At 66.2% G+C, this 109790-nt stretch carries 116 protein-coding genes, 1 tRNA gene and 1 pseudogene (2 of these 118 only partly in view); 60 read left to right on the plus strand and 58 right to left on the minus strand.

Features of this window, described 5'->3' with window-relative positions; translation table 11 throughout:
- The 5 genes from ACQR1H_RS23250 to ACQR1H_RS23270 all read right to left on the minus strand — a co-directional run.
- Positions 1-539: the start of an HWE histidine kinase domain-containing protein gene (locus ACQR1H_RS23250; RefSeq protein ID WP_434908250.1), read on the minus strand. The gene continues 556 nt to the left of window position 1, outside the view; the window shows 539 of its 1095 coding nt (coding positions 1-539); it begins with the start codon at positions 537-539; its stop codon lies off the left edge, out of view.
- Positions 540-812: 273 nt separating this feature from the next.
- Complete coding sequence (locus tag ACQR1H_RS23255; protein WP_315803265.1) at positions 813-1637, minus strand: carbohydrate ABC transporter permease; 825 nt, start codon at positions 1635-1637, stop codon at positions 813-815.
- The gene (locus tag ACQR1H_RS23260; RefSeq protein WP_316177547.1) at positions 1634-2569 is read right to left on the minus strand and encodes a carbohydrate ABC transporter permease; all 936 of its coding nucleotides are present in this window, start codon (positions 2567-2569) and stop codon (positions 1634-1636) included. Before ACQR1H_RS23260 ends, ACQR1H_RS23255 begins: the two co-directional genes overlap by 4 nt.
- Positions 2566-3885 (minus strand): ABC transporter substrate-binding protein, encoded by a 1320-nt coding sequence (locus ACQR1H_RS23265; protein WP_316217516.1) that lies wholly within the window; start codon positions 3883-3885, stop codon positions 2566-2568. The genes ACQR1H_RS23260 and ACQR1H_RS23265 overlap by 4 nt, the downstream gene beginning before the upstream one ends.
- 124 nt (positions 3886-4009) lie before the next feature.
- A complete protein-coding gene (locus ACQR1H_RS23270; RefSeq protein WP_434908251.1) occupies positions 4010-5242 on the minus strand; it encodes a benzoate/H(+) symporter BenE family transporter in 1233 nt (410 codons plus the stop codon).
- A 241-nt stretch (positions 5243-5483) separates the two neighbouring features.
- On the opposite strand from ACQR1H_RS23270, the pseudogene ACQR1H_RS23275 reads away from it, so the two are divergent.
- Positions 5484-6014 (plus strand): annotated as a pseudogene (locus ACQR1H_RS23275) (REP-associated tyrosine transposase).
- A gap of 1052 nt (positions 6015-7066) precedes the next feature.
- On the opposite strand, the gene ACQR1H_RS23280 reads toward ACQR1H_RS23275, so the two are convergent.
- From ACQR1H_RS23280 to lgt, 5 genes are all read right to left on the minus strand, one after another.
- Positions 7067-8020, minus strand: coding sequence for a ribose-phosphate pyrophosphokinase (locus tag ACQR1H_RS23280; protein ID WP_315803270.1), 954 nt, complete (start codon positions 8018-8020; stop codon positions 7067-7069).
- Between the two features lie 186 nt (positions 8021-8206).
- Positions 8207-8839 (minus strand): hypothetical protein, encoded by a 633-nt coding sequence (locus ACQR1H_RS23285; protein ID WP_316177552.1) that lies wholly within the window; start codon positions 8837-8839, stop codon positions 8207-8209.
- Between the two features lie 126 nt (positions 8840-8965).
- Complete coding sequence (pgeF, locus tag ACQR1H_RS23290; protein ID WP_434908343.1) at positions 8966-9712, minus strand: peptidoglycan editing factor PgeF; 747 nt, start codon at positions 9710-9712, stop codon at positions 8966-8968.
- A 20-nt stretch (positions 9713-9732) separates the two neighbouring features.
- Positions 9733-10860 (minus strand): class I SAM-dependent methyltransferase, encoded by a 1128-nt coding sequence (locus ACQR1H_RS23295; RefSeq protein WP_434840239.1) that lies wholly within the window; start codon positions 10858-10860, stop codon positions 9733-9735.
- Complete coding sequence (lgt, locus tag ACQR1H_RS23300; RefSeq protein WP_315803274.1) at positions 10857-11714, minus strand: prolipoprotein diacylglyceryl transferase; 858 nt, start codon at positions 11712-11714, stop codon at positions 10857-10859. Before lgt ends, ACQR1H_RS23295 begins: the two co-directional genes overlap by 4 nt.
- A 256-nt stretch (positions 11715-11970) precedes the next feature.
- Between lgt and ACQR1H_RS23305 the strand changes: the two genes are divergently transcribed.
- The 4 genes from ACQR1H_RS23305 (at position 11971) to ychF (ending at position 14950) form a co-directional block, all read left to right on the plus strand.
- On the plus strand, positions 11971-12261 hold the full coding sequence (locus tag ACQR1H_RS23305; protein WP_315714079.1) for an accessory factor UbiK family protein: 291 nt from the start codon (positions 11971-11973) through the stop codon (positions 12259-12261).
- A gap of 185 nt (positions 12262-12446) precedes the next feature.
- A complete protein-coding gene (locus ACQR1H_RS23310; protein ID WP_315803275.1) occupies positions 12447-13136 on the plus strand; it encodes a 50S ribosomal protein L25/general stress protein Ctc in 690 nt (229 codons plus the stop codon).
- Positions 13137-13208: 72 nt separating this feature from the next.
- The gene (pth, locus tag ACQR1H_RS23315; protein ID WP_316177557.1) at positions 13209-13814 is read left to right on the plus strand and encodes an aminoacyl-tRNA hydrolase; all 606 of its coding nucleotides are present in this window, start codon (positions 13209-13211) and stop codon (positions 13812-13814) included.
- A 38-nt stretch (positions 13815-13852) separates the two neighbouring features.
- The gene (gene ychF / locus ACQR1H_RS23320) at positions 13853-14950 is read left to right on the plus strand and encodes a redox-regulated ATPase YchF (RefSeq protein ID WP_315803277.1); all 1098 of its coding nucleotides are present in this window, start codon (positions 13853-13855) and stop codon (positions 14948-14950) included.
- Between the two features lie 14 nt (positions 14951-14964).
- Here the strand turns inward: ychF and ACQR1H_RS23325 are convergent, their stop codons facing one another.
- Positions 14965-15255, minus strand: coding sequence for a DUF4282 domain-containing protein (locus ACQR1H_RS23325; RefSeq protein WP_315714083.1), 291 nt, complete (start codon positions 15253-15255; stop codon positions 14965-14967).
- A gap of 221 nt (positions 15256-15476) precedes the next feature.
- Between ACQR1H_RS23325 and ACQR1H_RS23330 the strand changes: the two genes are divergently transcribed.
- The 3 genes from ACQR1H_RS23330 (at position 15477) to ACQR1H_RS23340 (ending at position 16676) form a co-directional block, all read left to right on the plus strand.
- Complete coding sequence (locus tag ACQR1H_RS23330; protein ID WP_315803278.1) at positions 15477-15938, plus strand: MaoC family dehydratase; 462 nt, start codon at positions 15477-15479, stop codon at positions 15936-15938.
- Positions 15938-16417: a MaoC family dehydratase gene (locus ACQR1H_RS23335; protein WP_434847890.1), complete on the plus strand. Its 480-nt coding sequence runs from the start codon at positions 15938-15940 to the stop codon at positions 16415-16417. The genes ACQR1H_RS23330 and ACQR1H_RS23335 overlap by 1 nt, the downstream gene beginning before the upstream one ends.
- Positions 16418-16526: 109 nt before the next feature.
- The gene (locus ACQR1H_RS23340) at positions 16527-16676 is read left to right on the plus strand and encodes a hypothetical protein (protein WP_315714401.1); all 150 of its coding nucleotides are present in this window, start codon (positions 16527-16529) and stop codon (positions 16674-16676) included.
- A gap of 56 nt (positions 16677-16732) precedes the next feature.
- Here the strand turns inward: ACQR1H_RS23340 and ACQR1H_RS23345 are convergent, their stop codons facing one another.
- From ACQR1H_RS23345 to ACQR1H_RS23370, 6 genes are all read right to left on the minus strand, one after another.
- Positions 16733-16870 (minus strand): hypothetical protein, encoded by a 138-nt coding sequence (locus tag ACQR1H_RS23345; protein WP_434847889.1) that lies wholly within the window; start codon positions 16868-16870, stop codon positions 16733-16735.
- Between the two features lie 157 nt (positions 16871-17027).
- The gene (locus tag ACQR1H_RS23350) at positions 17028-17441 is read right to left on the minus strand and encodes a hypothetical protein (protein ID WP_315714086.1); all 414 of its coding nucleotides are present in this window, start codon (positions 17439-17441) and stop codon (positions 17028-17030) included.
- 151 nt (positions 17442-17592) lie between these two features.
- Positions 17593-18522 (minus strand): hypothetical protein, encoded by a 930-nt coding sequence (locus ACQR1H_RS23355; RefSeq protein WP_315803281.1) that lies wholly within the window; start codon positions 18520-18522, stop codon positions 17593-17595.
- A gap of 130 nt (positions 18523-18652) precedes the next feature.
- Complete coding sequence (locus tag ACQR1H_RS23360) at positions 18653-19093, minus strand: nuclear transport factor 2 family protein (RefSeq protein WP_434892772.1); 441 nt, start codon at positions 19091-19093, stop codon at positions 18653-18655.
- A 192-nt stretch (positions 19094-19285) separates the two neighbouring features.
- Positions 19286-19552, minus strand: a complete 267-nt coding sequence (locus tag ACQR1H_RS23365) for a hypothetical protein (protein ID WP_315803283.1) — start codon at positions 19550-19552, stop codon at positions 19286-19288.
- Between the two features lie 134 nt (positions 19553-19686).
- A complete protein-coding gene (locus tag ACQR1H_RS23370) occupies positions 19687-20133 on the minus strand; it encodes a nuclear transport factor 2 family protein (protein ID WP_316217508.1) in 447 nt (148 codons plus the stop codon).
- Positions 20134-20460: 327 nt separating this feature from the next.
- Here ACQR1H_RS23370 and ACQR1H_RS23375 point away from each other — a divergent pair, with 327 nt between their 5' ends.
- The 5 genes from ACQR1H_RS23375 (at position 20461) to ACQR1H_RS23395 (ending at position 23727) form a co-directional block, all read left to right on the plus strand.
- Complete coding sequence (locus ACQR1H_RS23375) at positions 20461-20682, plus strand: hypothetical protein (protein ID WP_316217552.1); 222 nt, start codon at positions 20461-20463, stop codon at positions 20680-20682.
- A 153-nt stretch (positions 20683-20835) separates the two neighbouring features.
- On the plus strand, positions 20836-21228 hold the full coding sequence (locus tag ACQR1H_RS23380; protein ID WP_434908252.1) for a hypothetical protein: 393 nt from the start codon (positions 20836-20838) through the stop codon (positions 21226-21228).
- A gap of 760 nt (positions 21229-21988) precedes the next feature.
- Positions 21989-22162 (plus strand): hypothetical protein, encoded by a 174-nt coding sequence (locus ACQR1H_RS23385; RefSeq protein WP_434840244.1) that lies wholly within the window; start codon positions 21989-21991, stop codon positions 22160-22162.
- A gap of 342 nt (positions 22163-22504) precedes the next feature.
- Positions 22505-23098 (plus strand): papain-like cysteine protease family protein, encoded by a 594-nt coding sequence (locus ACQR1H_RS23390; RefSeq protein ID WP_410051438.1) that lies wholly within the window; start codon positions 22505-22507, stop codon positions 23096-23098.
- 26 nt (positions 23099-23124) lie between these two features.
- Positions 23125-23727 (plus strand): hypothetical protein, encoded by a 603-nt coding sequence (locus ACQR1H_RS23395; RefSeq protein WP_316217504.1) that lies wholly within the window; start codon positions 23125-23127, stop codon positions 23725-23727.
- 79 nt (positions 23728-23806) lie between these two features.
- Here the strand turns inward: ACQR1H_RS23395 and uvrB are convergent, their stop codons facing one another.
- The 4 genes from uvrB to ACQR1H_RS23415 all read right to left on the minus strand — a co-directional run bounded on the left by uvrB (position 23807) and on the right by ACQR1H_RS23415 (position 28958).
- Positions 23807-27205 (minus strand): excinuclease ABC subunit UvrB, encoded by a 3399-nt coding sequence (gene uvrB / locus ACQR1H_RS23400; protein ID WP_434908253.1) that lies wholly within the window; start codon positions 27203-27205, stop codon positions 23807-23809.
- 164 nt (positions 27206-27369) lie between these two features.
- Positions 27370-27552, minus strand: a complete 183-nt coding sequence (locus ACQR1H_RS23405; RefSeq protein WP_315714095.1) for a hypothetical protein — start codon at positions 27550-27552, stop codon at positions 27370-27372.
- Positions 27553-27755: 203 nt separating this feature from the next.
- The gene (locus ACQR1H_RS23410) at positions 27756-27968 is read right to left on the minus strand and encodes a hypothetical protein (protein ID WP_315803493.1); all 213 of its coding nucleotides are present in this window, start codon (positions 27966-27968) and stop codon (positions 27756-27758) included.
- Positions 27969-28034: 66 nt separating this feature from the next.
- A complete protein-coding gene (locus ACQR1H_RS23415) occupies positions 28035-28958 on the minus strand; it encodes a LysR substrate-binding domain-containing protein (protein WP_315803292.1) in 924 nt (307 codons plus the stop codon).
- 90 nt (positions 28959-29048) lie between these two features.
- On the opposite strand from ACQR1H_RS23415, the gene ACQR1H_RS23420 reads away from it, so the two are divergent.
- The 3 genes from ACQR1H_RS23420 to ACQR1H_RS23430 are packed head-to-tail and all read left to right on the plus strand — an operon-like array spanning position 29049 to position 30783.
- Complete coding sequence (locus tag ACQR1H_RS23420) at positions 29049-29810, plus strand: TSUP family transporter (protein WP_434908254.1); 762 nt, start codon at positions 29049-29051, stop codon at positions 29808-29810.
- 7 nt (positions 29811-29817) lie between these two features.
- Positions 29818-30057 (plus strand): hypothetical protein, encoded by a 240-nt coding sequence (locus tag ACQR1H_RS23425; RefSeq protein WP_434887252.1) that lies wholly within the window; start codon positions 29818-29820, stop codon positions 30055-30057.
- Positions 30058-30087: 30 nt separating this feature from the next.
- Positions 30088-30783: a glutathione S-transferase family protein gene (locus ACQR1H_RS23430; protein ID WP_316237596.1), complete on the plus strand. Its 696-nt coding sequence runs from the start codon at positions 30088-30090 to the stop codon at positions 30781-30783.
- Here ACQR1H_RS23430 and ACQR1H_RS23435 read toward each other — a convergent pair.
- Positions 30780-31568, minus strand: a complete 789-nt coding sequence (locus ACQR1H_RS23435) for a crotonase/enoyl-CoA hydratase family protein (protein ID WP_434908255.1) — start codon at positions 31566-31568, stop codon at positions 30780-30782. The two genes, ACQR1H_RS23430 and ACQR1H_RS23435, sit on opposite strands and share 4 nt — an antisense overlap.
- Positions 31569-31660: 92 nt before the next feature.
- Here ACQR1H_RS23435 and ACQR1H_RS23440 point away from each other — a divergent pair, with 92 nt between their 5' ends.
- Complete coding sequence (locus tag ACQR1H_RS23440) at positions 31661-32290, plus strand: TetR/AcrR family transcriptional regulator (RefSeq protein ID WP_434908256.1); 630 nt, start codon at positions 31661-31663, stop codon at positions 32288-32290.
- On the opposite strand, the gene ACQR1H_RS23445 is transcribed toward ACQR1H_RS23440, so the two are convergent.
- The 4 genes from ACQR1H_RS23445 to ACQR1H_RS23460 form a co-directional block, all read right to left on the minus strand.
- Positions 32265-32747, minus strand: a complete 483-nt coding sequence (locus ACQR1H_RS23445) for a hypothetical protein (RefSeq protein WP_316217497.1) — start codon at positions 32745-32747, stop codon at positions 32265-32267. The two genes, ACQR1H_RS23440 and ACQR1H_RS23445, sit on opposite strands and share 26 nt — an antisense overlap.
- Before the next feature lie 15 nt (positions 32748-32762).
- On the minus strand, positions 32763-33260 hold the full coding sequence (locus tag ACQR1H_RS23450; protein WP_316217496.1) for a hypothetical protein: 498 nt from the start codon (positions 33258-33260) through the stop codon (positions 32763-32765).
- A gap of 342 nt (positions 33261-33602) precedes the next feature.
- Entirely contained in the window at positions 33603-34286 is a 684-nt protein-coding gene (locus ACQR1H_RS23455) for an HAD family hydrolase (RefSeq protein WP_315803300.1), read from the minus strand.
- On the minus strand, positions 34283-34504 hold the full coding sequence (locus tag ACQR1H_RS23460; protein ID WP_315803301.1) for a cysteine-rich CWC family protein: 222 nt from the start codon (positions 34502-34504) through the stop codon (positions 34283-34285). Before ACQR1H_RS23460 ends, ACQR1H_RS23455 begins: the two co-directional genes overlap by 4 nt.
- A gap of 145 nt (positions 34505-34649) precedes the next feature.
- Between ACQR1H_RS23460 and ACQR1H_RS23465 the strand changes: the two genes are divergently transcribed.
- From ACQR1H_RS23465 to ACQR1H_RS23480, 4 genes are all read left to right on the plus strand, one after another.
- Positions 34650-36170 carry a DUF1800 domain-containing protein gene (locus tag ACQR1H_RS23465; RefSeq protein ID WP_316217494.1) on the plus strand — a complete coding sequence of 507 codons (1521 nt, stop codon included), beginning with the start codon at positions 34650-34652 and terminating at the stop codon, positions 36168-36170.
- Positions 36167-37390 carry a DUF1501 domain-containing protein gene (locus ACQR1H_RS23470; RefSeq protein WP_316217493.1) on the plus strand — a complete coding sequence of 408 codons (1224 nt, stop codon included), beginning with the start codon at positions 36167-36169 and terminating at the stop codon, positions 37388-37390. Before ACQR1H_RS23465 ends, ACQR1H_RS23470 begins: the two co-directional genes overlap by 4 nt.
- A gap of 137 nt (positions 37391-37527) precedes the next feature.
- Positions 37528-37848: an antibiotic biosynthesis monooxygenase family protein gene (locus ACQR1H_RS23475; RefSeq protein ID WP_316217492.1), complete on the plus strand. Its 321-nt coding sequence runs from the start codon at positions 37528-37530 to the stop codon at positions 37846-37848.
- A 199-nt stretch (positions 37849-38047) separates the two neighbouring features.
- Entirely contained in the window at positions 38048-38365 is a 318-nt protein-coding gene (locus tag ACQR1H_RS23480) for an endonuclease domain-containing protein (protein ID WP_434863845.1), read from the plus strand.
- Positions 38366-38645: 280 nt separating this feature from the next.
- Here the strand turns inward: ACQR1H_RS23480 and ACQR1H_RS23485 are convergent, their stop codons facing one another.
- From ACQR1H_RS23485 to ACQR1H_RS23505, 5 genes are all read right to left on the minus strand, one after another.
- The gene (locus tag ACQR1H_RS23485; protein ID WP_316217491.1) at positions 38646-39107 is read right to left on the minus strand and encodes a GNAT family N-acetyltransferase; all 462 of its coding nucleotides are present in this window, start codon (positions 39105-39107) and stop codon (positions 38646-38648) included.
- A gap of 61 nt (positions 39108-39168) precedes the next feature.
- Positions 39169-39369: a hypothetical protein gene (locus ACQR1H_RS23490; protein WP_316217490.1), complete on the minus strand. Its 201-nt coding sequence runs from the start codon at positions 39367-39369 to the stop codon at positions 39169-39171.
- Between the two features lie 67 nt (positions 39370-39436).
- A complete protein-coding gene (locus ACQR1H_RS23495; protein WP_315803308.1) occupies positions 39437-39688 on the minus strand; it encodes a hypothetical protein in 252 nt (83 codons plus the stop codon).
- Between the two features lie 194 nt (positions 39689-39882).
- Positions 39883-40533: a glutathione S-transferase family protein gene (locus ACQR1H_RS23500; RefSeq protein WP_315803309.1), complete on the minus strand. Its 651-nt coding sequence runs from the start codon at positions 40531-40533 to the stop codon at positions 39883-39885.
- Between the two features lie 193 nt (positions 40534-40726).
- On the minus strand, positions 40727-41959 hold the full coding sequence (locus tag ACQR1H_RS23505) for a glycosyltransferase family 87 protein (RefSeq protein WP_316217489.1): 1233 nt from the start codon (positions 41957-41959) through the stop codon (positions 40727-40729).
- A 192-nt stretch (positions 41960-42151) separates the two neighbouring features.
- Here ACQR1H_RS23505 and ACQR1H_RS23510 point away from each other — a divergent pair, with 192 nt between their 5' ends.
- The 8 genes from ACQR1H_RS23510 to ACQR1H_RS23545 all read left to right on the plus strand — a co-directional run bounded on the left by ACQR1H_RS23510 (position 42152) and on the right by ACQR1H_RS23545 (position 50926).
- Complete coding sequence (locus ACQR1H_RS23510) at positions 42152-43354, plus strand: pyridoxal phosphate-dependent aminotransferase (RefSeq protein ID WP_315733933.1); 1203 nt, start codon at positions 42152-42154, stop codon at positions 43352-43354.
- A gap of 121 nt (positions 43355-43475) precedes the next feature.
- A complete protein-coding gene (locus ACQR1H_RS23515; RefSeq protein WP_315803311.1) occupies positions 43476-44000 on the plus strand; it encodes a DUF992 domain-containing protein in 525 nt (174 codons plus the stop codon).
- 178 nt (positions 44001-44178) lie between these two features.
- Positions 44179-44652 carry a DUF992 domain-containing protein gene (locus tag ACQR1H_RS23520; RefSeq protein WP_315803312.1) on the plus strand — a complete coding sequence of 158 codons (474 nt, stop codon included), beginning with the start codon at positions 44179-44181 and terminating at the stop codon, positions 44650-44652.
- 176 nt (positions 44653-44828) lie between these two features.
- Positions 44829-46877, plus strand: coding sequence for an elongation factor G (locus ACQR1H_RS23525; protein WP_434908257.1), 2049 nt, complete (start codon positions 44829-44831; stop codon positions 46875-46877).
- 206 nt (positions 46878-47083) lie between these two features.
- Positions 47084-47386, plus strand: coding sequence for a helix-turn-helix domain-containing protein (locus ACQR1H_RS23530; RefSeq protein WP_315757334.1), 303 nt, complete (start codon positions 47084-47086; stop codon positions 47384-47386).
- A gap of 93 nt (positions 47387-47479) precedes the next feature.
- Positions 47480-49243 (plus strand): SulP family inorganic anion transporter, encoded by a 1764-nt coding sequence (locus ACQR1H_RS23535; RefSeq protein WP_316177611.1) that lies wholly within the window; start codon positions 47480-47482, stop codon positions 49241-49243.
- Positions 49244-49360: 117 nt separating this feature from the next.
- On the plus strand, positions 49361-50203 hold the full coding sequence (locus ACQR1H_RS23540) for a shikimate dehydrogenase (protein WP_316177613.1): 843 nt from the start codon (positions 49361-49363) through the stop codon (positions 50201-50203).
- Between the two features lie 144 nt (positions 50204-50347).
- Positions 50348-50926 carry a hypothetical protein gene (locus ACQR1H_RS23545; RefSeq protein ID WP_315803494.1) on the plus strand — a complete coding sequence of 193 codons (579 nt, stop codon included), beginning with the start codon at positions 50348-50350 and terminating at the stop codon, positions 50924-50926.
- 315 nt (positions 50927-51241) lie between these two features.
- On the opposite strand, the gene ACQR1H_RS23550 is transcribed toward ACQR1H_RS23545, so the two are convergent.
- Positions 51242-52378 carry an alpha-hydroxy acid oxidase gene (locus ACQR1H_RS23550; protein WP_316237586.1) on the minus strand — a complete coding sequence of 379 codons (1137 nt, stop codon included), beginning with the start codon at positions 52376-52378 and terminating at the stop codon, positions 51242-51244.
- Positions 52379-52782: 404 nt separating this feature from the next.
- Between ACQR1H_RS23550 and glmM the strand changes: the two genes are divergently transcribed.
- The 4 genes from glmM (at position 52783) to ACQR1H_RS23570 (ending at position 56878) form a co-directional block, all read left to right on the plus strand.
- Entirely contained in the window at positions 52783-54135 is a 1353-nt protein-coding gene (gene glmM / locus ACQR1H_RS23555; protein WP_315803317.1) for a phosphoglucosamine mutase, read from the plus strand.
- 397 nt (positions 54136-54532) lie between these two features.
- Positions 54533-55375: an outer membrane protein gene (locus ACQR1H_RS23560; RefSeq protein ID WP_316217483.1), complete on the plus strand. Its 843-nt coding sequence runs from the start codon at positions 54533-54535 to the stop codon at positions 55373-55375.
- Between the two features lie 191 nt (positions 55376-55566).
- Complete coding sequence (locus ACQR1H_RS23565; protein WP_316237585.1) at positions 55567-56394, plus strand: outer membrane protein; 828 nt, start codon at positions 55567-55569, stop codon at positions 56392-56394.
- Between the two features lie 28 nt (positions 56395-56422).
- Positions 56423-56878 carry a GNAT family N-acetyltransferase gene (locus ACQR1H_RS23570; RefSeq protein WP_316177616.1) on the plus strand — a complete coding sequence of 152 codons (456 nt, stop codon included), beginning with the start codon at positions 56423-56425 and terminating at the stop codon, positions 56876-56878.
- On the opposite strand, the gene ACQR1H_RS23575 is transcribed toward ACQR1H_RS23570, so the two are convergent.
- Together ACQR1H_RS23575 and ACQR1H_RS23580 are read right to left on the minus strand one after the other, a co-directional pair.
- Positions 56879-57730 carry an amidohydrolase family protein gene (locus ACQR1H_RS23575; protein WP_434908258.1) on the minus strand — a complete coding sequence of 284 codons (852 nt, stop codon included), beginning with the start codon at positions 57728-57730 and terminating at the stop codon, positions 56879-56881.
- Positions 57727-58713, minus strand: a complete 987-nt coding sequence (locus tag ACQR1H_RS23580) for an aldo/keto reductase (RefSeq protein ID WP_434908259.1) — start codon at positions 58711-58713, stop codon at positions 57727-57729. Before ACQR1H_RS23580 ends, ACQR1H_RS23575 begins: the two co-directional genes overlap by 4 nt.
- Before the next feature lie 106 nt (positions 58714-58819).
- Between ACQR1H_RS23580 and ACQR1H_RS23585 the strand changes: the two genes are divergently transcribed.
- From ACQR1H_RS23585 to ACQR1H_RS23610, 6 genes are all read left to right on the plus strand, one after another.
- Complete coding sequence (locus tag ACQR1H_RS23585) at positions 58820-59110, plus strand: hypothetical protein (RefSeq protein ID WP_315803323.1); 291 nt, start codon at positions 58820-58822, stop codon at positions 59108-59110.
- Positions 59111-59254: 144 nt separating this feature from the next.
- Positions 59255-60427 carry a phosphoserine transaminase gene (locus ACQR1H_RS23590; protein ID WP_316237581.1) on the plus strand — a complete coding sequence of 391 codons (1173 nt, stop codon included), beginning with the start codon at positions 59255-59257 and terminating at the stop codon, positions 60425-60427.
- A gap of 202 nt (positions 60428-60629) precedes the next feature.
- Positions 60630-62219: a phosphoglycerate dehydrogenase gene (serA, locus tag ACQR1H_RS23595; RefSeq protein WP_316237580.1), complete on the plus strand. Its 1590-nt coding sequence runs from the start codon at positions 60630-60632 to the stop codon at positions 62217-62219.
- A gap of 192 nt (positions 62220-62411) precedes the next feature.
- Entirely contained in the window at positions 62412-64079 is a 1668-nt protein-coding gene (locus ACQR1H_RS23600) for a mucoidy inhibitor MuiA family protein (protein WP_434908344.1), read from the plus strand.
- 130 nt (positions 64080-64209) lie between these two features.
- Complete coding sequence (gene ftsH, locus ACQR1H_RS23605) at positions 64210-66066, plus strand: ATP-dependent zinc metalloprotease FtsH (protein WP_434899481.1); 1857 nt, start codon at positions 64210-64212, stop codon at positions 66064-66066.
- 118 nt (positions 66067-66184) lie between these two features.
- A complete protein-coding gene (locus ACQR1H_RS23610) occupies positions 66185-67870 on the plus strand; it encodes a methyl-accepting chemotaxis protein (protein WP_434908260.1) in 1686 nt (561 codons plus the stop codon).
- 24 nt (positions 67871-67894) lie between these two features.
- Here the strand turns inward: ACQR1H_RS23610 and ACQR1H_RS23615 are convergent, their stop codons facing one another.
- The 3 genes from ACQR1H_RS23615 to mgtA all read right to left on the minus strand — a co-directional run bounded on the left by ACQR1H_RS23615 (position 67895) and on the right by mgtA (position 72574).
- Complete coding sequence (locus ACQR1H_RS23615; protein WP_316177627.1) at positions 67895-68827, minus strand: DMT family transporter; 933 nt, start codon at positions 68825-68827, stop codon at positions 67895-67897.
- 114 nt (positions 68828-68941) lie between these two features.
- Positions 68942-69865, minus strand: coding sequence for a DMT family transporter (locus tag ACQR1H_RS23620; protein ID WP_434908261.1), 924 nt, complete (start codon positions 69863-69865; stop codon positions 68942-68944).
- A gap of 147 nt (positions 69866-70012) precedes the next feature.
- The gene (gene mgtA / locus ACQR1H_RS23625; protein WP_315803330.1) at positions 70013-72574 is read right to left on the minus strand and encodes a magnesium-translocating P-type ATPase; all 2562 of its coding nucleotides are present in this window, start codon (positions 72572-72574) and stop codon (positions 70013-70015) included.
- Positions 72575-72784: 210 nt separating this feature from the next.
- On the opposite strand from mgtA, the gene ACQR1H_RS23630 reads away from it, so the two are divergent.
- The 6 genes from ACQR1H_RS23630 to ACQR1H_RS23655 all read left to right on the plus strand — a co-directional run bounded on the left by ACQR1H_RS23630 (position 72785) and on the right by ACQR1H_RS23655 (position 79770).
- Positions 72785-74053, plus strand: a complete 1269-nt coding sequence (locus tag ACQR1H_RS23630; protein WP_434908262.1) for an efflux RND transporter periplasmic adaptor subunit — start codon at positions 72785-72787, stop codon at positions 74051-74053.
- Positions 74050-75276: an ABC transporter permease gene (locus tag ACQR1H_RS23635; RefSeq protein WP_316217474.1), complete on the plus strand. Its 1227-nt coding sequence runs from the start codon at positions 74050-74052 to the stop codon at positions 75274-75276. The genes ACQR1H_RS23630 and ACQR1H_RS23635 overlap by 4 nt, the downstream gene beginning before the upstream one ends.
- On the plus strand, positions 75269-75952 hold the full coding sequence (locus tag ACQR1H_RS23640) for an ABC transporter ATP-binding protein (protein ID WP_316237575.1): 684 nt from the start codon (positions 75269-75271) through the stop codon (positions 75950-75952). The genes ACQR1H_RS23635 and ACQR1H_RS23640 overlap by 8 nt, the downstream gene beginning before the upstream one ends.
- A 347-nt stretch (positions 75953-76299) precedes the next feature.
- On the plus strand, positions 76300-77592 hold the full coding sequence (locus ACQR1H_RS23645) for an adenylosuccinate synthase (protein ID WP_315803334.1): 1293 nt from the start codon (positions 76300-76302) through the stop codon (positions 77590-77592).
- 36 nt (positions 77593-77628) lie between these two features.
- On the plus strand, positions 77629-79278 hold the full coding sequence (locus tag ACQR1H_RS23650) for a hypothetical protein (RefSeq protein WP_434840268.1): 1650 nt from the start codon (positions 77629-77631) through the stop codon (positions 79276-79278).
- 54 nt (positions 79279-79332) lie between these two features.
- On the plus strand, positions 79333-79770 hold the full coding sequence (locus ACQR1H_RS23655) for a DUF5413 family protein (protein WP_434881283.1): 438 nt from the start codon (positions 79333-79335) through the stop codon (positions 79768-79770).
- Between the two features lie 28 nt (positions 79771-79798).
- On the opposite strand, the gene ACQR1H_RS23660 is transcribed toward ACQR1H_RS23655, so the two are convergent.
- Positions 79799-80047: a GCG_CRPN prefix-to-repeats domain-containing protein gene (locus tag ACQR1H_RS23660; RefSeq protein WP_315803337.1), complete on the minus strand. Its 249-nt coding sequence runs from the start codon at positions 80045-80047 to the stop codon at positions 79799-79801.
- A 32-nt stretch (positions 80048-80079) separates the two neighbouring features.
- The gene (locus ACQR1H_RS23665; RefSeq protein WP_316177639.1) at positions 80080-80325 is read right to left on the minus strand and encodes a hypothetical protein; all 246 of its coding nucleotides are present in this window, start codon (positions 80323-80325) and stop codon (positions 80080-80082) included.
- A gap of 260 nt (positions 80326-80585) precedes the next feature.
- On the opposite strand from ACQR1H_RS23665, the gene ACQR1H_RS23670 reads away from it, so the two are divergent.
- Positions 80586-81545: a helix-turn-helix transcriptional regulator gene (locus tag ACQR1H_RS23670; RefSeq protein WP_315803339.1), complete on the plus strand. Its 960-nt coding sequence runs from the start codon at positions 80586-80588 to the stop codon at positions 81543-81545.
- Positions 81546-81608: 63 nt separating this feature from the next.
- The gene (locus ACQR1H_RS23675) at positions 81609-82160 is read left to right on the plus strand and encodes a DUF4112 domain-containing protein (protein WP_315803496.1); all 552 of its coding nucleotides are present in this window, start codon (positions 81609-81611) and stop codon (positions 82158-82160) included.
- 100 nt (positions 82161-82260) lie between these two features.
- On the opposite strand, the gene ACQR1H_RS23680 is transcribed toward ACQR1H_RS23675, so the two are convergent.
- The 3 genes from ACQR1H_RS23680 to msrA form a co-directional block, all read right to left on the minus strand.
- Positions 82261-82545: a hypothetical protein gene (locus ACQR1H_RS23680; RefSeq protein WP_315733902.1), complete on the minus strand. Its 285-nt coding sequence runs from the start codon at positions 82543-82545 to the stop codon at positions 82261-82263.
- 396 nt (positions 82546-82941) lie between these two features.
- Complete coding sequence (gene msrB / locus ACQR1H_RS23685) at positions 82942-83352, minus strand: peptide-methionine (R)-S-oxide reductase MsrB (protein WP_434908263.1); 411 nt, start codon at positions 83350-83352, stop codon at positions 82942-82944.
- Positions 83353-83422: 70 nt separating this feature from the next.
- On the minus strand, positions 83423-84136 hold the full coding sequence (gene msrA, locus ACQR1H_RS23690) for a peptide-methionine (S)-S-oxide reductase MsrA (RefSeq protein WP_316217472.1): 714 nt from the start codon (positions 84134-84136) through the stop codon (positions 83423-83425).
- A gap of 1032 nt (positions 84137-85168) precedes the next feature.
- Between msrA and ACQR1H_RS23695 the strand changes: the two genes are divergently transcribed.
- On the plus strand, positions 85169-85426 hold the full coding sequence (locus ACQR1H_RS23695; RefSeq protein ID WP_316217471.1) for a hypothetical protein: 258 nt from the start codon (positions 85169-85171) through the stop codon (positions 85424-85426).
- Between the two features lie 159 nt (positions 85427-85585).
- Entirely contained in the window at positions 85586-85837 is a 252-nt protein-coding gene (locus ACQR1H_RS23700; protein WP_315803343.1) for a hypothetical protein, read from the plus strand.
- A 10-nt stretch (positions 85838-85847) separates the two neighbouring features.
- Here the strand turns inward: ACQR1H_RS23700 and ppk2 are convergent, their stop codons facing one another.
- From ppk2 to napE, 7 genes are all read right to left on the minus strand, one after another.
- A complete protein-coding gene (gene ppk2, locus ACQR1H_RS23705; protein WP_316217468.1) occupies positions 85848-87002 on the minus strand; it encodes a polyphosphate kinase 2 in 1155 nt (384 codons plus the stop codon).
- A 146-nt stretch (positions 87003-87148) separates the two neighbouring features.
- Entirely contained in the window at positions 87149-88258 is a 1110-nt protein-coding gene (locus ACQR1H_RS23710; protein WP_315803345.1) for an ATP-dependent DNA helicase, read from the minus strand.
- A 288-nt stretch (positions 88259-88546) separates the two neighbouring features.
- A complete protein-coding gene (locus ACQR1H_RS23715) occupies positions 88547-89209 on the minus strand; it encodes a NapC/NirT family cytochrome c (protein ID WP_434845623.1) in 663 nt (220 codons plus the stop codon).
- Positions 89206-89658: a nitrate reductase cytochrome c-type subunit gene (locus ACQR1H_RS23720; RefSeq protein WP_316237569.1), complete on the minus strand. Its 453-nt coding sequence runs from the start codon at positions 89656-89658 to the stop codon at positions 89206-89208. The genes ACQR1H_RS23715 and ACQR1H_RS23720 overlap by 4 nt, the downstream gene beginning before the upstream one ends.
- Before the next feature lie 23 nt (positions 89659-89681).
- Positions 89682-92186: a nitrate reductase catalytic subunit NapA gene (napA, locus tag ACQR1H_RS23725; protein ID WP_434908264.1), complete on the minus strand. Its 2505-nt coding sequence runs from the start codon at positions 92184-92186 to the stop codon at positions 89682-89684.
- Between the two features lie 15 nt (positions 92187-92201).
- Positions 92202-92522: a chaperone NapD gene (locus ACQR1H_RS23730; RefSeq protein WP_316182352.1), complete on the minus strand. Its 321-nt coding sequence runs from the start codon at positions 92520-92522 to the stop codon at positions 92202-92204.
- Positions 92523-92538: 16 nt separating this feature from the next.
- Positions 92539-92724, minus strand: coding sequence for a periplasmic nitrate reductase, NapE protein (gene napE / locus ACQR1H_RS23735; protein WP_316182353.1), 186 nt, complete (start codon positions 92722-92724; stop codon positions 92539-92541).
- 374 nt (positions 92725-93098) lie between these two features.
- Here napE and ACQR1H_RS23740 point away from each other — a divergent pair, with 374 nt between their 5' ends.
- From ACQR1H_RS23740 to ACQR1H_RS23765, 6 genes are all read left to right on the plus strand, one after another.
- Positions 93099-94055 (plus strand): aliphatic sulfonate ABC transporter substrate-binding protein, encoded by a 957-nt coding sequence (locus tag ACQR1H_RS23740; RefSeq protein ID WP_434840044.1) that lies wholly within the window; start codon positions 93099-93101, stop codon positions 94053-94055.
- Between the two features lie 35 nt (positions 94056-94090).
- Entirely contained in the window at positions 94091-95266 is a 1176-nt protein-coding gene (gene ssuD / locus ACQR1H_RS23745) for an FMNH2-dependent alkanesulfonate monooxygenase (RefSeq protein WP_316182357.1), read from the plus strand.
- Positions 95263-96069: an aliphatic sulfonate ABC transporter permease SsuC gene (gene ssuC, locus ACQR1H_RS23750; protein ID WP_434890766.1), complete on the plus strand. Its 807-nt coding sequence runs from the start codon at positions 95263-95265 to the stop codon at positions 96067-96069. The genes ssuD and ssuC overlap by 4 nt, the downstream gene beginning before the upstream one ends.
- A gap of 10 nt (positions 96070-96079) precedes the next feature.
- Positions 96080-96940, plus strand: coding sequence for an ATP-binding cassette domain-containing protein (locus ACQR1H_RS23755; protein ID WP_316217463.1), 861 nt, complete (start codon positions 96080-96082; stop codon positions 96938-96940).
- Between the two features lie 14 nt (positions 96941-96954).
- Entirely contained in the window at positions 96955-97530 is a 576-nt protein-coding gene (locus ACQR1H_RS23760; protein WP_315803355.1) for a flavin reductase family protein, read from the plus strand.
- 79 nt (positions 97531-97609) lie between these two features.
- Positions 97610-97765 carry a hypothetical protein gene (locus ACQR1H_RS23765; RefSeq protein ID WP_284421132.1) on the plus strand — a complete coding sequence of 52 codons (156 nt, stop codon included), beginning with the start codon at positions 97610-97612 and terminating at the stop codon, positions 97763-97765.
- 444 nt (positions 97766-98209) lie between these two features.
- Here the strand turns inward: ACQR1H_RS23765 and flbD are convergent, their stop codons facing one another.
- From flbD to ACQR1H_RS23805, 8 genes are all read right to left on the minus strand, one after another.
- Positions 98210-99589, minus strand: coding sequence for a sigma-54-dependent transcriptional regulator FlbD (gene flbD / locus ACQR1H_RS23770; RefSeq protein ID WP_315803356.1), 1380 nt, complete (start codon positions 99587-99589; stop codon positions 98210-98212).
- A gap of 53 nt (positions 99590-99642) precedes the next feature.
- Entirely contained in the window at positions 99643-99990 is a 348-nt protein-coding gene (fliN, locus tag ACQR1H_RS23775) for a flagellar motor switch protein FliN (RefSeq protein ID WP_015669138.1), read from the minus strand.
- 30 nt (positions 99991-100020) lie between these two features.
- Positions 100021-100644, minus strand: coding sequence for a FliH/SctL family protein (locus tag ACQR1H_RS23780; protein WP_315803357.1), 624 nt, complete (start codon positions 100642-100644; stop codon positions 100021-100023).
- Positions 100644-101738, minus strand: coding sequence for a flagellar motor switch protein FliG (gene fliG / locus ACQR1H_RS23785; protein ID WP_315714167.1), 1095 nt, complete (start codon positions 101736-101738; stop codon positions 100644-100646). The genes ACQR1H_RS23780 and fliG overlap by 1 nt, the downstream gene beginning before the upstream one ends.
- Positions 101739-101782: 44 nt before the next feature.
- Complete coding sequence (fliF, locus tag ACQR1H_RS23790) at positions 101783-103381, minus strand: flagellar basal-body MS-ring/collar protein FliF (RefSeq protein WP_315803358.1); 1599 nt, start codon at positions 103379-103381, stop codon at positions 101783-101785.
- A gap of 335 nt (positions 103382-103716) precedes the next feature.
- Positions 103717-103992, minus strand: coding sequence for a DUF1153 domain-containing protein (locus tag ACQR1H_RS23795; protein ID WP_002714638.1), 276 nt, complete (start codon positions 103990-103992; stop codon positions 103717-103719).
- A gap of 249 nt (positions 103993-104241) precedes the next feature.
- Positions 104242-104940 (minus strand): flagellar hook capping FlgD N-terminal domain-containing protein, encoded by a 699-nt coding sequence (locus ACQR1H_RS23800; protein WP_315803359.1) that lies wholly within the window; start codon positions 104938-104940, stop codon positions 104242-104244.
- A gap of 12 nt (positions 104941-104952) precedes the next feature.
- Positions 104953-106557, minus strand: coding sequence for a flagellar hook-length control protein FliK (locus tag ACQR1H_RS23805; RefSeq protein WP_434908265.1), 1605 nt, complete (start codon positions 106555-106557; stop codon positions 104953-104955).
- On the opposite strand from ACQR1H_RS23805, the gene ACQR1H_RS23810 reads away from it, so the two are divergent.
- From ACQR1H_RS23810 to ACQR1H_RS23830, 5 genes are all read left to right on the plus strand, one after another.
- Positions 106544-106771, plus strand: coding sequence for a hypothetical protein (locus ACQR1H_RS23810; protein ID WP_434908266.1), 228 nt, complete (start codon positions 106544-106546; stop codon positions 106769-106771). The genes ACQR1H_RS23805 and ACQR1H_RS23810 overlap by 14 nt on opposite strands.
- A 142-nt stretch (positions 106772-106913) precedes the next feature.
- On the plus strand, positions 106914-108110 hold the full coding sequence (gene mnmA, locus ACQR1H_RS23815; protein WP_316182371.1) for a tRNA 2-thiouridine(34) synthase MnmA: 1197 nt from the start codon (positions 106914-106916) through the stop codon (positions 108108-108110).
- Positions 108111-108137: 27 nt separating this feature from the next.
- Complete coding sequence (locus ACQR1H_RS23820; protein WP_316172598.1) at positions 108138-108773, plus strand: class I SAM-dependent methyltransferase; 636 nt, start codon at positions 108138-108140, stop codon at positions 108771-108773.
- A gap of 76 nt (positions 108774-108849) precedes the next feature.
- A complete protein-coding gene (locus tag ACQR1H_RS23825; protein WP_316237562.1) occupies positions 108850-109200 on the plus strand; it encodes a hypothetical protein in 351 nt (116 codons plus the stop codon).
- Positions 109201-109439: 239 nt separating this feature from the next.
- Positions 109440-109516, plus strand: a tRNA-Met gene (locus ACQR1H_RS23830).
- Here ACQR1H_RS23830 and ACQR1H_RS23835 read toward each other — a convergent pair.
- Positions 109473-109790, minus strand: the end of a protein-coding gene (locus tag ACQR1H_RS23835; protein ID WP_434908345.1) for a recombinase family protein. Its footprint extends 1353 nt past the window's final position; 318 of the gene's 1671 nt are visible here — the last part of the coding sequence; the start codon falls outside the window, past its right edge; the stop codon is at positions 109473-109475. The two genes, ACQR1H_RS23830 and ACQR1H_RS23835, sit on opposite strands and share 44 nt — an antisense overlap.

Raw genomic sequence — 109790 nt, forward strand, 5'->3', positions numbered from 1 at the left:
AGCACGCGATGATGCTGCTCGACCGTGCGCCGCCGTGCATTCTCGGTGCGCAGCGCGATCTCGTCCATCACGATCTCGCTGAGCTCGGTGAGCTGGGCGATGTCGTCGTCGCTCCACGGCCGCGGCTCGTGATCGATGGCGCAGAGCGCACCGATCACCTCGCCGCTCGGCAGCCGGAGGGGGACGCCGAGATAGGCGATCACGCCGAGAACCGGCACCGCGAGATTGTCCTTCACCAGCGGATGCTCGTTGGCGTCGCGGATCACCAGCGGCTGCGCCGAGGTCACGACGTGCTGGCAGAAGGAGTGGCTGAGCGGCGTTTCGCGCAGCGACGCCCACGGCTCGCACAGGCCGACCGAGCTCTTGAAGAACTGCCGGTCGCGATCCACCAGCGCGATGATCGCCGCCGGGGCCTGCAGCAGCCGCGAGGTCAAACGGGTGACGCGATCGAAGCCCGGCTCCGGCGGCGAGTCGAGCAGCTCGGTCTGCAACAGGGCAGTCAATCGGTCTGGCGCGGAGGCGTCGCGATCGGACGTCATGAAGCTTTCGTCGGTCTGGCGTTCAGCCGGTGATGGGTTGCACGACGGGCCGGGCGGAGCGCAGATCCGGAGCCGGTCGATCGTGCGGCGCAGTGGTATTCGGCTGGAACGAAGCCGGCACGGAGACGAGATGAAACCGTCAACGCGGTCACCGCCGCGCCGCAGGCGCGGGGCGAATCCCGGTTCCACGCAGGTAACCAAGTGGCAGACTATGGCCCGACCAAGGCAAGTTTGGCATTCCGTCGCGGTTCTCTTTGGTATGCATTATACCCGTCAGCCGCCCTTGACCGCACCCGCCGTCAGGCCGGCCACGATCTGCCGCTGCGCGAACACGGTCAGCAGCAGCACCGGCAGGGTCACGATCAGCGCGGCCGCCGCGAGCGGCCCCCAGGAGAGCTGATCGAACGAGATCATGTTGTAGACCGCGACCGGCAGGGTGCGGGTCTCGCGCCCGGCCAGCACGATGCCGAACACGAAATTATTCCAGGAGAAGATCACCGCGAGGATGAAGGCGACGGCGAGGCCGGGCTTCGCCACCGGCAATGCCACGTGGCGGAAAACCTGCCAGCGCGTCGCGCCATCGATCCGCGCGGCTTCCTCGAGCTCGATCGGCGTGGTCTCGAAATAGCCGATCATGATCCAGATCACGATCGGCACGGTGACGACGAGATGGATGATGATCTGCGGCCACAGCGTGCCGAGCAGGCCGAGCCACTGGAACAAGAGGAACAGCGGGATCAGATAGGACAGGCCCGGCGTGATGCGCGCGATCAGGATCACGATCGCCGACTTGTGCGCGGCCATGCGGGCGATGCCGTAGCCGGCGGGCACGCCGACCAGCATCGCCAGCGCCGTCGCCCCGCCGGTCACCAGCAGGCTGTTCCTGAAGTAGGTGAAGAAACGGTTGGACGACAGCACGTCGGCATAGTTCTTCCAGGCGAAGTGTTCCGGCCAGAACACCGGCGGATAGGCGGCGTTGTCGACCTCGAACTTGACCGACAGCGAGATCATCCAGAGGAAGAACAGGATCGCCGGCGAGACGATCAGGAAGACGCCGAGCGCAAGGGCGAGCCGGCCGAGGATGGTCTGCGCGCTCATGTGTCGCTCCCCAGCGCATTCCACTGTGCGCGCCGGCGCAGCATCAGCAACAGTGCGGTCAGCGCCACGATCAGCGCGAAGAACACCACCGCGATCGCCGAGGCATAGCCGAGGTCGTAATAGACGAAGGCGACGCTGTAGAGGTAGAGGTTGATGGTCTCCGACGCCGAGCCCGGACCGCCTTGCGTGATTGCGAAGATGATGTCGAAGCTCTTGATCGCGTCGATGGCGCGGATCATCGCGGCGATGAACAGGAACGGCATGATCAGCGGCAGGGTGATGTAGCGGAACATCTGCCAGGTGCTGGCGCCGTCGATCTGCGCGCTCTCGTAAGGTTCGGTCGGCAGCGAGGCGATGCCGCCGAGCACGATCAGCATCACCAGCGGCGTCCATTGCCAGGTCTCGACCAGCACCAGCGACGGAATCACGGTGGCCGGATGGAACACCCAGAGCTGCGGCGGCAGGCCGACGAGCGACAAGAGATAGTTCAGGATGCCGAGCTGCGGGTGGAACATCATCGTCCACACCAGCGCGATCGCGACCGGTGTCGCCATCATCGGCATGATGAACAGCGCGCGCAACAGCCCGCGTCCGGGGAAACGCGCATGGAAGATCACCGCCGCGAAGGTGCCGAGCACCAGCGGCAGCAGCACGGAGAGAGCCGTGTAGGACAGCGTGTGCCCGACCGACTCGACGAAGCGCGGGTCGGCCGGCAGCCGGATATAGTTCGACAGCCCGACGAAGGTCGTGGGCGAACCGACCTTCCACTCCTGGAAGCTCATCCAGATCGTGAACAGCCAGGGAAAGATGATCACCGCGAGCACGGTGACCAGCGCCGGCACCACGAACGGCCAGTAGGACGGCGGTCGCAATGCACGTTCCGGCGCAGCAGTGTCCGCTGCCGCGCCGGCCTGTTCGACGATCGTGCTCACGCTTTCTCGCTGCGCTCCAGGATCGGGCGGAACTGCTCGTGCGCCTTCTTCAGCTCGGTCGCGGGATCGGCGCCCGACAGCGTGGCGGTCAGCGCCGCACCGACGAGATCGCGGAATTCGGCGACGGGAATGATCACAGGCAGGCCGAGCTTGCTGATCTTGCCGGAGTCGATCGCCGACTGCAGCCACTCCTTCGGCATCTTCACGCCGCCCTGCACCCCGGGGTCGTTGAGCACCGAGTTGCGGAACGGCACGCCGCCGCCGGCCTGCACCAGGCGGGCGCCCTGCGGCTTCGACACCAGCCACTGGCACAGCAGCCAGGCGGCTTCCTTGTTCTTGCTCGCAGCCGCAATGCCGATGCCGTCGCCATAGGTCGCCGAGTACTGTCCCTTCGGTCCGGCGGGCACCACGGTGTAGCCGACCTTGCCGACCACGCGCGAAGCATTGGGATCCTCCAGCGGCGGCGCCCAGCCGACGCCGTCGATCCACATCGCCGAGCGCCCTTGCGTGAACGAGGCCATCGACTCCATCCAGTTGAAGCCGGCGACGCCCGGAGGCGCGCAGGTCGTCAGCAGCTTCTGATAAAGCTTGGTGGCTTCGATGGCTTCCGGGCCGTCGGTCAGGATGTTGCCCTTGGCGTCCAGGAACTCGCCGCCATAGTTGAGGAAGAAGTTGGTCCACAACGTCATGTTGGCGTTGCGCAGGCCGCGGCCGACGAAGCCGAAGATGCCGTCCTTGGCATCCGTCAGCTTCTGCGCCGCCGTGACCATCTCGTCGAGCGTCTTCGGCACCTCGATGCCCTTCTTCGCGAACAGCTCCTTGTTGTAGTAGAGGATGAAGTAGTCCACCGACCACGGCAGCGAGAACATGCGGCCCTTGTCGTTGCTGGCGTAACTCAGGCCGGCGGCGGAGAAATCGCTCTGCACGAGGTCCGGCGCGGTGAGGTTCGGATCCTTCATCATGTCGGTGATGTCGGCGAGCCAGCCGGCCTTCTCGAACTGCCGCTTCTGCACGTGATAGCTGAGATGGACGACGTCGAAGCTCGGCTTGCCCGACGACAGTTCGATCACGACCTTCTGCCGCTGCTGCTGCTCCGGGATCTGCTCGGATTCCACCTCGATGCCGGTCAGTGCGGTGAATTCCTTGATGTTCTTCTGCAGATTGTCGCCGCGCGGCCCCTTGGCGAGGATCACCTCGAGCCTGGTGCCGGCATATTTCTTCCACTGTGGCTCCGACCAGGCGGGCTGGCCGGTAAGCGCAAGCGCGCCTGCTGCTGCCGTACCCGCAAGCATGTTGCGGCGCGTGATCGCGGTCATCATATCCTCCCAGAAGACTTTTTGTTTGGTCGTGAAGTGTAGCGCGATCCAGCGACGCTGCAACAGCATGGTGCCCGTTCGGCTGGGGATGCGACGACAGCGCGTGGTGCGCCGCGGCAATCCGTTATGCGCCCGATGCGGCGGTGAAATCCGCCCGCTCCAGCAGCCACGAGATTGCAAAGCCTGCCACGAGTCCCCAGAACGCCCCGCCGATATTGAGCAGGGGCACGTCGGCCACGGTGACGAGGAAGGCGATCAGCGCGCCGAGGGAGAAGTTGGTCCTGAACGCGGTCACGAACGCGGTCTGCAGCACGCGCAGCATGGCGAGGCCCGCCAGCGCGGTGATCAATGATTTCGGCGCGATCAGCAGCAGCGTGGTGAAGGTCGGCGCCAGCAGGCCGAAGCCGAGCGCAAGCACGCCCACGACCATCGCCGCGGTATAGTGGCGCTTGCGCTCGCCGCCGGAGACGACGATCGCGTTGGTCGGCCCGGTCAGGCAGGTCGACACGCCGCCCACCATCGCTGCGAGCGCCGAGCCGATGCCGCAGGCGACGGTCACCACATTGACCGGCGGCTTGTGGCCGGCGGCGGTCAGCACCGCAAAGCCCTGGCCGTTCTGCACCACCAGCACGGTGACCGCGAGCGGCACGATCAGCTCGATCATGGCCGCGAGCGACCAGGATGGCGTCGGGATCACCGGATGGATCAGCGCGATCTGCAGCGAGGCATTCTGATCATACTTGCCGAACAGGAGAGCCGCGAGCGTGCCGACGACGAGCGCGCCGATGATCGGCGGGCAGCGCCGGCCCAGCGCAGGGAGCGCGGTCAGCAGCAGCCAGAGCACGACCATCGGCCCGGCGATGGCGAAGTCGGCGAACACGGCGCGGACGAGATCGAGGCCGAAGCGCAGGAATACGCCGGCGACCATGCCCATCACGATCGGCATCGGCACCAGTTGCATCGCGCGCTTGACCCAGCCGGTGAGCCCGAGCACCAGCATCAACAGCGCGGTGCCGTAGAAGGCGCCGACCACCTGCGGGAAGCTCAGATGCGTCAGCGACTGGCCGACCAGGACGGTGCCCGGAATGGTCCAGAACAGCACCAACGGCTCGCGATAGCGCCACGACAGCGCGAGCGTGATCAGCCCGTTGATGAAGAACACGCCGAAGATCCACGACGCGATCTCCGCCTGCGACAGCCCGCCATTGGCGCCGACCGACAGGATGATGGCGACCGGCCCGGTAATCGCGAACAGCCAGCCGATGAAGCCGTGCGAGGCATACAGCGGGCCGAAATCGCTGATGATCTGGCCGAGGCCGGGCGGCGGGGCCGCGGGGCGTTCGATGGCGCTGAACATGGAGGGGCGGGGCTCGGTGTGTGTTCTTGTTGTTGTCCTTGGCGTCGTAGGGGATGTTTTGGCCGAACGGGACGAGCTGTGCAAGGCGTTGGGCTGATCGGCGGATTACGCTGCGCTAATCCGCCCTACGGGTTTTGAGCGTAGGGCGGATTAGGCGAAGCCGTAATCCGCCGCAAATCTTGAATCCATACATCCTCAGCGAGTAGGCTTACGTCGGTCATCTCGACGCGGACCATGCTCCATGCCCAACTATCGACGCGCATTCGTTCCGGGCGGATCCTGGTTCTTCACCGTGAACCTTCTCGACCGACGTCAAGCTCTGCTGATCGAGCACATCGACGTCCTGCGGTCTGCCGTCGCCGCTACCAGGCGCCGTTTTCCATTCGAAATCGATGCCTTTGTCGTGATGCCGGATCATCTTCATGCGGTCTGGACCCTGCCACCTGACGATGCCGACTTCTCAACACGTTGGCGGCTGATCAAGAACCGTTTTGCGCGAGCACTCCCGAAGACAGAGGACCTCACTCCACGTCGCACCGCCAAGGAGGAACGCGGCATCTGGCAGCGCCGGTTTTGGGAGCATCTCATTCGCGACGAGGAAGATTATGCCCGGCACGTGGAGTATTGTTACATCAATCCGGTGAAGCATTCGCCTGGTAAGTCGAGTGGAGGACTGGCCGCATTCGTCCTTCCACCGAGACGTGCGTGAAGGAGTATTTCCGCAGATTGGGCTGGCGATGTCGATGTGAACGGGACTTACGGCGAGCGTTGACCGGATCAGGCTGTCTTGAAACTCTCGCGCTGGACAACGGCGGATTACGCTGCGCTATTCCGCCCTACGGGTTTGAGCGTAGGGCGGATTAGGCGCAGCCGTAATCCGCCGCGTCTCTCCGCGTCAGTGTCCGTTCGGTCCAGCGCGTGCCCGTCGCCCAAATCACGCTTCTCTCCGCAAATCCTGTCCAGCCCTTCGGATAAAAATAAATCGCTGGAGGTTTCGCAAAATCAGCAGTATGGTCCCGCTCGTTCCGTTGCGTCGGAGGGGACGTATCGCGGTCGTCACGGACGTCGGCAGCGGAATGCGATGGGCGGGTCGGGTCGCAGCGTGGCGGATGCCGCGCCGACGAACGATCCGGCACGCACGGTCAAGTCGCACGGTCCTGACACCCCGACGCTGGTGTCACGCCTGTGCCGGCGCTCACGCGCCGCGCGGGCAACGGTGGCCAGAAAGCCCGGTGCACCGGGGAGACTGCGAAGCAGCCGTAAAGCCATCGCGCAGGGAGGGCCGGGTGTGTTCGGCCAGACCTGTGGTACCTGCCGCCTGCATTTTTTTGAGCAGGCGGGCCACGGGCGCGGCCAGCGCCCGGCCTTCCCTGCGCCCTCCACCAAGAGGGCGATGCTGTGATCAAAGCTCGGACGCAACACGCGCCGCGAGATCGCGGAGGCTTATGCGGAAGTCCTGTCGGATATTGTCCTGATGAAAGATACCACAGGCGTCATTGCGAGCGGAGAGAAGCAATCCAGGATCCTTCAGAGGAGGCAGTCTGGATTGCTTCGTCGCTGCGCTCCTCGCAATGACGGGAGTGTGGGGCAGGCCCTTTGCCCAAACACCAGCGTCATCGCCCGGCTTGCCGCCTTCGCTGAAGCTGCGGCGCGCCCAAAGTGCTCTTGGCCGCGTCAAAGCCGAAGGCGAAGACGGGACCGGGCGATCCAGTAAAGGGAGATGGCTGTGATTGATCGAGGCGCCGCGGCGTACTGGATTCCCCGCTTTCGCGGGGAATGACAGTGGAATTTGATGATGACGTTCTTGCCGTACGAGAGACGATATCAGTCGAACAGGCTCGACACCGACTCTTCGGCAGCGGTTCGCCCGATCGCCTCGGCGATCAGCGGCGCGATCGGCAACGTGCGGATGTTCGGCGCGTTGCGGACGGCTTCGGTCGGCATGATGGAGTCAGTGATGACGAGCTCCTTCAGGCGCGAGGAGGTGATGCGGCTCGCCGCTCCACCGGAGAGCACGCCGTGGGTGATGTAGGCGTAGACGTCCTTGGCGCCGTGCTTGAGAAGCGCATCGGCTGCGTTCACCAGGGTGCCGCCGGAGTCGACGATGTCATCGACAAGGATGCAGGTGTGGCCGGAGACTTCGCCGATCACGTTCATGACCTCGGACTCGCCGGGACGCTCGCGGCGCTTGTCGACGATGGCGAGCGGCGTGTTGATGCGCTTGGCGAGGCCACGCGCGCGCGCCACGCCGCCGACGTCGGGCGATACGACCATGAGGTTGGAGAGATCGAACCGATCCTTGATGTCGCGCACCATCAGCGGCGAAGCATAGAGATTGTCGGCCGGGATGTCGAAAAAGCCCTGGATCTGCAAGGCATGCAGGTCGAGCGTCATGACGCGGTCGACGCCGGCATGGGTGATCAGGTTGGCGACGAGCTTGGCCGAGATCGGCGTGCGCGAGGCAGATTTTCGATCCTGCCGCGCATAGCCGAAATAGGGCACCACGGCGGTGATGCGGCGCGCGGAGGCGCGGCGCAGCGCATCGGTGATGATCAGGAGCTCCATCAGCAGGTCGTTCGCCGGATAGGACGTCGATTGAATGATGAAGACGTCGGAGCCGCGGACGTTCTCCTGGATCTCGACGAAGATCTCCATGTCGGCGAAGCGCCGGACCACCGCCTTCGTCAGCGGCAGCCCGAGCTCAGCGGCGATGCCGGCGGCGAGAGCCGGATTGGAGTTGCCGGCGACGAGTTTGATGGAGCCGTTCTTGGCCGACATCGTGAATTCTCCTCGCGTCTCGCTGGAGACCTTGTTCAGCATATCGGGCTATCCATGGAACCGGCAGTTTTGCACGGGCGAGGTGATATCAAGGACACCGCGCGCATGGCAACCCGCCGCAAGTGTTTTTCCCGGTCAAACGGCTGTTTTTCCCGGTCAAAAACGGCGCAAAATGCGCCTCCTTGCCTAACGGTCGGTGTAGCCGAGGGCCGCGACGCTGGTGCCGCCGGACGCCGGCGATGCGGGCTCGGCCACAGCGACCGCAGGGCCGCGGGTGGCCGGTGCCACCGGGGGCGCGCCGTCGACGGGCGCGGTGCCGTTCAGCATGTTCGAAAGTCCGCTGAAGCCGGCCTGCGCGATTTTCCGAAGCACCATGTCGTCGACATTGTTCCACGGATCGCGGCCGCCGCGTCCGACCGGCTCTTCGCCCGACAGCCGCAGCGCGCGCTGCTGATTGCGATCGTAGACGTCGAACACCCAGGCGATCACGCCCTTGCCGCCGACGACCTGGGCGGAGAGATAGGTGCGGACACGATACGCTGCAGGGGCCTCGCGCGACACGATGGCGAGGCTGCGCAGCTTGGACTCGCTGTCGAGCACGCTGACCATGCGGTCGAAGATTTGCGGTGGCGGGCCGTCGATCTGCTCGAAGGCGATCGTGGCGTTATCCGATGCAGGCGCCATCGCGTAGGCGTTGGACGGACCGCCGCTGGTCGCGCAGCCGCCGAGCGCTGCAGCGGACGTGATCAGCAGAACGGCAACGCAGGCGTGCTGCGCAGCGCGGCTGATCCGTCGAAGTGGTGTCGGCGCTCCCCTCATCGTCGGGAGCGATATCGTTAAAATCGATTAACGTCTAGGTCGCGGCTGCCACAGATTGGGACAGAGTGCATTCAGTTGTACAGAAAGGGTTAAGCAATCCACATGCGGCCACAATCGCGCCCAGCTTCAGCCTTCGAGCATGATGGCATGGACGTGCCGGCCATAGTCCGGCTCGCTGCGATGGACCGAGCGGCGGTAACTGAAGAAGCGCTCGTCGACATAGGTGTCGAGGCCTATATCGTCGATCAGCAGCACGCCGGCGTTTTCCAGCCGCATCCGGATGAAGCCGGCCAGGTCGAACATCGCGTGGCCGTCGCGCGTCGACGGCAGGAAGAAGCGCGCGTGCTCGGCGTCGTCGTCGAGGAAGCGCGTGACGAACTCGGCGCCGACCTCGTAGCTCGGCTGGCGGATCAGGGGGCCGATCGCGGCAATGATCCGGCCGCGCTCTGCGCCGAGCTCCTCCATCGCCTGCAGCGTGGCTTCGAGCACGCCGGTGAGCGCACCTTTCCAGCCGGCATGGGCCGCGCCGATGACGCGCTTATGCGGGTCGACGAACAGGATCGGCCCGCAATCGGCCGTGGTGACGCCGATCGCGAGATTCGGCGTCGCGGTCACCAGAGCATCGGCCTTCGGCCTGACGGGGCCGTCCCAGGGCCCGGTCGCAATCACGACGTCCGGCGAATGGATCTGGTGCACGCTGAGGAACTGGTCGGGCGCGACGCCGAGATGGGCGGCCATGCGGCGGCGGTTTTCCCGGACGTTCTCCGGCACGTCATTCGATCCGAGCCCGCCATTGAGGCCGGCATAGATGCCGTCGGAGACGCCGCCCTCGCGGGTGAAGAAGGCGTGGCGCAGGCCAGGGACCGCGGACATCACATCCGATGATACCAGCATCACGCGCCTCCCGTCTTCTCGTTGGTGTGCTCGTCGCTGATGCCCGCCAGCACCGGAATGGCCGGATCGGAGATGCCGAGCACCTTGAACAGCGACCCCATTCCGCCGCGGCCGCCGCCGGTCAGGCGCTTCAGCCCGCTCGCGATGTCCTCCGAGACTTCCGGCGAGGCCTTCTGCATCAGGGTCAGCGCGCGGGTTTCGATGCCGAGCCGCTGCAGGAACTCGCCCTGCGTGACCGGGCCGTGAACGCGCGCGCCGACGGCTTCCGCGGCCCGCGCCAGCGCGTCAAAATCGACATGGGCGGTGATGTCGGCAAGCCCCGGTGTCTTCAGGGGATCAGCGAAGCTATGACGGGCGATCGCCTGGAAGGTGTCGCCGACGTCGCTGCGCACATGGCCGTAATCGATGATGACGGCGGCGCCGCGCTGGTCGCGGATGCGCCTGGCGATGGCCATCATCTCCATGTTCGGCCGCCATTCGAAGATCGCGCCGGCCGGCGCGGCGCGCACCAGCGGCGGCAGCAGCAGCTCGAAGCCGGGCGTTGGATCCGCGGCCGCGCCGTAGACGAAGTTCTCCTCCTCGTCGAGCTCGACCACGCGCTCGTGCCAGCCGGTTTCGCGCCTGATCATCTGGTGGATCGGCAGCACGTCGAAATACTCGTTGGCGAAGATGACGCTGGGGCCCTCCGGCACCTCGTCGAAGCTCTCGTGCCAGTTGATGTTGCGCAGGCCGGTCAGCGTCGCCTTCTGCTTTTCGCGCAGGACAGGATTGACCTCGACCAGGTGGACCGAGATCGTCTGGTACAGCGGCGGCAGCACGCGCAGCGCCCGCAGCGCATCCGACATCATGGTGCCGCGGCCGGGCCCCAGCTCGATCAGCCGGAATTGCTGCGGCGATCCCGTCGCCTTCCAGATCGAGGCCGCCCACAGCCCGAGCAGCTCGCCGAACATCTGGCTTACCTCGGGGGCGGTGGTGAAGTCGCCCTCGCGTCCGAGCGGATCGCGCGAGACGTAGTAGCCGTGCTCCGGATGCATCAGGCACAGCTCCATGTAGCGCCAGACCGGCATCGGGCCGGACGCCTTGATCAGCCGCTTGATCTCGGTGTGGAGCGGAGAGGTTTCGATCACGGATTGGCCTGCAGCGGGGGAGTGGCTTGACGACTCTCAGGCCTGCGGAGCGCCCGCGCCACCAGGATGGCGCCGATGATCAGCATCGGCACCGACAGCACCATGCCCATGGTCAGGCCACCCCAGAGAAAGCCCAATTGCTTGTCGGGCTCGCGGAACAGCTCGCTGGTGATGCGCGCCACGCCGTAGAGGGTGATGAAGCTGCCGAGGATCAGGCCGGGCCGTTTCAGCGCGCCGAACCGGATCATGATCGCCAGCACGATGAACAGCACGATGCCTTCGAGGCCGGCCTCGTAGAGCTGGCTCGGATGGCGCGGGAGGTGGGTCGGATCGCGCGGGAAGATCATCGCCCAGGGAACGCTTGCATCGGCGGCACGGCCCCACAGCTCACCATTGATGAAATTGGCGATGCGGCCGAGCAGCAGGCCGATGGGCGCGACCGCGGTGGTGACGTCGCCGAGCGAGATGATCGGCAGGCCGTTGCGGCGGGCGAACCAGATCACGGCGAGCACACAGCCCATGAAGCCGCCATGAAACGACATGCCGCCGTTCCACAGTTGGAAGATCTCCAGCGGGTGCTCGATGAAGAACGGCAGGTTGTAGAACAGCACGTAACCGGTGCGGCCGCCGAGGATGATGCCGATCGTGACCCACAGGATGAAGTCGTCGAGCTGGACCAGCGACACCGGCGCCGGGCCGCCCCACAGCCGCTCTTTCTTGAGCAGCGAGCGCGCGTAGAGCCAGCCGATGACGATGCCGCAGATATAGGCCAGCGCGTACCAGCGGATCGCGAACGGGCCGATGGCGATCGCAACCGGATCGAACACGGGGAAATCGATGAGGAGAGGCGTCATTCACTGGCTTTCGTGGGCACGGCGTCCCGCTTCCGGAAGCCCGCGGGCGATGCGGGCTTCGAACGAGCTCCGCCACATGAACGGGCGCGGCGCGATGTGATCTCAGGGCTGCTCATACCAGCGCCGCGGGCCGGCGCAACAAGTACGATGACAAGGAAACCAAGGCATGACAAGACGGCCCATCTTGCGGGCGGCGACAGGGATCGCCATTCTGTCTTCCATCATCGTGCTCGTCGCGGGACGCGGAGTTTCTCACATGACTCAGACCAACAACCGGTTTTTCGACGAACTCGGCCGCCTGATGAACGATGCCGCAGGTGCCGCCCAGGGCATGAAGCGGGAGGTCGATTCCGTCATCCGCAACCAGGCGGAAAAGATCCTGAACGATCTGGACATCGTGAAGCGCGAGGAGTTCGAGGCGGTCAAGGACATGGCCCGGCTCGCCCGCGAGGAGAACGAGGCGCTGAAGGCGCGGATCGCGGCGCTGGAGGCCAAGCTGGGTGGCGCGGCCGGCACGCCGCCGGGCGCCGGCAGCGCGGATGGCTGACGCCACGGCCGGGTCGCCGTGGGACAAGAGGGGCCGGCGGCCCCTTCATTTCCTTGTCATTTCCGCAGTTTGCCGCTAGAACGCCGCCACGTCCGCGGCCCCCGCACCCCTGGAGGCTTGCCGAAGGACGTCCAGCAACGGGCCGCATCGCGGCCTTTAACTTTTTAAAACAAGGACTTAACACGATGGCGACCGTCAGAGAACTGAAGGCGACCGCCCGTCCGTCAGTCGGCAAGGGGGCCGCACGGGCAGAGCGTCGCGCCGGGAGAGTGCCCGGAGTGATTTATGGAGACAACCAGCCCCCGCTGCCGATCTCGGTGGAAGACCGCGAGCTGCGCCAGCGCATCCTCGCAGGCCGGTTTCTGACCACGATCTTCGACGTCACCCTCGACGGCAAGAAGCACCGGGTGATCCCGCGCGACTTCCATCTCGATCCGGTCAAGGACTTCCCGATCCACGTCGACTTCATGCGGCTCGGCCAGGGCGCGACCATTCGCGTCAGCGTGCCGCTGCACGTGGTGGGCTCGGAAGGCGCGCCGGGCGTGAAGCGTGGCGGCACGGTCAACATCGTGACCCACACGCTCGACCTCGAGTGCCTCGCGGAGAACATCCCGCAGTTCATCGAGGCCGACGTCAGCGCGCTCGAGATCAACCACTCGCTGCACATCTCCGACGTCAAGCTGCCGACCGGCGTGAAGACGCTGTCGCGCGACGACGCGACGCTCGTCACCATCGTGCCGCCGTCGGGCTATGGCGAGGAGCAGAAGGCTGCTGCTGGCGCTGCCGCGGCTCCCGCCGCTGCTGCTCCGGCTGCCGCTGCGAAGGCTCCCGCGGCCGCGGCCAAGGCGCCGGCTGGCGGCGACAAGAAGAAGTAAGCCGTTCCGCTTCTGGGAAGCGCGGGCGGGTCCCGTGCTTCCCGAAGCGACGGCGGGTGCGGATGCCGCGTCATGCTGCTGTTTGTCGGCCTCGGCAATCCCGGCGCGAAATATGCGCGCAACCGGCACAATATCGGCTTCATGGCCGTTGACGAGATCGCGCGGCGTCACCGCTTCTCGCCGTGGCGGCGCAGGTTTCAGGGCGAGACGTCCGAAGGCACACTCGACTCCGAGCGCGTCATTCTCCTGAAGCCGACCACCTATATGAACGAATCCGGCCGCGCGGTGCAGGAAGCGGCCAGCTTCTTCAAGCTCGGCGTCGGCGACGTCACCGTGTTTCAGGACGAGCTCGAACTGCAACCGGGCAAGCTGCGCGTGAAGGTCGGCGGTGGCATTGCTGGTCATAACGGACTGCGTTCGATCTCGGCGCATCTGGGCAACGACTACCGCCGCGTCCGGCTCGGCATCGGCCATCCCGGCGTCAAGGAGCTGGTGCATGGGCACGTGCTGTCGGACTTCGCCAAGTCCGACATGCCGTGGGTCGAGGCGTTGTGCGAGGCGGTGGCCGACAATGCTGAATTGTTGACCGGCAAGCGCGACTCCACCTTCGCCAACAAGGTGCATCTGGCGCTGCAGGCCAAAGGTTTTCTGGACAAGGGCGACGCCGGCGCCGCGTGAGCGCTTCGGGCGTTGTCCAAAAGGATGCGGGACGGGTCATGGGATTCAAATGCGGGATCGTCGGGTTGCCCAACGTCGGCAAGTCGACGCTGTTCAACGCGCTGACGGAGACGGCGGCCGCGCAGGCGGCGAACTATCCGTTCTGCACCATCGAGCCGAATGTCGGCGAGGTCGCTGTGCCCGATCCGCGGCTCGAGAAGCTCGCGGCGATCGCCAAGTCCGGCCAGATCATTCCGACGCGGCTCACGTTCGTGGACATTGCAGGCCTCGTGCGCGGTGCCTCCAAGGGTGAGGGCCTCGGCAACCAGTTTCTTGCCAACATCCGCGAGGTCGATGCGATCGCGCATGTCGTCCGCTGCTTCGAGGATTCCGACATCACCCACGTCGAGGGCAAGATCGCGCCGCTCGCCGACATCGAGACCATCGAGACCGAACTGATGCTGTCCGATCTCGACAGCCTCGAGAAGCGGGTCGACAACCTCTCCAAGAAGGCAAAGGGCGGCGACAAGGACGCCAAGGAGCAGTACGAGCTCGTCACCCGTGCTCTCGTGCTGCTGCGCGACGGCAAGCCGGCGCGGCTGCTGGAGCGCAAGCCCGAGGAGGAGCGCGCCTTCGGCATGCTCGGACTGCTCACCTCCAAGCCCGTGCTCTACGTCTGCAATGTCGAGGAAGGCTCGGCCAAGGACGGCAACAGTTTCTCACAGGCGGTGTTCGCGCGCGCCAAGGAAGAGGGGGCGGTCGCGGTCGTGATCTCGGCCAAGATCGAGTCCGAGATCGCGACGCTGTCGCGCGAGGAGCGGGTGGATTTCCTGGAGACGCTCGGGCTCGAAGAGGCTGGTCTCGATCGGCTCATCCGCGCCGGCTATCAGCTGCTCGACCTGATCACCTACTTTACCGTCGGTCCGAAGGAAGCGCGCGCCTGGACCATTCACCGCGGCACCAAGGCGCCGGCGGCGGCTGGCGTCATTCACACCGACTTCGAGAAAGGCTTCATCCGCGCTGAGACCATTGCCTATGCCGACTATGTCGCGCTCGGCGGTGAGGCTGGCGCGCGCGAGGGCGGCAAGCTGCGCCTCGAAGGCAAGGAGTATGTCGTCGCCGATGGCGACGTGATGCACTTCCGCTTCAACAACTAAGGCCGCATGGGCGGCTACATCCGCCCCTGTTCGCGGATTGCGCCGAGGTGCTCGTTGATGCGGAAGACGATCAGCACGAACTCGGCGATGATGCGCGAGAACACCATGCCGACGATGATGCCGGCGAGCGACGACAGCAGCATCAGGAAACCGCCGAACGGGCTGATCGCCATTTCGGAGAGGCCCGTGAAAATGCCGCGAATTCCCGACAGGATGATCAGCGCAATCACGAGCCAATAGAACGTCTTGATGATGGTGGGCGTGATGAAGCGGTCCCACTGGAACAAATCGCGAAATTCCAACATCCTGATCCCCCGGCCACGTCCAAATCGGTCGTCAAATCCGTCTTTAAGTCGTGCTCGAATTGCGCGCCAGACGGCATCGGCGGCAGCCGAATTCATTCCGGTATATGGCGCCTTCTGGCACTCTCTTGCGACTGGACCGGGCGTCAGCCATGCGAGCGGCCCGGTTGTGATTGCTGCAAAGTGCGGCCACAATCGGGCTTCTTTCAGCCATTCCCAACCTCATGACCCTCACCTTCGAAGATTTTCCGCAAGGCCCGTTCGGCAGCTTCGGCCCGCGACACGTCACCCGCGATGAGATCATCGCCTTCGCGTCTGAGTTTGATCCGCAGCCGATGCATCTGGACGAACTGGCCGCCTCGCAGTCGATGCTCAAGGGCCTGTCCGGTTCGGGCTGGCACCTCTGCTCGCTGATGATGCGCATGATGTTCGACGGCTTCATCGGCCGCACCGCCTCGCTCGGCTCGCCGGGCGTCAACGAGGTCAGGTGGTTGTCGCCGTTGCGTCCTGACGATGAGCTGATGCTCGATGTGGAGGTTCTGGAAGCGCGGGTGTCGCGGAGCCGGCCGTCGACGGGGATCGTCACCTTCAAGTGCAGCGTGCGCAACGAGGCGGGCTTGAGACTTTGCGAGATGGTCTCTCCGATCATCGTCGAGCGCCGCGAGAGCCGCGAGCAGGTGGGCTGATGCGCTTCTTCGAGGATCTTCAGGTTGGCCAGCGCCGCGAGCTCGGCTCCTACACGTTCACGGCCGATGAGATTAAGCGCTTCGCCGTTCAATTCGATCCGCAACGCTTTCACCTCGACGAGGAAGAGGGGCGCCGATCGCTGTTCGGCGGGCTCGCGGCATCGGGATGGCACGTCGGCTCCGTCTGCATGAAGCTGATCGTCGCAGACAATCAGCGTCTCCTGGAGATCGCGCGCTCGCGCGGCGAGCCGGTCGTTCTCGGAGGTCCTTCTCCCGGCTTTCGTGAGCTGCGCTGGCACAAGCCGGTGCTTGCAGGCGATACGATCAGCTTCTCGAGCGAGATTGATTCGCTTCGCGAGTCGGCCTCGCGCCCCGAATGGGGCATCCTGCAAGCGCGCAACACCGGCATCAATCAGCGCGGCGAGCTGGTGTTCTCGGTGCTTGCGTCGGCCTTTGTCCCGAGGCGGAACAACGGTTGAGGCGAAAAGGTCACGCTTCGTAGGATTGTCGGCACGGAACGAAGTTCGCGCTAACGCATTCTGAACTCGGACTCTATAAGACAGCCAATCAGGGATCAGGATGTGGGGGATGAGTATGGCAGATCGCGGTGGTCTGAAACTCCTCGGCTTTATCTTTGCCAGCGTGACGCTCGCGGTGATGCTCGCGACGGGAATGGTCGTGAAGGGCTATGCCGACGGTTCTTACTCGCTGGAGACGTCAGCGACGATCAACGAGTAGCGCCTTAACTACTCGTTAACCAGAACGGACCGGGCGGTCCTGTTCGCAGAGGCGGTCTAGCGGCTCCAGATGAGCACCATGACCGCCATGGCCACCAGCAGCAATCCGACGAAGCGGACCATGATGATCCCGATGCGCTGAGGCTCAGGCCGCAGGGGAATCGGATCGGTGTCGTCCGGCCGGATCGTTTCCATGAAAGCGACACCCCCCTGACGCAACCTACCCGCCACGAGAGCGGCGGGAGCTGGTCGCGGGAGGGCCGCGGCGCGTTCAAGGACGTGGCGCTGCAAAGACGAAAACCGCCGCGCGATGGCTCGCACGGCGGTCCGCTTCAAGCTCCGGAAAGAACGATCAGCTGCTGCGCAGGCCGTCGGCGGCGCGCTTCCACTGCGTCACGTTCTCGGCGATGGCCCGGGTCGACTTCATCGCCGCCTGGCTGAGCTGCGCATAGCTCGCGATCTCGCGCTGCACCCGCTGGCCCTCGGCATGCAGCAGCTCGCGCAGGCTCTCGAGCTCCCCGATCAGGTTCTCGATCTCCGACAGCGAGGTGCCGGCGACGCGCTGGATCAGCGTGGTGACGCTGTTCACCGCTGCATCGGCGTCGATCGAGGCCTCGGCCGTGGCGGCCGCATTGGGGCGGCGCAGATAGGCGATATCGTTACGGACGAAATCACGAATGCCGGCCTCGACTTCGGAGACCGCGGCCAGATCCGTATCCAGCTCGGCTTCAGTTCCATCGATCTTGTCCGGACGAATGACATTCATCGGCTAATTCCTCATTTCGCGTTCAAGCGAGCGCGGTGTCCCCGCACGACGAACTTCTCAAAGCCTATCAGTGCGGCCAAATTGGGCCGCACCGCGGCGAAGCTGCGGCGATCGTTCGATCATTCGTGGCGGGCTGCCGCAATGGTGAACGTCACCAGCTCCGCTTGAAGCCGGCCGAGATGCTCTTGCTGGTGCCGCCCTGCGCGGTCTCGCTGACCGAGCCGGAGACGCTGAGACCATCCGACAGCTTCTGCTCGGCGCCGACCTTGCGCAGCCATTTGTCGTCGCCCGACGACAAGGTCTGTCCTGCGGTGACGCTGGTGCCGGTGTCGCCAATGGAGAGCCTGGCGGACTGCTCGGTGTCGAAGCTGCGGCTGGTCTTCGGCGCCGCGCCGGGAATCGGCACCATGCCCTGCTGGGTGACGTTGTAGCCGTTCTGCAGGGTCAGATTGTAGTGATCGATCGGCACCGCCTTGGTGATGGTGGTGCCGAGCCGGCTCTGATCCGAGCCGGGATCGACGCGGGCCTCGATGGCGGTCTTGTCCCAGATCGCGCCGGCACCCGGCGCGGTGACGGCCGCCCAGGCCGAGCCGCCGGACTCCGGAGCATTGCCGCCGTTCTCGGCCTTCTCCGCCAGCAATTCCGACATCGTGGTCGGCTGCCGCGCGACCGTCATGTCGGCGCCGACGCGGGCGTCCCAGAACGGCGACACCGACTGCTTGACCGACACGCCCGAGGCAAGGCTGCCCTTGTTCTGGTTCGACCAGTCGAGCGCGGCGGCCTTCTCGGCGGCGGCCTTGCGCTTCGCCGCGGCAGCGGCCTCGGGACGGTCGAGAAAGGTGGTGTCGTCGATCGCGAGCTGGCTCCAGTCGAGCTTCTCGACGTCGATGTCCTGCATCGGGTCGGCTGCCGCCACCTGGTCCTCGGACTTGTCCTCGTCCTCGGGCTCCGGCGCGATCTGCTGCCACGGCGCGATCTGCAGCGGCTGCGGCGCCTGCATCAGCGTCTGCGCATCGGCGGCGGACGCAAGAAGCCCGAAGCCGGCCGTGAAAACCGCCAGCGCGCAACCATACGATGTCATGAGAGCAACCCCCGCCGCCCGAACCTGTGTGCCGGAATATGGTGGAATCTTGGCGCAAAATTATGGCTGCGCCAGTCACGATGTGTTGGGTTGCCGGTGACTGTGACCACAATCCAACAGGCAGGGCGGCTCAGGCGAAGCTGCCGATGCGCGGCAGGTCGATCGGGCGGCCGAGCGTCTGCTCGACCAGGTCGAACGTATCGATCAGGATCCGCAGCCGGGCGAGCTTGCCGGCGCGGAATTGCATGAATTGCGCGAGCCGCGCCGTGATCGGCTTGTCGGAATCCTGCGCCGTCATCGCGCAGCGGACCATGGTCGCCGCGCTGGTCTCGTCCAGCATCAGGGTCTCGCGCTCGATCCGCCGGATGCTCACATGGTCGGCGATCTGCCTGACGGCGTCGAGCACGGCGGCGCGGCCGTGCCGGGCGCCGAGGAAGGGAAACATGTCGATCGGGCCGTAGATGGCCCAGTCGATGTCGTCGTCGAGAAGCGCGGCGAAATCGTCGAAATGGCGGTCGTTGATCGCGCCATGCAATGCGCGCGACAGACGCCAGAGGCTGTGCTCCGTCATCGGGTCGGGATCCTGAACTGGCTTGCGAGGGGGCGCGCCGGCCTTGAGGCGACGTCGAAACGACGTCGCGCCGGGGCGCCGAATCTATCTCTCTTACGCCTCACATAAATCAACCACCTGCGCGCGCAACGGTTGTTTTTGCATTGCACAAATGCGCGCCGCTACCGGTCCCGCGCGCGGGCGCCGGGGCCGTCAGCGTCCTTCGTGCTGCAACCGCTGCTGCGCGATCGCGACCTCGTGCTCTCGGAAGGCGGCCAGGCCGAACAGGGTGGCGCCGGCGAGACCGCCGATCAGGGCGCCGAGCGGCATGAAGGTGAAGAACACCAGCATGCCCGCATAGCCTTCGAATTCGCTGGTGTTGAACAGCTCGATCCAGGCCAGCCCCAGCCCGATGCCGATCGTCGCGCCGCCGACGACGCCCATCACCAGTCCGGCCATCGCCAGGAATGCTATTCTCATGTCACCAATGCCCCGTATACCACCGCTGATGGGGTGCGGAGCCGGGGCCACAGGTTCAAGGCAATGAGGCCGCCGTCGGTGACGTTTGCGTGATCGGCCGGTCCGGGCGCTAGTCCGCGACGGCCGTGCCGGCCTCAGGGCCGGGCGGCACCCGCGATCAGCAGCCGGCTGAGATCGCATTCGAGCACCTGCTGCACCAGGTCGTAGGTGTCCATGATCTCGCGGATGCGGGCGACGCGGCCGTCGCGCAGCGTATAGAACGCCGCGAGGTCGTACTGCACGATGCGGTCGTTGTCGCGCTTGCGCAGGAAGATGCGGAGATCGACGGCGACCTGGTCGCCTTCGCAGATCATGGTCTTGATCTCATGCCGGACGTCGGCATAGCGGCTGCGCGCGGTCTCCCACATCTGCCGCACCTCGGCCTTGCCCCGGCGGCCGCCGAGATGGGGAAAGATGTCGATCGGCGCGGACGCGAAGTGCTCGAGGTCGTCGGTGCAATGCGCCAGCACGCTGTCGAAATCACCGGCGGCATGGGCCTCGAGCAGCCTGCGCACACGCTGCTTGTTGATGTGCTCGATCATCCTGTCTCCACTGACGGGACTACCCGCGTCGGCGATGTCGTTCTGGAGATGCCGGCGCGCGGCCGTCAACCACCTGTGTAACCGTCGGCCAGCTCTATGCGCCGGTACGGTGAACGGAAGCTTGGCGGGTGATCGCGTCACGATCATGTCTGGGGGCATCTCTCAGCTCATCCAGCTCATCTCTCAGCTCCTGGGTCATCACCGCGCGCGATAAGGTTCGCGCAACGCGTCATGCCGGTTGCGAGCCGGGAACCGCCCCGCCGCGTCGCCGTTACCCCGCACCAATCCAAGCGGAGCTCGATCATGACGATGTCGATCACGAAGACCATGCTGGCCGCCTCCGTCGCAGCGCTGGCGCTGCTGTCGACGCAGGACGCCGAGGCCAAGGGGTGCATCAAGGGTGCCATCGTCGGCGGCGTCGCCGGCCATTATGCCGGTCATCACGGCGTGCTCGGCGCCGCCGCCGGCTGCCTCTACGGCCGTCACCGCGCCAAGGAGCAGGAGCGTCAGCAGCAGCAGGGCCAGGTCAACGGGCAGGGCCGGACCTAGTCGATGCGGCGCGCCGCTCGTCTGCGGCGTGCCTCCGCCTCGGCCCGGAGACGGTGCCCGGCGTGACAGGTCTCACGGTCCGCGCCGGACGTGGCGGCTAGACGGGAGCGGTCTGGTCCTCGCCGAGGGCCGCCGCAACCGGATGTCCAGGCCATGCTCACCGTCGCCTCCCCCAGCACCTCCGCGCCGAAGGCGGCGCTGCTCAATTTGCTCGAAGGCATGGCGCTGACCGCGCTGTTCCAGGCCATTCCCACTTATGCCGGCGCCGCGCTGATCCTCAAGCTCGCGCACAGCACCGCGCTGCGGCCTGGGATCATCGGCTTCGTCGCGAGCGCGACCCTCATCCACGTGCTGATGACCTCGGCGGCAGGCCCGCGCTTTCAGCGCGTGTTCAAGCAAGCCTACGCAGCGGAGTTCTACGACGCGACGCTGGGCCTCGCCGACAAGGTACTGCGCTGGCGCACGCAGCCGGAGGCATCGTTGCAATTGTTGAGCTCGACGGTGATGCTGGCGCTGCTGTCGGTCGCGGTGCTGGCGATGGGGTGAGGCGGGCGCCGTCCCGCGAAGCATGGTGCCTGGCTCGGCGCAGCGCCGGTGTCCGTTGCGGCTCGTCCGACACGTCGGCGAGGACGACGCGCGTCTGTCTCACCTCGCTCCCCTGTCGTCCCGGCGAACGCCGGGATCCATACCCCCAGGGAGCGGTTTGAGGCACGCTGGCGATTGGCTTTTTGCCTCTCACGACCGCCGCGGCGTATGGGTCCCGGATCGGCGCCGCGCCGCGCTGGCGCGCGTCATGGCTTGTCCGGGACGACAGCGGTGGGTTTGGCGGATTTACGATTCAAACAGCCGGTGACAAGTCCAGGACATGGCCGCTCGTTCTCGCGGCATGTGATGCCCGAGTGTTGCGATCCGTGTGGCCCTCTTGAAAGTGCAGAGGGCGCAGGGAATGCCGGGTGAAGGCCTCACCCATGGCCCGCCTGCGAAAAAAAAGCAGGCGGCAGGTACCACAGGCAAAGCCGAACACTCCGGCATTCCCTGCGCGACGGTCTTCACGCTTATACGCAGTCTCCCTGGTGCGCCGGGCTTGTTGGCCACCATCCCCAGCGCAATGCGCTAGCATTGCGCCAGGTTGATACCAGCGTCGGGGTATCAGGACGCTGCGACTTCACGTCCGTGCCAAGCCGTTCGTCCGCGCATCCGAAGACACGCTGCGGCTTCATCGCGGCCATCGCATCCCCACCTCGCGTGTCGTGACGATCGCGCGCTACGCCCCTCTGCGGTGAGGCGGGATGCGGGGGAGATAATCATGATTTCCGATAAAGCGCAAGATGTTTTTATTTTTCGGAATAAGCGCTGGGTCTTTCGCTTGTCAGGCCGGTTATCTGGCGGAGCTGGTTCGGTTGCCTCAGGACCGCTCGGCATCCTGAGGCCAATGAAAAAATCGCTGTCTCGATTTGAGGGCGGAGTGTCGCTGAAGTGATTGCCTCGTGCCGAGCAGCCCTCTGCAGCCTTCTCGCGAGGGCAACCGTCTTGCTGGCGTTATGGCCACTGGCGGCAAGCGGTCTGCCGACTGAAATCCTCGCCTATATCTACAATGTAAGGCTTCGTCGGTCACGGCGAGGAAATCGCCTCAACAGTTAGGCGCCTCTCCCCCCCCCCGACTACTCGGATAGTTTGATTTTAAAAATCTACAATCTATGATAGATTTCGGACGTTTGAAGTTGTAAAGGGCCGCCGAGGCTGTTCTTGAGATGACAGCGTCGGTCTGATGCACCCACGTCCTATTGATTTTCAGGAATGAATACTGGCGAAGGACTAACGGATGTCTATGCAGACGGTACCGTCGGGATCCACCGGTGGAGGCGCTGGTTCGAAATCATTGAGTGGCTTCGCGGTTCAGATGCAGGAACAAGAGTTCTGGTGCTGGGCTGCCGTGAGCGCGAGCGTCGCCATCTTCTACGGTGCGGTCAATCGGACACAATGCGAAGTTGCTTCAGGTGAACTGGCACCTTTGGATTGCTGTGGGGTGGATGCGAGCGGTGCATGCAATCGGGCGTGGTACCTGGACCGCGCGCTCACTCGCGTTGGTCACTTTGCCGGTCTCATTCTCTCCGACATATCCTTCGCGGACCTCGTGAGCGAAATGAATGCTGATCGGCCATTAGGTTGCCGGATACAGTGGGCCGGCGGCTTTGGCGCCCACTTTGTCGGAGTGGGCGGATGGTCCCGGGATGGTACGGGCCTGGAGTATGTGGAGGTTCACGATCCATTTTACGGCTTCGTTCAAATCGCATACAACGATTTTTGCTCGTCTTACCGTTCTCCCGGAGACACATGGACGCATACGTATTTTACTTCTGCAACTCCTAGCCCCGTGGCCGGCGGCCCTGTCGCGGACGCTCCGCTTTCGGCGTAATGGGATCGTAAAAAGGGACTCCCGATATGACTATTGTCAGTCGTCTTGGTCCGTCTGGCGGGGTGGCTGCGGTGAACGCCGCTCTCCCGCATTTGTTGTCCAGGGGCCCTCGAAGCAGCAGTTCTACGCTCGGCGGCGCCAAGAAAGTTCATAACAAAGGTGCGATCCCACTTTTTCTGATTAGTCCAGCAGACGCACTAAAATCTGATTTTCTGCACAAGAGCGATCCCACGGCGTGGCGATATCCGATCGTTTGGGCAGGCGGCATAGCCTTGGCTGACGTCCGAGCCGATAAAGCTCCTCCAAATCTCTCAGCGCTTATTCGCGGACCTGTGGCCGAGCGCTTTTTCAAAGCGACGGAGATAGTGAAGCGGGAGTATGAATCCTCGAGTGAAGAGTATGAGGTCAGAGCGCTGGAGGTGCCTGCAATGTATGTGACGGCACTATGGCTACATGAGGCTCGCGGGTTTGAGGATATTTTCTTTCCAATAGCAGAAGGCAAAATCGAGCCAAGCATAGATGGCAGAAGTATAGAAGATGATCCGCATTTCCTCGATCGACTGAAAGAAGCGGCACAAGATCGCTTCGCTATCGCCGTCCCGTCTTCTCCTCATCGACGCGGTTTCTAGAATTGTTGCGGTCGACTCAATAGTCGCGCATGATTTGATGATCTCGTTTAATCAGTGTGGCTTTCCGTAAGGTTTGTGTTCACCGCTTCTTCCACCCGCCCCGCTTCCCCGGCGCGCCGCCGGTCGAGCGTGGGGCCGGGCCGAATTCGGGTCCGGATTCGCGGGAGTTGGTCGGCTGGATGATCTTGCTGCTGCTGCCGAACGGCTTTGCCGGCAGCTTGGCGTTGGGGCGGTAGGGCAGGGATTCCGGGCCGTGCATCTCGTCGAGATGGGGCTTGTGGACTTTGGAGCTGGTGCTGCGTGAGGCGCCGCCGGTGATCTCGTCGACCGAGGGCAGCAGTGGATCGTGGTCGCGAGACTTTGCGCCGCCACGACCGCCGCGACTCGCGGGCCCCCCTCCCTGACCCTCCCCCACGAGGGGGGAGGGAACGGAGGGACCGCCGGCGCGGCTTGATGAGCTGCGGCTGGAGCCACCCCGGCCCTTCAAGGCCGCCGTCGGCAAATTGGCGGCGTCGCCGTATTTCTTGGTGCCGGCGTAGGCGCCGGCTTTGCCTTGGACGGTGCGCTGCTTGGCGGTGGGGTCGTCGACGACGGCGAGCTCGGTGGCGCGGAGGCGTTTGACCTCGTCGCGGAGGCGAGCGGCTTCCTCGAAGTTGAGATCGGCGGCGGCTTCGCGCATGCGGGTTTCGAGGTCGGCCAGGACGGCCTCGAAATTGTGCCCGATGGAGATGACGTCGTCGGTGGTGGTGCCGCCGCCGGTCTCGATCAGCACGTGGTCGCGCTCGTACACCGAGTTGAGGATGTCGCCGATCGACTTCTTGACGCTCTCAGGCGTGATGCCATTGATGGTGTTGTACTCGACCTGCTTCTCGCGGCGGCGGTTGGTCTCGGCGATGGCGCGCTCCATCGAGCCGGTCATCTGGTCGGCGTAGAGGATCACCTTGCCGTCGACGTTGCGCGCGGCGCGGCCGATGGTCTGGATCAGCGAGGTCTCGCTGCGCAGAAAACCTTCCTTGTCGGCGTCGAGGATGGCGACCAGCGCGCATTCGGGAATGTCGAGGCCCTCGCGCAGCAGGTTGATGCCGACCAGCGCGTCGAAGGCGCCGAGGCGGAGATCGCGGATGATCTCGATGCGCTCGATGGTGTCGATGTCCGAGTGCATGTAGCGGACGCGGATGCCCTGCTCGTGCAGATATTCGGTGAGGTCCTCGGCCATGCGCTTGGTCAGCACCGTGATCAGCGAGCGATAGCCCGCCTGCGCGGTGGCGCGGACCTCGCCGAGGAGATCGTCGACCTGGGTGCGGGCGGGCCGGATGTTGACGGGAGGATCGATCAGGCCCGTGGGGCGGATGACCTGCTCGACGAACACGCCGCCGGCCTCGTTCAGCTCCCAGCCGCCGGGCGTCGCCGACACCGCCACGGTCTGCGGCCGCATCATGTCCCACTCCTCGAACCGCAGCGGGCGGTTGTCCATGCAGGACGGCAGGCGGAAGCCGTATTCGGCCAACGTCGCCTTGCGGCGGAAGTCACCGCGGAACATGCCGCCGATCTGCGGCACCGTGACGTGGCTCTCGTCGGCGAACACCAGCGCGTTGTCGGGGACGTATTCGAACAGGGTCGGCGGCGGCTCGCCGGGCAGGCGTCCGGTCAGATACCGCGAGTAGTTCTCGATGCCGGCGCAGCTCCCCGTCGCCTCCATCATCTCCAAGTCGAAGGTGGTGCGCTGCTCCAGCCGCTGCGCCTCGAGCAGGCGGCCCTGCGCGTGCAACTGGTCGAGCCGCACCTTCAGCTCGGACTTGATCGACTTCATCGCCTGCACCAGGGTCGGGCGCGGCGTCACATAGTGCGAATTGGCGTAGACCTTGATGAACTCCAGCTCGTCCTGCTTGTGGCCGGTGAGCGGATCGAACTCCTCGATATTCTCGACGGTGTCGCCGAACAGGTTCACGCGCCAGGCGCGGTCCTCATAGTGCGCCGGGAAGATGTCGATGACGTCGCCGCGGACGCGGAAGGTGCCGCGGGTGAAATCGTGCTGGGTGCGCTTGTATTGCAGGGCGACGAGGTCGGCGATGAGCTGGCGCTGGTCGATGCGTTCGCCCTTCTTCAGCGCGAAGGTCATCGCGGTGTAGGTCTCGACCGAGCCGATACCGTAGATGCAGGACACCGAGGCGACGATGATGACGTCGTCACGCTCCAGCAGCGCGCGCGTTGCGGCGTGGCGCATGCGGTCGATCTGCTCGTTGATCGAGGAATCCTTCTCGATATAGGTGTCGGTGCGCGGGACGTAGGCCTCGGGCTGGTAGTAGTCGTAATAGGAGACGAAGTACTCGACCGCGTTGTCGGGGAAGAAGCTCTTGAACTCGCCATAGAGCTGCGCAGCCAGCGTCTTGTTCGGCGCCAGGATGATGGCCGGGCGCTGCGTCGCCTCGATCACCTTCGCCATGGTGTAGGTCTTGCCGGAGCCGGTGACGCCGAGCAGCACCTGGGTGCGGTCGTTGCGCTGGATGCCCTCGACCAGCTCCCTGATCGCCTGCGGCTGGTCGCCCTTGGGTTCATAGGCCGATTTGATCTCGAAGCGGACGCCGCCTTCCGACTTCTCCGGGCGCGGCGGACGATGCGGCGTCCATATCTTGAGCGACCCGTCGTCCTTGCGGAACTCGGGACGGCCCTCGCGGATCAGCGACTCCAGCGCTTCCGCCGTGGCCTTGACGCCGAGCGCCTCCATCTTGCTGCGCGGCGGACGGGCGAGCGCTTCCTCGTCGTCCTCGGCGGTGGGCAGGCCAAGCTGCCGCGCCAGTTCCGGATCGAGCGTCGGGATGGTGGCGGCGGTGCCGTAATTGGCCTGCGGCGCTTCGGCGAGGCCGGAAGCGCCAGTGTTGTCAGAGGGCGCGTCCGCTTGCGCCGCGGCGCTCCCTCCCCCCTTGTGGGGGAGGGGTGGGGAGGGGGGTACTCCGGCACGAGCTGCGTCTAAGTCGTCAGCCAGCGCGGGAGGCGGCGCAGGTCGCGCTGCCACGCTCTCCTCCTCTCCCCCTTGCGGGGAGGAGGCGGGGGTGGATTCACGGGCGCTTGGGGCACCCCCCTCCCCAGCCCTCCTCCACAAGGGGGGAGGGAGCGCAGCGTCCTGCTGGGCTGAAGCTCGTGACGTGTCACGGACGGACGACCGCTCCCCCGCCGGCTGCGGATTCGGCCGCAGCGGCATGGGCCGCGCCGACGCGTCGCCGGTCGCGACATCCGCGCTCCTGCCCTTGGTCGACGCCCGCGCGCGATGCGCGGCGGCCTCGCCGCCGCTGCGGCGGTCCCAGGAATTGTCCGGCGGAGGCTGCAGTCCCGTTGAGGAACCGATGCCGCTCTCGCCGCGGTTGATGGCGGGATTGAGCAGCTCGGCGAGCGCGGGCCCGATCGGCTGCACGTCGGGCCGGTGCGCTTTCGATTTCGGAGTTCGGCCGGGCTTCTTGGGGGTGTCGGGGGTCTTCGCCATCGCCCGAATATGGGACGGATGAGGCCGACTTGAAAGAGTGGTCGGGCGCCCCCTCCAGCCCTGCTGACAGCATGGTGGCAGCAGGACGCCGCGATGCGCATGCGCGCGGACGACCACGCGCGTTCAATGAGCGCGATGGCGTTCCCGCGACGCCGTGCCGACGGTCAATGCCGGGTCGGCTGCTCGACGATGTCGAGATGCACGCCGTGGCAGGCGACGCATTGCAGGGCCCAGTACTCGGAACCGCCGCGGCCGTTGATGACGCTCAGGACGCTCAGCTCCGCATCGCAGTCCGGGCATCGCGTACGCACCGAAAAAGCGAGGTGTTTGACGGCAGGCTCAGCCATGAATTGCAGTCCGCATTACGAATACACTCGGCATTTCGAATTGGCGTTTGGAATGTTGGCTTGGAACCGTCTGGCCGCGCGGGTGGACTCTCGGGGACTTCACTCTCGGAGATTGTTCCACGTCGCGCTATCCGTCTTTTCCCGGGGTTCGGTCGATATCCTCCGTCGCGTGCTTCAAAGTGCGCCGAATCGGTTTGCAGGTGTCAGCCCCACCGCTTGCGAAAGCGGTCGATATGGCTTTTCGCGTCGGCAATCGCCATGTCCGCATCGGACCAGGCGAAGCCGACTTCGAGCGAGGGGAACGAAACGCCATTGATCACCACCGGGGTCATGTCCGCGCGGCGGATCCGCGCGTGCCACAAGCCGCGTCCTGCTTCGAACGGCTCGATGGCGAAGTCCTCGTACAAATACGTCATTGCGCAGTCCTGGATGTCCCGAACGGCAACGACAGCATGAATTGGTCCGATCATTTGTGAACAGGTTCACACGTCCGCGTCTTTTTTGATCGCGTCCCTGCGTTGAGAATTCCGGGTCGCGGGCTGTGACGCCGCGCGCATGATCCAACGCCGGAACGCGGCGAAATCACGTTGGCCGGCCTGGAAATGTCGGTAGACAAGATACCAGCGCTCGCCTTTCGGGACGGTCAGTGCGAACGGTGCAACCAGGCGTCCCGCGGCGAGATCGTCGTCGATATAGGGCCGGATGCCCATGGCGACGCCGAGACCGTCGATCGCGGCCTGCAGCGCATGTCCATAGTACTGGAACTCGGTGCCGCGCGCGCTGACGCGCGTGATGCCCGCGGCCTTCAGCCACAGCGCCCAGTCCTCGGCGGCGTGCGACACCCGCAGCAGGCTCGGTCCCTTGAGATCCGCCGGCTTCTTCAAGGTCGCGGCGAGCCGCGGCGTGCACACCGGCACGAGGTCGGCGGCGAACAGCGGCTCGGCGACGAGGCCCGGCCAGGCGCCGTCGCCGAGCTTGATGCCGCAGCTCCAATCGTCGCCGAACGGCACCGCCGCTCCGCCGGTGGTGATGCGGACCTCGATGTCCGGCTGCTCGGTGCTGAAATCGGCGAGCCGCGGGATCAGCCATTTCATCGCGAAGGTCGGACCGACGCCGAGCGTCAGCACCCGCATCGACGACGGCGCCATGATCTGCGCGGTCAGGCTCGACAGCGCGTCGAAGATCGGCGTCAGCCCGCTCTGATAGGCGCGGCCGGCGGCGGTCAGCGCCAGCCGGTTGGCCTTGCGCTCGAACAGCACCACGCCGAGCCGCTGCTCGAGCAGGTTGACCATGCGGCTGATCGCGGCCGCGGAGACGTTGAGCTCGCTGCCTGCCGCGGCGAAGCTGCCGGTGCGCGCCGCCGCCTCGAACGCCTTGATGCCGTTGAGGAACAGCAGCCGTCTCATCGCGCCCTCAGGAAAACTGATGGAGGGCAAGATAACTCGGTTTGTGCCGATATCGCCAGTGCGACAAATTGCATGGCGAGGAGCTCAGCCATGACACCCGCCCTGATTGCAGCGCTCGGATTGCTGATGGTGGCGACGGCGTTCCTGTCGGGCCTGTTCGGCATGGCGGGCGGGCTGATCCTGATCGGCGTGCTGCTGGCGATCATGCCGCTGCCGGCGGCGATGGTGCTGCACGCGGCGACGCAGATGGCGTCGAACGGCTGGCGCGCGGTGCTGTGGCGCCGGCACATCCGCTGGCGGCCGGTCGCGGTGTATCTGGTCGGCTGCGCGCTGGCGCTCGGCCTGTGGTCGCTGATCCGCTACGTGCCGGACACGCCGATGGCGCTGCTGCTGCTCGGCATCACCCCGTTCATGGCGCGGCTGATGCCGCCCGGCCTGAAGCCCGACCCGGACAGCGTCTGGCAGGGCGCGATCTACGGCACGATCTGCATGGGGCTGATGCTGATGACCGGCGTGTCCGGGCCGCTGCTCGACACGTTCTTTCTCGGCGCGCGGTTCGACCGCCGCGCGATCGTCGCCACCAAGGCGACGTGCCAGGTCGCGAGTCATCTCACCAAGCTGATCTATTTCGGCGGCATCATCGACCAGGCCGCGGGCCTCGATCCGGTGCTCGCGCTCGTTGCGGTGGCGGCGTCGATGCTCGGCACCAGCCTGGCGCGGCGGCTCCTGGAGGCGATGAGCGAGCAGCAGTTCCGCATTTGGGCCACCCGCATCATCACGGCGGTGGCGAGCTATTACATCCTCTATGGCGGCTGGCTGCTGCTGGCCGCGCAGAGCTCGGCGGCGGAGTGAGGCGAGAATGGCCGGATCGGCAGACCCCCTGGTGCTGGACTTCGTCGAGTGGATCGCGCGCGCGCCGCGCCGCCACGCCGAGGTGGTGGCGACGTGGCGGACGAGCTGCCCGCGGCTGACGGTGTGGGAAGATGCCGCCGATCTCGGCTATGTCACGCGCGAGGCGATCGCGGGCGTCGGCATCTTCATCGTCGTCACCGACGCCGGCGCGCAGCTGCTGCGCGACAACGGCCGCGTGGTGCGCTAGAACGGTCCGGACGTGAAGGAAGGACTGGGAATGGCCGTGAAGCTGTATGAACTCGTCGGGACCGATGCGGGCCGCCCGTTCAGTCCGTTCTGCTGGCGCACGCGGATGGCGCTGGCGCACAAGGGGCTGAGCGCCGATACGATTCCGTGGCGCTTCACCGAGAAGAGCGCGATCGCCCCGCATGGCTCGGAGAAGGTGCCGGTCATGCTCGACGGCGACCGCGCGGTGGCCGATTCCTGGGCGATCGCCAACTACCTCGAGGACACCTATCCGGACCGGCCGTCGCTGTTCGGCGGCGCCGGCGGCCGCGCGATGGCGCGCTTCATGAATGCCTGGGGCGACATCGCCATCGTCGGCGGCATCTTCCCGCTGATCATCGCCGACATTCCGAAGAACCTCGCCGCCGCGGATGCCGACTACTTCCGCAAATCGCGCGAGGCGCGGTTCGGCAAGAGCCTCGAGGAGGTCATGGCCGCGCGCGACCAGGCCGTCATCGGCTTCCGCAGGTCGTTGGAGCCGCTGCGCCAGACCTTGAAGACGCAGGCCTTCATCGGCGGCGATGCGCCCGATTATGCCGACTACATCGTGTTCGGCGGCTTCCAGTGGGCGCGCGTGGTGAGCCCGTTCCGGCTGCTCGAGGAGAGCGACAGCGTCCATGCCTGGCGCGAGCGGCTGCTCGATGCGTTCGACGGGCTGGCGCGCAAGTCGCCCGGCCATCCGGTCTAGCTGGGGACCCGCGGCGGCCGGCGCTCGCGCCAGGCCGCCAGCCCATCGGCGAGATCGCGGCTGCCGACCAGGCTCGCGAACTGCTCGCTCTCGACCTGCAGCCCTTCGCCGATCGTCATGTTGAGCCCGCGCGTCGCGGCGGTGATGATGCTCCCGACCGTGTCCGGCCCATGGCGGATGATGCGCTGTGCCAGCGCCCGCGCCGCCGGCAACAGCTCGTCATGCGGCACGACGGCGTTGACGAGCCCGATCTCCAGCGCGCGCTGCGCCGGGACAGAATCGCCGGTCAGCAGCAGCTCGAGCCCGCGCTTGCGGCCGACCAGCCGCGGCAGCCGCTGCGTGCCGCCGAAGGTCGGCGGCATGCCGAGCCTGATCTCGGGCTTGGCGAAGCTGGCGCGCTCGCTCGCCACCGCCAGATGCACCGCCTCGGTGATCTCGCAGCCGCCGCCGAAGGCGAGCCCGTTGACCGCCGCGATGACCGGCTTGCGGAACGCCTCAAGCCGCGCCGTCATCGCCTGGCCGCGCCGGACGAAGTCGCGCAGCGCCGCGGCACGCCCCTGGCGGACGCTCGCGGTGAATTCGTCGATGTCGGCGCCGGCTGAGAAGGCGCGTTGCCCGGCGCCGGTGAGGATCACGGCCCTGACGCCGGCATCGGTCTCGATGCGGTCGAGCGCGGCCATAAATCGATCGATCAGCGCGTAGCTGAGCGCGTTCAGCCGCTGCGGCCGGTTCAGCGTGATCACGGCGATGCGGTCGGAGATGTCGAGCAGGATGAGGTCGGTCATGGCGTCTCGCAGGCTGAAGGGTGGAGCAGGCGGAGACTAGGCGCCGCGGCCGCCGAGGTATATTCACTGGTCAGTATATATTGGACGCTGCCATGCCCCGTTCCCCCGATCCCACGCCCGCCCGCATCGTCGCCGCCGCGAGCCGGCTGTTCTATGCCGAGGGCATCCGCGCCGTCAGCGTCGATGCGGTGGCGGAGAAGGCGGGGGTCACCAAGAAGACGCTGTACTATCATTTCCGCAGCAAGGACGATCTCGTCGCGGCCTATCTCGCCGCGCGCGACCAGCCGAACCTGGCGCTGTTCAAGCGCTGGTTCGATGAGACCGACGGCGCGCTGCCCGACAAGATCGCCGGGATCTTCAACCAGCTCGCCCGCGCCGCGCGGCATCCGAAATGGCGCGGCTGCGGCTTCCTGCGCACCACCGCGGAGCTCGCCAATCTGCCCGGCCATCCCGCCATCAGGATCGGCGCCGCCCACAAGAAGAAGTTCGAGGCCTGGCTGCAGGCGATCTTCGCAGAGCAGGGAATTGCCGAAGCGGACGCGCTCGCCCGCCAGATGCTGCTGCTGCTCGACGGCGCGTTCGCCGTCGTGCTGCTGCATCGCGACCCCAGCTACATGGAAACCGCGGGCGCGGCGGCACGGACGCTGGTCGCCGCGACCCTGCCGAAGGGCAAGCGATCCGCGTCGCGCGCAACCCTCAGCCGGCGCAGCCGCGTCCCCTGACCTGTTCACCGCGGACGACCGTGGCGACCATCTGGCTCGCCATGCCGTCGAAATCGGATGGCTTGATGTAGCCGGCGGCGTAGGCTTCCTGCGTGAGCCGTTCGATCCTTCGATCCTCGGCGGTCGTCCATACGCCGGCGATATAGGCGGCGCCGGCCGGACCATAGGTCTCGGGGTAGCGCTCGCTCTGGTTCTGCCGATGATAGTAGTAGTGGTTGAGACCGCTGATGAAGTTGTCGCGCTTGGCGCCGCAGCGGTCGCTCCAGGCGAGGTCGAGCGACTTCAGCGCGTCTTCGCGCTGCGAGCGCCGGGCGTCCTCGGTGTATTTCTCGTGGTCCTGAAACTCCGCGCCGGTGACGGGCGGAAACGCCGCCGTGGTCGGCGCGTCTGTCAGGAACAGCCGTCCGCCGACCTGCCAGACGACGATGGCCGCAATGATGAAGATCAGCCGGTTCATGGCAGCGCCCGTTTGCTATCGCCGGTCCCGTTGCGCCTGCCTCGTCCGGCACACCGCCGACTCGTCGGACCAGAAAGCGGGTCCGGCGAAGTGCGGGACCTCCTCGCGCACATCAGCCGGAAAGTCCGCCTTGGTGATGCCCTTCTCCTCGAAGGCTTCGAACAACGCCTCCTTCACGCGCTGATCGAGCGGCGTGCCGACGCTGTCGGCCGCCTCCCGAAGCGATTTGTCGGTGCAGATTTTCGCGCCCCAGAACTGCCGCTTGCAGTCCAGCTTGGCAACATAGGCCCGCGTGTAGGCCGTCAGTGCGTCGACCAGGTTCTGCTTCATGGTTGTGTCGCAGGGCGACAGCTTGTAGGCCGTCGCGGCCTGCAACGCGTCCATGCGCAAAACGTCCAGCTTGGGATTCTTGTCGCTCTGCGAGGTGTGCTGCGCGAGCCACGCCTTGCGCTCGAACTCCTTCGATTCTGGGCCGCCGAAGGTCCTGTCGACCGTCGGGGAGAGGGGAGCCACGACCGCCACGGTCCCGGGCGTCGGCGCAGCGAGATTTGATGCGGCTTCAATCGAAGCTGTCTGCATCATGCCCCGCCACGGTCCATCCGGAAGCGGAAACCCCCTGACCGCCCAACTCACACCAGCGAACGCAGCCAAGAATGCCGCACCCGCGGCGCCAATGAATCGCAACATGAAATAAGCCCATCCACCAACGCCGTGCACGGTAGGGCGTGCGGGTTAATGCATCCGATAGGGCCGTGGGCACCGGCGCAACGACGTGAACCGATTGTGACTATGTTCGGTCGCGTTTGAAGACAATGGCAAAGCTGTACGGCCGCTTCACAGGCCGCGGATCTGACGTCACATCCTGGCGGGCAGCACCGAACGGCGCGCGAGCAGCGCCATGGCGGCGTCGAGATCCGGCAGCACGGCCGCCGCATTCGCCCGCGAATGATCGTTCGGCGCCACGATGTCCGGCACCATCAAGGTGATCGCGCCGGCGGCGTACGCCGAGGCGACGCCGGGATTGGAATCCTCGATCGCGACGCAGGCCGGCGCGCGCGTCCGCAGCCGTTCCGCGGCGAGCAGATAGAGGTCCGGATGCGGTTTGGCACGGGTCACGTCGTCGCGCGTCAGCACCGCATCGAAGCGGTGGTCGATGCCGGCGAGGCCAAGGTGTTCCGCCGCCGTGCGGCGCGAGGAGGAGGTCACGACGGCCTTGGGCAGCCCGACCGCGTCGATCGCGTCGAGCAGCGCAATGACGCCGGGTTTCAGCGGCATGCCCGCCTGCAGGATCTCGATGGTCTTGGCCGCGAACAGGCGGTTGACTTCGAGCAGCGGAAAATCGTCGCCGAAATGGTCGCGCAGGGTCTGCTCGTTGTCGGGGCCGGGAATGCCGATCATCGCGTGACAGAGCTCGACGACGCCATCACTATAGCCGAGCGCATTCAGCGCTGCGATCGCCGCTTCGAGATAGACCTTCTCGGTGTCGAGCAGCGTGCCGTCCATGTCGAGCAGGACGGCTTCGACGTGCCAGCGTGTCACGAGCCCGGCTCCGGTTCGCCGGCCAGCCTCTTGAGGCAATTGATGCACAGGCAGTCCTTGAACCGGGTCTGTCCGGTCTCGGGCAGCGGCAGGCGCACGGCCTCTTCGAAGCACCAGCAGGAGCCGCCGGGATCGCAGCTGAACTCCGCGCCGCACGACTCGCAGATGAGTTGCCGCGCGGCCACGTCTGCTAAACGATTTGTCACCTTCGGAACCACGTCCGATCCACCTCTTTTCATGTCCGGTTCATCTGCGCGGGCAAGTATAGTGCGTGACAATCTGCCGCGCCATCGCAGTCTGCGGTCGCGGCAGCAAACTGCTTCGGGAGCTCCCGTGATGACGGGCCGCTGGTGAGGATGAGGCATGGCGCGTGATGCCCAGGCGGCTCTTGTCGCATTGAATCGCTTCGGCTTCGGCGCGCGTGGCGGCGCCTCGGGCGATCTCGTCAATGCGGCGTCGGACCCGCGCGGCTTCGTCAAGGCCGAGCTCGGCCGTCCCAATGGAACGCTGCTGGAGGCGCCGGGCTTGCAGTCGACGCCCGCACTCGCCGCTGCCGTCTTCGCCTATCAGGACGAGGTCAAGCGGGCCCGCGAGGCCGCGAAGTCGGAGGCTGCGCCGCAGGACCCGTCCAGTCAGACGCGCGGCTTGTCCACGAACGGCGCGGACAAAGCCATGGCCGCGCCGCCCTCGGCAGCCCCGGCGGCCGGTGCCGACCCCGCACCCGCGATGCAGGGAGCGCCGGCAAAGCCCGCGCAGGCTCAGCAGCCGCCCAACGTCGTCCAGAAGACGTTCCGTGCCGAAGCGCTGGCGCGGCTGCAGCGCGCCGTGCTCGCCGATTGCGGCTTCACCGAGCGGCTGGTGGCGTTCTGGTCGAATCATTTCTGCATCTCCGCGGGCAAGGGCGAACTGGCGCGGATGTGGGCTGGCGCGTTCGAGCGCGAGGCGATCCGGCCGCACGTGCTCGGGCGCTTCGCCGACATGCTGAAGGCGGTCGAGCAGCATCCGGCGATGCTGTTCTTTCTCGACAACCAGGAATCGCTCGGACCGGACTCGCGCGCCGGCCAGAACCGCAAGCGCGGCCTCAACGAGAACCTCGCGCGCGAGATCATGGAGCTGCACACGCTGGGTGTCGGCGGCGGCTACAGCCAGGAGGACGTGACGTCGCTGGCGCGCATCATCACCGGCTGGAGCTTCGCCGGCCGCAACGCCCGCAACGCGGCGCCCGGCAGCTTCGTGTTCAATGCCAATGCGCATCAGCCGGGGCCGCAGACTCTGCTCGGCAAGGTCTACGGGGATGATGGCCTCGCCCAGGGCGAGGCTGCGCTCGCCGACATCGCGCGGCATCCGTCGACTGCGAAGTTCATCGCCACCAAGCTCGCGCGCCATTTCGTCGCCGATGATCCGCCGCCCGCGCTGGTCGCGCGGCTCGAGGCCGTATTCAAGAAGAGCGACGGCGATCTGAGAGCGGTGACGCTGGCGCTCGTCGATGCCGATGAAGCCTGGTCGGCACCGCTGACCAAGATCCGCTCGCCTTATGAGTTCCTGGTCGCGGGCGGCCGGCTGCTGGCGCGCGTGCCCGAGGATCCCGGCTTCTATCTCAATTCCCTGAACATGCTGGGACAGCCGCTGTGGGCGCCCGCAGGGCCGAACGGATTCGCGGATACCACCGCGATGTGGGCCGCCCCCGAGGGCATGAAGCTGCGGCTGGACATCTCCGCGCAACTCGCCGCGCGTCTCGGCAACAATCTCGATCCCCGTGATCTGCTCGATCTCGCCGCGGGAGACGCGACTTCGACGGAGACGCGGCGAACGATCGAGCGTGCGGAATCGCGCCAGCAGGCGCTGGCGCTGCTGCTGATGTCGCCGGAATTCCAGAGGAGATGACGATGGACCGGATCGCGGCCTCGCTGTTGACCTCGCGTCGCCACCTGCTGCTGGCAGGCGCGTCCTTTGCCGCCTGGGGCTATCTGCCGAAATTCGCGCGGGCCGCCGATCGGCGTGATCCACGGCTGATCGTCGTGATCCTGCGCGGCGCGCTCGATGGGCTCGCCACCGTGGCGCCGGTCGGCGATCCCGACTACGCCGGGCTGCATGGCGCGATCGCGCTGACGACGGCGGGACCGAATCCGGCGCTGCCGCTCGACTCGTTCTTTGCGCTGCATCCGGCGATGCCGGAATTCGCGCGCATGTATCGCGACAAGCAGGCGGCGGTGATTCACGCGGTCGCGACACCGTATCGCGAGCGCTCGCATTTCGATGGCCAGGACGTGCTCGAAAGCGGCTTCGCCGGTCCCGGCCGCGTGCAATCGGGTTGGCTGAACCGCGCAGTCGAGGCTCTGCCGCGCGGCCCCCGCGTCACGGGCGCGCTCGCGGTCGGTCCGACGGCACCGCTGGTGCTGCGCGGCGCAGCGCCCACCGTCGGCTGGGCGCCGGTGACCTTGCCGCAGGCCGATGACGATACCGCGACGCGGCTGGTGGACCTCTATGCGCATCGCGATCCAGCGTTGGCGGCTGCGCTGTCGCAAGGGCTGAAGCTCGAGAAGGTCGCGGTCGGCGACGATATGAAGCCGAAGCCGGGCGGCAACCAGATCGCAGCGATGCGCCAGGTCGCGCGCGGTGCGGCGAAGCTGATCGCGGCGGATGACGGTCCGCGCATCGCGGCGCTGGCGTTCGACGGCTGGGACACGCATGCCAATGAAGGCGGCGCGGTCGGCCGGCTGGCGCAGCTCCTGTCGGGTCTCGATGGCGCGCTCGCCGAGTTCGAGAGCGGGCTCGGCCCGCGCTGGCGCGATACGGTCGTGGTGGTCGCAACCGAGTTCGGGCGCACGGCGAAGATCAACGGCACGCAAGGCACCGATCATGGCACCGGCACCGTCGCGCTGCTCGCCGGCGGCGCGGTCAGGGGCGGTCGGGTGATCGCCGACTGGCCGACGCTGAAGATGGCGAGCCTCTATCAGGGACGCGATCTTGCGCCGACGACGGATCTGCGCGCGGTGTTCAAGGGCGTCCTCGCCGACCATCTCGGCATCGGCGAGCACGCGCTCGGCGGCGCGGTGTTTCCGGACAGCGCGGCCGTGAAGCCGATCAAGGGGCTCGTGGCGTAAGGCTTGCTAGCGCCATGTCCCGATCGGGGTTTTGAAGCGGTCGACATCGCGGCATCAGCGGCCACCGCCGAGGGCGCATTGCACCGCGAAGTCTGCTAGTCCTCGGACCTGCGGCATTCATCCCTCAGGAGATCAGCATGTTCATCGCCATGAATCGTTTTCGCGTCGCCAAGGGCTCGGAGGCCGCCTTCGAGCAGGTCTGGCTGTCGCGCGACAGCCATCTCGACAAGGTGCCGGGCTTCGTCGAGTTTCACTTGTTGAAGGGACCGGAAGCCGAGGACCATACGCTCTACGCCTCGCACACCATCTGGGCGTCGAAGGCGGCGTTCGAGGACTGGACCAAGTCCGAAGCCTTCCGCATGGCCCACAAGGGCGCCGGCGACAACAAGCCGCTCTATCTCGGCCCGCCGCAGTTCGAGGGCTTCGAGGTGAGGCAGACGGTGGGTGGGAAGAAGTAGGACGTTGCTCGGGATTTGGATTCGATCTGCCGCTGCGTAGCCGGTATGCTCCCTCTCCCCGTTCTTCACGGGGAGAGGGTTGGGGTGAGGGGCAGCGGCACGGGTGGTGGTCGTCGCGCTCGCCCGGTCTCGTCAGCTCGTGCTGTATTGCAGTCTCAACGGCTTCAGCACGATGAAGACCTGCGATGAGGTACGGCACATGCGAGGACCAGATCTGAAATCCGTCGGTCTTGCTCGGCGGCTCCGCACTGCCCAGACGAACGCGGAGAACACGCTGTGGGATAAGATACGCAGCCGTCGGCTGGATGGTCACAAGTTTGTTCGGCAGCTCCCGGTCGCAGAATATATCTGCGACTTCGTTTGTCGAGAGAGGCGCCTCATCGTTGAAATTGACGGGGGACAACACAGCGAGTCTAAGCAGGATGTTGTTCGCGATCGCCGTTTAGCGGAGGAAGGCTATCGGGAACAACGATGTCCTAGGAAATATCGAAGGCGTTCTGACGCTGATTCAAGATGAGCTGACGCGTGAGTAGTGGGCGCTGTGGCAAGGCTGCACCGCCCGATCCGCTGCCCCTCACCCCAGCCCTCTCCCCGTGAAGAACGGGGAGAGGAAGCCCACCGATCGCACGGCAGCATCTCGCTTTCCGCTCTCAGAGGTGGCCACGCCAAAAAAATGCGGCCCCGGTCAGAGACGGCGACTGACGGGGACCGCTGAAACGCGTGACCGGTGACGGGGGATGATCAGGCGCTCGATGGAGCGTAGGCCTGCCCCGTGACGGCGGCGTGACACCGCCCGCTCACAGCGCCTTGCGATAGACGATGAAGCCCGAGCGCTCGGCGATCTTGTCGTAGAGCGCCTGTGCCGTGGTGTTGGTCTCGTGCGTCTGCCAATAGACCCGCGGCGCACCGGCCTGACGCGCTTCGCGGTAGACCGCCTCGATCAGCGCCCGGCCGACGCCCCTGCCGCGGGCGGCCTCGCTCGTGAACAGGTCGTTGAGATAGCAGAGCGGCCCGATCGTGGTGGTGGCGCGATGAAACAGGTAGTGCGCCAGGCCGATCAGCTCGCCGCCGCTCTCGGCGACCAGGGCATGCACCGGCTCGTCGGCATCGAAGAAGCGCGACCATGTCACGGCGGTCACCTCGCTCGGCAGCGCCGTCGGCCCCGAACGGCCGTAGAAGGCGTTGTAGCCGTCCCAGAGCGGCAACCAGCGATCATGATCGTCGCGCGCGATGGCGCGCACAGTGAGGGCTTCGTGCATGAAGGCTTCGCCGTCCGTTTGAATCTCGACGGACCTTCGATACGCGCAGCCGCGCTCGCGATCAATCCGAGACGGTCAGCGGCGGCACCGGTTCGGCGGCGGGCGGCCGCACCAGCTCGACATAGACAGACCGATCCTCCTCGGTCAGCGGCGAGAACGAAAGCTCGCCCCGCCGCTCGATCAGGATCAGCAGTGACGCCGCCAGCAGGATCGCGAGTGCCAGGGTCACGGCAACGATTACGACCGTTGATTTCATCGCCATTTTGTGCGCGAGACAATCATCGCCTGTTGTCGCGAAAACCGCGAAGGGTTGTCAAAATGGCTTCCTGCTAAGCGGGCATCGACAAGAGGGCGCGGATCGACACCACCGCGATGGTGACGCTGACACCCAATGAGAGCGTGCTGGCCGCGATCGTTGCGACCACGGCGGTGGTCAGGCTCGGCGACAGGGTGAGCGTCGCGTCGTCGTGAAAGCCGCTGACGGGCGCCGGGAGCCCTCGGCGGAGGTCCGGCGCTAGCGGCCACGCCTGGCCGCGAACCCAACTGAACTTCGGAACGGAAGCAAGACGCCACCCGGACATGAAGTCGAAATCCCTTACCCATACATCCGCGAGCGAATCACTCGCAGAGGTAAATTCTAAGGTCGCGCTGGGCAGGATTGCGGCGGCAAATCAGAAAAAAGGGCAGAAACATGGCGTCGGCGGTGATCGTTCCCGCCATCGCGTGTATTTTCCCCGCTGTTCTACGGATAGTCGGTAGTCTTACGGTGAACGTGTCAGCCGTAGTCGGCAGCAATGCCTGCCGAATCGATCAGCGCCGGCTGCCAGTCCATCGCGACGAAGCCAGGCGTCTGCTCGACACGGCGCAGCCAGCTGCGGATCTTCGGGAAGGTCGACAGATCGAAGTCGCAGCGATCGGCGACATGGGTGTAGCCGTAGAGCGCGATGTCGGCGACCGTCAGCTGCTTCGCGGCAAAGTAGTCGTTGCTCTTGAGATGATTCTCCATCACCTGCAGCGCGGCATAGCCGCGCTCCATCCAGTCCTCCAGCGCATGGGTCTGCAGGTCGCGCCCGCCCTTGACCAGCAGCAGCCAGAAATAGGCGGCGCCGATGTTCGGCTCGAGCGCATGCTGTTCGAAGAACATCCACTGCAGCGCTTCGGCGCGCTCGATGCGCTGCTCCGGCACCAGCGGCGTGCCGCCGGCGACATACCAGAGGATCGCGTTCGATTCGGCGATGAAGCGGTCCTCGCCGACCTCCAGCAGCGGCACCTGGCCGCTGGGATTCTTGGCGAGAAAATCCGGCGTGCGGCTCTCGCCGCGCAGGATGTCGATCTCGATCGCCTGATAGGGCGCGTTCAGAAGCGCGAGCGCAAGGCGGACCTTGTAGCTGTTGCCTGACCGCTGCATCGAATAGAGCTTGTACATCCGGCCGGTTTCGAGTTCGAGGAATCAAGGGTTGGACGCATCGCGCATCCGGACGCCAGATCGTCCCGCAATGCGGCCAGACAATGATGCCGATGAGCGCAGGCTGCAAGAGCCGGCGGATGGAAAAAGTCGAAATGCGCTACTGCACTGCACTCTCGAATAACAACTTTCCAATAGATTCAAACAATCGAGATCACGCCTGCGCGATGCGCGCCTGTCCACCGATCTCGACCGCGCGATCGGTGAGTGCGCGGCGCAAGGTCAGCGCGAACAGGGTCATCAGAACGATGAGGCCCAGCGGTATCGTCGTCAGCCCGGCGACGCTGCGCGAGAGCAGCGGCACGATCCAGGCGGCCGCGAGTATGCTGAGCTCGTAGTCGCGAAAGCCGTTCGCGAGGCCGTGCCGGACGAAGAAGATGATCGCGACTGCGAGGACCACGAGGTCATAGTCGAGCACATAAGGCGTCGCCAGCAGGCTCGCGCTCGCCAGTGCCGATGCCTTGAGATCGAATGCGGCCTCGCTCTGCCACAGCCACGCAAGTGCGGCCGCGAGCGACAGCGCCAGCAGGCTCTGCAGCGCATAGGCGGACCTGACATCGGCGCCCCAATGCCGAGCGGCCGAGAACACCGACTGGATCTTCTCCCAGCCGGTGCCGCCTTGCTCGAGCACGACGCTCTGTGTGAAGGTCATCGACTGGAAGAAGGCGTGCCAGACGTCGTTGCCGAGCGCGGCGAAACTGATCGCGACCAGCGCGGCCACCGTGGCGGTTGCCGCAGCAACCGTCGGCCAGCGCGCGCCTGCGAGCAGCGCCACGGGAATGAGCACGCCGAATTGCGGCTTGTAGGCGAGCAGGCCGATCAGGATGCCGGCCGTCCACGGCCGGCCGCGCTCCATCGACAGCAGCGCGCCGCCGAGCAGCGCCGCGGTGAAGAATGCATTCTGGCCGTGACCGATGTTGACGAACACGGCGGGAAAGGCGGTCGCGACCAGCAGGGTCTCGGAACGCGGCAGGATCGCGCGCATGACCGCGAGGTACGCGAGCAGGCTCGACACGACCCAGAGCGCGAGCCCGCCGGCATAGGGCAGCAGGGCGGTGATGGCGGCGATCGCGAAGAAGAAGGGCGGGTAGTGCCAGCCGAAGAACGGCACGTCGCGGCCGTCGAACACGGCCTTTTCCATCGCATGCTGCAGCGGCGGATCATAGGCGTCGGCCGCCTTGCCCTGAAGGGTCAGCACGCCTGCCGCATAGACGTTGGAGAAGTCGGTACCGATCGGCTTGCCGTTGCGGTCGATCAGGCCATCGGACAGCGCGATCCAGCCGGCGATGGCCACGATCGTGACCGCGAGCAGGATCCAGCTGTAGGACTTGATCCGCGTGGCCGTCAGCCAGTCGCCGGATCGCAGGGCGTACCCGATATTGGTCATTTCGGCCTGAAACTCTGGACAATCGTGGGGGCCACGCTAGCGGGGCCGCTTTAACGTTCCCTAAAGTCTTGGGAGCCATGTGCCCAAGCTTCTTGCGATGCAGCGCCCGGGGCCTTAAAAGCAAGCGTTTCCCTGACATGACTGGTCGTGGCCCGAAAAGGGTGATCCACGACGCCTGCATAGGAGCTGATGATGTCCTTTCTCGCCGCTGCGCTCGACCGTGTGAAGCCGTCCGCGACCATCGCGGTCACGGACAAAGCGCGCGTCCTCAAAGCGGCGGGGCGCAACGTCATCGGGCTGGGCGCCGGCGAGCCGGATTTCGACACGCCCGACAACATCAAGCAGGCCGCGATCAAGGCGATCCAGGACGGCAAAACCAAGTATACCGCGGTCGACGGCATCCCCGAGCTGAAGGAAGCCATCATCGGCAAGTTCCAGCGCGAGAACGGCCTGACCTACAAGCCGAACCAGGTGATCGTCGGCGTCGGCGGCAAGCAGGTGCTGTACAATGCGCTGATGGCGACCATCAATCCCGGCGACCAGGTGATCATCCCGGCGCCGTACTGGGTCAGCTATCCGGAAATGGTCGCGCTTGCCGGTGGTGAGCCGGTGCCGGTGGTCTGCACTGCCGCCCATGGCTTCAAGCTGCAGCCGGAGGCGCTGGAGAAGGCGATCACGCCGAAGACCAAATGGCTGATCCTGTGCTCGCCGTCGAACCCGACGGGCGCGGCCTACACCAAGGCCGAGCTGAAGGCGCTCACCGAGGTGCTGGTCAAGCATCCGCATGTCTGGATCATGACCGACGACATGTATGAGCACCTCGTCTATGACGACTTCGTGTTCACCACGCCGGCGCAGGTCGAGCCGTCACTGTACGACCGCACGCTGACCGTGAACGGCGTCTCCAAGGCCTATTGCATGACCGGCTGGCGCATCGGATATGCCGGCGGCCCAGCGCACCTGATCAAGGCGATGGCGACGATCCAGTCGCAGTCGACCTCCAACCCGTGCTCGATCGCGCAATGGGCTGCCGTCGAAGCCTTGAATGGTCCGCAGGACTTCATCCCGGCCAACAACAAGGTCTTCAAGGAGCGCCGCGATCTCGTGGTGTCGATGCTGAACCAGGCCAGCGGCATCGAATGCCCGCGCCCCGAGGGCGCGTTCTACGTCTATCCGTCCTGCGCCGGCACGATCGGCAAGACCGCGCCGTCGGGCAAGGTGATCGACAATGACGAGGCCTTCGTCACTGAGCTGCTGGAGACCGAGGGCGTCGCTGTCGTGCACGGCTCGGCGTTCGGCCTCGGCCCGGCATTCCGCATCTCCTACGCGACCAAGACCTCCGACCTCGAGGACGCCTGCAAGCGCATCCAGCGCTTCTGCGGCAATTTGAGGTAATCGGGCAACAGCGACCTTTGAATCTCTAAAGGTCAATTTCCGCACAGAAAGGCGCCATGTTTTGAACATGGCGCCTTTCTTTTGTCCGGGATCAAGTTGCGTGGCGTAAGGTTGGAGTTCGATGCGGCTGCTTGTGCTGTCGATCGTGGCGATGGTGATGCTCGTGCCGCTCGCGCAGGCCCATCAGGGCCGCCCGATGCGTGCGGGGGTTCTGGAGTGCGAGGGCCGCCGGACGGCCGGCAAGCTCGTGATGTCACAGGCCCGTCTGCGCTGCGTCTTCCGCAGCCAGGGCCGCGCGCCGGAGCGTTATGTCGCCAAGGTCCGCCGCTACGGTCTCGATCTCGGACTGACGGATCAGACCCGGATGGCGTGGGCGGTGTACGCGCCGGTCAACGATTTCGGCCGCAGCGAGCTGCGCGGGCGCTATGGCGGATTGTCGGCCAACGCTGCCGCGCTGGTCGGCTTCGGCGGCAGCTTCCTGGTGCGCGACACCGATCGCGCCACCCAGCTGCAGCCGATCAGCCTGCAGGGGCAGACCGGCATGAACCTCGCCGCGGGAATCACCGAGGTCGAGCTAGTGCCGCTGCTGCCGATCCATCCGAGCCCGAGCCAGCCCTCGTCCTACTTCTCGCGCTACTATCGCTGAGCACGGCGACAATGCCTCGCAGCCGCGCTGTGCGAGAGCGTGCTTCGTTCAGCCAGATGAACGGCGCGCCGCTTCTGGTGCGGCTGTAAGCCTTGTGGCATAGATGTGATGGCTCGTGATCATCAGTCCCGATCACCGAGCGCCGCATCACATGTTCATTTCAGCCGGAGTTTTATTCATGCGCTCGACCATCCTCGCCGGGCTCACCGCTGCGGCCGTCCTCTGCATCGGCGGCGCTGCCCAGGCGCAAGATCGCGTGCGGGTCGGCGTCCTCGAATGCCGCGGCGGCGCCAGCGTCGGCTTCATCGTCGGCTCGGTCACCCATCTCGGCTGCGTGCTGCGCGCCGACGGGCTGCCGGAGGATCGTTACGTCGCGACCATCCGCAAGGTCGGCCTCGATCTCGGCATCACCCAGGAATCGCTGCTGGCCTGGGTGGTCTATGCGCCGGTCGCGCGGCTCGGGCCGGGCGATCTCTCCGGCGATTATGCCGGTGCGCAGGGTTCGGCCGCGGTCGGCGTCGGTGTCGGCGGCAACGTGCTGGTCGGCGGCTCCGCCAACTCGATCGCGCTGCAGCCGCTCAGCGTCCAGGGCCAGGTCGGTATCAGCGTCGCGGCGGGGCTGCAAAGCCTCGAATTGCGCCCGGGTCGGTGATCTTCCCTTTGCCGTGAACAGCGCTCTTCCCGCCATCGTGCGGGAAGACGGTGGGATCCCCCGCACTGCAGCAACGTTTTTCGCAGGCCGCCTGCTTGCCAAAGCGGCAGCCGAGGCAGAGCATTCGGCTTTGCCGACCCAATCAAGGGCCGAGCTCCACAACGAGGAGGCGGCGAATGGGACAAGACCTGAGAAGTCCCCGAGGTCCACGGTGCATCGCGCTGGTGGGCCCTTTCCAAAGCGGTAAAACCACTCTCTTGGAGGCGATCCTGGCGCGGACGGGCGCGATCGCGCGCGCGGGCAGCGTCGACGCCGGCACATCCGTCGGCGATGCCAGCCCGGAGGCGCGCCAGCACAAGATGAGCGTCGCCATGACGGCGGCGACCACGACCTTCATGGGCGACAGCTACACCTTCCTCGATTGTCCCGGCTCGATCGAGTTCATCCACGACATGCGCGCCGCGCTGCCGGCGGTCGATGCCGCCATCGTGGTCTGCGAGGCCGATGAGAAGAAGCTGCCGCAATTGCAGATCATCCTGCGCGAGCTCGAGGAGCTGCGCATCCCGCGCTTCCTGTTCCTCAACAAGATCGACCGCGCCAATGCACGTGTCAGGGAGACGCTCGCGACCTTGCAGCCGGCCTCGCGCGTGCCGCTGGTGCTGCGCCAGATCCCGATCTGGAACGGCGAGCTGATCGAGGGCTTCGTCGACCTCGCATTGGAGCGCGCCTTCATCTATCGCGAGCACAAGGCGTCGGAAGTCATCGCGCTCGAAGGCGGCGATCTCGACCGTGAGAAGGAGGCGCGCTTCTCGATGCTGGAGAAGCTCGCCGATCACGACGATTCGCTGATGGAGCAGCTGCTGGAGGACATCCCGCCGCCGCGCGACGCCGTGTTCGATGATCTCGCGCGCGAATTGCGCGAGGGACTGATCTGCCCGGTGCTGCTGGGCTCGGCGCTGCGCGAGAACGGCGTGCTGCGGCTGATGAAGGCGCTGCGCCACGAGGCGCCCGGAATCGCCGAGACCGCGCGGCGGCTCGGTGTGAAGGACACCAAGGAGGCGCTCGGCTATGTCTTCAAGACGCTGCATCTGCAGCATGGCGGCAAGCTGTCATTGACGCGGGTGCTGTCCGGCCATCTCGACGACGGCGCGACGCTGCATGCCGCCTCGGGCGAGGCGGCGCGCGTGTCCGGCATCCTGGCTGCCACCGGCGCCTATGACAGCAAGCGCGCGGGCGCCGAGGCCGGGGACACGGTGGCGCTCGGCAAGCTCGATGCGGTCAAGACCGGCGATACGGTTGCGACCGGCAAGACGGCGCCACCGCCGCTGGCAAAGGTGGAGGCGTGCCCGCCGGTGCTGGCGCTCTCGATCGCCGCCGTGGACCGCAAGGACGACGTCAAGCTCGGCCAGGCCTTGCAGCGGCTGCATGAGGAGGATCCGTCGCTGACCATGGTGCAGAACCCGCGCACCCACGACACCGTGCTGTGGGGGCAGGGCGAGATGCATCTGCGCGTCGCGCTGGAGCGGCTGCGCGACCGTTTCGGCGTCAACGTCAAATCGCACCAGCCCGCGATCGGCTATCAGGAGACCATCCGCAAGCCGATCACGCAGCGCGGCCGCCACAAGAAGCAGTCCGGCGGGCACGGCCAGTTCGGCGACGTCGTGCTCGACATCAAGCCGCTGCCGCGCGGCGAAGGCTTCCGCTTCGCCGAGAAGGTGGTCGGCGGCGCGGTGCCGCGCAACTACATCCCGGCGGTGGAGGAGGGCGTCGTCGACGCAATGGCCCGCGGCCCCCTGGGCTTTCCGGTGATCGACGTCGAGGTGACGCTCACCGACGGCTCCTATCACAGCGTTGATTCGTCCGACCTCGCGTTCCGCACCGCGGCGCGGGCCGGCGTCGGCGAAGGCCTGCCGCAATGCGCGCCGGTGCTGCTGGAGCCGATCCACACCGTCGAGATCGTCTGCCCGACGGAAGCGACCGCCAGGATCAACGCGATCCTGTCGGCGCGGCGCGGCCAGATCCTGTCCTTCGATACCCGTGACGGCTGGCCGGGCTGGGACTGCGTGCGGGCGATGATGCCGGAGGCGGAGATCGGCGAGTTGATCGTCGAATTGCGCTCGGCCACGGCCGGCGCCGGCAGCTTCACCCGCCAGTTCGACCATATGGCCGAGGTGACCGGCCGCGCCGCCGATCACATCATCGCCTCGCATCGCGACGCCGCCTGAGCCGAACGCTTCGCGCCGAACAGCACCGGCCCGTCATCCTCGCTCGGGATGGCGGGCCGGATCGCGTCATGGCCGTCGCTCGCGCGCGCAGGGGACGGACGGCGAGGGCCGGCTTCCAGCTTGCGTCCGAGATCAGTTTATGATGTATTTTACATCATTGTCTTTGTCTCAGACATCATTTATGGTGTCTGCCACGTGAGGCCATCGTGATCACGTCGTTCCAGATGCGGGCAGCGCGAGCGCTGCTCGGGATAGATCAGAGAACCTTGGCCGAGCTGGCCGGCGTGTCGCTGCCGACGATCCAGCGGATGGAAGCCTCCACGGGCAACGTCCGCGGCGTGGTGGACTCGCTGACCAAGGTCGTCGATGCGCTCAATCGTGCGGGCGTGGATCTGATCGGTGAGCATTCCCGCAGTGAGAATGGCGGGCGTGGTGTTCGCCTGAAGGACCCGGGGCCGCCTCGCCGCATGGGCCGTCAAACTGACATTGTGCGCGATGACGCGAGCTAGGCTCATCGCGCGCCACGGGGCTCCTGAGCGCTTCGTGTGGGACGCATCGTCGGCTGCGCCGCGGTCCGATGAGGCGACGGGAGCGTGGTCGGCATGAGCATCGCAAACGAACACCGTTCGCACGGGCGGGTCGGACATCATGAGCCGACCTTCGCCGAGCTTTATTCCCCCAAGCTCCTGACGGTCTTGCGCGAGGGCTACGGCCTCAGCGACTTTCGTGCCGACGCGCTGGCGGGCCTGACGGTAGCGATCGTGGCGCTGCCGCTGTCGATGGCGATCGCGATCGCCTCCGGTGTCTCGCCGGGGCGCGGCCTCTACACCGCCGTGGTCGGCGGCTTCCTGGTTTCGCTGCTCGGGGGCAGCCGCTTTCAGATCGGCGGTCCCGCGGGTGCCTTCATCGTGCTGGTCGCTGCGACGGTCGATCGCCAGGGTCTCGATGGCCTGCTGATCGCGGCGATGATGTCCGGCGTGATGCTGGTGATCGCCGGATATCTGCGGCTCGGCACCTACATCAAGTTCATTCCCTATCCGGTCACGGTCGGCTTCACCGCGGGCATCGCCGTCATCATCTTTGCCAGCCAGCTGAAGGATCTGTTCGGTATCACGCTTGCGGGCAAGGAGCCGGGCGAGCTGATTCCGAAGCTCGCGGCGCTCGCGCATGGTGCGCCGACCGCGACCATGCCTGCGGTCGCGACGGCCGCGTTGTCGATCGCGATCATCGTCGGCCTCAAGCATCTGCGGCCGACCTGGCCCGGCATCCTGATCGCGGTCGTGGTCGCCGCCATCATCACCTACGCGTTGCAGCTTCCCGTCGAGACCATCGGCACCCGCTTCGGCGGCATCCCGCGCGAGCTGCCGGCACCGGCGCTGCCGGCGTTTTCGCTTGCCAAGATCCAGGCGGTGTTTCCCGATGCGATTGCCTTCACGCTGCTCGGGGCGATCGAGTCGCTGCTCTCGGCCGTGGTCGCCGACGGCATGACCGGCCGCCGCCATCGCTCCAACTGCGAGCTGGTGGCGCAGGGCTTTGCCAATATCGGCTCGGCCTTGTTCGGCGGCATCTGCGTCACCGGAACCATCGCGCGCACCGCGACCAACGTCCGCGCCGGCGCGCGCGGGCCGGTGTCGGGCATGCTGCATTCGCTGTTTCTTTTGGTGTTCATGCTGATCGCAGCGCCGCTGGCGAGCTACATCCCGCTGTCGGCGCTTGCCGCGGTGCTCGTCGTTGTCGCCTGGAACATGGCGGAGAAGCACGAGTTCGCCACCCTGATCCGATCGTCCTGGGGCGATGCCACGGTGCTGCTCGCAACCTTCGGGCTCACGATCTTCCGCGATCTCACCGAGGGCATCCTGGTCGGCTTCGCGCTCGGCGCCGTGCTGTTCATCAACCGCATGGCGCAGATGACCGGCGTCGAGGGCGGGTCGCCTCTGGCCGCAAAGGACCGCGCCGACTTCGAGGATGAGGCGCGGGTGCCGTACAATCCGAAGCTCAGCGCCGACAAGGACGTGCTGGTCTATCGCATCACCGGCGCGTTCTTCTTCGGCGCCGCCTCGACCGTCGGCACCGTGCTCGACTCGATCGCCGACCGCCGCAAGGCCTTCGTGGTCGACTTCGCAGCGGTGCCGTTCCTGGATTCGACAGCCGCCAACGCCATGAGCCGCGTCGCCGCCAAGGCCAGGCGCCAGGGCATCCGCCTGTTCATCACCGGCGCATCACCGACCGTGCGCCGGGCGCTGCTGACCCACGGCGTGCGGCCGCCGCTGGTGCGCTTCCGCGAGACCATCGAGCGCGCGGTCGCCGACATCAAGGGCAAGGAGACGCCGCAGGAGGACATCTCCGACGGGCTGGCGGCGAGCTGAGTCCGGCCTCGCGCGCCGGTCTCCACCGAGGCGCACCGACGGCCGGCTTCGTCGTCGCGGCCGGTTCGACCGGCCCGCAGCATTGACTCCGGCCGGAGCTTGTCCGATGTCACGGCCATGACCGTCGCCGCCAAACCCCGCGCCGCGTGCCTGATCGGCTGGCCTGCCGCGCATTCGCGCTCGCCCCTGATCCATCATCATTGGCTGCATGAGCTCGGCATTGCCGGCGGCTACACCATCGAGGCGGTGCCGCCGGAAGAGCTTGCGGATTTCGTCACGCATCTCGACCGCCGCGGCTTCGTCGGCGCCAATGTCACCATTCCGCACAAGGAGCGCGTGCTGGAGCTGACCGAGCCGGACGCGCGCGCCCGTGCCGTCGGCGCCGCGAATACGTTGTGGTACGAGGACCGCATCCTGCGGGCCACCAACACCGACGTCGAAGGCTTTATCGGCAACCTGGATGCCGCCGCCCCGGGCTGGGACCGCACCGACGAGGCGCTGGTGCTCGGCTCTGGCGGCTCGGCGCGGGCCGTCGTGTTCGGTCTGCTCGAGCGCGGCATCGGCCGCGTCCATGTGGTCAACCGCACCGCTGCGCGCGCGCAGGCGCTGGCCGATCAGTTCGGCGACCGGGTCGTTGCCGAAGGCTGGGATCGCGTCGGCGCGCTGCTGCCGCGCGCGGGCCTGTTCGTGAACACCACCTCGCTCGGCATGCACGGCCAGCCGCCGCTCGAGCTCGACGTCGATCTGCTGTCGCCGCACGCCGTGGTCGCCGACCTCGTCTACGTGCCACTGGAGACGCGATTGCTCGGCGCCGCGCGATCGCGGGGCCTGCGCACCGCCGATGGGCTCGGCATGCTGCTGCACCAGGCGGTGCGCGGCTTCGAATTGTGGTTCCACCGCCGCCCCCAGGTCACGCCCGAACTGCGCGCGTTGGTCGAGGCTGATCTCACAAGGGCTTGAATGTGGAATGAGCGGCCCTCTCCGGCGTTTCACTCGTCAGATGCCCGCGTCTCCGATACGAGCGCGGAACGCGTCTCTCGAGCCCTCGGAGTTTTCAGCATGTCTGCCCGTCTCGTTCTGATCCGTCCGGTCGCCGCGCTCGCAATGGTTGCGGCGGCGTCGCTGACCGCCATCGCGCAGCAGGCGCCAGTGCCGACGCGCGTGCGCGGCGCCATCGAAAGCGTCGACGCCGATACCATGACGGTGAAAGCCCGCAGCGGCGAGATCTTCAAGCTGCGCATGGCCGGTGATCTGCGCGTCTCGGGTGTCGTCAAGGCGCAGCTTTCCGACATCAAGCTGGGCTCGTTCATCGGCGCCACCACGGTGCCCGGTCCGGACGGCGCGCCGAAGGCGGTCGAGATCCACATTTTTCCCGAGGACATGCGCGGCACGGGCGAAGGCTCGCGGTCGTGGGACCTGAAGCCGAACTCGAGCATGACCAACGCCACCGTATCCGAAAGCTCGGTCTCGACCGACGGCCATACGTTGCTGGTCAAGTACAAGGGCGGCGAGAAGCGCGTCGACATCGCGCCGGACACGCCGATCGTGACCTTCGTGCCCGGCGACAAGTCCGAGCTGAAAGCCGGCGCCAAGGTGATCGCGATCGTCAAGCCGTTGCCTGACGGTTCGCTCGAGACCAGCCGCGTCAGCGTCGGCCGCGACGGGCTGACGCCGCCGATGTAGGCGGCGCCGCGAGCACGGTGCGCTCCCTCTCCCCGTTCTTTACGGGGAGAGGGGCAGCGGCACGGGTGGTGCAGCTAATAGCAGCGAACTGATGTTCTGACGGCCTGGCAAATGCCTGTGAGTACGTCCCTTCCATTGCAACGGAAGTTGGAGGCGTTGTGCCCGCCCGATGGACTGATCGGAGCTTCGTCGGTGCCATGCCCCCCACCCGGATTGCTGCGCAATCCGACCTCACCCCGCAAAGAGCGGGGAGAGGTTGCACCGTCAGCGCCGACAGGGATTGCCTAACAACTTAGACCCTCGACCCAACTCCGCCTAATCCGCCAGCACCTTGCGGTCGATCTCGGCCACCGTGTTGACGCCGCACAGGCCCATCGTCGTCAAGAGCTCGTTGCGGATGATGTCGATGGCCTTGGCGACGCCGGCCTGGCCGCCGGCGCCGAGGCCGTAGGCATAGGCGCGGCCGAGCATGCAGGATTTGGCACCGAGCGCGAGCGCACGCATCACGTCCTGGCCGGAGCGGATGCCGCCATCGAACATGATCTCGATCTTGTCGCCGACCGCTTCCGCAATGCCGGGCAGCACGTGGATCGAGGACGGCGCGCCGTCGAGCTGGCGGCCGCCGTGGTTGGAGACGACCATCGCCTGCGCGCCGGTCTCGACCGCGAGCTTGGCGTCTTCGATGTCGTGGATGCCCTTGATGATCAGCTTGCCCGGCCAGATCGAGCGGATCCAGTCGACGTCCTTCCAGTTCAGCGAGGTGTCGAACTGCGCCGCGGTCCAGGCCGAGAGCTTGGTCAGGTCCTCGGTGTTCTTCACGTGGCCGGCGATGTTGCCGAACGTCCGGCGCTTGCCCTGCAGCACGCCCTGCACCCAGGCCGGCCTGATCGCGAAATCGAACAGCTTCGACAGCGTCCATTCCGGCGGCACGCTCATGCCGTTCTTGATGTCCTGGTGACGCTGGCCGATCACCTGCAGGTCGACGGTCAGGCATAGTGCGCTGCACTTCGCGGCGATCGCGCGCTCGACCAGGGCCTTAATGAAGCCGCGGTCCTTCATGACGTAGAGTTGGAACCAGAACGGCTTCTCGACGCTAGCAGCGATGTCCTCGATCGAGCAGATCGACATCGTGCTCTGCGTGAACGGGATGCCGGCGGCCTGCGCCGCGCGGCAGGCGTGAATCTCGCCGTCGCCATGCTGCATGCCCAGGAGGCCGACCGGCGCCAGGATCAGCGGCATCGACGCGGGCTCGCCGAGGATCGTCGTCGACAGATCGCGCTTGGACACGTCGACCAGGATGCGCTGGCGGAATTTGATCTTCTGCAGATCGTCGCGGTTGGCGCGCAGCGTCTCCTCGGCATAGGAGCCGCGATCGGCGTAGTCGAAGAAGGCTTTGGGCACGCGGCGCTTGTGCAGCAGGCGCAGGTCTTCAATGCAGGTGACGTGTTTCATCGCGGTCTTCGGCTCCCCACCGGCGTCTCGTTTCTTAAGGCTGGGGCAGTCATCTAGCATCTTTGCGGCGCCTGCCAAATCCAACTTGGGAACCGCAACGGCGTCTGGGCAAGGCAGGGCAAACTGCGCGCGTCACGCAACACGACGTCGGGGCTGCCGGAGCGAGCACATTCCGGCTGCGGCGGGCTCCGGCGGGCGAGCCCTCCGGAGCCGTCAGGTCGAATGAAAAATTAGCCTTAACAACGGCTTACAGAGGCTATGGCGGTTTCGTGGTAATGATTCATCATATTTTTTGAAGCCATCTTAGCCTTAAGGCGACTATAACCCGCGGGCTGACCGGCAGGGCGGCTCCCGTGATTCGCACCCGCCGGTAACGAAATCCAGAAGCCGTTGCTGGGGGTCATATGAGCCGTAACTATTTCGGGACCGATGGGATTCGTGGCCGCGCCAACGGCCTGATCACGCCGGAACTCGCGCTCAAGGTGGGGCAGGCCGCAGGTCTTCTGTTCCAGCGCGGCGAGCACCGCCACCGCGTGGTGATCGGCAAGGATACGCGCCTCTCCGGGTACATGATCGAATACGCCATGGTGGCCGGCTTCACCTCGGTCGGCATGGACGTGCTGCTGGTCGGCCCGATGCCGACGCCGGCGGTCGCGATGCTCACCAAGTCGATGCGCGCCGATCTCGGCGTCATGATCTCAGCTTCGCACAATCTGTTCGAGGACAACGGCATCAAGCTGTTCGGGCCGCAGGGTTTCAAGCTGTCCGACGATGTCGAGAGGCAGATCGAGCAACTGCTCGATGAATCGCTCGACAAGAAGCTGGCGCAGAGCGCGAGCCTCGGCCGCGCCCGCCGCATCGACGGCGTGCACGATCGCTACATCGAATTCGCCAAGCGCACCCTGCCGCGCGACCTCTCGCTCGACGGCCTGCGCGTCGTGGTCGATTGCGCCAACGGCGCGGCCTACAAGGTCGTGCCCGAGGCGCTGTGGGAGCTCGGCGCCGACGTGATCTCGATCGGGGTCGATCCGGACGGCTTCAACATCAACAAGGAATGCGGTTCGACCTCGCCGGAGGCGCTGTGCCGCAAGGTGCGTGAGATGCGCGCCGACATCGGCATCGCGCTCGACGGCGACGCGGATCGCGTGATCCTGGTCGATGAGCGCGGCCACATCGTCGATGGCGACCAGCTGCTCGCGGTCATCGCGCAGAGCTGGAAGGAGGACGGCCGCCTGGCGCGCGCCGGTATCGTCGCGACCGTGATGTCCAATCTCGGTCTCGAGCGCTTCCTGCAGGGGCAGGGGCTCGAACTGGTGCGCACGCCGGTCGGCGACCGCTACGTTCTCGAGCGCATGCTGGCCGACGGCTACAATCTCGGCGGCGAGCAGTCGGGCCATATCATTCTCTCGGACTACGCGACCACGGGGGACGGCTTCGTCGCCGCGCTGCAGGTGCTGGCGACGGTGCAGAGGCTGCGCCGTCCGGTGTCCGAGGTCTGCCACCGCTTCGATCCGCTGCCGCAGATCCTCAAGAATGTGCGCTATCGCAGCGGCAAGCCGCTCGACGCGGACGAGGTGAAGTCGGCGATCGATACCGGACAGAAGCGCCTCAACGGCCATGGCCGACTGCTCGTGCGCTCCTCCGGGACCGAGCCGGTGATCCGCGTGATGGGCGAGGGCGACGACCGCGACCTGGTCGAGGAGGTCGTCGACGAGATCGTGGCCGCGGTGGGCAATGCGGCGGCTGCTGCCGCCTGATCGCCGGCGATCATATTTTCGATTGTGGCCTGTCATCGTCAGATGGCAGGCCTTTTTGCTGGCTCACGATCTTCTCGCGTCCGAGTACGTCGCCAGGATGCTTCTGATCGCGTCGTTCAACCATTTCGTACGGCGGATCGGTATTTGGAAGGCATGGCTTCGCCATGAGCCGGGCCGGTCGACTAATTAGTTCGCATTGCCTGCATCGCCCGGCGCAGCCGCTAACGATCTGTTAGGATGAGTTGTCCGGCCGTTAACGGTTCCCACTCGCTCATGGAAAATCAACCTTAATTATTAGGGTTAAGCGCCGCTTAAGCATTTGGTGCGATTGTAGGGCCGTCAGTTGTGATGTGGGGCCAGGTTCTCGATTGCCTCACCGGCCAAAGGGACGAAGCCAATGCGTAGCGTTATGTCTTTGATCGCCGCCGGAGCGGCCTCTCTGTTTTCCACTCTGGCCTTTGCGGCCGACATGCCCATCATGCCGCCTCCGGTCTACGCGCCGCCGCCGGCGGCCGATTTCGGCGGCTGGTATCTGCGCGGCGACATCGGCTTCAGCAATCAGAAGGTCAAGGACGTTCACTATTCGCGCGAATCCGCCTACACGCCGATGACGTCGTTCAATCAGACCTCGGCGTTCGATACCGCGGGCATCTACGGCGTCGGCGTCGGCTATCGCTTCAACAGCTGGTTCCGCGCCGACGTCACCGGTCAGTATCGCGGCAATTCGAACTTCAAGGCTACCGACCGCTTCAACGCGACGGCGGGCGGCGTGCCCTATAGCGGCATCGACAATTACAGCGGCAGCAAGTCGGAATGGCTGGTGCTCGCCAACGCCTATGTCGATCTCGGCACCTGGTGGTGCGTGACGCCGTTCATCGGCGCGGGCGTCGGCGGTGCGCGGGTGACGGTCTCGAACTTCACCGACACGGGCATCAACAATCTGCCGTTCACGACCACGAGCTTCGCGACGGCGCCGACCTCCTCGAAATGGAATTTCGCGTGGGCGGCCCATGCCGGTCTGGCCTACAACGTCAACCCGAACCTGGTGCTGGAGCTGGCCTACAGCTATGTCGATCTAGGCCAAGGCCAGACCGGCGTCCTGTCCGACTACGTCGGGAACACCACCGGCAACGTATTCAAGTTCAAGGACATCACCTCGCACGACCTGAAGCTCGGCGTGCGCTGGAATTTCGACCAGCCGCCGCCGCCGCCGATGCCGGCCCTGATCCGCAAGGGCTGAATCGAGCGCTCGCCCTCACTGCAAATCGAACGAACGGCGCGGGCGTCCCGCGCCGTTTCGCGTTTCTGATCGGGCGAAGCGCGCGCGTTTTCGCTGAAAGAATTTCCGTGCAGAGCGCTGCGACAACGAATGATTAAGGTTAACGCGCGATGATCGGAACAGAGAGTTCAAGTGCTGATTGGAGCGTTGCGATGCGTAGCCTGGTGGTGGCGGTTTCGGTGTGCGGCATGATCTCCGCGGCCCAGGCCGCGGACTTGTCCGACCTTCCGATCCTGCGCGGCAGCATGACCGAGGGCCTGAACAATTCGCGGGTCAACTGGGACGGCTACTACGTCGGCGTCCAGGGCGGCTATGGCTCGTCCGATGAGAATTTCAACGGCTCGACCAAGAACATGACGGCGGCGGTGCTGGCCAACACGCTGATCGAGAGCCAGATGCAGGTCTCGTCCTGGAACCCGAATCTCGGCAAGCAATCCTCGCGCGCATCGGGCTTCGGCGCCTTCGTCGGCTACAACAGTCAGTGGGACGACGTCGTGCTCGGCGTCGAGGCGAGCTATCTGCACGGCAAATACGGCGGCATGGCCTCTTCGAGCCGCACGCTCGTCAGCACGGCCGCACTGACCGACGGCAACTTCCACGCCGTGACGTCGACGCAGTCCTCGCAGATCTCGATCACCGACATGGCGACGATCCGCGGTCGTGCCGGCTATGCGATGGGCTGCTTCCTGCCCTACGCATTTTTCGGCCTTGCACTCGGCAACGCAGATATCGGCCAGTCCGTGACGGTTCAGGACCGGGTCAGCACGACCTTTCTCGGCACCTACACGCCGCTTGCGCCGCTCAGCGCCAACAACCTTCAGCACAATCACCTGATCTACGGCTACAGCGCCGGTCTCGGCGTCGACGTCAATCTGGTCGGCGGCCTGTTTGCGCGGGCCGAATACGAATACGTCCGCTTCACCTCGACGGTCGACACCAGCATCAATACGGTGCGCGCGGGCCTCGGCTACAAGTTCTGAGCTGATTGCAAGCCTGTCCTGTATGCCGATGTCCATCAGCATCCGTCCTGCGCAGCGCGACGACGTCGCTGCCATTGTCGCCATGCTCGCCGACGATCATCTCGGCCGGGCGCGCGAGCGCCTCGAGCAGCCGTTGCCGCAGTCCTACTACGACGCGTTCGAGACGATCGCGCGGGATGGGAACATCACCCTGATCGTTGCCGAGGAGGCGGGCCGGGTGGTCGGCTGCCTGCAACTCTGCATCCTGCCCGGGCTCAGCTCGCAAGGTGCGTCGCGCGCGCTGGTCGAGGACGTCCGCGTCGCCACCGACCGCCGCAGCCGCGGCATCGGCGAGCAGCTGCTGCAATGGGCGATCGCCGAGGCGCGCAAGCAGCGCTGCAATCTGGTCGAGCTGATGACGCATCAGAGTCGCACCGACGCGCAGCGCTTCTACGGGCGGCTCGGCTTCGCCAAGAGCCATTTCGGCATGGTGATGCGGTTCTGATCAGCGCGGCAGGCGGTAGGCCGCGACGGCGTTCGGGCCGAACGCCTTGTCGCGGATGTCCGAGCCGAGCCGCAGCAGGCACTGCTCCAGCGCCTGCTTGATTTCGCCGTAGCCGCCGGCGAGCAGGCACACCGGCCAGTCCGAGCCGAAGATCAGCCTGTCGGCGCCGAAGCAGCGCGCCACATGTGTCACATAGGGCTGCAGCCGCTCCGCGTCCCAGTCGGTCCAGACGGCTTCCGTGGCGAGCCCCGACACCTTGCACCAGACATTGCCGCAGGCCGCGAGCTCGGCGATGCGATCGGCCCAGTCCTGATCGAAGCCGGTGGCGATCGGCGGCTTGGCCGCGTGGTCCAGCACGAAGCGCGCTCTCGGAAAAGCGCGCACCGTCGCAATCGCCGCCGGCAGCTCGCGCGTGCGCACCAGCAGATCGTAGCTCAAATCGCGGGCGAACACGATGTCGAGGCCGCGCCTGACGTCGCCGCGAAAGATCCATGCCGGGTCGGCCTCGTCATGGACCTGGTGGCGGATGCCGACCAGCCTGTCCCCGCCGGGCAGGCCGCGCAGCCGGTCGATCGTTGGTCCCACCGATGGATCGGTCAGGTCGACCCAGCCGACGACACCGGCGACGAACGGCGTCGCATGGGCAATGCGCAGGAATTCCTCGGTCTCGTCGAGCGACGACCGGGTCTGCACCAGGATGCTGGCGTCGAGACCGTTCTCGGCCAGCAGCGTGGCGAGATCGGCGGGACCGAACGGCCGGCGGATCGGCGCCAGCGCGTCACCGGCCATCCATGGATAGTCGGCGCGACCGGGATCCCAGAAGTGCTGATGCGCATCGATGACGCGGCTCATGGCGCCTCTCCCGGCAGCGGCGCGCGGGCGTCGACCAGGTCGCTGGCGCGCAGGTCGCGCCAGAACGCGGGCGGGATCGGCGCGTGCGCCAGCGCGATGTTGTCGGCCGCCTCCTGCGCATTGCGCGCGCCCTGCAGGCCGACGGTCACCGCGGGATGGGCCAGGCAGAACTGGATCGCGGCCGCCTTGAGCCCGATGCCGTGCTGCCTGCACAGCACATCGAGCTGGCGCGCCCGCGCCACCAGGGCGGCATCGGCATCCTCGTAGTTGAACTTCGCCGGCCCATGAGGGTTGGCGAGGATGCCGCTGTTGTAGATGCCACCGAGAATGATGGCGATGTTCTGCCTCTCGCAGATCGGAAACAGCGCCGTCAGCGCGCCCTGGTCGAGCAGCGTGTAACGGCCCGCCAGGAGAAAGCAGTCGACCGGAACGGCTTCGGCAAAGCGCGCCAGCATCTCGGACTGGTTCATGCCGGCGCCGATCGCCTTGATGCTGCCGTCGTCGCGCAGCCGCTGCAGCGCGCGAAAGGCGCCGGCCACGGCCTCGTCGTAGTGATCGTCGGGATCGTGCACGAGCAGGATGTCGATGCGATCCAGGCCGAGCCGGACCATGCTCTCCTCGACCGAACGCATCACGCCGTCATAGGAGTAGTCGAATTGTGGCCGCAGCGGCGGCGTGCCCTTGTAGTGCGGGTCTTCGCCCGAGGCCGTCGCGTCCGGCCGCAACAGCCGGCCGACCTTGGTCGAGATCACGTAGCTGTCGCGCGGCTGCCGGCGCAAGAACGCGCCGAGCCGCTGCTCGGCGAGGCCGAAGCCGTACAGCGGCGCGGTGTCGTAGAAGCGCACGCCGCGCGACCACGCCGCGGCGATCGTGGCTTCGGCATCGCCATCGCTGACCGGCGCGAACAGGCCGCCGAGCGGCGCCGTGCCGAGGCCGAGACGGGTGATGTCGAGCGAGCTCCTCCCGAGACGGACGCGTTCCATTCTTCTATCCTTGTTGTTCGGCGCGTGCAGATCGCGTCATTGTGCATGGATGCGTTCGACGAAACAATGACGTCGCATGGTGCAGCACAACGAAGAGGAGGGGACGATGTCGGCGATCAATCCACTGACGGCCTTCGGAGTCGTGCTGGCGACGGCGGCGACCGACGCGGTCTACGTGATGTTCACGTCGGCGGTCGTCGCCAAGCGGCGCGTATCGGCCGCGACCTGGAGCTCGATCTGGTACATGCTCTCGTCATTCGCCGTGATCAGCTACACGGAGAACTGGATCTACGTCGCGTTCGCTGCGGTCGGCTCCTGGATCGGCGCCTACGCCTCGATGACCTTCCTGCATCGTCCTCCGGCTGGCCAGTCGCCCGTCGGTGCCGCGCCGGAATGAATTGCATTCGCTTGCATGCCAGCACGACTGCGTGAACGCCGGCGCGAGCGCGCGAAGTTCCTTGACGCGGAACGACCCTTCCCGTAATCACCGGGGCGGGACACCTCCCCCCAACGGGAGGCTTACTATCTGGAAGGATAGACGATGACTGCAGCGAAGCCCTCGCAGCGGCCTGTTGTGCCGCATTTCTCCTCCGGCCCCTGCGCCAAGCGTCCCGGATGGACCTCCGAAAATCTCAAGGACGCTCCCCTCGGCCGCTCGCATCGCGCGAAGGTCGGCAAAGCCAAGCTCAAGCAGGCGATCGAGCTGACGCGCGACGTTCTCGAAGTGCCGGCCGACTACAAGATCGGCATCGTGCCCGCGTCCGACACGGGTGCGGTCGAGATGGCGCTGTGGTCGCTGCTCGGTGCGCGGCCCGTCACCACGATCGCCTGGGAATCGTTCGGCGAGGGCTGGGTCAGCGACATCGTCAAGGAGCTCAAGCTCAAGGATGTCACCAAGCTGCATGCCGGCTATGGCGAGATTCCGGATCTGTCGAAGGTCGATCCGGCCAGCGACGTCGTCTTCACCTGGAACGGCACCACCTCGGGCGTCCGCGTTCCCAACGCCGACTGGATCAGCGCGACGCGTGAAGGCCTGACCATCTGCGATGCGACCTCCGCTGCATTCGCCCAGCCGCTTGACTGGCCGAAGCTCGACGTCGTTACCTTCTCCTGGCAGAAGGCGCTCGGCGGCGAGGCCGCGCATGGCATGCTCATCCTGTCGCCGCGCGCAGTCGAGCGTCTCGAGACCTACAAGCCGGCCTGGCCGCTGCCGAAGATCTTCCGCCTCACCAAGGGCGGCAAGCTCAATGCCGGCATCTTCGAGGGCGAGACCATCAACACGCCGTCGATGCTGTGCGTCGAGGACTATCTGGATGCGCTCACTTGGGGCAAGTCGATCGGCGGCCTGAAGGCGCTGATCGCCCGCGCCGACGCCAACACCAAGGTGCTGGCCGACTGGAAGGCGCGCACGCCCTGGATCGATTTCCTGGCGCAGGATCCCGCGATCCGCTCCAACACCTCGGTGTGCCTCAAGGTCATCGATCCCGCGATCACATCGCTGTCGGCCGATGCCCAGGCGGAGTTCGCCAAGAAGCTGGTGGCGCTGGTCGAGAAGGAAAACGCCGGCTTCGACTTCGCACACTATCGCGATGCGCCGGCTGGCCTGCGCATCTGGTGCGGCGCCACCGTGGAAGCCAGCGACGTCGCGCTGCTGACGCAGTGGATCGACTGGGCGTTCGCCGAGGCCAAGGCCGCGCTGCCGAAGGCCGCCTGAGGCGCTCCGCGTAGGGTGGGCAAAGGCGCAACGCGCGGTGCCCACCAATTATCTCACCTGACGCGAGAGAGCGGTGGGCACGCTCCCGCCTTCGCTCGAAGAGCTACGGCGGGCAAGTCGCTTTGCCCACCCTACGAGCTTTCACCTCATCCCGGCGCATCGCGCCGCCCCTCCGTGATGGAGGGCGTGAAGGAACATCGTCATGTCCAAACCCAAAGTTCTCATTTCCGACGCACTCTCCCCGGCTGCCGTGCAGATTTTCAAGGATCGCGGCATCGAGGTCGACTTCCAGCCCAATCTCGGCAAGGACAAGGACAAGCTCGCCGACATCGTCGGCGACTATGACGGCCTTGCGATCCGCTCCGCCACCAAGGCCACGGCCAAGATCATCGAGCGCGCCAAGCGGCTCAAGGTGATCGGCCGCGCCGGCATCGGCGTCGACAATGTCGAAATCCCCGCGGCAACCGCCAAGGGCATCATCGTGATGAACACGCCGTTCGGCAATTCGATCACGACCGCCGAGCATGCGATCACGATGATGCTGTCGCTGGCGCGCGAGATCCCGCAGGCCGACGCCTCGACCCAGGCCGGCAAGTGGGAGAAGAACCGCTTCATGGGCGTCGAGATCACCGGCAAGACGCTGGGCGTGATCGGCTGCGGCAATATCGGCTCGATCGTCTGCGACCGTGCGCAGGGCCTGCGCATGAAGGTGATCGGCTTCGATCCGTTCCTCACCGAGGAGCGCGCGCTCGATCTCGGCGTCGAGAAGGTCGAGCTCGAGGAGCTGCTGAAGCGCGCCGATTTCATCACGCTGCACACGCCGCTGACCGACAAGACCCGCAACATCATCGATGCCGCGGCGATCGCCAAGATGAAGCAGGGCGTGCGCATCATCAATTGCGCCCGCGGCGGCCTGATCGACGAGCAGGCGCTGCTCGCGGCGCTCAACAGCAAGCATGTCGCGGGTGCCGCGCTCGACGTGTTCGCCGAGGAGCCGGCCACCAGCAATCCGCTGTTCGGCCATGCCAACGTGATCTGCACGCCGCATCTCGGCGCCTCGACCACGGAAGCGCAGGAGAACGTCGCGCTGCAGATCGCCGAGCAGATGTCGGACTACCTGCTCACCGGCGCGATCTCGAACGCGATCAACTTCCCGTCGATCACGGCCGAGGAAGCGCCCAAGCTGAAGCCGTTCATCGCGCTCGCCGAGAAGCTCGGCTCGTTCGCGGGCCAGCTCACGGAAAGCAGCATCACCAAGATCCAGATCACCTATGAAGGCCACGTCGCCGAGATGAAGACCCGGGCGCTGACCTCGGCGGTGCTGGCGGGGCTGCTGCGGCCGATGCTGGGCGAGGTCAACGTGGTCTCGGCGCCGGTCATCGCCAAGGAGCGCGGCATGATCGTCGACGAGGTGCTGCGCGCCGGCGAGAGCGACTATGAGAGCCTGATCACGGTCGCGGTCACCACCGAGCACCAGGAGCGCGCGGTGTCGGGCACGGTCTACGCCGACGGCAAGCCGCGCCTCGTCGACATCAAGGGCATCCGTGTCGACGCCGAGTTCGGCAAGTCGATGATCTACGTCACCAACGAGGACAAGCCGGGCTTCATCGGCAAGTTCGCAAGCCTCCTGGGCGACGCCAAGATCAACATCGCGACCTTCCATCTCGGCCGCGTCGCGCCGGGCAGCGACGCGATCGCGCTGGTCGAGGTCGACGGTGCGGTGCCGGCCGATCTGCTCGCCAAGATCCAGGCGCTGCCGCAGGTCAAGCAGGCCAAGGCGCTGGCGTTCTGATCGTCCGATGAGATGAGTTGCAACGGCGGCGCGGCCTCTGGCCCTGTCGCCGTTGCGACTCTGAAGGGCCATCGAGCGACCGGCCCTTCAAGCCGTCGATTGAACCCGGCTTTCTTTCCCTGCGTCTAACGCCCGATGAAGGACCGGCTGACCCGGTCCCGTGGGCGTTGGGCTGCGGAGAAAGTGATGACCATGCGAAACAAGGGCCTGCTTGCCACGGGTCTCGTCCTGGGTGCTGCGCTGACGGCGGTGCCCGGCCATGCGGCAAACGTCGATACGACCTCCACTGTCGATGCCGTGACGGTCTATCCGGATGGCGCGACGGTGACCCGGGTCATCTCGCTCGACCTTCCCGCAGGTGACAGCACCGCGATCGCCAAGGACTTCCCGCTCGGCCTCGATGCGTCCTCGCTGCGCGTGGAAGGCGAGGCCGGCACCAAGCTCGTGATCGGCACCGTCGACGCCAAGCCGCCGCGTGCGGCGCCGCCCGTCAACCTGCCCGACATCGACAAGCGCATCGAAGCGCTGCAGGACGAGCGTGCCAATCTCGACGGCGCGATTGCAGCGGCTGTTGCGCGCAAGAAATTTGCCGAGCGTTTTGCCGAGGCATCGCCGGCCGGGCTCGGCGAGAAGGGCGAGGCGCGTCCGATCACGGAATGGCGTGCCGCGTTCGCCGCCGTTGCCGACGAGGTCGGACAGGCCGACGCGGCGATCCGTGATGCGGAGCGCAAGCAGCGCGACATCGATCGCGAGATCGCGCGCCTGCAGGACAATCTCACGACGAAGCCCCCGAGCAAGCTGGAGGTGCGGATCGAATTGTCGGCGGCGGCAGCGACCAAGGCGACCTTGCGCGTGACCTACGCGGTGCGCAATGCCCGCTGGGTGCCGCTCTATGACGCGCGTCTTGACACGTCGGCGAAGGACCACAAACCGGCTCTCGAGCTGGTGCGACGCGCCGAGATCCAGCAGGCCACCGGCGAGGACTGGCCCGAGGTCGCGCTCACGGTTTCGACGGTGCGGACCGGACGCGGCGGCAGTGCGCCCGAACTCAGGACGATCATCGCGCAATATCCGCCGCCGCCACCGCCAGCGCCGAAGCCGGCCGCCGTGAGCGCGGCACGAGGACTCATGGAGAGCCGGCAGGAGTTTCGCTTTAACGGAGGGACGATGTTCGGAGATGTCGCGGACAAGGCCGTCGAGCAGCAGACGGTCGCGGAGATCAGCGCCTTCCAGACCGTCTTCCGTCTTCCCGGACGCGTCAGCGTCGGTGCCAATGATGGCGCGAAGAGCCTGCGCATCTCCACCGCGACGATCACGCCCGAACTGACGATCCGTTCCGCGCCCGTCATCGATCCCACCGCCTATCTCGAAGCGAGCTTCCCACAGGCGGAGGACGCGCCGCTGCTGCCGGGCAAGGTCTCGATCTATCGCGACGGCATGTTCGTCGGCACCAGCAAATTGGCCGCCGCGGGCAAGGATGAGCCCGTTCGTCTCGGCTTCGGGGCCGACGACGAGGTCAAGGTCGAGCGTAGTGTCGTCAAGCGCAACGAAGGCTCGGCCGGCCTGATCGTGACGACGGCGAAGATCGACGAGCGCGCCTTCAAGACGACGGTCCGCAACGCGCATGATTTCCCGGTCAAGGTCGCGATCCAGGATCAGCTGCCGGTCAGCGAGAACGAAGAGATCACGGTCGAGATGCTTCCTGCGACCACGCCGCCGGTCTCGACCAACGTCCGCGACCGGCGTGGCGTCGTCGAATGGGTGATCGACGCCAAACCCGGCGAGACCAAGGATATCGCCTTCGCCTGGCGCGTGCGCTGGCCGAAGGACAAGTCGATCGTGATGCAGCCGTCGGGCTGAGTGCCGGGCGGGGGGACTGGTGCCGCTTGATCCATGACAAGCCGCCCGGTCCCGGTCCTGTTATGCGCGAGTGGAACCCCGTTGATCACGTCCTGTCCGGCCGTGATCGATCTCGACCGAGAGCGCCGACATGGAATCCGACCCGAACACCCGCAAGCAGGCCGTCGCCGTCGGCTACATCTTCCTCGCCGGCGTCGGCATGCTGCTGCTGCAGTGGCTGCTGACGACCTACAACACGGTCGAGACCATTCCATACAGCCAGTTCGAGCAATTGATCGAGCAGGGCAAGATCTCCGAGGTGTCGGTCAGCCAGGACACCATCCAGGGCAAGTTCAAGGACAAGCAGTCCGACGGCAAGACGTCGTTCATCACCGCGCGCGTCGATCCGCCGCTGGCCGAGAAGCTCGCCGCGAAGGGCGTGAAGGTGACCGGCGTGCCCTCGGGCGGGCTGATCCAGACGCTGCTGTCCTGGGTCGTGCCGGCGCTGATGTTCTATCTCATCTGGGTGTTCCTCGGCCGCAAGGTGATGGACCGCCAAGGCTTCGGCGGTCTGATGTCGATCGGCAAGTCGCGCGCCAAGGTCTATGTCGAGACCGACACCAAGGTCACCTTTGCCGATGTCGCAGGGGTCGACGAGGCCAAGTTCGAGCTGCAGGAGGTCGTGCAGTTCCTGAAGGATCCGAAGAGCTATGGCCGGCTCGGCGCACACGTCCCCAAGGGCATCCTGCTGGTCGGCCCGCCCGGCACCGGCAAGACCCTGCTCGCGCGCGCGGTGGCGGGCGAAGCGGGGGTGGCGTTCTTCTCGATCTCCGGATCCGAGTTCGTGGAGATGTTCGTCGGCGTCGGCGCTGCCCGCGTGCGCGATCTGTTCGAGCAGGCCCGCAAGGCCGCGCCTTGCATCATCTTCATCGATGAGCTCGACGCGCTCGGCCGCAGCCGAACCGCGGGTGGCCAACTCGGCGGCTACGATGAGAAGGAGCAGACGCTCAATCAATTGCTGGCGGAGCTCGACGGCTTCGACCCAAGCTCCGGCGTCATCCTGCTCGCCGCCACCAATCGGCCGGAGATCCTCGATCCCGCGCTCATGCGCGCCGGCCGCTTCGATCGCCAGGTGCTGGTCGACCGTCCTGACAGGGGCGGGCGGCTCGCAATTCTCAAGGTGCATGTCCGCAAGATCACGGTCGCCGACAGCGTCGATCTCGACAAGGTCGCGGCACTGACGGCCGGCTTCACCGGCGCCGACCTCGCCAACCTGATCAACGAGGCGGCGATCGCGGCGACCCGCCGCAAGGGTCACGAGGTGACGTTCGACGATTTCACGATGGCGATCGAGCGCATCGTCGCCGGCATCGAGAAGAAGAGCCGCGTGCTCAGTCCCGCCGAGCGCCGCCGTGTCGCCTATCACGAGATGGGCCACGCGCTGGTCGCGGCCAATCTCGTCGGCGTCGATCCGGTGCAGAAGGTCTCGATCATTCCGCGCGGCGTCGGCGCGCTCGGCTACACGATGCAGCGCCCGACCGAGGATCGCTTTCTGCTCGCGGTCAGCGAGCTGAAGAACCGCATCGCCGTCCTGATGGGCGGCCGCGCCTCGGAGCAGTTGATCTTCGACGGCGACGTGTCGACCGGCGCCGCCGACGATCTGCAGCGCGCGACCGAGATCGCCATCGAGATGGTCACCAAATACGGGATGGATGCGACTGTCGGGCAGCGCACTTACGCGCCGCGTCCACAGATCTCGTTCCTGCAGCCGCAGGATCAGATCGTGTCGGCGGCCGAGGAGACCGGGCGCGAGATCGACCTCGCGGTGCGGGATCTGATCGCAGACGGCGATGCCCGTGCCAGGGCGATTCTCGAAAGCCATCGCCCGGACCTCGAGCGCGGCGTCGCCCTCCTGATCGCCAAGGAGACGCTGACCGCCGAGGAGTTCGCGCCATTGCGGCCCGCCTCCGCCGCGGCGCCGGCCCCGGATGCCGTTGTCCCGAGCTGATCCGGGTTTCTACGGGGGCGCGTTCGCAACCGAACTCTAACCATCACCTGATCAGTTAACCGGCAGCTCACCTTGACAGATCGAGGCCGTCGATCGGGGACCGGGCGGAGTTCTTTGCGTGCTGCTGAACAACCTGAAGATTGCCCCCAAGCTCGCCATCGTCGTCGGCGTCGCGATGCTGGGCCTTGCCGCGGCCGGTACGTTTGCCGGCACTCTGATGCAAAAGGAGATGGTCAATGCCCGCATCGAACAGTGCCGGGCGATCGTCGAGACCGCGCGTAACATGGCCCTCGGCCTCATCAAGGATGTCGAAGCCGGCAAATTGACGAAGGAGGCTGCGCTCGACGAGTTCGTCGATCGCGGGAGAACGATGACCTTCGACAAGGGCACGGGCTATCTGTTCGCCTATACGATGGACGGCAATGTGGTGCTGTCCCAGGATCCGAAGCAGCGCGGCTCGAACGTGATCGATTTCGAGCTCAACGGCCGCAAGCTCGTCGTCGAGCTGCGCGACGGCGTTGCCAAGGATGGCGAAGTCACCTTGCACTACGAATATCTGCGTCCCGGTCAGGAGCAGCCGACCCGCAAGATCTCCTATGCGGTGATGATTCCCGGCTGGAATACGTTCGTGGGCACCGGCGTCTATGTCGACGATCTCGACGCGAAGATGAAGCCGTTGAAATGGCTGATCTGGATGGCCTGCGCAGGCATCGCGGTCGTCGCCGGCGGGATCGCCTGGCTGATCAGCCGCAGCATCAGCGTGCCGCTCGATCGTCTCGGCGTCCGCATGCGCGAGATCGCCGACGGCCGGCTCGAGGGCGAGATTCCCGGTGTCGGCCGCGGCGACGAGATCGGCGGGATGGCCGCGACCGTCCAGATCTTCAAGGACAACGCGCTGCGGATGCGCGAGCTCGAGCAGGCCGAGGCCGCCACCCAGCAGCGCGCGGCCGCCGAGCGGACCGCGGCCATGCAGAACCTCGCAGCCGACTTCGAGCGCAGCGTCAATGGCATCGTCCGCTCGGTGGCGTCGGCGGCCGAGGGCATGCAGCACACCGCGCAGTCGATGACCTCGACCGCGAGCGATGCCAGCTCGCGCGCTTCGACCGTCAGCGCCGCCACCCAGAGCGCCAGCGACAATGTCGGCACGGTCGCCGCCGCGGCCGAGGAGCTGTCGAGCTCGGTCAACGAGATTTCGCGCCAGGTCGCCCGCTCCAGCGAGATCGCGAGCAAAGCCGTGGGCGACGCGGAGCGCACCAACGCCACCGTTCAGGTGCTGTCGACCGGTGCTGAGAAGATCGGCGAGGTCGTCAAGCTGATCCATTCGATCGCGGCGCAGACCAACCTGCTGGCGCTGAACGCCACGATCGAAGCCGCCCGCGCTGGCGAATCCGGCAAAGGCTTTGCGGTCGTCGCTTCGGAGGTGAAGGCGCTCGCCAACCAGACGGCGAAGGCGACCGAGGAGATCTCGGCGCAGGTCGCGGCGATGCAGACCTCGACGCAGGATGCGGTCACCGCCATCAGCGGCATCACCCAGACCATCGCGCAGATGAGCGAGATCACCAATTCGATCTCGACCTCGATCGCGCAGCAGGGCGACGCGACGCGCGAGATCGCGCGCAACATCCAGTCGGTCGCGGCCGGCTCCAACGAGATCAGCGCCCATATCGGCGGCGTCACCAAGGCGGCGGAAGCGACGGGCATGGCCGCCTCGGAAGTGCTGTCGAGCGCACGTGAGCTCGACAGCCAGTCGGGCCTGCTGCAGCAGGCCGTCGATGGCTTCATGGCAAAGGTGCGAACGGCCTGAGGCGGCTTGGAACGGACCCCACGCTCAGGCCATCTTGGGGCCGCCCGTGCGCGAGGCGATGATCACGCCCGCGATGACCAGCGCATAGCCCATGAGGTGGAACAGCCTGAGCTCCTCGCCGAGCAGCAGGATCGCCAGCACCGAGCCGAACAACGGGACCAGGTGCAGGAACGGCGCGGCGCGGTTCGGTCCGATCAGGCTGATGCCGCGGTTGAAGAACAGATAGGCCAGCGTCGAGGCGAAGACGACGACGTAGCCGAGCGTCGCGATCGAGAGCAGGTCGGGCGCGAGCACGAACCCGGAGGAATATTCCCAGACCGCCAGCGGCAGCAGCAGAACGGCGCCGAGCGCCGTGCAGGACGAGATCAGCGACAACTGGTGCACCGCCGGCCGCCGCGTCATGGCGGCGGAGTAGAGGCCGAACACCAGCAATGCGCCCGCGAACATCAGGTCGCCGCGGTTGAACTGGATGCCCGCGAGCGCACCGAGATCGCCGCGCGTCAGGATCACCAGCACGCCGCTCAGCGACATCGCGATGCCTGCGAACTGGGCCAGGCTCAGCCTGACGCCGAACAGCAGCAACGACCACAGCGCCACGAACAGCGGCGTCGACGATTGGATCAGCAGCCCGTTGAGCGCCTGGGTGTATTGCATGGCCCAATAGGACAGCGCGTTGTTGATCGCGAATCCGGTCAGCGCCAGCAGCAGCAGAAGCGGCCAGTGCGCGAGCAGCGTGCGCCAGTCGCGCGCCAGGTGCGTGCGTGCGAACGGCCACAGCATCAGGAAGGTCCCGATCCAGCGGATGCACGACAGCGTCAGCGGCGGCACGTGCCCGGCGACGTAGCGCGCGAGCACGATGTTGCCGGCCCAGAACAGCGAAGCCAGCGTGAGCAGCACGTAAGGCTGGTTGTTGAGCCAGGCGAGCGGCGATGATGGCTTGATGTCGTCGGCGGGCAAGGGAGGCGGGACGCTCTGGCGGGGGGAGGACGCAAGGTGGGCCAAATCGCGGCGCTGCGCAATGCGCCGCCGGGGATTGGTGCCATGCAGGCGCCGTCGCCCGGGAACAGCGTCTCACGTTGCCTGTTTGCGCGACGCCACGAACACGCCGGCCAGCACCAGGGCAAAGCCGATCACGTGGAAGATCTGCGGCTGCTCGCCGAGGAACACGAAGGCCATGATCGAGCCGAACACCGGCACCACGTGAAAGAACGGCGCGGCGCGGTTGGCGCCGATCAGGAGCACGCCGCGATTGAAGCAGAGATAGGCGATCGTCGATGGAAAGATCGCGACGTAGAGCAGCGAGAGCAGGTTCTGCGCGTCGAACGCCATGACCGGTCGCACGTTGAGCTCCCAGATCAGCAGCGGAATCAGGCTGGCGGCACCGCAGCCGAAGGTGAAAGCGACCATCGACAGGCCGTGGATCTGCGGGCGCTTGAGCGTCAGGACCGAGTAGAAGCCGAACACCGTCATCGCGACGAGGAAGATCAGGTCGCCCTTGTTGAAGTTGACGTCGGCGAGTGCCGCGGGGTGGCCGCGCGTCAGGATGAGCAGCACGCCGGCCATTGACAGCACGATGCCGATCGCCTGCGCCAGGGTCAGGTGCACGCGCAGCAGCAGCATCGACCAGATTGCCACGATGAGCGGACCAGCCGACTGCAGCAGCAGGGTGTTGAGGGCCTGCGTATATTCGAGCGACCAGTATTGCAGCGTGTTGAAGGCGCCGATGCCCGTCACGGACAATGCGATCATGATGCCGAGCCGCGACCGGATCGCGGGCCAGTCCTGGCGCAGCTGTTTCCAGGCGAGCGGCAGGATCAGCAGGAAAGCCAACGACCAGCGCAGGAACGACAACGTCACCGGCGGGATGTGGCCGGCGGCGAGCCGGCCGACGATCGAGTTGCCGGCCCAGCACAGCGCCGTGATGCTCAGCAATACGTAGGGCTGGTTGGCGATCCAGCCGGGCGCGGTGGACGCGGTGCGATCGGCGGCAGACATGCGGCGCTGTTGGATCCGGTTGATGCGCCGCGGCAATCGGCCCGGCGATCCCAGGCCGAAGTTTCTCCCCGGCTGGGTCGACAGACACCAATTGCCGCTGCCTATCAAGAGGGCAGATGCATCGCGACCATGCAGCGATGATCGTCTTCAGGAGCCGGCATGCGGGGCATGTCCACGGTGCCGTCGCCGGGGTCCGGATTGGACCGCGACGGATTTGAGACGCTCCGCACTCAGCAGATAGACGATGACGAGAGCGGCGATGGCGGCCAAGACGATGGCAGGCGGCGCAACGAAGCCGAACCAGGCGCCGGCCGGGGTGAAGGGCACGACCAGCGCGACGGCGAGCGCAGTCAGTGACGACGCCGTCAGCATCGGATCGGCGCGGTTGCTCCATGGCCGTCCGTTGGTCCGGATGATGAAGATGACGAGGATCTGGGTCGCCATCGATTCGAGGAACCAGGCGGTCCGGAACTCGTCGGGCGTCGCATGGAACAAATACAGCAGTGCGCCGAAGGTGAGAAAATCGAACAGCGATGACAGCGGGCCCATGATCGCGGCAAAGCGCAGCAGCCGCTTCATGTCCCAGCGCTGCGGCCGCGCGGTGGCCTGCGGACTCACACGATCGAACGGGATGCCGAGCTCGGAGAGATCGTAGAGCAGGTTGTTGAGCAGGATCTGCGTCGGCAGCATCGGCAGGAACGGCAGCATGATCGAGGCGACCGCCATCGACAGCATGTTGCCGAAATTCGAGCTCGCGCCCATCCGCACGTATTTCAGGATGTTGGCGAAGGTGCGCCGTCCTTCCTCCACGCCGTCGGCGACCACCTCGAGATCGGAGGCGAGCAGGATCATGTCGGCGGCCGATTGCGCCACGCCGGTCGCCCCGTCGACCGACAGGCCGATGTCGGCCACCTTCAGTGCCGGCGCGTCGTTGATGCCGTCACCCAGGAAGCCGACGACGTGGTCCGAGGCCTGCAGCGCCTTGACGATGCGCGATTTCTGATCGGGGGCGAGCCGGCCGAACGCATCGGCCGAACGCACCTGCACCGCAAGCGCATCGTCGCTGAGCTCGGCGATGTCGCTGCCGGACAGCACGCGATCCGCTCTCAGCCCGACCAGCCCGGCCAGTCGCTTGACCACGACCGGATCGTCGCCGGACAGGATCTTCAGCGCGATGCCGGCGCGCGCAAGCTGCGCGATGGCCGCGGCTGCGGTCGGCTTGGGCGGATCGGCGAACGCGCACAGACCCTCGAAGATCAGCTCCTGCTCGTCATCGGTCTCGATCTCGCGCGGCACGCCGGTCCAGGGCCTTGACGCGATGGCGACCGTGCGCAGGCCCTCGCGCGCCAGCGCGTGGACGCGCTCGCGCATGTCGGTGCGGCCGCTGTCGTCGAGCGGCGCGACGGTGCTGCCCTGCCGCTGCTGCGTGCACAGTTCGATCACCGCCTCCGGCGCGCCCTTCACGATCAGGATCTGTTCTGCCCCGCGGATCGCCAGCACCGAGCCGAGCCGGCGCGAGAAGTCGAAGGTCTGCTGTCCGCCCAGGGTCCATCCTGCCACCTCAAGGTCCGCGCCGGCGATGAGCGCGGTGTCGAGCGAACCACGATCACCGCCGAGTGCGGCAGCGATCGCGCCGAGCTCCGCGGCTCGCGGGTCGTCGCTGCCGTCGGGCGCGATGCTTCGGGCCAGCGTGATCTCGGCTGAGGTCAATGTTCCCGTCTTGTCGGTGCACAGCACCGACATCGCGCCGAGATCATGGATCGCCGCGAGCCGCTTCACGATCACCTTGCGCTTGGCCATGCGGAGCGCGCCGCGCGACAGCGTCACGGTCGTGATCATCGGCAGCAGCTCGGGCGTCAGTCCGACGGCCAGCGCCACCGAGAACAGCAGAGAGTCGAGCACATCGCGTCCGAATACGACGCGCACCGTGAGCACGATCACGACCAGGGCCAGCGTCAGCCGCGCGATGACGAGGCCGAATTCGTGCAGGTCGCGCTCGAACGGCGTGCGGGCCTGCGCTTCGGCCAGCGCCGAGGCGGCAGCGCCGAACATCGTGTTCGGCCCGGTGTTGACGACGATCGCGACGGCCTCTCCGGTCTGGGCCACTGAGCCGCGAAACAGCACATTCGACGTGTCGTTCTCATCGCTGGGAATGCCGGCCTGTTTCGTCACGGGATAGGGCTCTCCCGTCAGCGCCGCCTCGCCGGCAGTGAAGGCCTTGCTTTCGATGATCAGCGCATCGGCAGGAACGATGTCGCCCGCGCGGACGCGCAGGATGTCTCCGGGAACGACGGCGTCGACGTCGATCTCGCGATAGGCGCCGTCCCGCTTGACCTCGGCCTTCAGGGCCACGGAGCGGCGGAGCTCCTCGGCCGCCTTGACGGCATGCCCCTCCTGAACCGTATCGAGCCCGATCGACAGCGTGAGGATGAGGACGATGATGGCGCCGCCGATCACGTCGCCCGTCACCATCGAGATGATGCCGGCCACCAGCAGGATCAGCGATAGCGGCTCGAGCAGGCGGCGAAGCACGGCGCGCATCGGCCCCACGACATGGGATGGGGAGTCGGCATTCCGGCCGTAGCGTTGCAGCCGCTGCCCGGCGTCGGCCCCGCCGAGGCCGTTCAGGTCGCAGCCCAGCGCTGCGGCTGCCTGCGCAGGCGACAGCCGCCAGAACCGGTGCAGGCCGGGGCTCGTATCGGTGCTCACATGCATCCGTTCATGTTCGTGGATGATTGGTGATGGTCATCTTGTCTGATTTGCATGAAGGATCGTGCGCCGGTTGACCTAGCGCAACATCCTGCTGCCGCGATCCCCTAGCTTTGCGGGCAATGCGCCGCGGGCTGACGGCCGCACCCGAGGAATGGATGGCGCCCGTCGCCGGGCATCATTCGCATTGACGAGTTTGTATTGAGGACCATGGCCGAACAAGCCGCAGCTCTCCCATCCCCCACGAAAGCCGCCGTTGGTCCGACCGTCCTGGCGGCGGTCTGGGCGCATCGCTGGTTCGCTCTCGCCATCATCGTGCTACTCGGCCTTGGCGGCTGGCAAAGCGTCCGCGTCATGCTTGGGCCTGCCATCGTCGTCGATCAGGTCCGGCGCGGCGACCTCGTCGAGACGGTCGTTGCCAGCGGTCACGTCGAGACGCCGTTCCGCGTCGAGATCGGCAGCCAGATCACCGGCACGGTCGAGGAGGTGCTGGTGCTGGAAGGCCAGCATGTCACCAAGGGCCAGCCGCTGATCTCGCTGGAGTCGCGCGAGCTGAAGGCTGCGGTGGTGCAGGCACAAGGGCAGGTGGCGCAGGCCGAGGCGCGGATGCGCCAGCTCGCCGAGCTGACCTTGCCGTCGGCGAAGGAGGCGTTGCGCCAGGTGCAGGCGACCTTGCTCAATGCCCAGCAGACCTATGACCGGACGTCGCAGCTGACCGGCAACGGCTATGCGACGCGCGCGGCGCTCGACGAGGCCCAGAAGACGCTCGACGTTGCGCTGGCGCAGAAGCGTGCCGCCGAATTCCAGGTCTTCACGGCGAGCCCCGGCGGCAGCGACTACGTCATGGCCGAGACGCAGCTGAACCAGGCGCGCGCCAATCTCGACACCGCGCAGTCGCGTCTCGGCTATGCGACGATCTCGGCGCCACGCGACGGCGTGCTGATCACGCGCAGTGTCGAGCGCGGCACCGTGGCGCAACCCGGCAAGATGCTGCTCGTCCTGGCACCTGCCGGCGATCTCCAGCTCGTCCTGCAGATCGACGAGCGCAATCTCGGCAAGCTGGCGCTCGGCCAGACGGCGCTGGCGTCGGCCGATGCCTATCCCGACAAGCGCTTCCCCGCCGTGGTCAGCTACATCAACCCCGGCATCGATATTTCCCGCGCGTCCGTCCAGGTCAAGCTGATCGTCAAGGACCCGCCCGACTATCTGCGCCAGGACATGACGGTGTCTGTCGACATCGAGGTCGCCTCCCGCAAGGATACGCTGGAGCTGCCGGTGCGCTCGGTTCACGACATCACCTCGGGACAGCCCTGGGTGCTCGGGGTGAAGGACGGCCGCGCCGCCAAGCAGCCGGTGCGCGTCGGCATCCGCGGCAACAGCCATGTCGAGATCGTCGACGGCTTGAATGCCGGTGACATCGCCGTGCCCCAGAGTTCCGGCATCCTGACCGGCCAGCGCTTCCGTCCGGTGCTGCCGTGAACCGCTGGCTGCCCTTCGAGTGGATCGCGGCGGTACGCTTCCTGCGCGAGGGCCGGCTGCAGACCTTGTTCATCATCGGCGGCATCGCGATCGGCGTCGGCGTCATCGTGTTCATGTCGGCGATGCTGGCGGGCCTCGAGGCCAATTTCATCAAGCGCGTGCTGACCTCGCAGCCGCAGATCCAGCTGCTGACGCCGGATCAGGTTGCGCGTCCCCTGCGCAACGACAATGGCGTGATCGAGGATGCCATCGTGCAGCGTCCGAGCCAGCGCGTGATCTCGATCGATCAATGGCCGAAGATCCGCAATCAGATGCTGGCGATGCCGGAGATCTCGGCGGTGTCGCCGACCATCTCCGGCTCCGCCCTCGCCATTCGCGGCGACGCCAGCCGCGCCGTGACGCTGTCCGGCATCGAGCCGGAGAGCTACTTCAGAATCGTGCGCGTGCCGGACTACATCGTCGCCGGCGAGCCGCGCCTGACCAGCGAGGACATCATCATCGGCACCGAGCTCGCCAGGGATCTCGGCGCCATCGTCGGCGACAAGCTCAACATTCAGGCCGCCTCCGGCGCCAACCGCGTGCTGATCGTGACTGGCCTCGTCGACCTCGGCAGCAAGGGCGCCAATCAGCGCTCCGCCTATGTCGCGCTGCGCACGGCGCAGTCGCTGCTCGGCATGGTCGGCGGCGTCACCACGATCGACATGACGGTACGGGACATCTATGCCGCTGAGGACATTGCGCAGCGCATCCAGGCCGCCAATCGCGTCAAGGCCGACAGCTGGATCAAGACCAATGCCCAGTTCTTCACCGCGGTGCGCGCGCAGGCGACATCCAACACGCTGATCCGCGTCTTCGTCGCGCTCTCGGTCGCGTTCGGCATCGCCGCTGTGCTGATCGTCTCGGTAATCCAGCGTTCCAAGGAGATCGGGATCCTGCGTGCGATGGGCACCTCGCGCGGACAGATATTGCGCGTGTTCCTGCTGCAGGGCGGGCTGCTCGGCTTCGTCGGCTCGCTGTTCGGCGCGGCGATGGGCGCGGGTGCGCTGATCTATTGGCATGCGGTGCAGCGCCAGGCCGATGGCTCGGAGTTGTTTCCGTTGATCCTCGAACGCCGATTGTTCGTCATCACGGCCCTGCTCGCGACGGTGACGGGCCTGCTCGCCGCGACCGCGCCGGCGCTGCGCGCGGCCAAGCTCGATCCGGTGGTGGCGATCCGTGGCTGAGGTCCTGCTGCGACTGGAGAAGGTCTGCAAGGCCTACAATGTCGGGCTGTCGACCGAGACCGAGGTGCTGCACGATATCGACATCGAGGTCGACCGCGGCGAGTTCGTCGCACTGATCGGCCCGTCCGGCTCCGGCAAGAGCACTCTGCTGAACATCGTCGGTCTCTTGGACCGGCCGACCTCCGGCCGGCTGACGATCAAGGGCCAGGATACGGCATCGCTCAATGATACCGAGCTCACCCATCTGCGCGGCCATACCATCGGTTTCATCTTTCAGTCTCATCTCCTGATCTCCGCCTTCACGGCCAAGGAGAACGTGATGATGCCGCTGCTGGTCGATCGCGGCTTCCCGGGTCCCGAGATCGAGGCGCAGGCCTCGAAGCTGCTCGACCAGGTCGGGCTGGCGAAATTCGCCGACCATCTCGCGAGCAACATGTCGGGCGGCCAGCAGCAGCGCGTCGCGGTGGCGCGGGCGCTCGCGATGAACCCCGATCTGGTCCTGGCGGACGAGCCGACCGGCAACCTCGACACCAAGTCTGCCGAGGCGGTCTTTGGCCTGATGCGCGACGTCAATCGGACGGTCGGCACGAGCTTCCTGCTCGTCACCCACAACCTTGATCTGGCCCGGCGCTGCGATCGCATCATCGAGGTTGTCGACGGCCGCATCCAGAGCTGAGCGCGGGCCGCTTCGATCGTAGATTCGCCGCCGTTCGGGTGCTCAATGGAACTGCCCGGCTCGATGCGCCGCCAGAAGCGCACGGCCGGGTCGCCCGATCCGCAGCCGGGGCGGCTTGAAATTTTGGGGCTTATCAAAGGCTTGGTGGCGCTGTTGTGTGCTCCGAAGGCCCGTTCTCGCTTGCCTAGCCCGGCGGCTTCCTTTATCCGGTGGATCGCCTCGCAAGCGAGCGGTCCTGGCCGCGATTTGGGCTGGGCGCATGGTTGGCCAGGCTGGCCCCGCATCGGAAGCGATTTCGTCCGAACCGATCGTGCTGTTTTGGATCTTGGCAGAGGAAAGAGCTGCGAATGGCTAACGTGGTCGTCGTCGGCGCCCAATGGGGTGACGAGGGGAAGGGCAAGATCGTCGACTGGCTGTCGGAGCAGGCCGACATCGTCGTGCGCTTCCAGGGCGGCCATAATGCCGGTCATACCCTCGTCATCAACGGCGCGACCTACAAGCTGGCGCTGCTGCCGTCGGGCGTGCTGCGCACCGGCAAGCTGTCGGTGATCGGCAATGGCGTCGTGTTCGATCCGCAGGCCTTTCTCGACGAGGTCGGCAAGCTCCAGTCGCAGGGCGTCGCCATCAGCCCGGACAATCTGCGCGTTGCCGAGAACGTCACCTTGATCCTGCCGCTGCACCGCGAGCTCGACGCGCTGCGCGAGTCCGCGAGCGCGGCGACCGCGATCGGCACCACCCGCCGCGGCATCGGCCCGGCCTATGAGGACAAGGTCGGCCGCCGCGCGATCCGGCTGATGGACCTCGCCGATCTCGATACGCTGCCGCACAAGATCGATCGCCTGCTCGCCCATCACAACGCGTTGCGCCGGGGTCTCGGCCTCGAGCCGATCGACGGCCAGCAGATCCTGCGCGAGCTGACGGCGCTGGCGCCGAAGCTGCTGCCCTACGCGGAGACCGTGTGGCGGCTGCTCGACATCAAGCGCCGCGAAGGCAAGCGCATGCTGTTCGAGGGCGCCCAGGGTGCGCTGCTCGACGTCGACCACGGCACCTACCCTTACGTGACCTCGTCCAACACGGTGGCGGCGCAGGCGGCGACCGGCGCCGGCCTCGGACCGGGCGCGATCGGCTACGTGCTCGGCCTGTGCAAGGCCTACACGACCCGCGTCGGACAGGGGCCGTTTCCGACCGAGCAGGACAACGAGACCGGCCGCAAGATCGGCGAGCGCGGCCGCGAATTCGGAACGAATACCGGCCGGCCGCGTCGTTGCGGCTGGTTCGATGCGGTGCTGGTTCGCCAGGCGGTGCGGACCTGCGGCATTAACGGTCTTGCGCTGACCAAGCTGGACATTCTCGATGGTTTCGACACCATCGAGGTCTGTACCGGCTACAGGCTGGACGGCAAGGAGATCGATCATTTTCCGGCAGGTGAGGGCGCGCAGTCCAGGGTCGAACCGATCTACGAGACGATCGAAGGCTGGAAGCAGCCGACGGCGAACGCGCGCTCCTGGGCCGATCTGCCGGCTCAGGCCATCAAATACGTCCGGCGCATCGAGGAACTGGTGGGTTGCCCGATCGCGCTGCTTTCCACCAGCCCCGAACGCGAGGATACTATTCTGGTCCAGAATCCCTTCGAGGCGTGAGGGGACCCGACAGCTGAGCGCGCGAATTGAGTTGATATGGCCGACTACTACCCGCTGATAGCCCGTGCCATTGCCGGATTGGACCCCAACGCTCCCGGGGAAAGCCGGCGTGCGCTTTACGAGCGGGCGCGGGCGGCGTTGATCGCGCAGCTGCGCAGCGTCCAGCCGCCGCTCAGCGAGTCCGAGATCACGCGCGAGCGGCTGTCGCTCGAGGAGGCCGTGCGCAAGGTCGAGGCGGAAGCAGCCCAGCGTGCCCGCGAGGCGCAGCGGGCGTCCAGTGGCGCTGCCCGCCCAGGTGATGCGCTCCGGCGGGCCGGTGCGCGGAGTTCGGATGCTCCGGCCCCCCCCTCGGCTCAGCCCACTCCGACTCCAGACCAGGCCGCCACTGCCGCTCCCCGGCCACGACCGGCGGCCCCGGCCGCTGCCCGGGCCGAGCGCCCGCCGCTCGGCGGCGAGACGGCCGAGCTGCGGCCGGCGCGCAATCAGCGACCGGAAGGGCCGCCGGCTGCGGCTGGCGCACCAGCCGTGCCACCGCGGCCCCAGCCGCCTCAAACGCCTCCACAGGATGGGGCGGCGCCTCCCGTGCGCGAACGTCCGGCTGCCGCTCGCCGCGGTGCTCAGGACAACGGCAATCCGGCAACGCCGCCCGCCATGCGCGGCTTCCGCGACATCACCGCTGATGTCGACGATCTCGGCAAGGCCACCGCTCAGGCCAACCGCGCGGCGCGCAAGACCTACGCCAACGTTCCGGCCACCGATCTCGACCGGCTCGAGGGCGACGACGATGACCGGCCGCCGCTGCCCGAAGCGCCGTACTCCTATGACGAGTCGGTCCAGGAGGCCGAGCGCTACGCGCTGCCGGCCACCTCGACCCGCCAGCGTGGCGCCGCTCCGGATCGCGAGGGCAAGAAGAAGTCGGAGCGCAGCGGCTCGACCTTTCCGTTCAAGGCCGCCATCGCCGCCGGGATCGTGCTGATCCTGATCGGCGCCGGAATTCTGTGGGGCCGGCCGCTGGTCGGCATGGTCAACGGCCTGTTCAAATCTTCCTCGACGGTCGAGGCGCCGAAGGACACCGGCGCGCCGCTGAGCAAGCCGAAGATCACCGACCGCGTCGGGCAGTCGCCGTCCTCGGACCAGATCGCGCCGGTCGCGCAGCGCGTCGTGCTGTATGACGAGGATCCGTCCGATCCGAAGGGCAAGCAATATATCGGCTCGGTGGTCTGGCGCACCGAGCAGATCAAGGCGACGGCCACGCAGAAGGCCGACATCGCGGTGCGCGCCGACATCGAGATTCCGGATCGCAAGTTCAAGATGACGATGTCGTTCCGCCGCAACACCGACACGTCGCTGCCGGCGAGCCACACCGCCGAGCTCACTTTCATCCTGCCGCAGGATTTCAACGGCGGCGGCGTCGGCAACGTGCCAGGCATCCTGATGAAGTCCAACGAACAGTCGCGCGGAACGCCGCTGGCGGGCCTCGCGGTCAAGGTCACCGACGGCTTCTTCCTGGTCGGCCTGTCCAACGTCGATGCCGATCGCGCCCGCAACGTGCAGCTCCTCAAGGAGCGCTCCTGGTTCGACGTTCCCTTGGTCTACACCAATCAGCGCCGGGCGATCATCGCGATCGAGAAGGGCGCCCCGGGCGAGCGCGCCTTCAACGACGCTTTCGCGCTGTGGGGTGACTGAGGAATCAGCACGGGCTTGGCCCGATCGGCGGGCCGGTGAGGCAGGAGATTGGGCATGAAGCGATATCTCATCTTCGTTGCCGTAGGCCCGGCGCTGGGCGGCTTCGCGCTGCTCCTGGTCACGACCTACATGTCCGGCTATTGGACCAACACCAATCCGGGCGAAGTGGCCAAGCTGTTCAAGGTCTTCGTCACCTCGCTGCAATACAGCTATCTGTTCGGCTTCCTGCCGGCGCTGATGATGTGCGCGATCGACGACATCCTGTTCCACGTCAGGCGCATCGGGCCGACGTTGCGGATGCTGCTGGTGGGAGCCATCGCCTTCCTGCTCGCGGCCTTCAACTACGCCTCGCACGGCTCCGAATACGGCATCATCCAGTGGATCCTGTACGGGCTGGTCGGCTTCATCCCGGCGACGGTGTCATCGTGGCTGGTGCACAAATTCGTCGAGGAGCCGCAGCCGGCGGTCGCCACCGAGCCGCCGACTGCGTAAGCAAGCTGAACACACGAGCAGCTCGTCCCTACCTGCCGTTGCCGCGGCAGCGGCCGCCGGGGCCGATGTGAAAGCCGCGCGGGCAGGCGTGCGCCGCCGGATTGGCATAGTTGCGCAGGCATCCGCCATACGGACCGCGGTGCCAGCCGGGGCCGCAGCCGCCGGCGACCTGGATCACCTCCGGCTTGGATCCAGCGTCGATCGAAGCCAGCGGCATCGCAGATGCGCCGACGGTCAGAATTCCCAACAGGAGCGTGCTGGTGAGGATGGTTCGCATCGATGGTCTCCCTGGTTTGATTTGCGAATTGGTCAGCCGCCCGCCGCGAACGCGATGCCGGCACGCACCTCGGTGATGGCCTGATCGATCAGCCCCAGCGCGCGTTCGCGATGGCCGCCCTTGTTCGGTGTCGCCTGAGCCAGCTCGGCTCGCGCCGATTGCAGCATGGTGACGGTCGCGGTCATGTGCGGCTGCGCGCCGAGCGCGTAGCCGATCCCGATGCAACCCGCGAGGGCGGCGCCGAGGCCGAGCTTGCGGGCCGCGGAAGACATGGTCATTTCAATCTCTCCTCGGACTCATGGCTGTTCGACTTGGAGGATGCAGGCCGCAACGCATGTCGGCGTGCGTCCATCCGCATCGCTAGTTGAACCCGTTGCCGCTGTCTTGGACTCATCGGCATGAACGGTCGCGCGACTTGGACTGATCGGCGCTCCCGATCCGTCCTGATGAGCTTTGCCGACTTCAGCGGCCGTTCATCCCGCCGCTGCCACATTGATCGCGTTGCTTCGGAAATTCCTTTGCCTCGGATCCGATTTCGATGACCATCGTCAGGAAAATGCTGTCGACCGACATGCTGCCGAAAGGGCTCGACGACAGGCAGCGCTTCTTGTGCTTTGCGGAATTGTTCGAGCACTTCTCCAACACGGGCGAGCTCGATCCGGCCGAGGACGTGCCGTTTCGCGCCGTAATGAACGCCATCCACATCGGCACCACCCTGCTCGGGCGCTGCGACGGCACCTTCACCCGTGTCAGGCGCGAACGGCGCCAGGTGCTCGCGACCAACGACGACCGCTATTGCCTGGCGCGCAACGCCGGCAGTCGCGAGGCGATGGTCGTTCATCGCGGACGCGAGTTCGCTCTGCGGCCGGGGGCGATGGTGCTGCTCAAGCTCGATGAGCCGTTCTTCAGCGCCGATGGCGCCAATCACAAGCGCTTCGTCAACGTGCATCTGCCGATGATGACGCTGCGCTCGATGGTCTCCGGTGTCGATGACCTGGTCGGGCGCGAATTGGCGCCCGGCGGCGCGCTGTCGCTCGCGATGGACTACAGCGAATTGCTGCTCGCCCATCCCGCCGCGGCCGACGAAGCCGGCCCGGCGATCGCGCAGCATCTGCTCGATCTGGTGGCGCTCGGGCTCGGTGTCCGCGGCGACGCGATGCGCAAGGCCGGCCGCGGCGGCCTGCGCAGCGTTCGCCTCGCGGGGCTGCTGACCATTCTGAACAGCCGCTTCGCCGAGCCGGATTTTTCGGCGCAGAAGCTTGCGGCCGCGGCGGGCCTGTCCGAGCGCTACGTCAATGACCTGCTGCACGAGGCCGGCGCCGGCTTCTCGGCCCGGCTGAACGAGCTGCGCCTGCGCAAGGCCATGGACCTGCTGGCCGGTGGCGGACGCCGCATCAGCGATATCGCGTTTGCCTGCGGCTTCAACGACCTGTCCTATTTCAACCGCTGCTTCCGGCGCCGCTTCGGGCTGACGCCGACCGGCGCACGGGGCCGCTAGGCGAGACAAGGCGGCGGTTCGACGCAACTTGTGCCGGGCCCCGCGCGTTGCCATCTCATGGGTATGCAAGACCAGATGTCCACCTCGCCCCGCCGCGCATCGGGACGCGCCTCGCAGGCGCGCTTCAACGCCGATGAGGCGCGCGGACCGATCATCGACCAGGACGGACGAGAGATCCCGCAAGGGGCGTTCCGGTCCTCGTTCAATGGCGCCTTCGTCGGCCCCGATGGCGTGCGCTTCGATTTCAACACCGCCAATCCGTTCGGCAACCTGACCCGCGAGCAGCGCATCGCGCGGCTCGAGGCGGTGGCGAAGCTGCTCGACGTCGCCTTCGTCCTGCCCGGCACCAACATCCGCTACGGCATCGACGGCATCATCGGCCTCATCCCGGTGGTTGGCGACCTCATCGCGACCGCGCTGTCGCTGTGGCTGGTGCGCGAGGCCCGGGCGCTGGGCGCGCCCTGGCACGTCATCACGCGGATGCTGGGCAATGTCGCGGTCGAGGGCGTGATCGGCATGGTGCCGGTGGCGGGCGACGCCTTCGACGTGCTGTTCCGCGCCAACATGCGCAACGCCAAGATCCTGCGGCGGTGGCTGGATACCCAGCCGCGCTGACGTGCGGCGGGACCGGGGCAACAAACGGACAAACAGACCCCCATAAAAAAACTGCCCCGCACGAGGCGGGGCAGGGTGTCGAAGAATGCTCTGGCAGCCGTCAGGCCGCATCGGCGTCCGGCGCCTTGTCGACCACGCGGCGCGGCAGCGGAAACGCCTCGCTCTCATACAGGGTGCGGATGCCGTTCTGGTCGAACCGGGCCTCCTCGACCTGCAGGTAGGCGCCATTCAGCGAATCCGCAGGCAACTCCTCCATGGCGAAGCGCACGGCTTCGGCCGCGGTGCCGAACCGCCGATAGGCGAAACCCGCCCGCTTCTTCTTGCGGATGGCGGCGGGAAACAGTTCGGCAGAGGTGTTGAAGTTGAACGGACGCAGTGGACGCATGGTCTGAGACCTCTTCTTGTCGGCTGGAAGCGCTGACGCGAGCTTTCAAAACATTCAGCTTGGCAATGACGCCAGCGATTGCGGGGGTGGAGGGCGGGATTTGCCGCTCCAGGCGGCCCGGCCCTGCATAGTCAGTTACGACCCCTAATATAGGCCGATTTGGCAGAAATGCGAATCCTGCACGCTCACATCGTAAATCCGGCCCGCTGTGGGCCGCCTTGAAACATGCTGTCTTTTCAGTAGCTTAATTGATCCGCAACTTGTGAATGCAGGAGAGCCCGATCTGCACGGCTAAAATCTCACCCCTTGTGGCCGGTTTTGAGCGCCCGCGCCTCGCCCGCCGCAAGCCAGCGGCCCCGAGTACCGTCGATGACGGGACCGGGGCCGGGCGTGCCATCAGCGCGGTTTCAGCTTCAGCGCCGCCGAGTTGATGCAATAGCGCAGGCCGGTCGGCCCCGGGCCGTCGGGAAAGACGTGGCCGAGATGGCCCGAGCATCTCGAGCACAGCACCTCGGTGCGAACCATGCCATGGGTCGTGTCGGTCTCCTCGTCAACGTGGCTCTCCGTCGCCGGCCGGGTGAAGCTCGGCCAGCCGCAGCCGGAATCAAACTTGGCGTCGGACTCGAACAGGGTCTGGCCGCAGCCGGCGCAGACATAGGTCCCGGCGCGGTGCTCGTGCTCATACTCGCCCGAGAAGGGGCGCTCGGTCGCCTTCTCGCGCAGCACGGCGTACTGCATCGGCGTCAGCTCCTTGCGCCATTCCGCCTCGCTCTTGACGACCTTGTTGTTCGTCTTGGTGTCGCTCATCCTGTGGTCCTCCAGGCGGACCCGTATGGTCCGCCCCTGTCATGGCGCTGGTCGGGCCGAACGCGACGCCTCAGTTCGTCGCCTTGGCGTCCCGGACCAGCGTCGGCTTGTCGATGTAGTTCTCGGCGAAGATCTTCTTCAGATTGTCGATCTTCGGCAGGTCGTTATAGGCGATATAGGGTTGGCTGGGGTGCAGCGTCAGGTAGTCCTGGTGATAGTCCTCGGCCGGATAGAACGCCTCGAGCTTGCCGATCTTGGTGACGATCGGCTTGCCGAACACCTTGGCCTTGTCGAGCTGCGCGATATAGGCCTCGGCGACCTTCTTCTGCGCCTCCGAGGTGGTGAAGATCGCCGAGCGATATTGGGTTCCGCTGTCCGGGCCCTGGCGGTTCAACTGGGTCGGATCGTGCACGACCGAAAAGAAGATCTGCAGGATCTTGCCGTAGGAGATCTTCTTCGGATCGTATTTGATCTGGACCGATTCCGCGTGGCCGGTCGTGCCGCTCGACACCGTGCGGTAGTCGGCCGTGGCCTTGGTGCCGCCGGCATAGCCGGAGACAGCGCTGACCACGCCGGCGGTGTGCTGGTAGACGCCCTGGACGCCCCAGAAGCAGCCGCCGGCGACCACAGCGGTTTCCAGCGCGTCGGAGGCCGGCTGGTCCTGGGCCGGCGGCGGGATCACAACGGCCTGCTCGGCGGCATGCAGCGGCTGCCAGGCCAGGATGCCTGCCGCCATCGCACCGAGCACGGCTGTCTTGACGAAAAGGGAGCGGGTGAGGCGCATCTTCGAATCCTCGTGAGGGGGCTTGTCTCGTCTCGCCGGCCGGAAACACTGGTCCGGCCCGGCCTCTGCTGCAAGATACGTCCGTGCCCGTCCGGCGTTACGGGGGACGTGACACGACTGCGTGAACAGGCGGGGGGGCGGCGGCACGTGCGCAATCGCCCGATGGGTGCCGGGACGACGCTGGGAGTTGTGGCGAGACCGTTCCAGGCATGACGATGTGGTCTCGCGGCCCGAATTGCCCGAGGGATGCCGGTTCATCGGCCCTCCAAAGTGGAGGGCGCAGGGAAGGCCGGACCTCGACTGAGGCCCGTGGCCCGCCTGCTTAAAAAAATGCAGGCGGCAGGTACCACAGGTTCAGCCGGACAGATCCGGCCCTCCCTGCGCGATGGTTTTAACGCTTATACGTGCTCTCCTCGGGGACCGGCTGTCTTGCCCCCGTCGCCGGCGGATCATCACCGCCAGCTTGGCCTCAGCGTCGGGAGGCCAGGACCACACGCTTTCGCCGTCCGCGCCATGCCGTTCGTCGGCAGGTCCAGGACCCGCTGCAACATGCCGCGTCCATCGCATTCCGCTGCCAACGTCCGTGACGATCGCGATACGTCCCCTGCCGTGCAACGAAACGCAGGCATCATAAGCCTGATTTGGGCAGAGCGCGAAATGATTTATGTTTTTCAGAATACCTTGACAGCTTTTGTCGTCGCCGGCCGATTTGCCCGACGGGCTGCAGGGCGGTGCTGGGCGCGGTAACCGATCCTGCATCGTCGGCAGCCATCAAATTCGCAACGACGGGGTGAGGTCATCGGATGCGCGCCATCTCGTTCACGAACTCACGATGACGTCACGCTTCGTCGATCCTCGAATGATGGTGTGGTTCAGGTCTCGCGGTCGTGATCCCGGCAAGGCGACAACGCCGCGAATATTTCGTTTCCGCCGCGGTCAATACAGAGGCGGTCGCGCCTCACTGATGACGGCTCTGACCAGGTCATCAATCGCGTGCGTGGTCTCCGCATCCTGAGAACCTGGAGAACAATCATGACATCCTGGAAATCAAAGGCGGCAGCCTTGCTGCTGTCGATGGCCACTGTTGCGCCAGCATCGGCGCAGGGCTGGTTTTTCGGCGAGCAGGAGCCCGGGGCGTTTCAGGCGATGTATCCCGATCGCGACGTGCTCAACGGCGGCGCGCTGACGCCGGCGGGGAGAATGGGCATGGAGCGCGCCTCCGGCGCGGTGCTCGTGTTTCCGCCGCGGGCCCGTCTCAGCCCGTATGATCGGCTGCCGCTGCGGCGGTGACGCGTCGGACCGTCGGCACGAATGATCCCTTCGCCAGCTCTGAGACATGAGCGCGCTCACGAAGGGTTACCGGCTCGCGCAGTCGTGATAGGGAGGCAGCCTTCGCCCGCCTACATGATCGCAAGCGTGAATTGATGCACCACAGAGGGAAGACCGATCATGATCATATTCAGGAGCCTGGCGGCAGCTCTGCTGATGTCGACGCTGGCGGTGACCGCGGCATCGGCGCAATTCTCCGAGCCGGCGGCCTATGAGGCCATGCATCCCGAACGCGACGTGCTCAATGGCGGCACGCTGACGCCGGCGGCACAGGCGGAGTTGGCCCGTCGCGGCGCGCCGGGCCTTCCGAATGCCAATGCAGCGATGCGGCCGGCCGATATGGCGAGGCCGCACCGGCGTCATCGGCGCTGAGCGGGGTGGCTCAGCTCGCGTGCTCCTCGCGCTCGTGGATCACGCTGGCGCGGCCGACGATGAGGTCGTCGACCTGGCCGATGCGCGAGACGTCCTTGCCGGCATAGGGCAGCGAATGCAGCACGCAGCGCATCGCGTTCAGCCGCGCACGCTTCTTGTCGTCTGACTTGATCACGGTCCACGGGCAGTCGGCGGTGTCGGTGGAGAAGAACATCGCCTCCTTCGCGCGGGTGTAGTCGTCCCATTTGTCGAGCGACGCGGTGTCGATCGGCGACAGCTTCCACTGCTTCAGCGGATGCGCCTCGCGCTCCTTGAAGCGGCGGCGCTGCTCGTCGCGGCTGACCGAGAACCAGAACTTGATGAGGTGGATGCCGCTGCGCACGAGGTTGCGCTCGAACTCCGGCACCTGGCGCAGGAACTCGTCGTACTCGACCTGAGAGCAGAAGCCCATCACGCGCTCGACGCCGGAGCGGTTGTACCAGGAGCGGTCGAACAGCACGATTTCGCCCGCGGTCGGCAGATGCTCGACATAGCGCTGGAAGTACCACTGGCCGCGCTCGACGTCGCTCGGCTTGTCCAGCGCCACCACGCGGGCGCCGCGCGGATTGAGATGCTCCATGAAGCGCTTGATGGTGCCGCCCTTGCCGGCGGCGTCGCGGCCTTCGAACAGCAGCACCAGGCGCTGGCGCGCATCCTTCATCCAGTTCTGCAGCTTCAACAGCTCGGTCTGCAGGATGAATTTCTGCTCCTCATAGTCCTTGCGGTACATGCGGAATTTGTAGGGGTAGCCGCCCTGGCGCCAGTTGTCGGCGAGCTCGTCGGAGGTGTGGCGCTTGTCGGGCTTGGCCTTGCCCTCGATCAGCGCCTTCATCAGCCTGGCATCGTCCGGCGCGGCGCCGTCCAGCATCGCCCGGACCGGCGCGGAGTTGGGGTCGAGGGCCGGCGGGCCGTTGAGCACGGTCTCGAACGCCGACAGCTCGGTGATCTGCGCGGCCTGCATCGATTCGTCCACAAGCGACTGACCGATCGGATCGAGCTTGGCTGCGGACTGCCGGCGCGCGACACGCGCCGTGGCGCTCGCGCGCTTGCTGCGCTGACCGTTGGAAGCCTTGTCTTTCGTCGTCTTGCCTTTGGTCTTGCCTTTCGTGGTGTTGGACTTTGCCATACGATCCCGCCGCCTGCTGCTGGTTTAACAGAGATGTGAATCGATCTTTATCCGCCAAGGACCCTGCGTCAGGTTGACGTGGATCAACCTGCCGCAGGTGGGTACCAGCGAGGCGAGCAAAATCGTCTCGCGCGGTAAAGCCGGCGTTACACCACGATCGACAGCCGCTTCGCGGCGCGGGTGATGCCGGTGTAGAGCCAGCGGGCGCGGCTTTCCTGGAAGGCAAAGCTCTCGTCGAACAGCACGACGTCGTCCCATTGCGAGCCCTGCGACTTGTGCACGGTCAGCACGTAGCCGTAGTCGAACTCGTCATAGGGCTTGCGCTGCTCCCACGGGATGTCCTCGATGCCGCCGGCGAAGCATTCGCCGCGCACCGAGACTTTCGTGACCTTGCGTCCGAGATCCTCGTCGGGCGCGACCCGCATGGTGACGATCTTGGACTTCGAGGTCGCGCGCGACTTCACCCGCCACAGCCCCCCATTGAACAGGCCCTTCTTGCGGTTGTTGCGCAGGCAGACCAGCTTGTCGCCGGCGACAGGGAGCGCGTCCTCGATGTCGAGGCGCTGCCGGAAGCGGTTGTTGTAGGCGCGTCGGGTGGCGTTGCGGCCGACCAGCACCTGGTCGGCCTCCATGACGCGGGACGGATCGAGCTCGCGGCGCTCGACCACCTCGCTCTCGCCGTAGCGGCCGACGTCGAGCGTGTTGCCCTCGCGCACGTCCATCGACATCCGCACGATCGGATCGTCCTTGGCCTGGCGATGCACCTCGGTCAGCATCACGTCCGGCTCGCTGTCGGTGAAGAAGCCGCCCCCCTTGACCGGCGGCAGCTGCGCGGGATCGCCGAGCACCAGCAGCGGGCAGTCGAAGGACAGCAGGTCGCGGCCGAGATCGGCGTCGACCATCGAGCATTCGTCGATGATGATCAGCTTGGCCTTGGAGGCCGGCGCGTCGTCCCACAATTCGAAGTTCGGCTGCTCCTCGCCGGTTTCTTGCGCGCGATAGATCAGCGAATGGATGGTGGAGGCGTTGTCGCAGCCCTTGCTGCGCATCACCAGCGCCGCCTTGCCGGTGAAGGCCGCGAACTTGACCTCGCCGTCGACGCCCTCGGCGATGTGGCGGGCCAGCGTGGTCTTGCCGGTTCCGGCATAGCCGAACAGCCGGAACACTTGTGGCGTGCCGCTCTGGCCGGGCTTGGCCTTCAGCCAATCGCCGACGGCCTTCAGCGCGGAATCCTGATGCGGGGAGAAGGTGGTCATGGCTCACAGGGATGGAGCCGCGCGGCGACTCGGGGACATTCCGTGAACCTAAGGGCTGATGCGGGGAGATCAAGCGCTAGCTAAGGCAGGGGTGCCTCGCTTCAGAGAATGGAGGCCGAAAGCGTGCGGCGCGTACGGTGTGCTCCCTCCCCCCTTGTGGGGGAGGGTTGGGGAGGGGGGGCTCCGGGCGACACCGCCCGTGTGGGCCCCCTCCCCAACCCCTCCCCACAAGGGGGAGGGGAGCCGACTGCGCGCGCGGCGACGGCTCGGCCATTCAGAGAAAGTCGACTACTGCCAGCCCGGCACGCCCCGCATGTCCGGCAGGTGGTGCGCGATGCCCTTGTGGCAGTCGATGCAGGTCTTTTCGCCGGTGAACAGGAAGCGTTGATGCGCTTCGACGGCGCGCGGCGACTGCTTGGTGATGTCCATCGACTGGGAGCTGTGGCAGTTGCGGCATTCGAGCGAGTCGTTCGCCTTGAACCGCGCCCACTCATGCAAGGCGAGCTCCAGTCTGCGGTCGGTGAACTTCTCGCGGGTGTTGATCGAGCCGAACAGATGGCCCCAGACCTCCTTGGAGGCCTGCATCTTGCGCGCTATCTTGTCGGTCCAGTTGTGCGGCACGTGGCAGTCCGGGCAACTGGCGCGCACGCCGGAGCGGTTTGAGAAGTGAACGGTCGACTTCAGCTCGGCGAACACGTTGTCTTTCATCTCGTGACAGCCGGTGCAGAACGTCTCGGTGTTGGTGATCTCCAGCGCGGTGTTGAAGCCGCCCCAGAAGATCACGCCGGCGAGGAAGCCGGCGAGCACCAGCACGCCGAGCCCGAACACGGAGCTCGGCTTCAGCAGCACGTCGATGAGGTCGAGAATGAACTGCCAGGCGCGGCCGGCAAGGCCGAGCTGCTGCTCGGGGACGGGTGCCTTGGCGCCCTCCGGGATGTCGGCGCTGCTCATCGCTTGCCACCCGGCTTGTCGTGCGCCAGCAGCGTGTCGATGTCGACGAAGTCGTTGCTGACAGGCGGATTGGCGACACTCTGCGGCACGTGGCACTGGGTGCAGAAGTAGCGGCGCGGCGACACCGACGCCAGGAACTGGCCGTCGCGGTCCATGAAGTGGGTGATCGACAGCATCGGCGCCTTCGACTCCGCGATGCGAGCACGGGCATGGCAGGACAGGCATTTGTTGCCCTGCATGTCGACCTGATAGCCGTCGATCGAATGCGGGATCACCGGCGGCTGCTCCGGATAGTTGCGCACCTCTTTCTCGGCGGTGTTCTTCGTCGGCTGCATCGGCGGCGCCGGGCCTTCGTCATTGAGCGGCGTGGGGCCGCGCAGCGACGAGGAGACGCTCTGGGCGAGCAGGGCGCTCGAGCCGGCCGCAAGGCTGGCTGCGAGCAGCATCATGGCAAGTCTCTTGATCATGATCGTCACACCCGCTCGATGCGCACGGCGCATTTCTTGTAGTCGGTCTGCAGCGAGATCGGGTCGGTGGCGTCGAGCGTCACCTTGTTGATCAGCTTGGACTCGTCGAACCACGGCACGAAGACGAGCCCGCGGGGCGGCTTGTCGCGGCCGCGGGTCTCGACGCGGGCGCGGATGAAGCCGCGCCGCGAGGCGACCTTGACCTCGTCGCCGCGCCTCAAGTTCGCGGCCTCGGCATCGTCCGGATGCATGAAGCAGACGGCTTCGGGGAACGCCTTGTAGAGCTCGGGCACGCGGCGCGTCATCGTGCCGGAATGCCAGTGCTCGACCACGCGTCCGGTCGACAGCCAGAACGGATAGTCCTTGTCCGGCGATTCCGCCGGCGGCTCGTAGGGCAGGGCGAAGATGCGCGCCTTGCCGTCCGGGAAGCCGTAGAACTGCACGCCGGTGCCGGACTTGACGTAAGGGTCGGAGCCCTCGCGGAAACGCCAGCGCGTCTCCTTGCCGTCGACGACGGGCCAGCGCAGGCCGCGCTCTTTGTGATAGGCCTCGAACGGCGCCAGGTCATGGCCGTGGCCGCGGCCGAACGAGGCGTATTCCTCGAACAGGCCCTTGTGGACGTAGAAGCCGAACGCCTTGGATTCGTCATTGGCATAGCCCGGCTCGATCTGGTCGACCGGGAATTTGTCGACCTGGCCGTTCCTGTAGAGCACGTCGAACAGCGTCTTGCCGCGAACCTCCGGCTTCTTGGCGATCAGCTCCTCGGGCCAGACCTCTTCGATCTTGAAGCGCTTGGAGAACTCCATCAGCTGCCAGAGGTCGGAGCGCGCCTCGCCCGGCGCCGAGACGAGCTGGTGCCAGAACTGGGTGCGGCGCTCGGCATTGCCATAGGCGCCTTCCTTCTCCACCCACATCGCCGTCGGCAGAATGAGATCGGCGGCGAGCGCGGTCACCGACGGATAGGCGTCGGAGACGACGATGAAATTGTCGGGGTTGCGGAAGCCCGGATAGGTCTCTTCGTTCGCGTTGGGGCCGGCCTGCAAATTGTTGTTGACCTGCACCCAATAGGCGTTGAGCAGGCCGTCCTTCAGCATCCGGCTCTGCAGCACCGCGTGATAGCCCGGCTTGTCCGGGATCGTACCTTCCGGCAGCTGCCAGATGTGCTCGGCCTTGGCGCGGTGCTCCTTGTTGGTGACCACCATGTCGGCGGGCAAACGGTGCGAGAAGGTGCCGACCTCGCGCGCGGTGCCGCAGGCCGAGGGCTGCCCGGTCAGTGAGAACGGGCTGTTGCCGGCCTCGGCGATTTTGCCGGTCAGAAGATGGATGTTGTAGACGAGGTTGTTGCACCAGACGCCGCGGGTGTGCTGGTTGAAGCCCATGGTCCAGAACGAGACCACCTTGGTCTTCGGATCGGCATAGAGCTCGGCGAGCGCCTGCAGCCGGTTCAGCGGCACGCCGGACATCTCGGCGGCCTTCTCCAGCGTGTAGTCCGAGACGAACTTCGCATACTCGTCGAACGAGATGTCGGTGGCGTCGTTCGGGTTGGCGGCGCCCTTGGCCTTCTTCTGCAGCGGATGCTCCGGCCGCAGGCCATAGCCTATGTCGGTCTGGCCCTTCTTGAACACCGTGTGCGCCTGGACGAAGTCCTTGTTGACGCGGCCTGTCGTGATGATGTGGTTGGCGATGGCGTTGAGGATGTAGAGGTCGGTCTGCGGCTTGAACACCATGCCGATATCGGCGAGGTCGAACGAGCGGTGCTCGAAGGTCGAGAGCACGGCGACCTTGACATGCGGCGCCGACAGCCGGCGATCGGTGACGCGGGTCCACAGGATTGGGTGCATCTCCGCCATGTTGGAGCCCCACAGCACGAACGCGTCCGTGGCCTCGATGTCATCGTAGCAGCCGGGCGGCTCGTCGATGCCGAAGGTGCGCATCATGCCGGCCACGGCCGACGCCATGCAGTGCCGCGCATTGGGATCGATGTTGTTGGAGCGGAAGCCGGCCTTGAACAGCTTGGAGGCCGCATAGCCTTCCCAGATCGTCCACTGGCCCGAGCCGAACATGCCGACGCCGGAGGGCCCGCGCTTCTTCAGCGCCTCCTTGTACTTCTGCGCCATGATGTCGAAGGCTTCGTCCCACGTGACCGGCGTGAACTCGCCGTTCTTGTCGTACTTGCCGTTGGTCTTGCGCAGCATCGGGTGCGTCAGGCGATCATGGCCGTACATGATCTTGGACAGGAAATAGCCCTTGACGCAGTTCAGGCCGCGATTCACCTCGGCCTTGATGTCGCCATGGGTGGCGACGACGCGGTTGTCCTTGGTCGCGACCATCACGCTGCAGCCGGTGCCGCAGAAGCGGCAGGCGGCCTTGTCCCATTTCAGCTCGCTCTGCTCGCGCTCGGTGACGAGGTTCGCCGCGAGCGAGGCGCTCGGCATGCCGGCGGCGGCCGCGGCAATCGCGGCGGCTTCCAGCTTCAGCATCTGGCGGCGATCGATCTTCATGTCGGTCATTGGAGTCTCGTGTGATTAGCCGGCGTCGATGGCGTGGAAGACGAGGCAGGCGGAGTGCACGTGCGGCAGCAGTCCGATCCGGTTCATGGTGGCGCCGAGCGCGCCGGCATCGGGCGCATCGACGACGACGATCAGCTTGCCTCTGATGTCGCGGCCGTGGATCTCGCAGCCGGACAGCGCGAGGATGTCGGCTTCGACGCGGTCGAGCTGCTCGGGCCGGGTCTGCACGATGATCGAGGCGATCTCGCCCTTGGCTGGTGCGACGACGGGATCGGCGGTGAGGACGCGGCCGGTGATCAGCGCGCGCCGGTCGAGGGAGGTGCGGTGTGAGAGCACGGCGGGGTCCTTCCGATCAGTGCGCCGCGGGCGGCCCGGGCGGTCCGGCCATCATCTGGTAGACCCACACCGTGAGTCCGTAGGAGCCGACGGTGGCGACCGCGAGCGCAGGCATCAGCACGGCAGTGAGAAACAGGAAGGCAAAAATTTCCATGCGTCTGCGACGCGCACGCGCGTTCGCATCGCCGCCAATGAGCGACATGAGAGAATTCTCGGCTAGGGGGAGGTTCAGGAGGGGTTGCGGCATCCGGGCCGCGCCTGTTCCAACGTTAAGCAAGGAAGCCTTGCCAAAGGCTTGACCTGGATCAAGCGGCGGAACCGCGGGGACGATTGGTCGCGGATCGGCGAGCATGCCGGTGCGATCGTGGTTGATGGTCTGTGAAGACCCGTGATCGCGTTGTCGATCGCGAGAAATTCTCGCTGCTTTGCACGGGCGTCTCGATACGAACATGCCTTCGCCGTGTGACGAAACAGGACCGGCATCGCTATTTTTCCGGGGTGCTCGACACGCGTTTCGCCCGCCACCATCATCCCTTGCATCGCATCAATGCGGATGCGCAAGGGTCGGAGAGGGCAATGAAGCGTCGCGATTTTCTCAAACTGTCATTGGCATCAGCTGCGGTGATGAGCTGCGCGGCGCCGCTGCGCGCCGAGGACAGGCCGAAGGAGATCCGCATCGGCACCCAGAAGGGCGGCTTCTTCCCCGCCGTGAAGGCGCGCCGCACCATCGAGGAGACGTTCAAGCCTCTCGGCATCGAGATCGTCTGGGTCGATTTCCAGTTCGGTCCGCCGCTGCTTGAGGCCATCAATGTCGGCAGCGTCGATTTCGGCTATGTCGGCGACGCGCCGCCGATCTTCGCGCAGGCCGCGGGCGCCAAGATCCGCTACGCCGCCGCCGTCAAGCAGAACGGCAGCAGCCAGGCGATCGTGGTGCAGAAGGATTCGCCGATCAGGACGCTTGCCGATCTCAAGGGCAAGCGCGTCGCCTTCGGCAAGGGCTCGAGCGCGCACAATCTGCTGGTCGCAGCACTCGAGAAGGCGGGCCTGTCGTGGAGCGACATCACGCCGGCGCCGCTCGCGCCGGCCGATGCCACCGCGGCCTTCGTCAAGGGCTCGGTGGACGCGTGGTCGATCTGGGATCCGTACCTCGCGCTCGCCGAGCTGAAGGAGAATGCACGGGTGATCGCGTGGGACAAGGACGTGCATAAGCCGAACTCGTTCTACATCGTGGGCTCCGACTTCGTTGAGAAGTATCCCGCCATCGTCGCCAGGCTGAACGCCGCGTTCGCCGCCGAGGGCATCTGGGCCAACAGCCATCACGACGAGGTGGCCAAGGCGCAGGCCGAGGCGACCGGCGTCGACATCGCGGCGGTCAGGCGCTTCGTCGACCGTTCGGTCTACAGCGTCGTGCCGCTCGACGACGACATCATCAGGAGCCAGCAGGCGGTGGCGGATCGGTTCGCCCGCATCGGCCTCATTCCGAAACAAGTCAACGTCAGCGACATCGTCTGGAAGTGGACGCCGTCCACCTGACGCCTGATCGCCATCCCAATCCGAAAGAGACTGACATGAGTAACGCTTCGACGCCCAACGTGCTGTGGTTCCTGCCGACCCATGGCGACGGCCGCTATCTCGGCACCTCGCAGGGCGGCCGCGAGGTCAACTTCAACTATCTGCGCCAGGTCGCGCAGGCCGCCGATCAGCTTGGCTATTACGGCGTGCTGATCCCGACAGGACGGAGCTGCGAGGATTCCTGGATCGTGGCCTCGGCGGTGGCGCCGTTCACCGAGCGGCTGCGCTATCTCGTCGCGGTGCGGCCCGGCCTGCAATCGCCGGCGGTGGCCGCGCGCATGACCGCGACGCTCGACCGCGTCAGCAACGGCCGGCTGCTGGTCAACGTCGTCACCGGCGGCGATCCGGTCGAGAACAAAGGCGACGGCATCTTCCTGTCGCATGAGGAGCGCTACGAGGTCACGCGCGAATTCCTGACCGTATACAACGCGCTGCTCGAAGGCGAGGCGGTCAACTTCAGCGGCAAGCATATCACGGTCGAGGACGGCCGGCTGCTGTTCCCGCCGGTGCAGTCGCCGCGGCCGCCGCTGTTCTTCGGCGGCTCGTCGGATGCCGGCATCGACGTCGCGGTAGACACCGTCGAGAAGTATCTCACCTGGGGCGAGCCGCCGGCCGATGTCGCGGCCAAGATCGCCAAGGTGAAGGCCGTCGCCGACAGTCGCGGCCGCAAGCTGTCGTTCGGTATCCGCTTGCATGTGATCGTGCGCGAGACCAATGACGAGGCGTGGGCGGCCGCCGACGACCTGATCAAGCACGTCACCGACGACACCATCGCCTCGGCGCAGAAGATTTTTGCCCGCATGGATTCGGTCGGGCAGCAGCGGATGTCGCAGCTTCACGGCGGCCGACGCGACAAGCTCGAGATCAGCCCGAACCTGTGGGCCGGCGTCGGCCTGGTCCGCGGCGGCGCCGGCACGGCGCTGGTCGGCGATCCCGACACGGTGGCGGCGCGCATCCGCGAGTACCAGGATCTCGGCATCGATACCTTCATCCTCTCGGGCTATCCGCATCTCGAGGAAGCCTACCGCTTCGCCGAGCTGGTGTTTCCCAAGCTTGGCTTGAATGTGTCGGAGCGGACGGGCAACGTCACCAGGCTCCGCACCAATACCGGCCCGTTCGGCGAGACCATCGCCAACGAGCACCGTCCGTTGCAGAGGGCCTCGCAATCATGAGTCTGATCGAAAGTGTTCCCAAGGTCCGCAGGCTGGCGGTGCCGCGCGCGGATGGGCTGATCCCCTGGCTGGTGCCGCTCGCGATCATCCTGATCTGGCAGGCGGCCTCGGCCGCCGGCCTGGTCTCGCCACGCGTGCTGCCGGCGCCGAGCGACGTGGCGCGCGCCGGCTGGAAGCTGCTGTGGTCGGGCGAGCTCGGCCGCAACATCTGGGTCAGCTTCTGGCGCGCCTCGATCGGTTTTTTGATCGGCGGCGGCATCGGCTTCGCCTTCGGTCTGGCCAACGGCCTGTCGCGACTGTCGGCGAAGCTGACCGACACCACTCTGCAGATGATCCGCAACGTGCCGCATCTGGCGCTGATCCCGCTGGTCATCCTGTGGTTCGGCATCGACGAGAGCGCCAAGCTGTTTCTGGTGGCGCTCGGCGTGTTCTTTCCGGTCTACCTGAATACGCTGCACGGGATTCGCACGGTCGATCCGCAACTCATTGAAATGGGCCGCGTCTACGGCATGTCCGACCGCGAGCTGTTTCGCCGGGTGATCTTCCCCGGCGCACTGCCGTCGATCTTCGTCGGCCTGCGCTTCGCGCTCGGCATCATGTGGCTCACCCTGATCGTCGCCGAGACGATCGCGGCGTCCTCGGGCCTCGGCTACATGGCGATGCAGGCGCGCGAGTTCATGCAGATCGATGTCGTCGTGCTCTCCATCCTGATCTACGCCCTGCTGGGCAAGGTCGCCGACAGCGCCTCGCGGGCGCTGGAGCGGCTGACGCTGTCCTGGCATCCGGCCTTCAGCAAGCATTGAGGTTCTGGAAATGCAGCAAGCGCTCCGAATTCCCGTCTCCGGTGTGGAGGCGATCGACGGCCCCGATGTGATCGGGCATGCTGAGGCTTTCCGCCCCGTGAGGAAGCACAGCGTGAGTCCGGCCAAACCCGAGACACGCGGCCTGCCGCTCGTGATCCGCGATCTTCGCAAGGCGTTCGGCGACAACGAGGTGCTGCGCGGCATCGACCTGGAGATCGCGGCCGGCCAGTTCGTCGCCATCGTCGGCCAGAGCGGCTGCGGCAAGAGCACGCTGCTGCGGCTGATTGCCGGCCTCGACAAGCCGACGTCGGGCACGATCAGCTTCGGCGAAGCGGCCGCGCGGCCCGAGGACGTCCGCGTCATGTTCCAGGAGCCGCGGCTGCTGCCATGGGCGCGGGTGCTCGCCAATGTCGAGGTCGGGCTCGGCCGCGAGCGCAAGGCCGCCGGCGCGCATGAGCGGGCGCGGCGGGCGCTCGAGGAGGTGGGTCTCGCCGACAAGCGCGACCAATGGCCGGCGGTGCTGTCCGGCGGTCAGAAGCAGCGCGTCGCGCTGGCGCGCGCGCTGGTCAGCGGTCCGCGCCTGCTGGCGTTCGACGAGCCGCTCGGCGCGCTGGACGCGCTGACGCGGATCGCGATGCAGCGGCTGCTGGAGCGGGTCTGGGCCGATCAAACCTTCACCGCAATCCTGGTCACCCATGACGTTGCGGAAGCCGTGGCCCTCGCTGATCGCGTCCTCGTCATCGAGAGCGGCCGGATCGCCGAGGACATCAGCGTCGATCTGCCGCGCTCGCGCCAGCGCGGCTCCGCCGAGCTTGCGGCGCTGGAAGGCTCGATCCTGGGCCAGTTGCTTGGACCGGGCACGACGGGGTAGGAAAGGTCAACGCAATGAACTCCATCGTCCGTCACATGCCTGATGCCACGGCGCTCCAGCCGGATTTTCGCTCTGCGATGCGCCAACTGGTCGGAGGCGTCAGCGTCATCACGGTCGGACGCGGCGATGAGGTCACCGGCATGACGGTGAGCTCGCTGTCGTCACTTGCGGTCGAGCCTCCCTCCATCATCGTCAGCCTCAACCGCAACGCCTCGTCCTGGCCAATTCTGCAGCGGGAGGGCGTTTTTGGCGCCAATCTGCTGGCGGCGGATCAGATCGGCGTGGCCGAACGGTTTGCGGGTAAGGGTGGCTTGCGCGGCGTCGAACGTTTCGCAGGGGCGGAGTGGCGCAAACGGGTCACCGGTGTGCCGCTCCTCGTCGGAGCGCTCGCGACGCTGGATTGCGAGGTCGAGGAGATCATCGAGCGGCACTCCCATGCCATCGTGATCGGCAAAGTGGTCCATATCGATGTGGCGCCGCAGTCGGCGGCCCTGGCGTATTGGCATGGCAGCTATGTCGGGGTTGATCGCGACGACGGTCACGGTCGGCTCGCGGCCTTCAGCGTCCCGGATCCGCGGCTGACGCCGTAACGTTCCGACGCTCCGGGGCGAGCTGGCAACTTTCCTGCGGACGCCTTAAAAGCCGCTGTCGGCGTCAGCAGCGGAAATCATGAAGCGGATCGGAACCTGGGCTCTGTATGCGATCGGCACGGTCGCCATCCTCTATCTCGCGCTGTATGCGTACGCGGTCCTGACGCAGCGCGAGTTCACGCCCGGCGATCCCATTCACATCTTCCGCAATCCCGAGGCGCCGAACTATTCGTGAGGCTGTGCCCGGCGACGCCGCGCCGGCGTATTCTCGCGAACCCACGGATCCGCGGACTGTTCACAGTCCTGTAGCTGCATCCAATCGTCGGTCAGAAACTGCACGCGGCAGCGGCGCCACACTTTGATGTGTCCGCCATCCGGCGACGTCTCGACGTCGGATAGCGACAGCGTGGGCGGCCGCCAGCGATAGCTGCGTTCATTGTCCCAGCCGTCGCAGCCCTCCCTGTCACAGGCGATGGTTCGCGAGATCAGCTTGCCTTTTCCTGCGAAGCACCAGCTCCTGACGCCCCATTCCTGACCCGACGATGGGGTGACGAGCGGTGCGTGCGACGTCTGCTCCCAGCAGCCTGACAGCACGCCGCGCGTGGCGGCACCGGCCGGCGAAACGGCAAGCGGCGCGCCGAGGACCAGCGCGCCGCCGAGAACGATCCGGATGGGCAGATTATACGGGGCTCGGCATGCGCGGCGTGTCGCCGGAGCCCGGCGGCGGGATCGGCACGCCGCCGTCGGCATATTCGTTGAGCTTGTTGCGCAACGTGCGGATCGAGATGCCCAAGATATTGGCCGCATGTGTCCGATTGCCCAGGCAGTGCTTCAGGGTCTCCAGGATCAGGTCACGTTCGACATCGGCGACCGTGCGGCCGACCAGGGCGCGCGTGACCTGTTCCGCCGCCATCGTAGCATGCGCGACGGCGGGTTGGGTCTTGCCGATGTCGAGGCGGGCGCCGTCGGGCGTGAGGATGGCATCCGGCCCGATCTCGTCGCCCTGTGCCATCAGCACCGCGCGATGCATCGTGTTCTCCAGCTCGCGCACGTTGCCCGGCCAGCGGTTGGTGGTGAGGATGCGCTTGGCCTCCGCCGAGATCGGCCGCAGCGGGACGGCATTGGCCTCGGAATATTTGCGCGCGAAATGCTGCGCCAGTTCGAGAATGTCGGCGGGGCGCTCGCGCAGCGGCGGGATCTTGAGGTTGACGACGTTGAGCCGGAACAGCAGGTCCTCGCGGAACGTGCCCTCGCGCACGGCGTCGGCCAGGTTGCGGTTGGAGGTCGCGATGATGCGGATGTCGACAGGGACGGGACGGGTGCCGCCGACGCGATCGATCACGCGCTCCTGGATCGCGCGCAAGAGCTTGGACTGCAGCCGCACGTCCATTTCCGAGATTTCGTCCAGCAGAAGCGTGCCGCCATTGGCCTCCTCGAACTTGCCGATGCGGCGGGCGACGGCACCGGTGAAGGCACCCTTTTCGTGGCCGAACAGCTCCGACTCCAGCAGGTGCTCAGGGATTGCGGCGCAGTTGATCGAGATGAAAGGACGCTTGGCGCGGGCCGAGCGGGTGTGGACGTAGCGCGCCAGCACCTCCTTGCCGGTGCCGGATTCGCCGGTGATCATCACCGAGGCGTCGGAGCCGGCGATCTGCTGGGCGAGCTTGATCACCTTGGCCATCGCCTCGTCGCGATAGACCAGATCGCGCGAATCGTTGGCGACGGCGGCGAGCACCGCCGCGATCAGCTCAGGATCCGGCGGCAGCGGAATGTATTCCTTGGCGCCGGCATGGATGGCGGCGACCGCGGCGCGGGCATCGCTGGTGATGCCGCAGGCGACGATCGGCACGTGGATGTGCTCGGCATCGAGCCGCATCACCAGGTCGCGGATGTCGAGCGCGACGTCGACCAGCAGCAGGTCGGCGCCCTTGCCGCCACGCAGCACCCGCATCGCCTGCTCGTTGTCCTCGGCATGGGTGACGGTGGCGCCGTTCTCCATGGCGATCTTGGTGGCCGTCGTCAGCTGGCCCTTCAGCGTTCCGACGATGAGAAGCCGCATGTTGGTCTCCTATTCGGTCGTGCCGCTCTCGATCGGCACGCAGGTCATGTCTGTCAGTTGCGGTCGGACTTGATGATTTCGGTCATCGTCACACCGAGCTTGTCTTCGACCAGAACCACCTCGCCGCGTGCCACGAGCCGGTTGTTGACGTAGATGTCGATGGCTTCGCCGACCTTGCGGTCGAGTTCGAGCACGGTGCCGGGCCCGAGCTTCAGCAGCTCGCCGACATCCATCTTGGAGCGGCCGAGCACGGCCGAGACCTGAACCGGGACGTCGAACACCGCCTCGAGGTCGGCCGCGATGCGCGCGGCATGCTCTTCTTCATTGTAGCCGACGTCGCCGCCCAGCGGAGGCGCGTCCGCCGCATTGAGGTCGGGAAGCGGGATCTCGTTGTCGCTCATGACTTAAACTCCCTCGGCCACCACGGCGGCCTAGTTCTTCTTGGACGCCATGTAGCGTCCGACCAGCTCGTTGATCTTGGCGTCGATCGCAGCGCGCTCCAGCACGACCCCGCCATCGGCCCATTCGATACGGCAGTCGCCGGTCGCGATCTCCGGCTCGGCGAGGATCACGAGGCGTCCCTCGAAGCCGCTCTGCTTGGCGAGCTTCTCGATCTTCTCGCGGGCGAGCTCGTACAGCGCGTCGTTGATGCGCAGCACGAGGTGCGGCGTCGCCACCAGATGCGCGAAGCAGTCGTGCACGAGTCCGGTGATCTCGCCGAGCGGCTCCGCCTCGACCAGCGCCGCACACAGCTTGCGGGCGACGGCGACCGCGACATCGACGGCCTCGGTTTCCATCCGCTGCTCGATGCCTTCGAAGCGTGCGGAGATGCCCTGCAATTGGATGTTGATCTGCTCCAGCGCCGAGGCGACGCGGCGGTCGGCCTCGACCTTGGCTTCGCGCTGCGCCGCCTCGTAGCCGTTGCGATAGGCGGCGGCTTCGGCGGCCGCGACCTTCTGTGCGATCTCGGCGGAGGTGGCGGCAGCGCGCTCCCGCGTCGCCTTCTCCGGCGCGGCGAAGTCGGTATCGAACAGGAATTTCGCGGGCTGAGCCATCAATACACCAGTTCGTCGTCGGCGCGGTTCTTGCTGAGCATGATCTCGCCCTTGGCGGCGAGATCCTTGGCGAGGTTGACGAGCAGGGCCTGCGCCTCGTCGACGTCGCGCAGGCGCACCGGTCCCATCGCGGCCATGTCGTCCTGCAGCATCTTGGCGGCGCGGGAGGACATGTTGCCGAAGAAGAAGTTGCGGACCTCCTCGTTGGCGCTCTTGAGGGCCACGCCGAGCTTGTCCTTGTCGACATTGCGCAGCAGGGTCTGCGCCGAGGCGGAATCGAGCTTGATCAGGTCGTCGAAGGTGAACATCAGCGCCTTGATGCGCTCGGCGGATTCGCGGTTCTCTTCTTCGAGCGAGGTGATGAAGCGGGTCTCGGTCTGGCGGTCGAAATTGTTGAAGATCTCGGCCATCACCTCGTGGGCGTCGCGGCGTCGGGTCTGCGACAGGTTCGACATGAACTCGACGCGCAGGGTCTGCTCGACGCGCTCGATGACCTCCTTCTGCACCGCTTCCATGCGCAGCATGCGGCCGATGACGTCGAGCGCCATGTCCTCGGGCAGGATCGCGAGCACGCGGGCGGCATGCTCCGGCTTCAACTTGGACAGCACGACCGCGATGGTCTGCGGATATTCGTTCTTGAGGTAGTTGGCGAGCACCTCTTCCTGGACGTTGGAGAGCTTCTCCCACATGTTGCGGCCGGCGGGGCCGCGGATCTCGTCCATGATGCCGTTGACGCGTTCCGGCGGCAGGTATTGCTGCAGCAGGCGCTCGGTGGCGTCGAAATTGCCCATCAGCGCGCCGGAGGCCGACATGCGCGAGACGAATTCGAGCATCAGGTCCTCGACCACGTCGGCTTCGATGGTTCCCAGCGTCGACATCGCCAGCGACAGTTCACGCACCTCGTCGTCATCGAGCTGCTGCCAGATCTTGCCGCCGTACTGCTCGCCGAGGGCGAGCATCATCACCGCGGCGCGGCGCGGGCCGCTCAAGGGCTCGGTCTTCTCGCGCTGCGCCTGGCGGCTCGCCAAGGTCGCGATGACCGTGGAAATGTCGTTGTTGTTGGCGTTGGCGTTCTGGGTCTGCGGCAGCGACATGGCGTCTACGTTCTTTTCAGTTCAGGCGGTTCACGTCGATCGGGTCAGCTCTGCGGCTCGGCGAGCCACTGGCGGATGATGGCGGCGGCTTCGCCCGGGTTGCGGTCGGCCAGCTCGCCCACCCGGTGGACGGACTGAGCGTGGACCTGGCCCTGGACCTGGGCGACGTCGATCATGTTGGCGGTCTGCTGGGCGTGAGCGGCTGCCTGGATGGTTTCGTCGGTGAGCGCCGGCAGGCCGCCGCCCGGGACGGCGATCTCTTCGGTGGCGATGATCTTCTTCACCAGCGGCCGCACCACCATGAACACGACCACGATGCCGAGCAGCATCATCACCGCGAGCTCGATGACGTACATGACGTCATCCTTGGTGAAGTGGAGCATCCCGAGGAAGCCGGTGGGCTCGTTGATCTGCGGCACCGCGGGAGCGTCGGCGAATTTCAGGTTGACCACCTCGACCTGGTCGCCACGCTTCTGGTCGAAGCCGATGGCGGAGCGGACCAGTGCGGCGATGCGGTCGAGCTCGTCCTTGCTGCGCTCCTGATAGACCAGCTCGCCCTTCTCGTTCTTGGAATAGGCGCCGTCGACCAGAACCGCGACCGAGATGCGGTTGACCCGTCCGGCCTCGGTGACCTCGGTCTTGGTGGTGCGGGAGATCTCGTAATTGTTGGTCTCTTCGGTCTTCTTGCTCTGGTCCCGCGGCTGCTGCGGCGGCTGGTTCTGCTGGTTGCCCGGCAGCTCGTTGTTGACCGTGACCTGGCCGTTGTTCTCGTTGGTCGCTGACTGCTCTTCGCGTGTCTGACTCGAGCGGAGCACGCGGCCTTCCGGATCGTAGCGGTCGGAGGTCTGGGTGATGCGGTTGTAGTCGAAATCGGCGGAAAGCTGGACGCGGGCGCGGCCCGCTCCGACCACCGAGGAGACGATGTCCTCGACCTGCTTGCGCATCCGCTTCTCGAAGGCGTTGCGACGCTCGTCGCCGACCTGCTGGTCGATGTCGGTCTGGGTGCCGTCGGCGAGCAACTGTCCGGCCTCGTCGACGATCGACACCCGCTGCGGCTTCAGGCCGTTGACGGCGGAGGCGACGAGGTGGCGGATGGCGCGGATCTGCGCCGGCTCGAGGGTGCCGCGCACGCGCACGACGATCGAGGCGGACGGCTCCGGGGTCTCGCGCGAGAACAGCGGCCGCTCCGGCAGGACGAGATGGACGCGCGCGGCCTGGACACGGTCGATGGCGCGGATGGTGCGGGCGAGCTCGCCTTCGAGCGCGCGGAGATGGTTGATGTTCTGGACGAAGCTCGTGGTGCCCAGCGCGTCCGACTTGTCGAAGATCTCGTAGCCGACGCCGCCGCCCTTGGGCAGGCCGCCCTCGGCGAGCTTCATGCGCAGCCGGGTCACCTTGTCCTTGGGCACCAGGATGACGCTGCCTTCATTGCGCATCTCGAAGGGAATGCCCTGCCGCTCCAGATCCTTGATGATGCTGGAGGAGTCTTCCATCGTCAGGTCGGTGAAGAGGGTGGTCATCTGCGGCGCGGTCACGCGCATGATGACGAAGCCGAAGAAGCCGATCAAAGCAGCGGTCACCGCGATCATGGCGGTGAGCCGCGCGGCGCCCAAACCCTTCAGGAAGTCCAAGAGACCTTGCAAGCAACTGCCCCATAGTTCGGCATTCGACGGGTGGCCGCTGAAAGGCGATGTGAGCTTCGCGGGCCTTTACGGCCGGTTGCATAGATCGCGAAATTCAATCCTTAACCTTCACCAGCACCCGCATTCCAGGTGGCGATCCGATGTCAGCCGCCACGTCCGCCAGTCGCAGAGGGGGCGCGGAGGTTGGATCGAACCGCTGGGCAATTATTGCCTATGGGAAGGTTTCGATATGGTTAACGATGGTTAAAGGGTCCTAACAAAGTGTAGACATGCAAAAAATCGGCTTGGCGGGGCCAAGCCGATTTTCGAACAAATCCCGTCGCGTCGGTAACGTCTTATTGGCGATATTGCTGAATTCGGGTGGTGCGCAGGCCGGCGAGACCATGCTGGTCGATCGAGAACTGCCACGACAGGAATTCGTCGACGGTCAGGGTGTAGCGGCTGCACGCTTCCTCGAGGGACAGCAAGCCGCCGCGAACGGCGGCAACGACTTCAGCCTTCCGGCGAATGACCCACCTCTTGGTGCCTGGCGCAGGCAAATCCGCGATGGTGAGCGGGCTGCCGTCAGGCCCGATGACGTATTTCACCCTCGGGCGATGGGGTTCTGTCATGGCGTACTCACAAACTCTTAACCACTGAACTCACGGTAAGACCCTACGCCGCCTCGCTTAAAATTTGCCTAAGCGAAGGGCGCGAATCCGGCGCTATGCGCGAACGCCGCCACTTCCGGTGGCGCTGCGCCCCGGGAGCGGAATCGTGGTAAATGATTGGTTAAGAATTTCCGGCGCTTACGCTGACATGTCGCCGCGGCGGCTGAGCTTGTTCGAGCTCAGCCGGGATCGGTTCAGACGGGGCGGGAGCTAGCTCACGATCCGCTGGATCTGGTTCACCGTATAGGTCTGGCCGCCGATCGACAGCAGCGGCGGCTGCTGGGTCAGGTCGACCGAGGATACGGTGCCCTTGACCTGGGTCGAGATGGCCACCGGCGAACCGTTCGTTGCATCGGTGCCGACCACCGTGATCTTGTATTGCCCGTCCGGCCATTGGGTGCCGTCATTGCCCTGGCCGTTCCAATTATAGGTCTGGTTGTCGCCGGCGCTCGCCGAATATTTGCCGCTGAAGACGGTCTGGCCGACGCTGTTGGTGATGCTCACCGTCAGGTTGCTGTCCTTCGGAATGCTGAGATCCCAGCTCGCTTGCCCGTTGGTCATGGTCGTCGTCGAGCCGTTCACCACCGCTGTCTTGCCGACGAAGGCGAGCGCCTGGGTCGCCTGCGTCGTCTGCTGCATCGTGAGCAGCGATGCGAGCTGGTCGTTGGTCTTGAGCTGCTGCTCGACGCCGGCGAACTGCACGAGCTGCTGGGTGAACTGGTTGGTGTCCAGCGGATCCAACGGATTCTGGTTCTGCAACTGCGTCGTCAGCAGCGTCAGGAAGGTCTGGAAATTGCCGGCAATGGTCGAGCCTGCGCTCGAGCCGAGGCTGCTGTTGCCGGTTGACGAATTGGTGTTGGTCGTGCCCGAGACCGGCGGGGGTGCCGTGATCGCGTCGCCGATTGCCATGGAAGCCTCCTGTTAAACCCTGATATCCACGCCGCCTTGCGCGCCGAACATCCGTCCATAGGACCGTCCGGCGAGCTGGACCGGGACGTTTTCGTCCTCGGTCACGATCAGGCGTTGTGCGTTGCCATTCTGTTGATAATCGCCGCCATTCTGGCCGGACGAGTTCTGGTCGCGCAGCGAGAACTGCAATCCGCTGTTGTTGCTCTTGAGGCCGGCGTCCTGCAGCGCCTGCTGGAGCTGCGGCGCCGTCTGCTGCAGCATCGCCAGCGTCTCCGGCTTCTCGACCCGCAGATGCGAGGTCACCTGGCCATTGCGGTCGACGTCGATGCGGACGTCGATGCGGCCGAGCTCGGCCGGATCCAGTCGGATCTCGAAGCGGCTCTTGCCGTTGAGCGCGGAGGCTGCGATCTCGACGGCAAGCCCATGAAGCGGCACAGCGGCCGCCGTGGCGGCTGTCGCGGTCAGGTTGGCCGAGGTGATCTGGCTGGTCGATGCGGCCGGCGTCGACAGCTGGGGCTGCAACGCGGCCGTGGCCTGTGCACTCGGATCCGGCGCCGGCCCGTTGGTCTGGCTGGTCGTCGGCGCGGCGTTGCGATCATGTGAGGCCGGTGCCTGCACGTTGCCATTCGCCTTCCCATCGCCGGCCTCGACGGAGTCCGGCTTGGCTGCAACAGCCGGCTGTTGCGCGAGCGCGCCATGGCCCGGCTGCTGAGTGGACTGGACGTTGCCATTGCCCGTTTCGGTGACCTTGCCGGCTGCGCCGTCGGCGAGCCCCGTCTTGGTCTGGGTGCCCGGCTTGCCCGTCGTCTTGGTGCTGCCGGGAACGGCCGCATCGAGCGCGGCGGCGAAGCTCTGTTCGGCAGATGCGGCAGCGTCGCCGGAGGCCGCCGCTGCCGTCTCGGGCGTCGTCGCGGTGGATCCGGCTCCGTCGGCATCCTTGGCCGCCGCGGAGGATTTGGCTGCGGCCGCCAGCAGGCCTGCCGCGGTATCGACCGAGCCCTGCGGGCCAACACCGGGCACTCCGACGGGAGCGGCCGCACCGGGCGCATTGGTTTTGCCGTCGCCGTCCGCCGTGCCATCGCCGCTGGCGGGGTTGGCGAGGGTGATCTCGGGCTGGATGGCGACGGCGACCGGCGTCGGCACGGCCACGGTCGGCCCGGCTACAGCGGTCGTCGCGGCGCTCGCATCCGTGCCGGCCTGATCGCCGTCCTTCTTGTCGCCCGTCTTGCCGCCGCTGGTCTTGCCGTCGGCGGTCCCAGCCGCATCGGTTTTGGTCGACGTGCCGGCGGTCGCGTCGGCCGGGGTATCCGAACCGCTGTCGTCGGCGCGCGCGGTGCTGCCGTCGGCCTTGTCCGCCGGCTTGTCCTGCGACCTGGCCTGGGTGGTGCGATCGGCGTCGCCGGCCCGCGCCGGCTCGCGGCTCGGGGTGGAAGCGCTGGCGGCGCGCGGCGACGGCGACGCGGAGGTGGGCGGCGACGCTGTCGACGGATCCGGAGTCGCGGCGTCGACCAGCGCCGAGAAGCTGTCGGACGGCTGCGGAGCGTCCTGACGGGACTGTCTCGGCGCCGTGGTCTTGAGAACCGTGCCTGCCTGGATGTCTGACGTGACGCTGAACACCTTGGACCCTCTCGCGATGAACTCGACCAAGCAGTTCAGCAAGGAGCGGGCCAAGCCGGGGTTGCAGAAAATCGCCAACAAATTCAGGTTCTTATGGAATCAATCGGGGCGCGGGCCGCGGCCCTCGTCCTCGCCATTTCTGCCCGGCCGGCAAGATTTGCCGCCGGCATCTGCGACCGGCGCAATTGCTTCGCAGGAAGTGCGCCTATATTAGAGACAGATGCTTTCGTGTTGTTTCCGATCAGGACATCCTGTCCGGAGATCGCCCGAAGCAAGCCATCCGCAAAGACGGCGCATGCGAGGCGTTCCCGCGCCGGGAACCCGTTGCCTGACGCCGCGATAGCAGTGACCGGATCATGCTCAACAGTCTCGATCTCGAAGGCCGTCCCGAAGACACCAGGGTCGTCGTCGCCATGTCCGGCGGCGTGGACTCCTCGGTGACGGCCGCGCTGTTGAAGTCGGAAGGCTACGACGTCGTCGGCATCACTCTGCAGCTCTACGATCACGGCGCGGCGACGCACCGCAAGGGCGCGTGCTGCGCCGGCCAGGACATCCACGATGCCCGCAACGTTGCCGAGCGCCTCGGCATCCCGCATTACGTGCTGGACTACGAAGATCGCTTCCGCGAGTCGGTGATCGACAATTTCGCCGCCAGCTACGCTTCGGGCGAGACGCCGGTGCCGTGCATCGAGTGCAATCGCGCGATCAAGTTCGGCGATCTCCTGAAGACCGCGCGCGAGCTCGGCGCCTCCGTGCTCGCCACCGGCCATTACGTCGCCTCGCGGCGGCTGGCGGACGGATCGCGCGCGCTCATCTGCGCGGCGGACAGCGATCGCGACCAGAGCTACTTCCTGTTCGCGACCACGCGCGAGCAGCTCGATTACCTGCGCTTTCCGCTCGGCGACATGACCAAGCCGGAGGTGCGCGAGCTCGCGCGCCGTTTCGGCCTGGAGGTCGCCGACAAGCACGACAGCCAGGACATCTGCTTCGTGCCGACCGGCCGCTACACCGACATCATCGGCAAGCTGCGCCCGAACGCGATGGAGCCGGGCGAGATCGTCGATCTCAATGGCCGCGTGCTCGGCGCGCATCACGGCATCGCCAACTACACGATCGGCCAGCGCAAGGGCCTCGGCATCGCTGCCGGTGCGCCGCTCTACGTCGTCAAGCTGGACGTCGCCACCCGCCGCGTCGTGGTCGGCCCGCGCGAGGCGCTGCGCACGCATCGCATCACGCTCCGCGAGGTCAACTGGATCGGTGATGGCGCGCTCGACGCGGCCGCGCGCGAGGGCCTCGAATTGTTCGTGCGGGTGCGCTCGACGCGGCCGCCGCAGCCGGCCTGGCTGCGCGGTGCGGACGGCCGTTACGAGGTCGAGCTCGTCGCCGGCGAAGAGGGCGTCTCGCCGGGCCAGGCCTGCGTGTTCTACGATGCCGCGTCCGGCCGCGCCCGCGTGCTCGGTGGCGGCTTCATCCAGAGCGCTGTTGCGGAAAGCAGCAGCTTGGGCGGCAACGCGATCAGGCCGCAGCGCGTGGCCGAGCCGGTCCGCGGCTGATCAGCATCCATCATTCAGGGCAGGGGCATGGGGGACATCGACCGCGCGGGGGTCGAAAAGGCCTATGAGCGCTGGGCGCCGATCTACGATCTGGTGTTCGGCAAGGTCTTCGATCAGGGCCGCCAATCGACCATCGCGGAAGCCGATCGCATCGGCGGCCGCATTCTCGACGTCGGCGTCGGCACCGGCCTGTCATTGTCGGACTACGCCCGGACCACGAAGATCTGCGGCGTCGATATCTCCGAGCCGATGCTGCGGCGGGCGCAGGCCCGCGTCCGCGAGCTGAAGCTCTTCAATGTCGAGACGCTCGCGGTGATGGATGCCAAGCATCTCGCGTTCCCCGACAATTTCTTCGACGCGGTGGTCGCGCAATACGTCATCACTGCGGTGCCGGATCCCGAAGCGACGCTCGATGATTTCATCCGCGTGCTGAAGCCGGGCGGCGAGCTGATCCTGGTCAACCATATCGGCGCCGAGAGCGGCCCGCGCCGCATCTTCGAGCTCGCCTTCGCGCCGATCGCGCGCCGACTCGGCTGGCGGCCGGAGTTCCCCTGGGCCCGGCTGGTGAACTGGGCTGCAAAGCATGGCGGCGTCACCTTGGCCGAGCGCCGGCCGATGCCGCCGCTCGGACACTTCTCGCTCATTCGCTACCGCAAGGGCTGATCACCGGATACCCTGGCCGTGCGCTTTGCCAGGCCATCCGCGCGGAACGCGAACGCGCGGTTTGCGTTGCCCCGCCATGAGCATCAGGCAAACCTTGTTCCTCTCGTTCGCACTGGTCTCGGCCGCGGCTGCGGCCCGCGCCCAGGCGCCGCCGACGCCGGCCACGCCGCCGCAGGCAACGGCGCCGGCCCCCAACGCGAATGCCGCTTGTGCGCCGAATGCCCGCGCGACGGCGACGCCTGACGGCATCACCACCGGCCGCGCCGGCGAGCTGCTCGGCGACAAGCTGGCGAAGACCAACGGCGTGTTGTGTCCGCCGAGCGGGGTCGACCCGGAAATGCACGCGCCGACCCCGGAGGGCGGCACGACCCCGGTGATCCCGCCGCCCGGCAGCCCCGGCGGCAATCCGAACGTACAGCCGAAGTGAGCCTCTTGTGATCCGCATTGCCGAGCAGCTGCTGTTGGTCGCACACGTCGGCGTATGACCCCCGACGAGCGGCGGATACATGCGCAAGGTCTTGGAGAGTCGTCCGGAAATCCCCTGGTGCGAAAACCGCTGCTGCCCGCGAGCTTTGCTTGACAGGGGCGGAGACGCCTCCTTATATGCCGCCCGTTCACAAGGCCCGGCGGCCCGCTTCGACCGGTTTTGCCTTGATCGAACACCGTGGCGGGGTAGCTCAGCTGGTTAGAGCACGGGAATCATAATCCTGGGGTCGGGGGTTCGAGTCCCTCCCCCGCTACCACGCGTGACCCACTATTGTAGCTTGCGTCCGGGAACACTCCTTTCCCGAGTAATGTGGCTAGCTTCCCTTTCACTTCGATCTCAAATCCTTCCCTGGGTCCCTTCGGGTAAATCGTTACGCTGTGCACGAGAGCCCGGAAATCGTGGATGAGCGTGCCTCGGTCGTCCTCGGCACTCGCGTGGTCCGCCAAGGTTTCCGCTAGCGCATCGACGGTTGCGACATATCGGTCCAAGGTTGCCGGGTGAAGGGCAACTGGAACAGGAGCTTCCTCGAG

It is taken from the genome of Bradyrhizobium sp. HKCCYLRH2015, from assembly GCF_051168215.1.
In the GTDB taxonomy this organism is placed as follows: Bacteria; Pseudomonadota; Alphaproteobacteria; order Rhizobiales; family Xanthobacteraceae; genus Bradyrhizobium.

Coding starts and splice junctions, on each gene's coding strand:
- ACQR1H_RS23325 (WP_315714083.1), bottom strand. CDS start 15,255: ATGTTGGAATTTCGCGATTTGTTCCAGTGGGACCGCTTCATCACGCCC.
- ACQR1H_RS23365 (WP_315803283.1), bottom strand. CDS start 19,552: ATGAGAATAGCATTCCTGGCGATGGCCGGACTGGTGATGGGCGTCGTC.
- ACQR1H_RS23340 (WP_315714401.1), top strand. CDS start 16,527: ATGAGTATGGCAGATCGCGGTGGTCTGAAACTCCTCGGCTTTATCTTT.
- ACQR1H_RS23380 (WP_434908252.1), top strand. CDS start 20,836: ATGCTCACCGTCGCCTCCCCCAGCACCTCCGCGCCGAAGGCGGCGCTG.
- ACQR1H_RS23720 (WP_316237569.1), bottom strand. CDS start 89,658: ATGATGCTGCTCGCAGCCAGCCTTGCGGCCGGCTCGAGCGCCCTGCTC.
- ACQR1H_RS23755 (WP_316217463.1), top strand. CDS start 96,080: ATGCAGCAAGCGCTCCGAATTCCCGTCTCCGGTGTGGAGGCGATCGAC.
- ACQR1H_RS23410 (WP_315803493.1), bottom strand. CDS start 27,968: ATGACGTATTTGTACGAGGACTTCGCCATCGAGCCGTTCGAAGCAGGA.
- fliN (WP_015669138.1), bottom strand. CDS start 99,990: ATGAGCGACAACGAGATCCCGCTTCCCGACCTCAATGCGGCGGACGCG.
- ACQR1H_RS23670 (WP_315803339.1), top strand. CDS start 80,586: ATGACCATCGTCAGGAAAATGCTGTCGACCGACATGCTGCCGAAAGGG.
- napA (WP_434908264.1), bottom strand. CDS start 92,186: ATGACCGACATGAAGATCGATCGCCGCCAGATGCTGAAGCTGGAAGCC.
- ACQR1H_RS23480 (WP_434863845.1), top strand. CDS start 38,048: ATGCGAGGACCAGATCTGAAATCCGTCGGTCTTGCTCGGCGGCTCCGC.
- ACQR1H_RS23675 (WP_315803496.1), top strand. CDS start 81,609: ATGCAAGACCAGATGTCCACCTCGCCCCGCCGCGCATCGGGACGCGCC.
- ssuD (WP_316182357.1), top strand. CDS start 94,091: ATGAGTAACGCTTCGACGCCCAACGTGCTGTGGTTCCTGCCGACCCAT.
- ACQR1H_RS23700 (WP_315803343.1), top strand. CDS start 85,586: ATGATCATATTCAGGAGCCTGGCGGCAGCTCTGCTGATGTCGACGCTG.
- ACQR1H_RS23430 (WP_316237596.1), top strand. CDS start 30,088: ATGGCCGTGAAGCTGTATGAACTCGTCGGGACCGATGCGGGCCGCCCG.
- ACQR1H_RS23710 (WP_315803345.1), bottom strand. CDS start 88,258: ATGACCACCTTCTCCCCGCATCAGGATTCCGCGCTGAAGGCCGTCGGC.
- ACQR1H_RS23540 (WP_316177613.1), top strand. CDS start 49,361: ATGACCGTCGCCGCCAAACCCCGCGCCGCGTGCCTGATCGGCTGGCCT.
- flbD (WP_315803356.1), bottom strand. CDS start 99,589: ATGCGGCTTCTCATCGTCGGAACGCTGAAGGGCCAGCTGACGACGGCC.
- ACQR1H_RS23545 (WP_315803494.1), top strand. CDS start 50,348: ATGGTTGCGGCGGCGTCGCTGACCGCCATCGCGCAGCAGGCGCCAGTG.
- ACQR1H_RS23470 (WP_316217493.1), top strand. CDS start 36,167: ATGACGATGGACCGGATCGCGGCCTCGCTGTTGACCTCGCGTCGCCAC.
- ACQR1H_RS23425 (WP_434887252.1), top strand. CDS start 29,818: ATGGCCGGATCGGCAGACCCCCTGGTGCTGGACTTCGTCGAGTGGATC.
- ACQR1H_RS23500 (WP_315803309.1), bottom strand. CDS start 40,533: ATGTACAAGCTCTATTCGATGCAGCGGTCAGGCAACAGCTACAAGGTC.
- ACQR1H_RS23825 (WP_316237562.1), top strand. CDS start 108,850: ATGAGCATCAGGCAAACCTTGTTCCTCTCGTTCGCACTGGTCTCGGCC.
- ACQR1H_RS23760 (WP_315803355.1), top strand. CDS start 96,955: ATGAACTCCATCGTCCGTCACATGCCTGATGCCACGGCGCTCCAGCCG.
- ACQR1H_RS23600 (WP_434908344.1), top strand. CDS start 62,412: ATGCGAAACAAGGGCCTGCTTGCCACGGGTCTCGTCCTGGGTGCTGCG.
- ACQR1H_RS23405 (WP_315714095.1), bottom strand. CDS start 27,552: ATGGCTGAGCCTGCCGTCAAACACCTCGCTTTTTCGGTGCGTACGCGA.
- ACQR1H_RS23525 (WP_434908257.1), top strand. CDS start 44,829: ATGGGACAAGACCTGAGAAGTCCCCGAGGTCCACGGTGCATCGCGCTG.
- ACQR1H_RS23375 (WP_316217552.1), top strand. CDS start 20,461: ATGCTGGCCGCCTCCGTCGCAGCGCTGGCGCTGCTGTCGACGCAGGAC.
- msrB (WP_434908263.1), bottom strand. CDS start 83,352: ATGAGCGACACCAAGACGAACAACAAGGTCGTCAAGAGCGAGGCGGAA.
- ACQR1H_RS23505 (WP_316217489.1), bottom strand. CDS start 41,959: ATGACCAATATCGGGTACGCCCTGCGATCCGGCGACTGGCTGACGGCC.
- ACQR1H_RS23445 (WP_316217497.1), bottom strand. CDS start 32,747: ATGAACCGGCTGATCTTCATCATTGCGGCCATCGTCGTCTGGCAGGTC.
- ACQR1H_RS23440 (WP_434908256.1), top strand. CDS start 31,661: ATGCCCCGTTCCCCCGATCCCACGCCCGCCCGCATCGTCGCCGCCGCG.
- ACQR1H_RS23520 (WP_315803312.1), top strand. CDS start 44,179: ATGCGCTCGACCATCCTCGCCGGGCTCACCGCTGCGGCCGTCCTCTGC.
- ACQR1H_RS23660 (WP_315803337.1), bottom strand. CDS start 80,047: ATGCGAACCATCCTCACCAGCACGCTCCTGTTGGGAATTCTGACCGTC.
- ACQR1H_RS23515 (WP_315803311.1), top strand. CDS start 43,476: ATGCGGCTGCTTGTGCTGTCGATCGTGGCGATGGTGATGCTCGTGCCG.
- ACQR1H_RS23585 (WP_315803323.1), top strand. CDS start 58,820: ATGTCGGCGATCAATCCACTGACGGCCTTCGGAGTCGTGCTGGCGACG.
- ACQR1H_RS23280 (WP_315803270.1), bottom strand. CDS start 8,020: ATGTCGGCCAAGAACGGCTCCATCAAACTCGTCGCCGGCAACTCCAAT.
- ACQR1H_RS23395 (WP_316217504.1), top strand. CDS start 23,125: ATGACTATTGTCAGTCGTCTTGGTCCGTCTGGCGGGGTGGCTGCGGTG.
- pth (WP_316177557.1), top strand. CDS start 13,209: ATGCTGCTGTTTGTCGGCCTCGGCAATCCCGGCGCGAAATATGCGCGC.
- ACQR1H_RS23620 (WP_434908261.1), bottom strand. CDS start 69,865: ATGTCTGCCGCCGATCGCACCGCGTCCACCGCGCCCGGCTGGATCGCC.
- ACQR1H_RS23335 (WP_434847890.1), top strand. CDS start 15,938: ATGCGCTTCTTCGAGGATCTTCAGGTTGGCCAGCGCCGCGAGCTCGGC.
- ACQR1H_RS23490 (WP_316217490.1), bottom strand. CDS start 39,369: ATGGCGATGAAATCAACGGTCGTAATCGTTGCCGTGACCCTGGCACTC.
- ACQR1H_RS23465 (WP_316217494.1), top strand. CDS start 34,650: ATGGCGCGTGATGCCCAGGCGGCTCTTGTCGCATTGAATCGCTTCGGC.
- ACQR1H_RS23650 (WP_434840268.1), top strand. CDS start 77,629: ATGGCCGACTACTACCCGCTGATAGCCCGTGCCATTGCCGGATTGGAC.
- ACQR1H_RS23310 (WP_315803275.1), top strand. CDS start 12,447: ATGGCGACCGTCAGAGAACTGAAGGCGACCGCCCGTCCGTCAGTCGGC.
- ACQR1H_RS23385 (WP_434840244.1), top strand. CDS start 21,989: ATGATTTCCGATAAAGCGCAAGATGTTTTTATTTTTCGGAATAAGCGC.
- ACQR1H_RS23665 (WP_316177639.1), bottom strand. CDS start 80,325: ATGACCATGTCTTCCGCGGCCCGCAAGCTCGGCCTCGGCGCCGCCCTC.
- ACQR1H_RS23560 (WP_316217483.1), top strand. CDS start 54,533: ATGCGTAGCGTTATGTCTTTGATCGCCGCCGGAGCGGCCTCTCTGTTT.
- ACQR1H_RS23360 (WP_434892772.1), bottom strand. CDS start 19,093: ATGACGGAGCACAGCCTCTGGCGTCTGTCGCGCGCATTGCATGGCGCG.
- ACQR1H_RS23780 (WP_315803357.1), bottom strand. CDS start 100,644: ATGGCTCAGCCCGCGAAATTCCTGTTCGATACCGACTTCGCCGCGCCG.
- ACQR1H_RS23565 (WP_316237585.1), top strand. CDS start 55,567: ATGCGTAGCCTGGTGGTGGCGGTTTCGGTGTGCGGCATGATCTCCGCG.
- ACQR1H_RS23535 (WP_316177611.1), top strand. CDS start 47,480: ATGAGCATCGCAAACGAACACCGTTCGCACGGGCGGGTCGGACATCAT.
- ACQR1H_RS23680 (WP_315733902.1), bottom strand. CDS start 82,545: ATGCGTCCACTGCGTCCGTTCAACTTCAACACCTCTGCCGAACTGTTT.
- glmM (WP_315803317.1), top strand. CDS start 52,783: ATGAGCCGTAACTATTTCGGGACCGATGGGATTCGTGGCCGCGCCAAC.
- ACQR1H_RS23630 (WP_434908262.1), top strand. CDS start 72,785: ATGGCCGAACAAGCCGCAGCTCTCCCATCCCCCACGAAAGCCGCCGTT.
- ACQR1H_RS23655 (WP_434881283.1), top strand. CDS start 79,333: ATGAAGCGATATCTCATCTTCGTTGCCGTAGGCCCGGCGCTGGGCGGC.
- ACQR1H_RS23390 (WP_410051438.1), top strand. CDS start 22,505: ATGTCTATGCAGACGGTACCGTCGGGATCCACCGGTGGAGGCGCTGGT.
- ACQR1H_RS23550 (WP_316237586.1), bottom strand. CDS start 52,378: ATGAAACACGTCACCTGCATTGAAGACCTGCGCCTGCTGCACAAGCGC.
- ACQR1H_RS23495 (WP_315803308.1), bottom strand. CDS start 39,688: ATGTCCGGGTGGCGTCTTGCTTCCGTTCCGAAGTTCAGTTGGGTTCGC.
- ACQR1H_RS23795 (WP_002714638.1), bottom strand. CDS start 103,992: ATGACAGAACCCCATCGCCCGAGGGTGAAATACGTCATCGGGCCTGAC.
- ACQR1H_RS23355 (WP_315803281.1), bottom strand. CDS start 18,522: ATGACATCGTATGGTTGCGCGCTGGCGGTTTTCACGGCCGGCTTCGGG.
- ftsH (WP_434899481.1), top strand. CDS start 64,210: ATGGAATCCGACCCGAACACCCGCAAGCAGGCCGTCGCCGTCGGCTAC.
- ACQR1H_RS23265 (WP_316217516.1), bottom strand. CDS start 3,885: ATGACCGCGATCACGCGCCGCAACATGCTTGCGGGTACGGCAGCAGCA.
- ACQR1H_RS23765 (WP_284421132.1), top strand. CDS start 97,610: ATGAAGCGGATCGGAACCTGGGCTCTGTATGCGATCGGCACGGTCGCC.
- ACQR1H_RS23715 (WP_434845623.1), bottom strand. CDS start 89,209: ATGAGCAGCGCCGACATCCCGGAGGGCGCCAAGGCACCCGTCCCCGAG.
- ACQR1H_RS23270 (WP_434908251.1), bottom strand. CDS start 5,242: ATGTTCAGCGCCATCGAACGCCCCGCGGCCCCGCCGCCCGGCCTCGGC.
- ACQR1H_RS23740 (WP_434840044.1), top strand. CDS start 93,099: ATGAAGCGTCGCGATTTTCTCAAACTGTCATTGGCATCAGCTGCGGTG.
- ACQR1H_RS23420 (WP_434908254.1), top strand. CDS start 29,049: ATGACACCCGCCCTGATTGCAGCGCTCGGATTGCTGATGGTGGCGACG.
- ACQR1H_RS23510 (WP_315733933.1), top strand. CDS start 42,152: ATGTCCTTTCTCGCCGCTGCGCTCGACCGTGTGAAGCCGTCCGCGACC.
- ACQR1H_RS23255 (WP_315803265.1), bottom strand. CDS start 1,637: ATGAGCGCGCAGACCATCCTCGGCCGGCTCGCCCTTGCGCTCGGCGTC.
- ACQR1H_RS23370 (WP_316217508.1), bottom strand. CDS start 20,133: ATGATCGAGCACATCAACAAGCAGCGTGTGCGCAGGCTGCTCGAGGCC.
- ACQR1H_RS23590 (WP_316237581.1), top strand. CDS start 59,255: ATGACTGCAGCGAAGCCCTCGCAGCGGCCTGTTGTGCCGCATTTCTCC.
- ACQR1H_RS23580 (WP_434908259.1), bottom strand. CDS start 58,713: ATGGAACGCGTCCGTCTCGGGAGGAGCTCGCTCGACATCACCCGTCTC.
- serA (WP_316237580.1), top strand. CDS start 60,630: ATGTCCAAACCCAAAGTTCTCATTTCCGACGCACTCTCCCCGGCTGCC.
- ACQR1H_RS23575 (WP_434908258.1), bottom strand. CDS start 57,730: ATGAGCCGCGTCATCGATGCGCATCAGCACTTCTGGGATCCCGGTCGC.
- ACQR1H_RS23350 (WP_315714086.1), bottom strand. CDS start 17,441: ATGAATGTCATTCGTCCGGACAAGATCGATGGAACTGAAGCCGAGCTG.
- ACQR1H_RS23305 (WP_315714079.1), top strand. CDS start 11,971: ATGACTCAGACCAACAACCGGTTTTTCGACGAACTCGGCCGCCTGATG.
- ppk2 (WP_316217468.1), bottom strand. CDS start 87,002: ATGGCAAAGTCCAACACCACGAAAGGCAAGACCAAAGGCAAGACGACG.
- ACQR1H_RS23645 (WP_315803334.1), top strand. CDS start 76,300: ATGGCTAACGTGGTCGTCGTCGGCGCCCAATGGGGTGACGAGGGGAAG.
- ACQR1H_RS23570 (WP_316177616.1), top strand. CDS start 56,423: ATGTCCATCAGCATCCGTCCTGCGCAGCGCGACGACGTCGCTGCCATT.
- napE (WP_316182353.1), bottom strand. CDS start 92,724: ATGTCGCTCATTGGCGGCGATGCGAACGCGCGTGCGCGTCGCAGACGC.
- mnmA (WP_316182371.1), top strand. CDS start 106,914: ATGCTCAACAGTCTCGATCTCGAAGGCCGTCCCGAAGACACCAGGGTC.
- ACQR1H_RS23485 (WP_316217491.1), bottom strand. CDS start 39,107: ATGCACGAAGCCCTCACTGTGCGCGCCATCGCGCGCGACGATCATGAT.
- lgt (WP_315803274.1), bottom strand. CDS start 11,714: ATGACGCCTCTCCTCATCGATTTCCCCGTGTTCGATCCGGTTGCGATC.
- ACQR1H_RS23800 (WP_315803359.1), bottom strand. CDS start 104,940: ATGGCAATCGGCGACGCGATCACGGCACCCCCGCCGGTCTCGGGCACG.
- uvrB (WP_434908253.1), bottom strand. CDS start 27,205: ATGGCGAAGACCCCCGACACCCCCAAGAAGCCCGGCCGAACTCCGAAA.
- ssuC (WP_434890766.1), top strand. CDS start 95,263: ATGAGTCTGATCGAAAGTGTTCCCAAGGTCCGCAGGCTGGCGGTGCCG.
- pgeF (WP_434908343.1), bottom strand. CDS start 9,712: ATGTCCGCGGTCCCTGGCCTGCGCCACGCCTTCTTCACCCGCGAGGGC.
- ychF (WP_315803277.1), top strand. CDS start 13,853: ATGGGATTCAAATGCGGGATCGTCGGGTTGCCCAACGTCGGCAAGTCG.
- ACQR1H_RS23820 (WP_316172598.1), top strand. CDS start 108,138: ATGGGGGACATCGACCGCGCGGGGGTCGAAAAGGCCTATGAGCGCTGG.
- ACQR1H_RS23415 (WP_315803292.1), bottom strand. CDS start 28,958: ATGAGACGGCTGCTGTTCCTCAACGGCATCAAGGCGTTCGAGGCGGCG.
- ACQR1H_RS23345 (WP_434847889.1), bottom strand. CDS start 16,870: ATGGAAACGATCCGGCCGGACGACACCGATCCGATTCCCCTGCGGCCT.
- fliG (WP_315714167.1), bottom strand. CDS start 101,738: ATGTCGCTGCCGCAGACCCAGAACGCCAACGCCAACAACAACGACATT.
- ACQR1H_RS23475 (WP_316217492.1), top strand. CDS start 37,528: ATGTTCATCGCCATGAATCGTTTTCGCGTCGCCAAGGGCTCGGAGGCC.
- ACQR1H_RS23285 (WP_316177552.1), bottom strand. CDS start 8,839: ATGAGGGGAGCGCCGACACCACTTCGACGGATCAGCCGCGCTGCGCAG.
- ACQR1H_RS23695 (WP_316217471.1), top strand. CDS start 85,169: ATGACATCCTGGAAATCAAAGGCGGCAGCCTTGCTGCTGTCGATGGCC.
- msrA (WP_316217472.1), bottom strand. CDS start 84,136: ATGCGCCTCACCCGCTCCCTTTTCGTCAAGACAGCCGTGCTCGGTGCG.
- ACQR1H_RS23435 (WP_434908255.1), bottom strand. CDS start 31,568: ATGACCGACCTCATCCTGCTCGACATCTCCGACCGCATCGCCGTGATC.
- ACQR1H_RS23330 (WP_315803278.1), top strand. CDS start 15,477: ATGACCCTCACCTTCGAAGATTTTCCGCAAGGCCCGTTCGGCAGCTTC.